Below are 115,343 nucleotides of genomic sequence, written 5' to 3'. Positions count from 1 at the left end.
AAATCAACTTATTTTTTGTGCTGGTATTATTATATACCGGCGTTAATGCTCAAAGCAACTATGTAAAGGAGCATTTTACCAAAAAAGAGGTGTACATCACCATGCGCGATGGTGTAAAACTGTTCACCTCTATTTATACCCCAAAGGATGCTTCATCGCAAAATAAGTACCCGATGATGATGATGCGTACCTGCTACAGCATCGCCCCTTACGGCGAGGACAAATATCCGGCAAGGCTTGGCCCGTCTGAAATTATGATGAAAGAGGGCTATATTTTTGTTTACCAGGACGTACGTGGCCGCTGGAAAAGTGAAGGCACCTGGACCAACATGACGCCGGTTATCGATAACAAAAAAAGCAAAAAAGATGTTGACGAAGGTTCTGACACCTATGATACTATCGACTGGCTGGTAAAAAACGTAGCCAACAACAACGGTAAAGTCGGGCAGTATGGCATCTCCTACCCGGGCTTTTATACCGCGGCAGGCATCCTTTCAAACCACCCGGCCCTAAAAGCTTCATCTCCGCAGGCCCCTATTTCTGATTTCTTTTTTGACGATTTTCACCACAACGGTGCCTTCATTGAAGGGTACTTTTTCACCTTCCCGGTATTTGGTGTTCAAAAAACTGATACAACCAGCAAAGCCTGGTACTCCATGCTTAAACCCGATAGCAAAGACGGTTACCAGTATTTATTAGATCTTGGTCCGCTAAAAAATGCCGATAAATTTTATCATGATAACTTCTTCTGGCAGGAAACCATCAATCATCCTAATTACGATGAGTTTTGGCAAAAACGCGGTTTGCTGAAACATTACGGCAAAGTAAAACCTGCGGTGATGCTGGTTGGCGGCTGGTTTGATGCCGAAGACTTAACCGGTCCGATGGCTATTTATAAAACCATTAACAAGTCAGATCCAAATGCATATAACACCATAGTAATGGGGCCATTCGGTCACGGCCGCTGGTCGCGCGAAACCGGGCATACCATGCACAGCAATGTTTACTTTGGCGATAGCGTGGCTACCTTCTACCAAAAAAACATTGAAGCTAAATTCTTTAACCACTTCCTGAAAGGTAAGGGAGATAAAAATTCCGGCTTACCAAATGCTTATATGTTTAATACCGGTAAAAAGGAATGGGCAACATTTGATAAATGGCCTGCTGCTAATGCCGTACATGAAAAAATGTTTTTAGGCGCCGATGGCAAACTTGTAAATACCCAGCCTGCAACCGCAGGCTCTGTTTCATACATCAGCGATCCGCTTAAACCGGTTCCTTATACCGAGGACAATACCACTACCATGGGCTTTACGCCGCACAATTACATGAGCGAAGATCAGCGCTTTGCAGGTCGCCGTCCGGATGTGTTGGTTTACCAGAGCGAAGTATTAAATGATGATGTTACCCTTGGCGGCGAGATCATGGCGCACCTGAAAATTGCCACCACAGGTACCGATGCCGATTTTGTTGTTAAACTGATTGATGTATATCCGGCCGATGAACCGAACAACCCGTATATGCCAAACAAAAATATCATCCTTAGCAATTACTGGCAAATGGTGCGTTCGGAAGTAATGCCGGCGCGTTTCCGTAACAGTTTTGAAAAGCCGGAGGCCTTGGTGGCTAATCAAAAAACCGATGTAAATTTCCGCCTGCAGGATGTGTTGCACACCTTCAAAAAAGGTCACCGCATTATGATCCAGGTACAAAGTACCTGGTTCCCGATAGTAGCACGCAATCCTCAAAAATTTGTGGAAAACCCATATAAAGCCGACGAAAGCGATTACATCAAAGCAACCGAAACGGTTTATAATGATAGTTATATTGATGTGCAGGTGTTGAAGTAGAGGTTAGTGATTAGAGGTTGGAGATAAGAGGTTGGAGATAAGAGATTGGAGATAAGAGATTAGTCTTTCTCCATTTACCTTAAACACTTGGCCGGACCGTCCAATCCGGCCAAGTGTTTAAGGTAAATAAGCTTTAACTTAGTTTTATAGATCCTTTAACCTGACACAATTAAGCGCATGAAAATAAAACAACTATATTTTGCAGCATTCGCCTTACTCGGCGTAGCAACAATTGCCCAACCGGCAAGGGCGCAGCTCCTAAAGGAAAAAGAGCAATTCACCCATGCCGATTCGCTGCGTGGAATGCTTACGCCTTTGCGTACCTGTTATGATATCAATTACTATCACCTTGACGTTAAGATTGATATCGATAAAAAGTTTATCAGCGGCAGCAATCAGTTTAAATTCACCGCCACACAGGATTTCAATAAACTCCAGTTCGACCTGTTTGCTAACCTTAACATTGCTAAAGTTGTTTATAAGGGGAAAGAACTTGCCTATACCCGCGATGGCAACGCTGTATTCCTCAACTTTCCGCAAACCATAAGCAAAGGCAGTAAGGATGAATTTACTGTTTATTATTCAGGCAATCCAACTATAGCTAAAAACGCTCCCTGGGATGGCGGGCTGGTATTTAAAAAAGATTCATTAGGCAAACCCTTTGTAGCAACCGCCTGCGAAGGGATTGGCGCCAGTATCTGGTGGCCCAATAAAGATCAGCTGGCCGATGAGGTGGACAGCATGATGATCAGCATCAGTGTGCCAAAAGGTTTGAAAGATGTATCGAACGGTCGCCTGCGTAAAGTAACTCCGCTTAAGGATGGGTACACCCGGTTTGATTGGTTTGTGGCCAACCCGATCAATAATTACGATGTTGCTGCCAACATTGCCGATTATACTCATTTTGAAGATACCTATATGGGCGAAAAAGGCAAGCTTACGCTTGATTATTGGGTTTTGCCAACCAGTCTGGAAAAAGCAAAAAAACAATTTGCCGCCAATGTCAAGCCTATGTTGAAAGCCTTTGAGCACTGGTTTGGCCCCTACCCCTTTTATGAAGATGGCTATAAACTGGTTGAAACCCCACACCTGGGCATGGAGCACCAGGGAGCTGTAGCCTATGGCAATCACTTCATGAATGGTTATATGGGTTATGATTTATCGGGTACAGGCTGGGGCAGCAAATGGGATTATATCATCGTTCACGAAAGCGGGCACGAATGGTTTGGCAACAATATAACTGATAAAGACCTTGCCGATATGTGGATCCACGAAAGCTTTACCTGTTATTCTGAATCTCTTTTTGTAGAGGATAACTGGGGCAAAAAAGCCGGACAGGAATATAACTACGGTTTAAGGCTTACTATTAATAATGACGGCCCTATAGTTGGCGTTTACAATGTAAACAAAGAAGGCTCGGGCGATATGTACTCTAAAGGTGCTGTTTTCCTGAACATGATCCGCACTATTATTAATGATGATGAAAAATGGCGCGGCATCCTGCGCGGCCTTAACAAAACCTTTTATCATAAAACGGTTACTTATGACGATGTGGTAGGCTTCATCAACCAACAATCGGGCATGGATCTTTCGGCAGTTTTTGCTCAGTACCTGCATTACCGCAGCCTTCCTGTTCTTGAATTCACCAGTCATGAAAACAAGCTTTATTGCCGCTGGATAGCCGAAGCTAAAGATTTCAACATGCCTATCAGGGTGCGAATAAAGGGGGGCGAATACAAATTCATCATCCCAACAAAACAAATGAGCCCTGTTGAAATTGCAGGCGCCACCAAAGACAATATTGAAATTGATTATTTAAACTACTACGTGGGTGCGCTCATGGATTAACCCTCAACATACATGAAAAATAAGTTAAATATTTTTGCTGTCGCTTTAGGCCTTACCATAGTCGGCATAGCACCAAGCCAGGCGCAATTAGGCACCAACAGGCAAACATTTACCCGTGCCGATTCACTTCGGGGCAGCTTAACGCCGCTGCGCACCTGTTATGATATTAACTATTATCACCTGGATGTGAAGTTTGATATCGACAAAAAATTCATCAGCGGCAGCAACCTATTCAAATTCACGGCTACTCAAAATTTCACCAAACTTCAGTTTGATCTGTTTTCCAATTTAAAAGTAGAGAAAGTGGTGTATGAGGGCACCGAAATCCCCTTTACACGCGAGTTTAATGCGGTGTTTGTTACCTTCCCAAAAACCATAAAAAAAGGCAGCAAGGACGAGTTTACTGTCTATTATTCCGGTAACCCAACTATTGCCAAACGTGCCCCATGGGATGGCGGCGTGGTTTACACTACCGACTCATTAGGCAAACCGTGGGTGGCAACTGCCTGCCAAGGTATCGGCGCCAGTATTTGGTGGCCTACAAAAGATCATCAATACGATGAGGTAGACAGCGCCCTGATCAGTATCAGCGCACCTAATGGTTTAAAAGATGTGTCCAACGGCAGATTACGCAAAGTAACCGACCTGAATAACGGCTATACCCGGTTCGACTGGTTTGTGGCTAACCCCATCAACAACTATGATATAGAAGCCAACATTGGCGACTATGCCCACTTTGAAGGCACTTACCAGGGTGAAAAAGGCCCGTTAACGCTCGACTACTGGCCATTAAGTTACAATGTTGACAAAGCCAAAAAACAATGGGAGCTTGATGCGCCGCGAATGCTTAAATCATTCGAATACTGGTTTGGCCCTTATCCTTTTTATGAAGACGGCTATAAACTGGTTGAAACGCCACACCTGGGTATGGAACACCAAAGCGGTACCGCTTATGGCAACCACTACAAAAACGGCTATCTCGGTCGCGACCTTTCAGGCACCGGCTGGGGCCTAAAATGGGATTTCATCGTGGTACACGAAAGCGGTCATGAATGGTTTGGCAATAACATCACCTCAAAAGATGTGGCCGATATGTGGATCCATGAAAGCTTTACTAATTATTCCGAGTCATTGTTCATTGAAACCTATTACGGTAAACAAGCCGGGCAGGAATACGTGAACGGAACCCGTAAAAATATCCGTAACGACAAACCAATTGTAGGGCCGTATGGTGTAAACATGGAAGGTTCAGGTGATATGTATTATAAAGGCGGCAACCTGTTAAACATGGTGCGCACCATTATCAATAATGATGACAAATGGCGCAGCATCCTCCGCGGGCTTAACAAAACCTTCTACCATAAAACCGTTACCTATGACGATATTGTAGGCTATATCTGCAAACAGGCAGGCATGAACCTTGCTCCCGTATTTGACCAGTACCTGCATTATAAAGATATTCCAACCCTGCAGTTTGTAACTAAAGACGGCAAGCTTTATTCCAAATGGATTGCCAATGCCGAAGGTTTCAACATGCCGGTAAAGGTGCGTGTAAAAGGCGGTGAATACCAATTCATTAAACCTACCGATCAGTTTACCCCGGTTAAGATAGATGGTATCAACAAGGATAATGTAGAGGTCGATACATTTAATTATTACATTAAGGTTGATTGAATGGTTGATTGGGTGAATGGTTGATTCTTACCCCTGACAAAATAAAAAACAGGTGTCATGCTGAGCCTGTCGAAGCATCGCGGGTAGGGCCTCTGCGCGCGAGTCTTCGACAGGCTCAGACTGACAGGCCTTATTTAACCAACCACTCACCCCCTCCCTCCACAAAAAAATCAAATCCCGTGCAACTTTCCTCACCCTGCCGGCGTCTAATTTGAAAACGAAACTAAAATAACCGTCATGAAATCGATCTCAAAAATATTATTGGCAGCCGTGTTGGCAGCAGGAACTACAGGTTACGCATCGGCAAAAACAGTAAACCCAATTGTTAAACACGCCGACCAAACCACGCAAGACCGTCATTTATCGGGCTTCAGCGCTATTGACCTGGCAGGCTCTTTTGACGTTTACTTTACACAGGGCTCAAACGAATCGGTAAAAGTTGAAGCGCCTTCAGATGTTATCGACAAGATCATTACCGAAGTGCAGGGCGGTGTATTGAAGATTTACAGTAAAAAAGGCACCAACTGGGATAGCTGGAGCTTTGGCCGCAGCCGTAAAATGATTGTACATGTGGTAGCTAAAGATATGACCAGCATTAACGTTGCCGGCTCCGGCGATGTTTATTTTAAAGAAGGCATCACCACCACCTCATTAAAATTAAAAGTTGTTGGCTCGGGCGATATGCTGGGCAAAGTGAATGCTAAAAACCTGGACAGCAGCATTTCAGGCTCTGGTGATATGAAGCTTTCGGGCCGTGCCGATAATTCAAGGGTAAATGTTGTAGGCTCCGGTGATTTTACCGCCCGCGACCTGATCACCATTAACACCGAAGTGCACATAGCTGGTTCGGGAGATGCTACCATCAACGCCAGCAACAAAATTGAAGCATCCGTAAGCGGCTCAGGCGATGTGCATTACACCGGCGGTGCTAAAAATATTTCAAGCTCAAAAGCAGGTAGCGGAGATATCGAGAGGATATAAACCTCACTTATCCTCCCCAAAGAAGCAACCTCTTTAAGTATTTAGAAGCGTCATTGCAATTAATAAAGCAATGACGCTTTTTTTGTATATCCAGTGAAGCTAATTTAGTTAGCTTCTTATTATCTTTATCTAAAATAATCACCTCCACCATTCCTATCGCTAACCATGAAAAAGCTATTCTTCGTCCTGATTGCTGCCTGCTTTTGCGCATGCAACAATCCGTCAAAACCAGGGGCGGATACCGCAACTGAATCATCAAACACTCCTTACGAAATAAAAACCGGCGGGAATAAGCTCATTAAAGTTGCCGGTAAATATAACGTATGGACGAAAAAAGTTGGCGACGGTAAAATAAAAGTGCTGCTACTGCATGGCGGTCCGGGCTTTTCACACGACTATATGGAATGCTTTGAGGATTTTCTGCCGAAGGAGGGCATTGAGTTTTATTATTATGATCAGCTTGGCTGTGGTAATTCGGATGCTCCTGCTGATACCTCATTATGGAACATTCCACGTTATGTTGAAGAGGTTGAAGAGGTGCGTAAAGGATTAGGGCTTGATAATTTTTATATACTCGGACATTCATGGGGCGGTATGCTGGCTATGGAATACCTGCACAAATACCAGTCGCACGTTAAGGGGGCGGTATTATCAAACATGACAGCCGGTATTAAAGGTTATGTTGCTTATGCCGCCGAATTGAAGAAAAAGTTTTTTACGCCGCGTGATATCACTGTATTTGATTCGTTAGACAGGCTTAAACAATACGACTCGCCTCAATACAACGACCTGCTGATGAATAAACTATATACCCGGGTGATCTGCAGGCTTCCATTAGAGAGTTGGCCCGAACCTTTATGGCGTGCCTTTAAAAAAGCTAACCATACCATATACATACAAATGCAGGGTGTTGACGAGTTTCACGTAACCGGCAATTTTAAAGGATGGGAATTTTGGGACAAACTCCCGGATATAAGAACACCTACCCTTGTTTTAGGCGGTGTACACGATGAAATGAACCCCGAAGACATGAAAAAAGAAGGTCATCTGCTGCCCAACAGCCGCACTTACCTGTGCCCTAACGGCAGCCACATGAGTATGTATGATGATCAGCAAAACTATTTCAAAAATCTCATTGCCTTTTTAAAAGATGTTGACGCGGGTACATTCACTGCAGATAAAAAGTAGCACACCAATTATTAATCTTATATAACCACCACACACTTAATCATGAAAAAGTTATTTACCTGTATCATCACGATGATGATCTTTACTGCGGTAAATGTTTATGCGCAGTTAACGCCGCAACCCAGTTCAACACAAAGTATTGTGCAGGATTTCGGCCTCGGCAAAATCAGCCTGGTTTACTCCCGTCCGGATGTAAGAGGCCGTAAAATATTTGGAGGCATGGAACCTTACGGAAAAGTTTGGCGCACGGGGGCCAATTCGGCCACGGTAATTAAATTTACCGACGAGGTAAGTATGGAGGGCAACAAGATCCCGGCGGGCGAGTATGGCCTGTTCAGCATCCCCGGCGAAAACGAGTGGACTATCATCCTTAGCAAACAACCTAAACAATGGGGCGCGTATAATTATAAGGAAGCTGATGATTTTTTGCGGTTTAAAGTAAAAACAGAACACCTTAAGGTTTTAACAGAAACCATGACCCTCGCGTTCAGCAATGTGGCGGCAACAACCTGCGATTTGCAGATGATGTGGGAGCACAGCGGCTTCACCATCCACATGACCACCGATATCGATGCCAAAGTAATGGCCCGAATTGACTCGGCCATGAATACCGATAAAAAGCCATACTATGAAGCTTTGATCTATTATTATAACAACAATAAAGATATGGACAAAGCCTTAGCCTGGGCTACCGAATTGGAAAAAGACAAGAACTTTCCGCCATTTGTGCCTAAACTATGGAAAGCCCGGATCTTATTGAAAAAAGGTGATAAAGCTGCAGCCATAGCAACAGCCCAGGAAGGTGCAAAAATGGCTACAGATATGAAGACGGATGAATATGTACGTTTAAATAACGAACTAATAGCACAGGCGAAGAAGTAATCATTTTAACTCGATATAATCGCCAAACAAAAAACCCTTGCCAGTGGTATTGGCAAGGATTTTTGTTTAACAAATCCAAAAAAAAGGCGGGTTTGCGCGATTCCCCTCTTGAGAGTGGCGAAGGGGTGTGTTTCTGCTTTGATAAGTCTACAGCAGAAACACACCCCTGCTACCGCTCATTCCTCCGCGCCCCCTCTCAAGAGGGGATTTTCTTGTCCTCTCCTTTGGAGAGGATTTAGGTGAGGTTAAAATCTCGTATAAAAAGCCAGCTGCGCTACATGGTTTACCACATAAGCATCGGCTTGTTTAATGTATTGATTAAGATAACCAGCTTCGGCATCAAATGATTTGCTAAAGCGGTAGCCAACTGCAACGTAAGCACGGTTTTGATCAAAGAAGTGTTTGTTTACTTTATTCTTATTTTGAACGTTTACAAAGGCCTCGTTTTGCAGGGCGAGGAAAGCACCTTCCGTAAATACATCCGAATCAGGTTTCATTGGGATCACTGCACGGGCAAAATACCTGAAGCGCTGGGCAAAATAACGGTCGTTTTTATTGTCGGCGGTATTACCTAAAAAGCGCTGTTCCAACCTTAAACGGTGTGCCAGCTGTATGTGTTTGGTAAGCTTATGGGTATAGGTGTACTGCTGCCAAATGCGGTGCTCCGGGCGAAAAGTTGTTTCGTTGCTGGGAGTACGACCATAAGTGGCTATGTAGGCATAACCCAAAGCGCCTACTTTGTTCTTAGCAAAATAATAATTAGCCGAGGGACGAAGCAGGATATGCTTTAGGTAACTTACCTCATCATGCGAGCGCAACTGCCCGTCGAACGAATAGCCCCAATGTTCAGATAATTTTTGGCTGTGAAAAATAGCCGCCCAGCCCGAAAACTGGTTGTCTTGTGCCAGCAGCCTTGCAGGTGCCGCCAACAGTAATACTGCAAAAATTAATAGTTGTTTTTTTAATTGCATGGATGATATATATGTGTTATAAAGGTTAACATTTACTGTAGAGACGCATTACATGCGTCTCTTTTTGCTACAGAAATTTGCAGGATCTGTCATTTTATTTAAGGCAAAGACGCATGTAATGCGTCTCTACACATAACTTCACTAATCTTTAAACCTTACCAAAGTTTGTCGGCCCAGGTCAACCGTTACCCTGAAGGCTTCCTGGTTGCTGCTGTAGCCCGGTGTTTGGTGCAGGCTTAATATAAATTGCCCTTTTACACGCTTGTATAAAAACGGCGTGTAAATAATATCAAGCCGGTTGTAGGTCTTCTTTTCAAAAAAGGCATCACCATAAATAATATGGCTGCCCTGGCCTTTGTAAAATTCATCAAACAAGGCAAAACGTTTCCAGCTTAAATAGGCATTGGCTACAAAGCCGGCAGGTTTATGAAAACCATCAACACCCCTAACCCGCTCAAACGACATCATGCCGCCTGCCTCAATAGATAACGAATCTAAAATGGTTTTATGACTTAAGTCTAAACCTAATCTTATTTGTCCGCCGCCATTGTCCTGGATATGGTCGTTTGGTAAAAGCACCTCGGCCCCTGCATCATGCATCAGCAAAAAATAGTGCGATACATAAAAGGGGCCTGTTAAGCTTGGCCGATATTTGCCCGAAAAGCCGAACAGGAACTGTTCACGATCGGTAACGGTTTGGCGGCTTACCCAATCAATCCAGGCAGTTTCGGTAAAGTGGGCATTATGAAAACGCGTAAGCAAACCCTCAACATTGGGGCGGTAGTAGCGCAAAGTATCGTTCAGTAGAGCCCGTGGATAATCGTCCAGCAAACCTTCGCGCGGGAAAGCACCGGCATTGAACAGCCAGTTTTTACCGGTAAAGCTGTAATAGGCAACGGGGTTAACTTTTAAAAAGTATGGTTTTGCACCAAACTCATGAATGCCGTTAACCCCTACAATAAAGTGGTTCACGCTGTCGATATTCAAACCCAGGTCAAGCGCGGTACGCACGCCCGAATAGGTGCGTGAGCGGGCAACAAAATCTTTGTACTCCCGGTTATCCATAAAACCTAAGCCGTTAAAATGGATATCAAGGCTACCCTGTGCAAGGGCAGCAGTAGTGGTTATGATCGAAAAAAAGACAAAAAGGTATATCCGTTTAAACATAGTCGATTTATTATTTTACTGTAATGTTGATGCTCTTACTGTTACGTCCGCCAAAAAATGGTTCGGTACGCAATGAAAAAATGAGTTGATATCTGCCAGGCTGCTCCGGTGCTGTTACATTAAATTTAAAATGAGTGCTTCCGCCCGGCTTTAGGGCAATGTTATGGAATGAATCATCTGCCTTTTGATTCGTGATCTGATCAGTCTTTTTAAAGAAACAGGCTTCAAAAAATACAGGGTGCTTTTGATTTTTATTACTGAAATCAATGGCGAATGGATAAGGATTTTTAACCGTAAGGTCGAAATCTATTTTTTGCCCCGGGCTAACAGCTTCTTTGGGAGCAAATGTTTCAAATTCAACCCGCTGATAGGTGCGTGTGTCATCCACCCAACCGCCATACCATTTACCGGCAAATACGTTAATGGAATCGGTTGTTACACCGGGCAACCAAACATCCAGTACATAATAAGTTTTTTTATGCTGAACGCTGTCCTCTATAGGCCAGATATCATACTGGGTACGGCGATAATGCCGCGAATCATAGGCCAGTCCATGAGTTGTATTATTATAAAAATTATATTTGGACGGGTCCTGAAAACCTTCATAAAATATCACATAATTATTGCCTGCCTTTTGTTTGATCTGATGCGCCCAATCCTTAAAGCCGAAAAAGCTTTTCATGGCATCAATCTTTAGCAAGAACGGAGGCCCCCAGATAATACAGATACGAACAAGCAAAATCAGGCTGACGTTGATCACCGCCAAACGGTTAAACCAAACAGGTTTGCCTCCCGGCTTAGCAAAACTGATAAGCACCAGCATGCTTAGCGGTACGTAAGTGATAAGCGTCCAATGGAGTTGTACCTCACCTTTAAAGGAGGTAAGAAAAAAGAATGCTAAAATGCCTATGCTGTTTACGAGCAAGGTTCGGGTGAAAACATCTTGTATCTTAGTTGTAAACCCTTTATAAAAAAGGAACCAGCCAATCAGCGGCCCGGCCATTATCAACTGCCCCAATGGATATAAATAGGTATTATCCAATTGGTAATCATCGGCCGAACGCTCGCTAAGGTGATAGCTTATTGACGGATAATCGTGGTTCACCTGCCACAGGATATGCGGTGTATACAAAGCAAGCGCCAGCAGCACAATTCCGTAAAAAGACCCTCGCTTAAGCAATTTTATATTAGATACAAGCGTGAAAGCAACCAACAAAATGCCATGGTACTTGCTATACAGCAGGCAGGCTATCACCACGCCCAATATAGTGGCCAGTTTTAAGCTGTCCTGTTCAATATATTGCTGATAAAAATACAGGAACAGCACCGTGAAAAACAGCAAAGGGGCATCAGGTGTGGTGGTAAAACCATAAATATGGAATACAAAGATGCCCGAAACCACCAGTATAAAGTTGATGGCATCTACTCTGTAGCGCTTTAGCATCAGCCACATAAGATACAGCGACGCCGTAGTACTGATCACCGTAAAAAGCCTCGCTCCAAATTCATTATGTATGAGGCTGTAACCTGCTTTAATAAAAACGGCCACCATAGGCGGATGGTCATAATACCCCCAGTCTAAAAAACGGGAATAAACCCAATAGTAGGCCTCATCCGCATGGATCTCCAGGGTAAATGCCTGTACGGCATTTAGCAAAGCCCACAACAGTAAAAAATAAATTATTGGCTTGTTATATTTTACCGGCGCGCTATTTAAAGAGGTATCCTGCATTAAAATGGATGAGTAAATGACTGGGCAAAGGTATGATAAAAGATATAAGCCATAAAACGTTGGCAGCAGCGATGTGATAATTTGACGAAAAACATACCACAATCTTCATAATTTAGCGCAGCTGGAAAGCCTTAACCCATCCAATATAAAATGAAACAAGAATTTGAGGTTATCAAAAAACCGCGCCTGATGTTGTTAAACGTTGTTAAAGATCTTAGCCCCGAACAACTTAACCACATCCCCGCAGGTTTTAATAACAACCTGATCTGGAACCTGGCGCACATTATTTCGGGTCAGCAAGGTATTTGCTATACGCGCGCAGGCGTACCTATTGTGGTTGATGATAAATACTATACCCCCTACCGTCCCGAAACAAAGCCGCAGAGCTTTATTAATGCTCATGACATAGCCCAAGTCAAAGAGTTGCTTATTTCAACCATTGATAAAATGGAGGAAGATTACCAAATGGGTATTTTCTCAAACTACCAACCGATGACGACCCGTTATGGTGTTACCCTGAGCAATATAGAAGAAGCAATCCGCTTTTTGCCATTTCATGATGGTTTGCATACCGGTTATATCATGGCTTTGAAAAGAGCGGTTTTGGAGGAGATGGGCAAGTTGGTTTAATAAACTATTTTGCTAAACGGAATCCCCACAGTTAACCCGATTGCTGTTTTATTGTAAGGCAGTCGGGTGTTTTTTAAGGAGTTATTCATGTTCTGAAGCAAAAGTTGTGCTTCAAAATTTATGGCAGGCACGCCTTTTTTATCTATCAAAACAATGGGGATGCCGATGATGGAATTGAGCGCCTTATAAGTCCCCCAGTTTTTTTCGATGCGGAAGCTAATACCAACATGTGAGGTTCCGGGGATATACACCAACTTACCTGCCGCGAGGGGTGTTATAAAGTTTTTATATTGGCCTATGTACCGGTCGCCATTATTAATGGTGACCGTATTTGTTCCATCTATTCCCTGCGCTCCGGTTACATCAGCACTGAATAGCGAACCGCTGTGTACCGCATTATTCACAAAGCCTTTACCGGCAAAGGTTAAAAAGAACCGGCCCATTTTAGGGCTTTCCCAAAAACGGGTATGACTAATAAATAATTCGAGCGGGTAGTTATAATGTTTGTTAACCTGTGCATTAACATCATTGCTTACCATAAATTTTTGTGGGATAACCGGGATATAAACGCCCAGGCTTGTCCAGTTATCGGTTATGAGGTCATAATTACCTGTATTCACCAATCGCTCTGATTGCTGTTCAGAAAATTGTTGGAGATAATCAGCCCGGAGGGAGGCGTAAAAAGTTTTCCGGAGTTTGCTTTTAACCTCTGTTAGATCCTGTCCAGGTATCTCCTCCTGTTTCAAAACATTAAGAGATTGCTCAAACTCTTCAGCTTTTTTGTTGATACTTTGAGCGATCGTATTTACCATCAATGCCCGCGCAGCATCCATTTGCTTTTTAAAATCGCCGTTTGCTGTATAGTGGGTGACAGGTTTCCCCATCCATGTTTTTTGAATGGTAAAGCCAAGCTGATTATCATAATACCTATTAGCACTTTTTGCCGAATATGCGTTGGCAATATTTACCCTCGCCCCTGCTACTACAAATGACCTTACCCAATCATCACTATCAATGGGCTGGTGAAAATTGTGATTGATGCTGATCGTCCCTTCGGCGGCATTGATATTAACATAGTTTTTATAGAGGGAAAGATCTTCGTTACCCGAGAGATAAGAACTCACTTTATTTGACAGGAAAATGTTCATCGCCTTGTTGGAGATCAACATTCCCTGTCCGTTACTATTAGGCCAATTGGTTACTTTATTGTCTATCGCTTTTATCTCATCGATGACCTGCCCAGTGGTTTGAGCTTTCAACTTCACCGCGAAGCAACATACAAAGAGCAGACAGTATATTACTGCCGTCGCCGGATTTACATATTTCAGGCCAGCCCCCATTGCTGCGTAATTTGATTGGTAAAAACTTTCTGGCAGTCGGCATTGAGCAGGGTTTTCCGGGCGTTGATCCACCGGGTGGCTGCATCGCCGTACATTCTTTGGATGCGTTGTGGGGTAATTTCGTTGGCTTTGCCCCAATGAAATGTAAAGGGGATATTTTCATGCTCAAGCATCAGCCAAACCTGGGTATAAAAGTTATAAGCTTTGTCTGATAGCGGTGCATCCAACTCCATAATGCAGGTATGTTCAAACCGGGTAAAGCCCAATGTGGCTTTGGTCTGCTTAACAAACCTGAATGAAAATACACCACTGAATGGCCCGATATCTTTATTGATCGTCAGCATCAGATCGGCCACTTTGGGTGAGAGCTCCGCAGGGAAGCCAATTGCAGCACTTAGCAATTTCCCTCGTAAAGTGGTATTACTAAAAATTTCGCCCAGGGTACCAAAATGAGGATCAGTATTAGTTGTCATGCTGGTATTTAACACCTTGGTAACTACAACCGGAACCAAAGCGGGCACAGCATCAGTAATAGTACCTATAAAACTGGCAGCATCATCTCCCGGACCGATCCCCGCCGCGTTATCAACGGGCGGCTGGTAGTTGGTACGATACGGGCGCTTATACATAGTAGTTACAAATGCCCCTTTGTCCAGATCGTACGGATTAAGCAGCACCGAAAAATGACACGGGCGCTCGTTACTACATGGCAGCTTATCGGTATCGCTGAAATCAAGTGTTGCCATCATACCCTGAAGTTCGGCATCATAAGGTAACCGTTGCACATAAGTTTCTAACAAAAACAGGGGTTCTGTTTCCATTAGTACGCCGTGGATAATACCGAAGCTCCCAAAACTTACCAATGCGGCATTAAAAAGTTCATCATCCTGTACCAGCTCGGTTTGCAACAGATCCATAAACCGTTGCGCCACAACAGGAGCCGACGCCCTTTCCAGCCAGATATGCCTGTCAGGACTTACTACAATATGGAGCCCTACTACAAAATCTGGCGTGGCACCAAAATCAAACGCCGAGCCGTGAGTTCCTGTACTCACTGCACCAGCTATAGTTTGCCCATTACTGGCACCGGAAGTTTTAAGTGACAAGCCCCTGTTTTTCAAAAATGCGCCGAGTTCCCAAATACCGTTGCCACTTTGTGCAAAAAGCAGGTGGTCTTTGTTGCCAGTGTAAGCAGGGTTTACGGCTGTATCGGCAACAGTAAACCTGGTGTTAAGGGGTTTTGTATCCAGCATTACACCATCTTTAACCGTTGCTATTTTTGTCCACGACCAGCCTGCGCCTAATGATCGTAATGGGGTACCGGTCTCAATAGCTTCTTTAATCAGGTTTTGAAGCCCTTTGGTAGCGTCATTATAACCTTCAAGGGCATCAAGATTGTCTTCGTTGCCTAATTCATACAGATCTTTAATTTGCTCGGTAAAAGTTTCGTGCCGGTTTTCCCAACTGCTGACTCCTGTTTTAATAACTTTCATAGCCGCTTATTTGATTACGCCATCTTTGGCGCAAGGTTTACCGCATTTCCACTCTACCCTTGCAGGGCTCCAGATACCTAAGGTTACAACAGTAAGCAAGGAATAACCGAAATTATTCTTCACCGTAACTTCGGCCATACCATTGGAGCCAAGGGAATCACATATAGGAGTAACGATTCGCTTGGGGCTTTGGATAGCCCCCCAAAAAAAGAAGTTTACATTTTGGTGCGATACCTCTGACCCAGCCTGCGCCTTTGTTTCGACACGGGCCGTGTAACAACTGCACAGCATTAATGAGATTAAAACAGCAGGGATAAGCTTCCTGTAAAAATACAGGGGCCTGTTCAAACGTGATGGCAACATATTGTATGTATTTGGGAAATTTCCTAAAATACAATAAAGTAAATCCAAATACTTGATTTTCAATTAAGTAAAAACACGTTTATTGAATACGTACTTTTACGTCATTTATTTGATAATGAAAAAGAAGGGGCTTATCTTATTGATTTGTACAATCCCAGATGCTTTGGTTTGGTTAAAACAATATGCCATAAATGGTTTTTTCTTGAGCGGAAGGATGCAGCGCTTGCACTAAGATAGTAGCGCCACATGCGGTAAAAGGTATCACCATATTTAACGCTAAGCTGCGGCCAGCTTTGCTCAAAGTTTTTACGCCATTCCATACAGGTTCGGTCGTAATATACGCCGAAGTTATGCCAATCCTCCAAAATAAATAGGCCCTGCCAGGCCGTTGAGAGCTGTGCTGCAGATGGCAGCATCCCATTCGGAAATATGTATTTCGCAATCCAGGGATCGGTAACTTTAGTTGAGTAATTACCGCCTATGGTATGAAGCAGGCAAATACCGTCATCTGCTAAATTTTCGTTTACCCTTTCCATAAAGATGCGATAATTACGGTAGCCAACATGTTCAAGCATCCCCACAGAAACTATCCTGTCGAATTTTTCGTGTACATCGCGATAATCCTGCACCCTGATCTCCACAGGTAAACCTTTGTTAATCTCCTTTGCAATAATGGCCTGCTCTTCTGAAAGGGTTACACCTATTCCTTTTACGCCATACTTTTCGGCTGCATATTGAAGAAGACCGCCCCATCCGCAGCCTATATCAAGCAAGCTCATGCCGGGTTCCAATTTTAGTTTGCGGCAAATCAGATCAAGCTTAGCTTCCTGGGCCTCATCCAATGTTTGTGCAATTTCCCAATAGGCACAGGAGTATATCATCCGCTTATCAAGCATCAACTCAAAAAGGTCGTTACCAATATCATAATGCTTATGTGCAACCTCTTTAGCTTTTGATTTGGTTTGCTGATTACTAAATTTTGCCTTGAGAAAGTATTTAAGCGTATTTAAGTCGCGCGGGATCATTTTATCAACCCGGTGATACTGGACGCGGAAAAAGAATTCGTCAAGCGCTTCACAATCCCACCAGCCTTCCATGTAGGCTTCCCCAAAACCCAGGGACCCTCCTGCCAGCACACGATCATACAATTTAGGATTGTGTACCTGTAAGTCCCATGAGTTATTGCCGTTCACGGTAATACCACCTGAAGCAAACATATTTGTAACAATCTCTTTTGATGATCCCATAGCTTTTTCCGGTTTATGCGGTGATAAAGATATTCTTTTTGCGGAAAAACGGGAACAATTGCTAACATAGTACAGCCGCGGGTTACGCTGCGCTAAACCCGCGGCTGTTTATATTTTACAAAAAAAGCCCCCTTACAGGAGGCTTTCTTATATATTCATTAAATCACTTTAAAGATTAGTATATAGTATAATCACGATTAAACTTCTTCCATGCTTTCGCCGGTTACTGTTTCTTTGATCTTATTTTCCAACTCTTCCTGTAGCTCTGGGTTATCAAGGATCAGTTGTTTAACAGCATCACGGCCCTGGCCTAAACGGGTTTCACCATAACTAAACCATGAACCTGCTTTTTTAATAATGTTGTATTCAACACCCAGGTCAATGATCTCACCGGCCTTTGAAATACCTTCGCCAAACATGATATCAAACTCGGCAACACGGAACGGAGGGGCAACTTTATTCTTAACAATCTTAACCTTTACGCGGTTACCGGAAACCTCATCGGTGTCTTTAATCTGCGAAATGCGGCGTACATCCAAACGTACCGAAGCGTAGAACTTCAACGCGTTACCACCGGTTGTAGTCTCAGGGTTGCCAAACATAACACCGATCTTATCGCGCAGCTGGTTAATAAAGATACAGCAGCATCCTGTTTTGCTGATAGTGCCGGTTAGCTTACGTAATGCCTGTGACATTAAACGTGCATGCAGGCCCATCTTTGAATCGCCCATTTCGCCTTCTATCTCGGCTTTAGGAACCAACGCCGCAACAGAGTCGATAACCAAAATATCAATAGCGCCCGAACGGATCAGGTTATCGGCAATTTCCAGTGCCTGTTCACCATTATCAGGCTGGGAGATCAGCAGGTTTTCAACATCCACACCTAATTTCTTGGCATAAAAACGATCGAAAGCGTGCTCCGCATCAATAAAGGCGGCAATACCACCGTTCTTTTGCGATTCGGCAATGGCATGGATAGCCAAAGTTGTTTTACCTGATGATTCAGGTCCGTAGATCTCAATGATCCTTCCTTTAGGCAAACCGTTAACTCCCAAAGCAATATCAAGCCCTAATGAGCCGGTTGATATAACTTCAGTTTGTTCAACTACGGATTCGCCCAATTTCATGATGGTACCTTTACCGTATGATTTTTCCAGCTTATCTAATGTAAGCTGTAATGCCTTCAATTTATCAGCGCTATTTTTATCTATGTTAGCCATCGTATTAATTTCTTCAACAAATATAATTACATTTTTTAAAATTACTAATTTTTTTAGTAATTTATTTTTTTGCGAGTGGTTGATTGGAATGTATTAAGTAAATATAATAACTACTCACTAAGTCAGCCATTCACTTAGTCAACTAATTATCCACACTTCTCTTCTTCAACTCCTTACCTATAATATTAAGGGCCTTTTTCTTTTTAGCTTCTTTGGCCTTCTTAAGTTTTGCAGCTTCAAGCCTTTGCAGCGCGGCTTCTGTATTATTGCGCTCATAATAGCGGCAAAACCACGTAAGCGGACAAATATCGCATTTAGGGCTGCGCGCCAAACAAATATACCGCCCATGCAATATAAGCCAGTGATGTGCAACACCTATATATTCTTTAGGAATATTTTGGACCAGTTGCCTTTCAACCGCCAACGGAGTACGGGCATTATTGGTTAAGCCAATGCGGTTGGCCACCCTAAAAACATGCGTATCAACAGCCATGGCCGGTTCTTCAAAAATAACCGAAGCGATCACATTGGCTGTTTTGCGGCCTACACCTGGTAATTTTTGCAGATTTTCTATCCCGGAAGGTATTTCGCCGTTAAAAACTTCCATGAGCATTTTGCCCATGCCTACCAAATGTTTGGCTTTATTATTAGGATAACTTACAGACCGGATATATGCAAAAACTTCGTCGGATGTTGCGGCAGCCAGGGCTTGCGGAGTAGGAAAACGCTCAAACAGTGCCGGCGTTACCTGGTTAATCCGTTTATCAGTACACTGTGCCGATAGTATAACGGCCACCAATAGCTGAAATGGGTTATTGTAGTGCAGCTCAGTAACCGGGTTAGGCTGGTTTTTAGAGAAATAATCAACAAAATGGCGATAGCGTTCGGCTTTTAACATTTTTAGTTCATGGTTGATAGTTCATGGATCATGGCTCAAGCACCCAGCTTAACGCAATGGCGATCCTGTCCAAAAGTATAGATATTCACAACAATAAAAAACCATGAACTATGATCCATCAACCATAAGCCATCTTAAAATAGAAAGGTTCATAAATCACTTATTGGGTTTTGGTTTTTCGATTCGCATCGGTAACCTTTTCAACAATCATGATCTATGAACCAGTGGGGGAATCCGCAATAAATACTAACGTAAGCTTTTTGAATAATCCAGGATCTGGTGTATGGTCTGCACTTTGGGTTTCCTGATCAGCAGGTCCAAGTCAGCACGAATTGAATTGTAAAAAATCACTTCGTCGGCGTCCAGATTTTCTTGTGCATTCCTGTTCATTTCAGCTTCGTTAGCTAATGCATTTAACGTTTTTGTAAAGGTTTCATCCATAAGCTTATTTTACTATAATTTTTATATGGTTTATAACGGTGGCTTAAAGATAATATTTTGTTAAATGAAAATTAAATGAAATTTTTATTTAAAGAAATTAGCTGCCGGAAGCTATGAATTACGTTATTGCAACAGTAAATAACTTTATATCAGCAACTAATGAAACAATATCAGAATTTTATACAAAAAATAAGGTTAGAATATTATTATCCGGTTTAACCTAAACAATAATATCCTAACCTGTTATCGCTCAACTCTTATACTGAAAAACTAATTTTTCAGGCTAAGCTCTTTGCTCTGCATCATTTTACGGAGGTTATTAAGGGCATAACGCATACGGCCAAGGGCGGTATTGATACTAACATCAGTAATATCGGCAATCTCTTTAAAACTCATATCGCCAAAGTGGCGCATAATGAGCACCTCCTTTTGTTCGGATGGAAGCAGTTGGATCAGTGCTTTAAGATCCTTATGGGTTTGATCCCTAACCATCTTGTCCTCGGTACTTTCGTCATAATTACCAAGCACTTCAAAAATATCGAAATCATCGCCATTGCTGATCATAGGCGCACGTTTTTCACGGCGAAAATGATCAATCACCAGGTTATGTGCGATACGGGTTACCCAGGGCAAAAATTTACCTTCTTCATTATATTTACCGGCTTTAAGGGTGTTAATCACCTTTATAAATGCATCCTGAAAAATATCTTCGGCAAGATATTCGTCTTTTACCAGCAAGTAAATAGAAGTATATATTTTTGATTGGTAACGCCTTATCAATTCTACTAAACCGGCTTCGTCGCCGGCTACATATAGATGGATTAGATCCTGATCACTCTTCAATTGAAAATCCATAGAAAGTACTACTTAAAACTTAATTTTTAGTTAAAACCTTTTAAAGTAAAGTATATTCTATAGCGTGCTCCTTAGGGGTTAAAGATTTGTTCGCTCAAATAAAACAAATTATTGGTAAAAAAACAAATAAAATTTTTTTTTTCGCGTCCTACTTTACTATTAATCGGTATAATTACTTATAAAACCATCATTTATTTGGCGCACTTCCATTAGACTTATTTTTAATACCGAAGGTTTAATCATTCGCCAAAATAAATTTTTTAAAAAGTAGTTGTTAAAACAACATTAAGTTTTAAAAAGTCAGCAAACTGTAAACTCCAATATTTCATGCAGTTTAATCCAATAAACAATCAAAACTCATTTGGATTCTGCTAAATATTTTAGGATTTTTGCATTCGCAAAAAGTTCATGGTTAATAGATCATGGTTCATGGTATAAATTTTGCCACTAACCTGCAAAGCGTACTACTATGATCCATCAACCATCAACTATGAACTAATTCAATAGAATGAGTAAAGAAGCAGCAAAAGATCCGCAAAAGCATATTATTATAAAAGGCGCAAGGGTGCACAACCTTAAAAACCTTGATGTGGCTATTCCCAAAAATAAACTGGTGGTAGTTACCGGCATGTCGGGCTCGGGCAAATCATCGCTCGCTTTCGATACTTTGTACGCCGAAGGTCAGCGCCGCTATGTGGAAAGCCTTTCATCATACGCCCGCCAGTTTTTGGGCCGTATGAACAAGCCCGATGTTGATTATATTAAAGGCATTGCACCGGCTATAGCTATTGAGCAAAAGGTAATTACCTCAAACCCACGTTCAACCGTTGGTACATCAACCGAGATCTACGATTATTTAAAACTGCTTTTTTCACGTATCGGTAAAACGATATCGCCCATATCAGGCAATATCGTAAAAAAAGACTCAGTGACCGATGTGGTTAACTTTGTGCTTTCATTGCCTAACGAAACCCAGGTAACCATTCTTGCTCCATTGCACCCGCACAATAACCGGAGCCTTAAAGAGGAGCTTGCCGTATTAATGCAAAAAGGTTTTGTTCGCGTTGAATACAATGGCAAACTTTCGCGTATCGAATCTTTATTAGAGGATGAAACAGTAGAGAACGTTCCTTTAATGGCGGCTGAACCAATAGTCGAGATCAAAAAAACAAAGACAAAAAAAGCCGCCGCAGAAACTACCGAAATTGATGAGCAAATTGTAGTACGCATAGTTGTTGACCGCGTTACCAAAAATGAGGAAGACGAAACTATTAGCCGCTTAGGCGACTCCATACAGACTGCCTTTTTTGAAGGCAAGGGCGATTGTTTTGTTCGCTTCCAGGAACCTGACAACGATACCGAGCATGAGCGCTTTTTTTGCGATCGTTTTGAGTTAGACGGATTGAAGTTTGAAGAGCCTACGCCAAACTTCTTCAGCTTTAATAATCCGTATGGCGCTTGTAAAAAATGCGAAGGTTACGGCAAGGTGATCGGTATTGATGAAGACCTGGTTATTCCAGATAAAAGCAAATCCATTTATGAGGGAGCCATTGCACCCTGGCGCGGCGAAAAAATGCGCGAATGGAACGATGCACTGGTAAGACATGCCTTAAAGTTCGACTTCCCTATCCACCGTCAATACAATCAGCTAACCGAAAAAGAGCAGCGTCTGCTCTGGACCGGCAATAAGTTTTTCCGCGGCCTTAATGAGTTTTTCAAGGAAATGGAAGAACAAACGTATAAGATCCAATACCGTGTTTTGCTATCGCGATACAGGGGTAAAACTACTTGCCCGGAATGTAAGGGCAGCCGTTTACGAATGGATGCCTCCTACGTAAAGATCAATGAAAAGTCGATAACCGATGTGGTACTGATGCCGCTGGATAAAACCTTTGAATTTTTTAAATCGCTTGAACTCAGTGAAACGGATGCCAAAATCGGCAAACGCTTGCTGATGGAAATAACCAACCGCCTTGGCTTTTTAAATGATGTGGGCTTGAGCTATTTAACGCTCAATCGTTTATCAAATACATTATCAGGCGGTGAGTCGCAGCGCATCAACCTCGCTACGTCATTGGGCAGCAGCCTGGTAGGTTCCGTGTATGTTTTGGATGAGCCAAGCATCGGTTTGCACCCGCGTGATACCCAAAGGCTGATCAGCGTATTAAAATCCCTCCGCGATGTGGGCAACACCGTATTGGTTGTTGAGCATGAGGAAGAGATCATGAAAGCTGCCGATCACATTATTGATATTGGCCCGGAGGCCGGTACCCATGGCGGAGAGCTGATTTTTACCGGTACTTATAACGAAATTATAAAAGACGACAAAAGCCTTACCGGCAAATACCTGAGCGGCAGGGAAGAAATAGCTATCCCCGCAAGCCGCCGCAAATGGCACGATTTTATTGAAATAAAGGGCGCGCGCGAAAACAACCTGAAACACGTTACCGCCAAATTTCCGTTAGGCGTGCTTACTGTTGTTACCGGCGTATCCGGCTCGGGCAAAACAAGTTTGGTAAAACGGATCCTTGCCCCCGCTGTTCAAAAGGCATTGGGCAATTATTCGGGTGAACAAACAGGCTCATATGATGCTATTGATGGCGATTACAGCAAAATTGAACAGGTTGAACTGGTTGACCAAAACCCGATAGGCCGTTCATCGCGCTCAAACCCGGTTACTTATGTTAAGGCCTGGGATGAGATCCGCAACCTGTACGCCGCTCAGCCGGCAGCAAAAGCCGCCGGGCTAAAACCCTCCGCATTTTCATTTAACGTTGAAGGCGGCCGCTGCGATGTTTGCCAGGGTGAAGGTGAAGTTAAGATAGAGATGCAATTTATGGCAGATATCTTTCTTACCTGCGAAACCTGCGGGGGACATCGCTTTAAGCAGCATATTTTAGATATCCAATACAAAGAAAAAAACGTATCGGAGATCCTGAACATGACCATTGACGAGGCTGTCGAGTTTTTTGCCAAAGAGCCTAAAATTATTGCCAAGATAAAGCCATTAGTTGACGTTGGTTTGGGCTATGTTCAGTTAGGCCAGTCATCCAATACCCTATCGGGTGGCGAGGCGCAGCGAATCAAGCTGGCATCGTTCCTGGTAAAAGGCAACAACACCAATAAAACGCTATTTATTTTTGATGAGCCTACTACCGGCCTGCATTTTGCCGATATTAAAAAACTGCTGAAATCATTTGATGCCCTGCTTGATCATGGCAATACCATCATTGTTATTGAGCATAACATGGATGTGATCAAATGTGCCGACTGGGTTATCGATATTGGCCCGGAAGGCGGCGACCGCGGTGGTAAAGTAGTATTTGAGGGCGTTCCTGAAGACCTATTAAAACAAAAAGACAGCTACACCGGCAAGTTTTTAAAAGAGCGGTTTTAATTTAAAGTGCCCGCATAATAAATCGGGCACTTTAAAATTTGCTTTATAAACTTATTCCTTTTTTAGGCCTTTTCAACCAATGCCTGGAATTGGCTTGAAAATACCTGCCCAACTATTTGAATATCAGCCTTGGTATTCCAAACGTGAATATTTATATTTACCTAAGTCTTCCATACCCTTTTAATCTGAAACATCCGTTTACAGCAATTAATTTTATTACTAATACCTAAATTTCATTATCATGCCAGGTACAAAAGAATTTTATGACACCATCCGTGCGTCTGTATTTAAAGGCCACATTTCACAAAGCCAGATTGATGGTATCGAAGCCATTTTAAAGGCCGCAGCAGATGCCGGCGTTACCGATCAGCGTAAGGTAGCCTACATATTAGGCACCGTTTACCATGAATGCGCAGGCACTATGCAGCCGATAAATGAGTTTGGCAAGGGTAAAGGTCATCCCTATGGCGAAAAATTTAAAATGGGCGGGGGGCCTGGTCACCGTGTTCCTTATACAACGCCCGATCAGCTTTATTATGGCCGAGGTTTTGTACAGTTAACCTGGTACGAGAACTATGAGGCCATGGGCAAGCATTTACACCTCGACCTGCTCAACCATCCCGAATTGGCGCTTCAACCTGATGTAGCTGCCAACATTATGATTGAAGGTATGACAAAAGGCATGTTTACCGGCGTTGGCTTAGGCAAATATTTTGACGCCAACCATGCCGACTGGATCAACGCCCGCCGTATTATTAACGGAAATGATCACGATGTGCTGATAGCAGGTTATGCCAAACATTTTTATAAGGGATTGACCGGTATCGATGCGTAACAAGTTTCGACGGGCTAATGAATAAGTACATATAAAAACTTATAAGTATTTTCGCGTTGTTGAAACGATGGAAATAGTTAACCTGATAGAGAAATACAACGATCTTGGCATAGTTGATGTGATTGACCATGACCGGTTTAACCTGATCTCTATTGATCATCATTCTACCCGGATTGAAGGCTCGACATTGACAGAGGTTGAAACACAAGTGCTGATCAACGAAGGGCGCACGCCCAATGGCAAACCATTGGAAGAAAGCCTTATGGTAACAGATCATCACGCGGCCCTCCTTTTTACAATTGAAAATGCAAAAGCAAAAAGAGCATTGTCAGTATCTCTTTTGCAGGAAATCAATGCTTTGGTGATGAAGAATACCGGCAAAGTATACAATACTATACTGGGTACTGTGGATTCCCGAACCGGAGCCTTTCGGAAAGGCAACGTCACTGCAGGTATCTCCTATTTCCCCAATTTTGATAAAGTAGAACGTTTGACAAATGACCTGGTAAAAAAGCTCAATGAATCCATCAGCTCCCCCTTATCTGTTGCTGAACAGTTGAATCTTTCCTTTGATGCCCATTTTAATCTTGTTAGCATACATCCTTATTATGATGGCAATGGCAGAGCTTCCAGGTTGTTAATGAACTACATACAGGCTTATTATAATCTGCCCCTGGCAATTGTGCGAAGCGAAAATAAAGCGGCTTATATTCAGGCATTAATTGATACCCGTCAACAGGAAAACATTGAAGTATTTCGTAAATTCATGGCAAGTGAGTACTCTTTTTTGCTCAATCAGGAAATTGAAAAGTTTGAAGAAATGAAAAAGCCATCAAAAGGAAGTGGTTTTACTTTTCTATTTTAATTTATTACTACTCTTCCTCTAATTCAAAGCCATTTTCAATTAAGCTCTTTTTTGTTCTTTCAACGAGTATCCTTTTATTGAAAAAATCATCGAGCAGGTAAGCAGGAATAAAAAAAATCATCCAGATACCTAAAACGGTTGAATCGGCAATATCCCAGTCGTAAGCTACTAATGTTATAGTTGAGAGCATCAGCGATAAAAAACCAATCAAGGAATAATAATTTGACTGTCTTAATTTCAAGGAAAATCCATCAGATTTATAATTCATTTTGAACGCGAAATTTAACAATGGAATAAACAAAAAGAAGAATAGAAGCTTTTGAAAAAAATTAAGCTGATGAACGGTGGTCTTTTCTATAGCGGAATGTAAGTTACCTATTTGTTTTAACCGATAGTCTCTTATTTCTTCTTCCGGCACATTTCTGCTGGTAAATTCGGCAATAGCAACTTCAACGGCGAGCTCCGTATAATTGGACCTATTGTCAATTATCTGCATTAATCTCTCTGTCGGCAACTGTTGATATTTATGCTGTAGATCTTCCTTTGTGATCATTTAGATTCAGGTAATATCTTATCGAAGATAATAAAAGTAATCAATCGTAAACCGCATTTATGCTATTTCATTCTTAAGTAATAATCAGCTCACTGATTTCCTACTATCATGATAATTGATATATTAGCTTAAATGAATAAGCTGATCACTTACCTTTTTGTATTATTCTCCATTCAGCTTTGTTCCTGCCATACGGATACTTCTCCCGATCAGCACAAAACCGTTTTTAATATCAATCTGGAAGAAGGCCTTACCTCGCTTGATCCTGCCTTTTGCCGTAATCATTATACCATTTGGATGGACAACCAGCTTTATAACGGCCTGGTACAGATCAACGATAGTTTAAAAACCATTCCCTGTATTGCTAAAAGCTGGGAAACATCAGCTGATGGTTTATTATATACCTTCCATCTGCGTAATGATGTATATTTTCATGACGATCCTCATTTTGCAAACGGTACAGGTCGAAAGGCAGTGGCCTCAGATTTTGCCTATAGCTTCGGTCGTTTGATCGATCCTAAAGTTGCTTCATCCGGCTCATGGATCTTCAGTGATAAGGTAAAGGGCAAAAGCGCCTTCATGGCACCTAATGACAGTACTTTCCAGATCAGGCTTAAGCAGCCTTTCGCTCCCTTTTTAAGCTTACTCACGGCACAATATTGTTCTGTAGTACCCAAAGAAGTGGTTGAGTTTTATGGCAAGGACTTCAGGAGCCACCCGGTAGGTACCGGCCCCTTCAGGTTTAAATACTGGAAAGAAGGCGAAGTACTGGTGTTTTTAAAAAACGAGCATTACTGGGAAAAAGACGAAAAAGGCAACCGCCTCCCCTACCTGGATGCCATCCGTTCTACCTTTATTGCTGATAAGCAGACTTCGTTTCTGGAGTTTGTAAAAAAGAATATCGATTTTTTGAATGATATCGACGGCAGCTATCGCGATGACATCCTCACCAAAGCAGGCAAGGTAACGCAAAAATATAAAGGTAAATTTATACTCAATACCGCTCCTTACCTGAACACCATTTACCTGGGCATGCTGGTGGATACCACTTTGCCCATTGTAAAAAAATCCCCTTTAAAAATACTCAAGATCAGGCAGGCCATCAACTACGCCATCGACCGCGAAAAGATGATCAAATACCTCCGCAACAGTATGGGTACACCGGGCTACGGAGGTTTTGTGCCCGAAGGCATGCCAGGCTTTAACGGCACGGGCGTAAAAGGCTACACTTACGATCCTGAAAAAGCGCGCTGCCTGCTCCGAGACGCCGGTTATCCCAATGGTAAAAACATGCCCGAAATTACCCTGGCTACCACCGTTGGTTACCGCAGTTTAATTGAGTATGTACAAGGCCAGTTGGAACGCATTGGTATAAAAACAAATGTGGAGATAACCCAGGGCGCCAGCCTGCGCGAACTGATCTCCAAAAATGGCATCAACTTTTTTTACGGCTCCTGGATAGCCGATTACCCTGATGCCGAAAACTACCTTTCAGTTTTTTACTCCAAAAATAAAATTCCCTTCGGCCCCAATTATACCGGGTTCAACAATAAAAGGTTCGATGAACTTTTTGAGCAAACCTACCAGGTAAAAGATGATGAAAAACGCTTTGCCATCTACCGCCAGATGGATAATCTGATGATGGAGCAATCGCCGGTTGTGGTATTATACTACGATAAACTGGTGAACCTCTATCAAAACAACATCAGTGGCTATAGCCTTAATGGTCAAAATTTATTGGTGCTAAAAAGGGTGGTGAAGCAGCTTTAGTGATTAGAGGTTGGAGATAGGAGATTAGTTTAGTTGTACTACTGTTTGCTTAAGTTATTTTCATTCTTACATCAATGGCAACCTGAGTTCACAGCCTGCGAGGAAATCTCTTTTACAAAAAATCCCGGAAGGGAAAACCAACCGGGATCTCTTTTATAAAGTTTTTGCAGGGTTATACACCTAACAACAACCTTGCAGGATCTTCAAGCAATTGTTTAACCCTTACCAGGAAGCTTACCGATTCGCGGCCGTCGATGATGCGGTGATCATATGACAGGGCAAGGTACATCATCGGGCGGATCACAACCTGTCCGTTTACTGCTACCGGGCGCTCAATGATATTATGCATACCCAAAATGGCCGATTGCGGTGCATTAATGATCGGGGTCGATAACATCGAACCAAACACACCACCATTGGTAATGGTAAATGTGCCGCCGGTCATTTCAGGGATAGTCAGTTTATTTTCACGGGCTTTACCGGCAAGTACCACAATGGCTTTCTCAATTTCGGCAAGGCTCATGCTATCGGCATTGCGGATAACAGGAACAACCAAGCCTTTAGGGGCAGATACAGCAATGGAGATATCAGCAAAATTGCTGTATACGATCTCTTCACCCTCAATACGTGCACCAACAGCCGGCCAGTCTTTCAAAGCCTCGGTAACAGCTTTGGTAAAGAACGACATGAAGCCTAAGCCAACATTATGCTTTTCTTTGAATTTGTCTTTGTATTTAGCGCGCAATTCCATGATCGGCTGCATATCTACCTCGTTAAAGGTAGTAAGCATTGCCGTTTCATTTTTAACCGATACTAAACGTTTAGCAACGGTTTTGCGCAACGAAGTCATTTTCTCCCGTTTTTCGTCCCTGGCACCACCTGTAGAAGTTGCAACCGGAGCGGCAGCAGCAGGCTGAGCAGCCGGAGCAGCTGGTTTAGCTGCAGGGACTTGCGCGCCAAGGGCATCACCTTTAGTGATACGGCCATCAACACCCGAACCTGATACTGATTTTGGATCAACACCTTTTTCGGCTAATATTTTGGCGGCAGCCGGTGATGGCGTACCTGAGGCATAAGTTTTAGCACTTTCGGCAGCTGCACCACCACGTGGCGATTCATCGGTAGCGTTAACTACAGCCGGGGTTACCGGGGTAACTGCAGGTTGTGAAGCACCCGCACCTTCAATAGTACAAACTACGGTACCAATCGCTAATACATCGCCTTCTTTAGCGATTGTTTTTAATGTACCTGCTTTTTCGGCAGTAAGTTCAAAAGTAGCTTTATCTGATTCCAGTTCGGCAATGGCTTCATCCATAGCAACAGCTTCGCCGTCTTTCTTAATCCACCGGGATAATGTAACCTCCGTGATAGATTCACCTACCGGCGGTACTTTAATTTCAACAGACGCTGCTGATGCAGCAGCCGGGGCAGCAGCAACAGGGGCCGGAGCAGGTGCGTTGGCTACAACTTCAGGCTGCGGCTGTGCCGCTGGGGCAGCAGTTTCAGCACCTCCGTCTTCAATATTGGCAACAACAGCACCAATTGGTAGTACATCGCCTTCGTTGGCAACGATTTTTAAAGTACCGGCTTTTTCGGCAGTAAGCTCAAAAGTAGCCTTGTCTGATTCCAGTTCGGCAATAACCTCGTCCATTTCAACGTGGTCGCCGTCTTTCTTTTTCCAGCTCGAAAGGGTTACTTCTGTAATTGATTCGCCTACGGTAGGCACCTTAATCGCTAAGCTCATATTGTAGTATTGTAGATTTTATATTTTTTAATGGATTATATCAGGATGCTTAATTGACGGATCAATCAGCACCGGCATCAGCCATTTTCTTTGTTGTTTTTTTAACAGCTTCTTTAACAGCTTTACCGGCTGGGGCTTCAAAAGCTTTTGAAACTATGTATAACTGCTGGGCAGCATGCTGTTTAGCAAAGCCGGTAGCAGTACTGCTGCCTTCTATCCTCGAAATAACGCTCAGGTTAATCACCTTATCATTATGGAATTTGCGGCAAATGTATGGCCATGCGCCCATGTTTTCAGGCTCTTCCTGTACCCAGATAAACTCTGCCTTTTCATATTTGGCTTTGATCTTCAAAATTTGCGTAACCGGAGTTGGGTAAAGCTGCTCTACACGTACAATAGCCACATCCTTGCGGTTATCGGCCTGTTGTTTGTCCAACAGGTCATAATAAACTTTACCTGTACACAGCAATACGCGTTTTACCTTTTTAGGGTCAACATAAGTATCGTCTATCAACTCGTGGAACTTGCCGTTGGTAAAATCTTCAATTGGCGATACGCATTTAGGGCTGCGCAACAAACTTTTTGGTGTAAAGATGATCAAAGGCTTGCGGAAATCACGGTGCATTTGACGCCTTAAAATATGGAAGAAGTTAGCAGGGGTTGTACAGTTAGCAATTTGAATATTATCATCGGCACACAGTTCTAAAAAGCGTTCAACACGCGCAGATGAGTGCTCAGGGCCCTGGCCTTCATAACCGTGAGGCAACAGCATAACCAAACCGTTGCCACGCTGCCATTTAGTTTCGGCACTGGCGATGTACTGATCAACAATGATCTGGGCACCGTTAAAGAAATCACCAAACTGGGCTTCCCAAATGGTTAAAGCAGTTGGGTTTGCAAGTGCATAGCCGTATTCAAAACCTAAAACACCATACTCAGATAATAAAGAGTTATAAATGCTCAGTTTAGCTTCGGGGTTAATGGCAGCAAGCGGTGTAAATTCGTCTTCCGAATCAACCAGCGTCAATACCGCATGGCGATGCGAGAAAGTACCGCGTTTCACGTCCTCGCCACTTAACCTGATCGGGTAACCTTCTTTTAGCAGAGTTCCGTAGGCAAGCAATTCGCCCATGGCCCAGTCAAACACTTTGGTTTTGTTCACCATGGCACTGCGGTCTTCAAAAAGCTTTTCAATTTTCTTGAAAAATTCTTTATTTGGTGGCAACACAGTGATCTTATTACCGATCTCCAATATGGTTTCTTCGGCTACAGAAGTATCAATAGCTTTTACCAGTTCTTTATGGCTTGCCAGGTGCAATCCGCTCCAGGCCCCCTCAAACATGGCAATGGTATCAGTAAACCTTTCCTCTGATTTTACTTCGTCCAGTTTTTGCTGTAACTCATCTTTGAAGGCTTTTTCAATAGATTTTAAGAATTCAGCATCTATACTGCCTTCATCTATCAGTTTTTGATTGTAAATCTTTAACGGGTTAGGGTGCGCGTCGATTGCTTTGTATAACAGCGGCTGGGTGAATTTAGGTTCATCAGCTTCGTTATGACCATAACGGCGGTAGCAAAGGATATCGATAAATACGTCCTCATTAAATACCTGCCTGTATTCCATAGCCAGGTTTACTACGTAAGCCAAAGCTTCAACATCATCACCGTTTACGTGGAAAACCGGCGAAAGCACAGTTTTGGCAACGTCGGTACAATAGGTACTTGAACGTGCATCTTTATAGTTGGTGGTAAAACCTATCTGATTGTTGATAACCAGGTGAATGGTGCCGCCGGTGCGGTAGCCATCCAGTTTTTCCATTTGTAAAACTTCATATACTATACCTTGTCCGGCAATTGAAGCATCGCCGTGGATCAGGATCGGAGCGATCTTTGAATGATCGCCGCCATATTTAAAGTCGATTTTTGAACGGGTGATCCCTTCCACAACCGGGTCAACCGCTTCGAGGTGCGATGGGTTAGGGCAAAGGCTCAGGTGAACTTTTTTACCGCTTTTGGTATGCACATCGGTTGAAAAACCTAAGTGGTATTTCACGTCGCCACCAAAAGGTGATTCAGAATCGTAGTTTTTACCTTCAAACTCAGAGAATACCTCTTTATAGGTTTTCTCCATGATATTGGTCAATACGTTCAAACGCCCGCGGTGCGCCATACCGATGATAAACTCCTCGATACCCAGATCGGCGCCTTTTTTAATTACCGAATCCATTGAAGGGATCAGCGCTTCGGCACCTTCCAGTGAAAAACGTTTTTGACCAAGGAATTTGGTACCTAAAAAGTTTTCAAATGTTACGGCTTCATTCAGCTTATTAAGCATCTCCTTCTTTTCATCAAGGGTGAAAGAAGGCGTATTGCGATGGCCCTCCATCCGCTCTTCAAACCATTTTATTTTAATGGGATTGCGGATGTATTTATATTCCGTACCTATTGAACGGCAGTAAGTATCCTCAAGTAACTGGCGGATATCGCGCAGTTTGGCAGCGCCCAAGCCTACTTCAACACCCGCATTAAAAACGGTATCAAGATCAGCTTCGCTCAAACCAAAAGTTTCAAGCTCCTTGCCTGGGTAATAATGGCGGCGTTCGCGAACGGGGTTTGTTTTTGCAAACAAATGCCCGCGTGAGCGGTAACCATCTATCATGTTTAATACGTTAATTTCCTTCAAGAAATGTTCAGGAGTAGCTTGACCAACTGCAGCAGGTGCAATTGCCCCGGCAGCATCGGTATCTTTACCAAAATCAAATCCTTCAAAGAATTTTTGCCATCCAAAATCAACCGATTCCGGCTCCTGTTTGTACTGTTCGTATAGGGAAGATATGTAGGCAGCGTTTCCGCTATTTATATAATTGAGACGATCCATGTGAAACTGATCTTTAAAACGGTACAAAAGTAATGATATACCGCTATATACTTCATAATTAATTGTAAAGAAATTTAGCCTTTGTTAAGCTTATTTTATCCTTAAATGGGAAAATACGGAGTTTTGAGGCAAAAGAACAACAGTTATTTAAATAGATGGTTTATAGAAATAATAATTAGATAAGATTTAGGTATTGCTTCGGCTCATGGTCCGGTTATACTGCGCAAGGCATTATCCATCGGCTGATGGACGATATCGCTACTATCAAAACGCCAAAACGTCGAATTTCAATTACACCCCAACCAAATCCCCGGCTTCATCAATGGATGATGGTTGCCAGGTATTCACAAAATCGGTTTTGGCTTCAAGCTCTTTGGGCAGCTTGGTAACTATAGCGTATTTGCTTTCCTTAGCATCGTTAACACCGGCAATAAAGGCCCAGTTGCCCCAATTGCTGGCCGGCGAATAATCAATAAGCTTTTCTTCAAAATAAGCAGCCCCCTGTACCCAGTCGGCTTTAAGGGTATTTACCAAATAGCCCGCTACTACCTGCCGGTTTTGATTACTGATATAGCCGGTAGCGTTAAGCTCATGCATTGCTGCATCAATAAGGGGCACGCCTGTTTCGCCGTTTTTCCATTTTTGGAGCAACAGGTCGGCGTCCGGTGCAAGGTCAGTGCCCTGAGCTTCGTCTTTAGCTTTGATAAATTTTTGGCCGTGTTTTTTAAACATGAACCTGAAGTAATCGCGCCAAAGCAATTCAAGCTTTAACAGGTTACCATTACTGCCATATTTCTGAATTTCCCAGTAAACCTGCCTCGGCGAGATACATCCTATCGAGATCCAGGGAGAAAGTTTTGAAGAGCAATCAGAGCCGTTACGCCCATTTTTTTGTTTCAGCAAATGGTCTGCATTGGCAAAACACTTATGCATTTGTACCAAAGCCGCTGTTTCGCCCCCCTGAAAATATTCAGTAGCGCGCATATCGTCAACAGGCTCGTTTAAACCTAATTGCTGCAAGGTTGGCAATTCGCCGGCATCGGTAATTTCCGGAACGCTGATATGATCGGGTTTGGGTACGCACGGGCGAACATTACTGTCACGTTCCACCTTCTTTTTAAAAACCGCGAAACTATCCGGGATATCCTTGATCGGGAAAGGAAGGTCTTCCTTATGATACATGGTATGACCGATGAAATGCTTGAGGTTAAGTCTCATTTTCCATAGTGCAGTTTCAACCTGTTCGGAGATATTGGTTTCCTCGTAGGCTACCTCACGGTGATGATAAACTTCATTTACCTGGTATTCCTGGGCAAGCTGCGGGATCACATCGGCAGGGTTACCAATGCGGATGATCAATTCGGCACCAAAACCCTGTAAATTTTTGCGGAGATCAGCAACGGCCTCTAACAGGAACCTCGCCCTGAAATTCCCTGTTTTTGAAGCCCCTGTTTCGGTATGCTGAAAATAATAAGGATCGAAACAATAAACCGGCAGTATTTTATCAGCCTTGCGCACGGCTTCTAACAAAATTTCGTTATCATTTATGCGCAAGTCGTTTCTAAACCAAACCAGAATAGTTCTATCACTCATAGTTAAACAGGGGTTAACTGAATAATAATAATGCAGTATGCAAATTTGCAATTTATTTGCGCTTCATGCACATTTTACCACAAGATTATGACATCACCCAAACATTCAATTATTTTATTAAACTAAATAAAATGCTTTTAGCTATATAAAATAATTAAACCCACAGCGGGATCAGCGTGTAAATATACGTAAATACAGGCAATTAAGTTATATACCCGCCAGGCGGCTATCCCCGGTCAATCGTTACAGATCGGGAACTCTATTGATCGGCTTTGATCTTCGCCCTGATCACCGAATCTTTTTGGGCAGGGCTAAGCTTATAATTAAACCGGAAAAGTGCCCCCTCAAAATCACCATATGAAGGATTGGGAATAACAATATACCTTTTGCCAAATTCCGCTTGCAGCTTTTGTGTAGTAGCCGTTCTGCTTTCTTCGGCCGGGTGATTATCATACAGCAGGTCAAAATCGGGCAGGTTATCGCCGCAAAGCAGCAGGATGTTATGTGTTTTTAAAACGTTAAGACGTCGCGCTTCCTTGCTCGACGAAGTGGTTTTCAACTGCAGGTGTTCGTCATCCGCATTAGGCAATCCGTACAACTGCAGATTTTTAAGCGTACTTGCCCTCTCATTTTCATTACGGTTGGTGATGTAAAATATCGTGATCCCTTTTGATGCAGCGTACTTAAAAAAAGCAGGTGCGCCCGGCACTGTATCAGCAAGGGCTTTGTCGGTCCATTGTTTCCAGGTGGCATCGCTGTAATCTAAGTTCTGCAAGGCGCGATGAGCATCATACGGGCTATTATCCAGCACAGTTTCGTCAATATCGGTAACGATAGCCAGCGGTTTATCACCGGGGTTCTTAATCCCTTCATCAACCCTGAGTTTAGCCACGTTATAGGCCTGAAAGCATAATGCTTTGTATTCCGCTGCCCGCTGCTGCCATAATGAAGTCCAGATCTTACCATCGTTGGTAATGCTGGGATTAGGATTGGCTGTTTTTTTAACAGATGAGCAGGCGCTGAATAACAACAGGCCAGATAGTAGATAGCTATAACTTTTTTTCATGTGGGTTGATTAAAAAGAGTGCCGGTCGAGACCTTGCTGAAGACTCATGCGGAAAAAGTACGCCGGCATGCTTTGACGAACTACCGTTTAACTAAAACGGGTGTCATGCTGAGGCCCTCGAAGCATGGTGAACAGGGCCTCTGCCCACGACCCTTCGACGGGCTCAGGGTGACAGGCCCTTTTGCTTTATATTATTTCATCTTCAGAGCCGCTCGATTTAAACACTCCGTATGATAGGCATCTTATAACAGCTCCGGCTTTATTTTATCCTTAAACTCCTTGGCAAATTTATTGAGTTTTGGCTGGATAACAAACGCGCAGTACGACTTGTTAGGATTATCGTTGAAATAATTCTGGTGGTAAGCTTCGGCGCTGTAAAATGTACTTGCCGGGGTGATTTCGGTTACGATAGGATCGTCAAAAACCTGCTCATCTGTAAGTGTTTTGATCATCGCTTCCGAAGCCTGCTTTTGTTCATCTGTATAATAAAATATAGCCGAGCGGTATTGTGTGCCCACGTCATTGCCCTGGCGGTTAAGCGTTGTTGGGTTATGGGTTTTAAAGAAAACCAATAGTAATTCATCAAACGAGATCACGTCGGCGTCATACTCCAGGTGAATCACTTCGGCATGACCGGTAGCGCCTGTACAAACCTGCTCATAGGTTGGGTTTAAAACTTTACCGCCCATATAACCCGAGGTTACTGATGTTACACCTTTAAGCGATTGAAAAACGGCTTCGGTGCACCAAAAGCAACCGTTGCCAAAAGTTATTTTTTGAATGTTCATATGTCCTGTTTTATCAAAAGTAATGCCTGTTTAAATAGTTAGCTATGAGGCGGATTTGAATATGTCAATTAAATTACTAAACTTAGTGTTTAACCTTATATTAAACCTATTAATTATGAAAATTGCAGTATTAATTGCCCGCGTTTTGCTGGGCCTGGTCTTCGTGGTGTTTGGTTTAAACTTCTTTTTCCAGTTTCTGCATATGGCCCAACCGCCCATGAGCGATAAGGCACAGGCATTTAGCGGCGGGTTATTTGGTTCAGGTTATTTTTTTCAATACATGAAGGTAATTGAAATAACCAGCGGCCTGTTTTTAATTATTAACCGGTATACGGCACTGTTTGTGTTATTGCTGCTGCCTATTGCACTTAATATATTCCTGTTCCATGCCATTTTGGCACCGGCCGGTTTGCCAATTGGACTGGCAGTTATCGTTTTAGAGGTATTTTTGCTGTTTGCCTATCGTAAATATTACGCGAGTATTTTTACGGCCACACCAACGGTGTAAATACCTGCCTTATGAACAAATGCGCCTTAGTTATTACTATCCTTACGCTTTCATTCAATCATGCATTTGCTCAGGATGAACTGAAAACATACGAAGCAAAAGCAACCGGGAGAGACACAAAAACATATCACATAATTTCGATCGATGGTAAAAATCAAACGGTGAAGATCGTTCCTGACTATGCAAACCACGTGCTTAAAATGATTTGCCTCAAGGATATTATTACAATAGATGATTTTTGGGGAGAACCTCCTGACATTAGGTTATTGAATAAAAACTTCATTGCGATTAACTATGCAGTAAGAGGCGGATCGGGGGTTGGGTTAGGAAATACACTGATCATCTGCGTGGATGGCCAACATCTATACAAGGCCATGCATGTTTTAAGATATCTTACCGGAGAATCCGGCGAACAACAGGAAGAGTATCGCATTAAATTGCGTTTGGTTGGCAACAGTGTTAACAACTGCAAATTAAAAGTCAGTGTACATGATTTTGTTGATTCAAAACCTCGCCCTAAAGAAAACTATGCCTATGACAATAACACAGTTTTAGCCTTCGACACGCAGCAAAATGTCTTTTACAGCGTTAAGCAAGACATATACGATCACTTTATCACCGCAAAAAACAAGACCAAACAAAAAATCGCAGGTAATTTCCCTATGATCATTTTAGGTAAGGAAACTTATTACTTTATAAATGGCAGATGGTATACGGGTGGCCTTAGCAAAGACATGTTTGAGTTTCAATAATCACATGATCTTCTTTTGCCACGGCGGCCAGAGGCGCCCCGATAGTTGCCACTCGCCGGAGGCGAGCGGCGGCGATTAGAGGCTTACACCATCTCCCGCTCAAAAATTTCCTGGATCATAGCCACCTGCTCCGCATAAATGGATTTTTTGCGGGTGCCGAAGTACAAGGTGTTCTCAATTAAATTATATCCTTCCCAAAGCAATTTGATGTTGCCGCTATCGCGCTCCTTTTTTGAAAGAAAGTCGGGGATCACGGCTATCCCCTTGCCATTGCTGAGACAGCGGATAATGGAGCCCATGTTTGGCACAATGAAATTGGGTTTAAAATCGGGCCTTTTACCAAAGTTGATATGCCAGAAGCGCCGCAGGTGTTCCATATCGCCAGATGAGCCGTACCAGGTTTGGGCTTTAAGCCAGGTTTGAATCTGGTTAAGGTCTTTAGTTTTCAATAGTTCATTAAATTCGTCGGTTGGCGTTTGCGCCCCGGCCAGTACCACTATGCGTTCCTTAAAAAAGGGTTTATACTCAAGACCTTTATAATCGCCTTTATGAGGCGTAACAATCATATCGAGGATGCCGCTGTCCAGGTCGGCCAGCATTTCGGGGTATTCGCCAAATTTAATGATCACATTAAAAGGCAATGTGGGCAGGTAGGATTCAAGCGTAAACTGAAAAGTTTCAAAGCACATGCCTATACTAATAGTAGGCACATCTTTTTCAGTACTTTTATGAAAGTGCCGTTCGGCATCCTCCAGTTTACAAATTGCCTCCAGGATATAGTTGTATAAGATCTTCCCCCGCTCTGTCGATACCATTTTACGCGAAGTACGATCAAACAGTTTATAGCCTACATAGCTCTCTAATGAGCTTAAATGCAGGCTCACTCCCGGCTGCGAAATAAACAGCGCTTCGGCCGCCCCGGTTAGCGACCCGGTTTCATAGATTGCCTTAAACGTACGGAACCATTCAAAATTCACCATAGCTTATCTATTATAATTATGATACAAATGTAATAAATTATACTATTTTAATAATTAATTAAGCCGGTGTAATTTTGATGAAAATTAAAACAGAAAATAAATGACAAACATATTTGTAATAAACGGAGGGCAGATCTTCGGTCACTCCGGCGGAAGATTTAACAAAACTTTATTGGATACTACCGTGCAGTATTTTACCGCTTATCCTGATTTTGAAGTTCGTTCAACCGACGTAAATAACGCTTACGATCCGATGCAGGAAGCCGAAAACTATAAATGGGCCGATGTGATCATTTACCACACCCCGGTTTGGTGGTTCCAGGTACCGCATGCCTTTAAAAAATATATCGACGAAGTTTTTACCGCCGGGTATCAAAACGGCATTTACCGCAGCGATGGCCGCACCGCCGAAAACCCCGGTATTAATTACGGCACAGGCGGCTTAATGCAGGGCAAAAAATACATGCTTACCACCTCGTGGAATGCACCGGCTACAGCTTTCACCTTACCCGGCGAGTTTTTTAACGAACGCAGTGTTGACGAAGGCCCCCTGTTTGGCTTTCACCGCATGAACGCTTTTACCGGCATGCAGGCTTTAGAAAGTATCCACTTTTATGACGTAATGAAAAACGCTAATATTGAGGAGAACCTGCAACGCTACCACGAACATTTAAACAAACTATTTACTCAAAACAACCCAAGCCATGAAAATTTACTTAACAGCCTTAGTGAAGTGTAAGGCCGGCACCACTGCCCAAATGAAAGATTTTTTGGATAAGCTGGTAGCAGCATCCCGCCAGGAAGAAGCCTGTTTGCAATACGAGCTATACCAGTCAACAACTGACGAAACCCAGTTTATTTTTCACGAAACCTGGGCCAGCCAGGAAGGGCTTGATCAGCATGTTAAGCAGGAGCATTTCCAACTGTTCAGTAAGCAGATTGTTGATATTATAGATGGGCCGCTTGGGATATATAAAACCGATAAGGTTCATTAAAATTGATAGTTAACAAAACGCCCCCGGTTTCTACCGGGGGCGTTTTGTTATTTGCCGCAGGTTTTATTGCAATCGCCCGAGGCTTTGCATGATTTGCTGCAGTTGTCTAAACACGTTGGCCGGGTGCATGACTTTGCGCATTTGGTGCAATGGTTCATTTTGTTATTGCAGCAAGGCGTATTAGCAAACGAAATATTAAATATGGTAAACAGCATCACAGTGGTGATGAAAAGAAACTTTTTCATGATTTTTAATTTGAATTTTTAATAAAAAGATACACTATTGAAAACAGGCAGATGTCTTTTTATCAAGCTTTCGGAGGGTTCCAGCAGGTGTTTGCGTAATCGGATAAATTGCCTGCGAGGTAAAGCAAAGGAGCATTGCTACTAATAATAACGGCAACAGGTCCGGCCTTGACAGGTTCAACTTTTAAAAAGCAGCAATTATTACATGATAGCAAAGTAACGCACGTGCCACCGTCACATCCTTTTTGACCGCCATGCTGTTTCTGCGGCATATGATCCATATGACGACAGCACTCTTTCGACATGTTATTCACAGGCGCCGCTTTCCCCGGTATTACGGAAATGAGCACCATAAAAATTAACATGATAAAGGCGATTGCTTTCATTGAATCTTGAAACGGAATGTTAGAGAAAATAGTATTAAACACTAAGAAGCTGTTTAAAAATTATATAAAAGCCGTCATTGCGAGGCACGAATCGATCCCCAAGAGGCAGATCCGCTAAGCAAATCCGCCCTGTATAGTCGGGGATTGCTTCGTACCTCGCAATGACGTGGCGGATATAGTAGTCTCATTTAATCATTCTTAAACAGCATCTAAGACGTAGTTTGATATTTTACACATAATTTAGCATAAAGCGATCCCCCCGGTTAATTTATACTATTCCTTTGCTTTTAGCCTATTATTTATAATTTAGTGTCCAAAATACATTTAATCTCAAACGATATTATGTCATCAATAAAAACCCACCGCGCCGGGGCTTATAAGTTTGCATGCATCCTTGCCGTCCTGACGCTGGCCGCGTTAAAACCTTTTGCCCAAAACCGGCAGAAACTTGATTTTGATAAAAGCTGGCGCTTTAACCTCGGCGCTGTTGAAAACGGCGAAAAAACAACGCTGAACGACAGCAAATGGCGCGTGCTCAATTTGCCGCATGACTGGAGTATTGAAGGTAAATTTTCAAAAGATAACCCGGCCACACCTGAAGGCGGCGCCCTGCCCGGCGGCATTGGCTGGTACCGCAAAACTTTTACTGTTCCGGCTACATCAAAAGGCAAGCTGGTTTATATTGATTTTGATGGCGTATATCAAAAAAGTGATGTATGGATCAACGGCCATCATCTTGGTTTCCGGCCAAACGGGTATATCTCTTTCAGGTATGAACTTACTCCTTACTTAAATTTCGGCGGTAATAACGTTATCGCTGTTAAAGTTGATAACTCGGTGCAGCCAAATTCGCGCTGGTACTCAGGTTCGGGCATTTACCGCCATGTGTGGTTGGTTACTACCAACAAAACCGCTATCGATCATTGGGGTACTTATGTAACTACGAGCGATATCAGCGATGCGTCTGCCAAAGTAAATGTACAGGTACAACTGCATAATGACCAGTCATCGCCGCAGGTGCTTATCAGCACCAAACTTTATGACGCGGCCGGTAAACAGGTAGCCGCCGCGGGCGAAGCTACATCGGCAGCGCAAAATAAAAATGAGCCTTTAACGATAACCAATACCCTTACGGTAAAAAACCCGGTGCTTTGGTCGGTAGAGAACCCGTACTTATATAAAGCCGTTACCCAGCTTATTGAAGGCAAAAAAGTAGTTGATGAATATACCACCACCGTAGGGATCCGCTATTTTAATTTTGATGCCGATAAAGGTTTCAGCCTGAACGGGAAGCCGATGAAGATTTTAGGTGTTTGTAATCACCATGACCTTGGCAGCCTTGGCGCAGCTATTAACAACCGTGCATTGGAGCGTCAGTTGCAGATGCTCAAAGCGATGGGCTGTAATGGCATCCGCACCTCGCACAACCCTCCGGCTCCCGAACTGCTCGACCTTTGCGATAAAATGGGTTTTATTGTGATGGATGAGGCCTTTGATTGCTGGGAATGGAAAAAGGCTACTTACGATTATCATCTGTACTTTAAAGAATGGCATAAACGCGACCTGGAAGACCAAATCAAACGCGACCGCAATCACCCAAGCATCATGATCTGGAGTATCGGCAACGAAATCCCGCAACAGGCAGATACCAGCGCCTTACGCATTGCGCCTGAGTTGGCGGCTATTGTTCACAGCCTCGATAAAACCCGCCCGCTCACTACCGCTAATGACCGTCCGGATAGCACCAACAAAATTATAAAATCGGGTGCTATTGATTTGGTTGGTTATAACTATCACCAGTTTGATTACGCTAAGTTTCATGACCGTTACCCGGGTAAAAAGTTTATTGCTACTGAAACTACTTCGGGTTTGGAAACGCGTGGTTATTATGAAATGCCTTCGGATAGCATCAGGGTTTGGCCGCCAAGCTATGATAAACCTTTTGTAAGGGAAGGCAACAATGTTTCGGCATATGACAACACCCGACCACCATGGGGATCAACACATGAAATGACCTGGAAGGTGATGAAAAAGTACGACTTCCTTTCGGGCATGTTCATCTGGACGGGCTTTGACTATCTGGGCGAACCAACTCCATATTCATGGCCATCGCGCAGCTCATACTTCGGGATTATTGACCTGGCCGGCTTCCCTAAAGATGTATATTATATGTACCAAAGCGAGTGGACCAATAAAAATGTGCTCCATATTTTCCCGCACTGGAACTGGCAGCCCGGTAAAATGATCGACATCTGGGCATACTATAACAATGCCGATGAGGTTGAACTTTACCTGAACGGTAAATCATTGGGCATCCAAAAGAAAACCGGCGACGACCTGCATGTGATGTGGCGTGTAAAATACCAGCCCGGCACGCTGAAAGCTATATCACGCAAAAACGGCAAAACCGTGTTAACCCGCGAGATCCATACCGCCGGGGCTCCTGCAAAAATCGAACTGACTGCCGACCGTTCGCAGATCAAAGCCGATGGTCAGGACCTGTCATTTATCACCGTAAAAATATTGGATAAAGACGGCAACGTTGTACCTGATGCTGATAACAAGGTAAACTTTAAGATTGCCGGCGAGGGCTCCATTGCCAGCGTTGACAACGGCGATCCGGTTAGCCATGATCCGTTTAAAGCTGATTACCGAAAAGCATTTCATGGCCTTGCGCTGGCCATAGTACAGGCCAAAGAAAAAGCCGGCACGATCACTTTAACCGCCTCGGCTGATGGATTGAAAAGTGCTACACTGGTACTGAAAAGTAAATAACATCACCCCCGGCCCTCTCCTTTGGAGAGGGAGTTTGAAGCAAAAACCCGTCTCCCGTTGACGGGTTTTTGCTTTTTACATACCATAATCTCTGCCGATATTTACGCTTAATGACACTCTCATTACCAATCACAAGCCCCCGCGTAAAAATGTATCATTGTTCCCCACTTCTGTATAAATCAGCCTGTGTTTGCCCTATTAATTTTGTGCTATCATTTAAAAACAACAAAAATGGCAAAGACAATTTTCATTACCGGCGCATCACGTGGCTTCGGTAAATTATGGGCCGAGGCATTACTGCAAAGAGGCGATAAAGTAGTAGCAACCGCTCGTAACCTGAGCGCATTGGATGACCTGGTAAATAAATATGGCGACAATATTTTACCGCTGCAACTGGATGTTAATGACCGCGAGGCAGATTTTGAGGCCATCAGCAAAGCAAAAGAACATTTCGGCAGTATTGATGTGCTGATCAACAATGCAGGTTACGGTTTATTCGGCAGCGTTGAAGAAACTACCGAGCAGGAAGCCCGCGAGCAGATGGAAACCAATTTTTTTGGCTTACTATGGTTATCACAGGCAGTGTTACCTGTAATGCGCGAGCAAGGCTACGGCCATATTATCCAGCTTTCGAGCGTGCTTGGCCTCGTTACTTTACCTGTGCTGGGCTTATATAACGCCTCTAAATTTGCGGTAGAAGGTTTAAGTGAAACCCTGGCCGCCGAAGTAAAAGGCTTTGGAATAAACGTTTCGCTGATTGAACCTAACGGCTTTGCAACTGATTGGGCCGGTGCTTCTGCCGCGCAAACCGTGGCAATGCCGGAATATGACGCGGTAAGGGCAGCTTTCCAGGCTGGTTTAAATGACACCGATATTTTCGGTGTACCGGAAGCTACTACAGATGCTGTGCTGAAACTGATTGACACCGAAAACCCTCCGTTGCGGTTATTCCTGGGTAAACACGCGTATCCATGGGTTAAACAAACTTATGAAGGCCGTGCTGCCGAGTGGGATAGCTGGAACGAGGTAGCTGCCGCTGCGCACGGTAAATAATATTATAGTTCCTGTTAATAATCAGACCATAGCTTTGGGCTTTAAGCGTTCTGCTTTCGGCTTCTATATAAATGGTATTATTTGATATAATCTACGCCGCAATTCGGCGTAGATTTGTTTAACTTTATTCATCATGCAGCATTTTAAAAGTTTGGCCGATATGCACCGCTCCAACGGTTTCCCGATGCCGGAGAACCCGCTATTCAGCTTGTACAGGTGTACCCACACCTGTGGGTTTGGCGAAAGAGAGTTTACATCTGATTTTTACATGATCGGGTTTAAAAAACTTAAGGCAGGCCAGATCATGTATGGCCGCACAAAATATGATCATGATAATGGCAGCATGATGTTCATCAAACCCCGGCAGGTGATCCAGTTTAACAGTGTGGAGTACGATGAGGATGCGTTTATCATGTTCATCCACGAGGATTTTCTGAACGGCCACTTTCTGCATAACGAAATCAGCAAATATGCTTTTTTTGATTATGAAGCCAACGAAGCGCTGCACCTTTCGCCATCGGAAGAGCAGATCATGTGGGACCTTTATTACAAGATAGAAGCCGAATATCACAATAACACCGATGAATATAGCCGCGATATTATACTTACGCATATTGATTCTATCCTGAAATACTCGCAACGGTTTTACAAACGCCAGTTTATTAACCGTACAGAGCTTTCGGGTAAAACAGTATCAAAGTTTAATGAAGTATTAGCAGCTTATTTTACCAACGGCTTATTGCTAACCCAGGGACTGCCCTCTGTTAACGCGCTGGCCTCACAACTTAATTTATCACCTCGTTACCTAAGTGATATGCTTAAGCAGGAAACAGGAAAAACTGCTATTGAACTGATCCATATTTACCTTATAAACGAGGCAAAAAACCGTCTTAAAAGTGATTACCAAAGTGTTTCTGAAATAGCATACGAACTTGGCTTTGAGAACCTTCCATATTTTTCACGGCTGTTTAAAAAAGAAACAGGTATCAGCCCTAACCAGTTTAAAAAACAGTTACTTAACTAACGGCCGGATACGCTTATTGTATGCTGACCAGAGGCTAAATCATGCGTCACGAAAGATTTGTTTTTTAGTTTATTGCTAAACTATGTTAATTGCGCATTTAGCAGCGAAGTTCTGATCAGGTTTAGGGTTTTCTTTTCTGATGCTGAATCTTTTTCAGCAGACAAAACCGTATAGGTAATAACCGCAATCGTTTTTTCAGGCTTTATCAATCGCCAGGTGATAAGCATAATCATTGCACCATTATCTTCCGATTCTTTATAAGCAGGTCCTGCCAAAATTGTTCCATGCACGGTGGTTGCATAAGGCAAACCGGCAATCAAAAGTTTTAAATTTTCGTCTTCATTAATTCCTTCCGGAGGAATTGCCTCCATAATATTAAAACGAAGGCTACTTTTCGATTTCGGATCAAAGCAAGCTTCCTGATCCTCTCCTTCAGATTCATACTGCCAATGCGCAGGAAGGGCAATAATCAAGTTTTTATATTGATGTGTTATGAGTGGTATTTGCTTCTTTCTGAATAAATTAAACATAGCAGAAACTATTTGTTCAAATTCAAGTTTACTAAAATAGCAATTTTAAATTCTGTAGAAAATCTGTAGATATAAAGTTGTATTAAGTTTCTGTTAACAAGCCTTTCGGAATAAAACGATTTTGTAATTTTGGCTACAATCGTTTTCTTATGAAACTAAAACTCATCGCCGGCATTGTTCTTTTATGTGCGGCTTTACAATCATTCGCTCAAACTCCGGGAAAAATTGAACAAACAGGGCAGGTATTATTGCCCAACGGCTGGAAGCTTAGTCCCGCAGGCAGGTCTTTACCGCTCGGTGATCTGCCGTTAAACATGCAGCTTTCCGTGTCGGGTAAATTATTAGCTGTTACCAACAACGGCCAAAGCACCCAGTCGGTACAGCTCATCGATCCTAAAAACGAAAAACTGCTTGACGAGGTAGTGGTTAAAAAATCATGGTACGGGCTGGCTTTTAGCCGTGATGAAAAAAAACTATACGCATCAGGCGGTAATGACAACTGGATCCTGGTATTCAACATCGCCGGTAACAAATTGGGCACCCCGGATACCATCAAATTAGCACCAAATGCCTGGCCCAAAAATAAGGTTTGCCCTACCGGCATGGTAACTAACAAAAGTAACAGCCGCCTGTATTCGGTAACAAAGGAAGACAGCACCCTTTATATTATCGATCCTGATAAAAAAGATATTCTGAAACAGGTAAAACTGCCGGCCGAAGCTTACAGCTGCATTTTATCGCCCGATGAAAAAACGCTGTACATCTCTTTATGGGGTGGTGATATGCTTGGCTTTTACAACATAGCTACGCAAACGCTCAGCACTATTAAAACCAGCAGCCATCCTAACGAACTGCTTTTAGATAAGAAAGGGAAATTTCTGTATGTGGCCGATGCGAACGATAATGCGGTATCAGTAGTAAATACTTCAACTCATAAAATAATAGAAACCATTTCTACCGCGCTTTATCCTACCCGCCTCACCGGTTCAACCAGCAATGGCCTGGCCTTATCGCCAAACGGGAAAACGCTTTATATAGCCAACGCGGATAACAATTGTCTTGCTGTATTTGACGTTACTATGCCGGGCAGCAGCAAAAGCAAGGGCTTTATCCCGGTAGGCTGGTACCCAACCAACGTAAAAGTATTGGGTAATAAAATCCTGGTATCAAACGGCAAAGGGTTTTCATCAATGGCCAATCCTAAAGGGCCGCAGCCGGTTAAAAAAACCGATAACAGCGGTTACAAGCAAGGGGCCATCAACAGCCGGGAGCAATACATAGGTGGCCTGTTTAAAGGTACGCTGTCATTTATCAACAGCCCGTCTGATGCCGAACTGAAAACTTACACCAAACAAGTTTACGCCAATACACCGTTTACAGCTAAAGTTGAAAAAACAGCCAAGGGAGAAGAAGGCAATCCCATTCCGCGGCGCCTGGGCGAAAAGTCGCCTATTAAATATGTGTTCTATATTATTAAAGAAAACCGCACTTACGACCAGGTTTTAGGCGATATGCCGCAAGGGAACGGCGATACTTCGTTGTGCATCTTCGGTAAAAAAGTAACGCCTAACCATCACGCTATTGCCAATGAATTTGTACTGCTTGATAACTTTTACGTTGATGCCGAAGTAAGCGCCGACGGCCACAACTGGAGCATGGCTGCCTATGCCACTGATTTTGTAGAAAAAACATGGCCAACCAGCTACGGAAGCCGTGGTGGTAATTATGATTTTGAAGGTACCCGCAAAGCCGCCTATCCGCGCGATGGCTTTATATGGGATTATTGCAAACGCGCCGGTGTAAGCTATCGTACTTACGGCGAGTTTGTGAGCGATGGCAACCCCGGCAAAGCAAACTTAAAATCGCTGGAAGGGCATTTTTGTATCAAGTCGCCTGGCTTTGACCTGAATGTGAAAGATGTTAAAAGGACTGAGATCTGGGCCCATGACTTTGATTCGTTACTCACTATAAACGCGGTGCCGCATTTTAACACCGTGCGCATTTCAAACGACCATACCAGCGGGCAGCGCAAAGGCGCTATATCGCCTATCGCCGCCGTGGCCGATAATGATCTTGCCATAGGCCAGTTCATCGAACATTTATCCCACAGTTCGATCTGGAAAGAGTCGGTGGTTTTTATTTTGGAAGATGACGCCCAAAACGGCCCCGACCATATTGATGCCCACCGTTCACCGGTGTTTGTAGCCGGTCCGTATGTAAAACGCAACGCTGTGATCCACGGCATGTACTCAACCTCGGGTGTTTTACGTACCATCGAGCTTATTTTAGGCTTGCCTCCAATGAGCCAGTATGATGCAGCCGCTATGCCGCTATTTGATTGTTTCACCAGCAAGCCCGACCTTACACCATATACTGCCAAGCCGGCACAGGTTGATTTGGAACAGCGGAATATAGCGGTAAACGAGAGCAGCAAACGCTCGGAACTGTTTAATTTTGCCAGGGAAGACGCCGCACCCGATATCGACCTGAATGAAGTGGTTTGGAAGTACGTAAAAGGCGAAGCATCGGTTATGCCTGCACCAAAAAGGAGCGCTTTTGTAATTTTAGAACCTAAAAAAGAACAGGATGATGATTGATTTGTTAACTTCGTTGAACCGGAAGTTGTCCAATTAACGAATTCTTAATACATTGGTTTAAGGCCCGGTTTATGATTTATAAAGCCGGGCTTTTACATTAATTATACACCTATGATCACTCATTTAGAAAACGACCACATTAAAGTAGCTATCGACACCAAAGGCGCTCAACTGATTTCATTTATCAATAAAGCCACAGGTATTGAACATATGTGGCAGGCTGATGAAAAAATATGGCCATGGCATGCCCCCAATCTTTTTCCGGTAGTAGGCGGCCTCATTAATAATGAACTTTTGGTTGATGGTGAAAAATATGCCATGTCGCGCCATGGTTTTGCAAGGCAGTCGGAATTTTTCTTATTAGAGTCGGACGAGACATCGGCAAGCTATTCGTTACCAAATTGCGAAAACACCTTAAAGGTTTATCCTTTTAAATTTGATTTCCAGATCCTGTATCACCTTATTGATAACGCGCTTAGGATTACCTATAAAGTGATCAACCTCGATAAAAAATCAATATATTTTTCTGTCGGCGGGCACCCGGCATTTAATGTACCCTTTAACAAAGGCGAAAACTATGAGGACTATTACCTGGAGTTTGAAACTGAAGAACATTTTAACACTCACCTTTTATCAAAAGATGGCTTCTTTAACGGCGTAACCCACCCTGTACCAACTCCCAACAAAAAACTTTACTTAACCCGCGACCTGTTTAAGGATGACGCACTTGTTTTTAAAGATCTAAAATCGCGCATGGTAACTATTAAAAGCGATAAACATGATCAAACCTTAGCGCTTGAATTTCCTCATTTTAATTATCTTGGTTTATGGGCCAAACCGGGGGCTGATTTTGTTTGCATAGAACCCTGGCTTGGCTGCGCCGATACCGAAGGCAAACACGTTGACATTAAGGATAAAGAAGCTATCCAAAAATTAAGCGTGGGACATGTTTTTGAATCAGCTTATTTTGTTTGCTTGTAACATTTGGGTTACAATAATTTTATACTTAGATAAAACATTTTTCACACTTTTTCTCTTTCATAGAAAGAATCACTTAAATATTAAAACTATGAAAACTAAAGTTTATTTATTAGCCCTCACCATGCTGCTGTCATTTACAGCATTGAGTTCCTTTGCTGCTGATAGCCACGCGCTTACCCCACTAAGCAAGGAAGAAATAGCAACCATGACAACCGAGCAAAAACAAGCCCGTGTTGAGGAGATCAAGGCCCGCGTTAACGAGATTAAAGCGATGGATAAATCGGAGCTTACCAAAACCGAACGTAAGGAATTGCGTACCGAATTAAAATCAATGAAAAAAGAAGCCAATGCCCTTGGCGGCGGCGGTATTTACCTTTCAGTAGGTGCTATTATCATCATCATTTTGGTATTGATCCTGATATTATAATTTGAATCGTCTTGTATAAAAAACGCCTCCGACGAAAATCGGGGGCGTTTTTTGTTGGATATTCCATGAATATTTCCATAACGGAATTATAAGAAACGTCAGTTCACGTCCAATCGTCCGATAACAGTAAATATGATCGCCATTTTAGTTCAAGAAAATATATAAGATTTTACAATAACAGAAGTTACGATTGGAACTAATCGTCATGTTTTACGTGCATACTCACCGCGAAGCATTTTAACGAAATCGACCTCTTTTCTTGGAAGAAAGAAACCAAGGATACTATTTGGATTGCGGATGCATATTTGTATGTGGTTTTTGCGCTGAATGCCAGATCCGGGAAATGCTTCGCCTCCTTCCATAAAAGCGCCGCGCACAGAGTCAAAAAGCTGAATATTGGAATTCCCTTCTTTGATGAATTTTTCATGTAAGGCAAATATCCTTTCGTTCATGAACTCAATTACGGCGCAGTCTAACTCCCGTTTAAGTTTATCCTTATGCTTATCACCTTTAATATCAGTATTTTCAGGCATTGGTTTACCAAGGGCATTATTGGAAAGCTTCATGAGGGTGTAGTATGCTGAAACAACCTCAATATATTTACTATCTAAAAGATCACAACAGTTACCAAGGTCAATCACAGCTCCAATAACCGCCGCTTCTTTAATCTTTTTCCGCTTTACGTAATCTTCCGCCCATTCCAATGCACGCGTTTCATTATACTCCCAAAAGTACATACCATGCCCAAGCCAGTCGTAGGGCTTTTCGCTTTTTTTGATTTGATCGGGATGTTCTAATAATTTATCGCATGTTTCGCGGTCGCAGCCATGAAATCCTATAACCAGATTGGGCCTGCTATCATACATAACAATCAGGCATCGGCTTTCTCAAGTTCTTTGTAGGGTTGGGTGTAGTTACCCGCTTTATCCAGTATACCGGCAGCAATAAAAGACCTGAGCGCCTCTTCCTTTGTTAAGGATTTCCCGAGCTCTTTAGCCAATTCTATTAATAACTGCAGATCTTTCTCACTCATATTCGAAGTCTTTCTCCTGGTTAATTGACACAAATCTACAGATATGGTTTAATATCTGCAATATCCCCCCTTTATACCAAAAAGTTTCATGTCCCATCAGGTCCTCTCCGAAAGACCCCGATGGGACGGAATGTGTACAGTCTCCACCACTCCATTGGTACGAAGCCATAATGCCTTTTTATAAACTGCTCTAATACATCTGCGTTTTTTGACAAAAACAAAAAAAGCCCCTGAATATATCCAGAGGCTTTCTATATCTTGATTAAATACTTTATTATTTTTTGCTGCTGTCGGCTTTAGGAGCTGCCGGTGTAGCAGATGGCGTTAATGCCGGAGTTGATGAAGGAAGCGCGTTGCTTGGTTTTGAAGCTTTTTCAATTTGCTCACGCAGCGCAGGATTGTCTGCATTGTTTGATGAGCCGCCTTTTACAGCAACGTTAATAGCCAATGACAATACCATAAGGGTGATAGCTAACGCCCAGGTACCTTTTTCTAAAAAGTCGCCGGTTTTTTGTACGCCCATTAATTGTGATGAGCTTGAAAAATTTGATGCCAAACCACCGCCTTTAGGGTTTTGGATAAGTACGATAAGCCCTAACAGAGCGCATACAATTACGGTAACAATGATTAAAACGATATACATTTCTTTATATTAATTAGTTTTCTTCTCTAACTCCTCAATTTGGCTTGCAAAGTAACGGCTTTTTTCCGGGAATTTCAACATCAATTTTTTGTAAGTTGCAATAGCTTTGTGATATAACATCTGGTCGATGTAAATTTGGGCTAATGTTTCACTTACCAGGTCATTTCTGTCTTCCGAGCTCTTCTTTGCTTTGTTCTCATTATCGAGCTTATCAATTGATGGCGGCCTGATCTGGGGCTCCTCCTTAATAAATTTCTCAATAATGATATCTTCTTTTCTTTTTATCTCCGGCACATCGGGCTGAGGGGTTTTCTCCAGCTCCTCCAGAGATTGCGAATGGAAGATATTTTCATAATACTGATGCTGCAGTGCATCCGCTGTTTGGCTATCAGGCGCTACAGGTTTTTTTGGCTGTGCAACCGTTTCAATATTATAAGGCTGATAAGTTGATGCATATTCCTTACGGGTTTTATCTAACCACCACATAAAGGTATAAGGCATTTTCTCGTCGTTGTACTTTGATAAAACCTCCTGCTGTTCAGCAGCTTCAATTTCTGCCGGCTGCGGAGACGACTCCTGCGAGATGGCTTTATCTTCACTCCTTGTGTCAACAACCGAGTTATCAAACAAAAAATAATCCGTTGACGCGATATTGCCGATTATCCATTTTTCAGTTACATCGTCCCTTACGTCTTTAGCTTCTTCAACGGCAACCGGCGCCTCATCGGCCACCTCTGTTTTATCGTTTATCGCTGCTTCCGCATTAACATTAGCAGCAACGGCGTCATTCACATTAGCCTGGCCTATACTTATATTCTCGATCCCAACAATTTCATCGTAAACCTCATCATCTATATCGTGGGTAGATGAAATTGATTCCCCGTTGGGCTCAGTTGCAGCTGCTCCCGGATCAGCAAATTCCGTTACCGGTTCCGCATCCGCAATTTCAGGCTCATGATCATTGGTATTGATAAAATTGAAGCTGCTCTTATCCTGATCTGTGTCTTCGATTAAATCTTCGGAGATAGGCGGCAGTGTATCAGCCAGGTCATCAACAGCGGGACCGATATTAAAATAGTTTTCGGAGGCTGGCGCATTATTTACCGGGGCAACCTCAAGCAGGTTAATTACCTGTGATGAATTTACCGGAGAAAGGCCTTCGGGCTCCTGAATTAATTTATGCAGTAAAACGGGTTTGTAATAAACGGCCGCGCGTTGTACATCCTTATTGGTGCCGGCATGGGCAAGCAAAGCACGCAAAATACCGCTTTGCGGGTAGGCATCAACCAGTTGCTGCAGGTTATAACCATAAAAAGAACCTGTTTCGGCCGGGTTGGCCAACAGTTCATCTAATATTTCGTATTGCCTGCTGTTCAAATATTGATCCACGTGGTTGAAAATACAAATTGCCTACCAATTAGAAAAGGCTGCGTTAAAAATATCATCAATTAATTGCTTATTAATTTGCCGTATAAGCCCCTGCTCCTGCGAAGAAATATCCCCCCGGTAATCAGCAAACTTAGTAAAACTTTGCTCAAAACTAAGCTTTTTATCCGCCGGAGTTTTCGCGGCATCAAATGAAAATTTAACACGAACGGTAATAGTTAGCCTGTTAGCATCAGCAATTGGGGCCACATTATTTGCGGTAGCCTGAATAGATGCCGGAGCGATAGAATAACCGGTAATAGCACCCGACATGGTTGCGTCGGCCTCGCCGCGGACTAAGCTTAGGCTGGTTTGTGTACGGATCCTGTCTTTTAACGATTCGGTGAAAGTTTGGCTTAGGTTATTTACCACCAGCGGGGCGTTATTTTCAAAAAACTGCACATTGATGGTCTTCAAACCGGGAGGGATTGATTGGTTTTTGAGCGTGTAACATGATTGGCATATAAGTATCAGCACACACACCGAAATAATCCCCAAAAGTTTTTTCATCAATTTTATAAGTTTAGTTCTTTTATTTTCCTGTATAACGTACGCTCAGAAATCCCCAGTTCATTAGCGGCAAGTTTGCGTTTACCCTTATGTTTTTTCAAAGCTTTGCGGATCAGGTCTGATTCCTTTTCAATCAGCGATAATGATTCCTCTACTTCTTCGGCATCATGTGTTATATTAAAACCGTCGATAGTGCTGCTATTACTGCTGGTGTTTGTAACGGTATTAACGGGTTGTTGTAAAGTAAATTGTGGTTCGTTATTACCATGCAGCTCAATATCGCGGTAAAGTTGATTTAAGGTTTGCGGATTATTGGCATAATGTGGGGAAACACCGCCATGCTCAATAATATCGGCCACCAGTTTTTTCAACTCTACCATATCCCGCTTCATATCAAACAATACTTTATAGAGGATGTCACGTTCAGAAAAATCCTCTTTAGGCTGATTGTCCAAACGCATTGGCAGGTTACGCGCGCCGGCTTCGTGCGGGATATAGGTAAGCAGGGTTTGGGCGGTAATAATCCTGTCGCGCTCAAGTACAGCCAATTGTTCGGCCATGTTTTTCAACTGCCTTACATTACCCGGCCACGAATAGTTGGTTAATACCTGCTGCGCTTCTTCATCAAGCTGAATGGGCGGCGTACGGTATTTGTCGGTAAAATCAGCCGTAAACTTGCGGAACAGCAGAAACACGTCTTCTTTCCTGTCGCGCAATGGCGGAATCTTCAAAGGTACCGTGTTTAAACGATAGTAAAGGTCCTCTCGGAATTTGCCGTTCTTCACCGCCTCGTATACATCAACATTGGTAGCCGCGATAACGCGTACGTTGGTTTTCTCTACTTTCGACGAACCTACTTTGATATATTGTCCCGATTCGAGCACCCGCAGCAAACGGGCCTGGGTACCCAGCGGCATTTCAGCAATCTCATCTAAAAATATGGTACCACCGTTTACGGTTTCAAAATAACCTTTACGCTCACCAACGGCGCCTGTATAGGCTCCCTTTTCGTGACCAAAAAGTTCCGAATCGATAGTACCCTCGGGTATGGCGCCGCAGTTAACTGCAATAAATGGCCCATGCTTGCGCGGGCTCATCTGATGAATAATGTGCGAAAAAACCTCCTTACCGCTACCACTCTCGCCGGTAATCAATACCGAGATATCAGTAGGTGCAACCTGGTTTGCTATAGTTATAGCCCGGTTAAGCAATGGCGAATTGCCAATGATCCCGAAGCGTTGTTTTATTTCCTGTACTTCCATTTTAAAAAAGATTCAAGAAGTCAAGAGTCAGGAAGCAAGATTTGAGCGAAGATTTTCTCTTCATCAAATACCGCTTCTTATATACATCTTGTCTTTTAGTAAGAATCACGTTTATTCATCATCGGAGTTCAAAATGTACTCCCTAAAAGAAAATATCATTTTTTGAACTTCCACAACAAGGTCTAAGCAATCCTTTAATTTATCTTTAGAGCCGTAGCCCCTTCTTTCACATATTAATAATTGGGTCTCCACTTCAAACGATGAAGTAAGAGACGTTGTTAAGAACTCGGCAAAATGCGCCTTAGTTCTCTTGCCTGAACCTTCCGCTATGTTAGACGGAACTGAACAGGAACATCTGTTTAATTGGTCAATCAGGTTATATCTTTCCTCGATAGGTAATGCTTTACAATAATCATAAGTTAAATCAGTAAGATCCATTGATTTTTGCCAAATCTTCAAGCTCTTAAAATTATGCCTCATCATTATCTGATTCCTTATACCTTTCTTTCCTGACTCCTGATTCTTGACTTCCTGCCTCTATACCACTTTACCTATCAACGTAGCAGTTGTGCTGCGCTCAATCAATACGTTTACGTATTGCCCCGGCTTGTAATTTTCACCAACCGGGAAAATCACCATCGCGTTTTGATCGCTGCGGCCGCAATAGTCTTTGTCTGATTTTTTGGAGAAACCTTCTATCAGTACACGTTCTACCCGGCCAATGCGGGCCTGCATTCTGTAAAAAGAATATTCCTGTTGCTTGGCTACAATTTCGGTTAAGCGTTTTTGTTTTACCTCTTCCGGTATGTCATCGGCATAGCGTTTTGCCGCTAAGGTACCCGGCCTTTCGCTGTATTTAAACATGTAGGCAAAATCATACTTTACGTAATCCATCATGCTTACAGTATCCTTGTGCTCCTCATCTGTTTCGCTGCAAAAACCGGTGATCACATCGGTTGAAATTGCACAATCCGGAATGATACGACGGATAGCGTCGATCCTGTTGATGTACCATTCACGGTCATAAGTGCGGTTCATCAGGTCAAGAATACGGCTGTTGCCCGATTGCACCGGCAGATGGATATAATTACAGATGTTATCATATTTATTGATGGCATACAACACCTCATCGGTAATATCCTTTGGATGTGAGGTTGAAAACCTAACCCGCAGATCAGGATCGATCAGTGCTACCATTTCCAGCAGGTTGGCGAAGTTTACCCCTCCAACCTCCCCCAAGGGAAGGCTTTTGTCATTTTCAACGCCTGCTTCAATTTGCCCTTCTAAAGCACTCTCCTTTGGAGAGGGTTGGGGAGAGGTCCATTTATATGAATCTACATTCTGCCCTAATAAAGTAACCTCACGATAACCTCTGTCAAACAGGTCGCGGCATTCGGCAACTATCGATAAAGGGTCTCGGCTGCGCTCGCGGCCACGGGTAAAGGGTACCACGCAAAACGAGCACATGTTGTCGCACCCGCGCATAATGGATACAAATGCATTGATACCATTGCTGTTTAAGCGTACCGGGCTGATATCGGCATAAGTTTCCTCACGGGAGAGCAGCACGTTAACTGCCTTTTGACCATCATCTACCTGGTTAATGAGGTTCGGCAGATCGCGGTACGCATCCGGACCAACCACAACATCAACTAATTTTTCTTCTTCCAGGAATTTTGATTTCAGGCGTTCGGCCATACAGCCCAATACACCTACTACCAGGCCCGGATTTTTCACCTTGGCAACGGTAAACTCTTTTAAACGGTTGCGTACGCGTTGTTCGGCATTTTCGCGGATAGAACAGGTGTTGATGAAAATAACATCGGCTACGCTATAGTCGGCAGTGGTTTCAAAACCGCTTTCGGCCAATATCGATGCAACTATCTCACTGTCAGAAAAATTCATGGCACAGCCGTAGCTTTCAATATAAAGCTTGCGGCCATTATTTTTAGCTGTTTCGGCTTTTAACATTAGCGCCTCACCCTGCCTGCTCTCATCATGTGTTTTATCCGGAATAAGCAAATCCATCATTTATATAAAAAATTAGTTTGCAAAAATAAACAAAATTTAAATACCTAAATGACATATTGTCAGTATTAAATAAAATCTCATTTATTTCAAAAAAAAACGGGTAACACTTTCGCATTACCCGTTTATCCTATTCAAATAAGCCGTCACTTACTGCGTTAAAGCTACAGTGGTGGTATTATTGATTTGCCAGATAGCTGCACCGGGCGTAGGGAAGCTAACACCCTTGGTGCTACCTTTAACACCATTGTCCTGACCAAAATAGTAAAGCGGATGCCCTTTGTACACCAGTTGTGTTTGTCCGAATACGGTTATCACATCAAAGTCGGCTTTATTTAAAATAGAAGGAACACTTTGAACCGCCGTTACCGCATCGATTGGCCAGTTAGCATCATGTGCCGCCACACCGGTGCTGAATTTATTTGTCTTAAACGTATCCTTGGTAAACAGGTATAAAGTGCGGCCATTGGCATCTGTGATATATTGTGAATTTTCAGTACCGGCGATACCTTTGCTTGTGTATTGGTTACCATCATGCCCTATCAGTTGCGCGTAGGAAACCATAACGGTGTAATCCGGCTTGGCTATAAACCATGATTTGCCAACACCATCGCCGTTAACATCGGTAACAGCCACGTCTTTTGCATAATAATATAAAGGCCAGCCTTTATAGGTAGTTTGCTTATTCCCGTCGGCATTGGTGATAACGCCGAAGTCGGCAGCTGCCAGGCCGGTACCTATAGATGGGTTTTCTTTATAAAAGGCAGGCCAGGCTACAGCGCATCCACCGGTACAAGTTGAAACGTTGGCCGCATCATCAGAGAACAGGTACAACGCACGACCGTTATTGTCTGTTATGATGCTACCAAAAGTTGCGTTTGAGGTAAGCTGTACGCCGGTAACAGCTTTAGGTGTGGTCGGGTTGTTGTCGTGATTTTTTTTGCACGATGCTGCTAATAAAGTTAAAACAATTGAGCCTGTCAGGGCTAAGTACATTTTTGTTTTCATCGGGAGTCTATTAGTGTTAAAAAAAGGTTTTTATATAGACATAACGCCCTGAAATCCCCGAGGGTTGCTTAACAGTTAAACAAAACCACAATATCAGTTAATCAACAACATGCAAACTACTACAGGCACCTTCAAAAACAATGAATTAAGTATGAGTTTTTATAAAAAAACAGTTTACCCGCCCATCAACTGTAACAAAAGTTACTAACTTGCTGTTAAAGCATAAAACACAGGTAAAAAAGTAACAACCGGTAAATGGCACTCAATTTTTTAAAGCACCAGTGGCAAAAAAGAACGTTCAAATTTGTGCTGATACCGGTTATAGTGATATTGCTGCTGGCTGTAGTAGTAAACAGGTATTGGTCGCCCATTTTGGCCGCCAAAGTAAAGGATGTGGTATTAAGCAGCAGTGATAGCCTTTACAAAGCAGATTTCTCGGATGCCGAGCTGCATATCCTTCAGGGCAAAATTATTATTTACAATATAACCCTTAAGCCCGACACGACAGTTTATAATCAAAAAAAGCGTTTACGCCTGGCCCCCAATACCCTGGTTGAGCTCAAGGTAAAACGGCTGGTGCTTAACCATGTGCATCCATTTAAGCTCTATTTTCAAAAAAAACTTAATATTGGGCAAATCATCCTGAATGAGCCGCGCCTTAATGTAAGCTACCAGCTAAACCATACCAGGGATACTGTTATTAAAGATCGCCGTACGGCCTGGCAGCGGATCTCCAAAAGCTTGAAATCGATCCATATCGGCAGCATCCTGCTCAATGATGTTAACCTGAACTATGAAGATTACTCGGGCAACAAGGTGGCCATTTCCAAACTTAAAGAGCTAAACTTAAGTGCAAACGACCTGCTCATTGATTCGGCTACGCAATATGATAAATCGCGCCTGCTTTATTGCAAAGATATCGTCACCGAACTGAACAATTACACCGGAGAAACACCAAGCGGCCTGTACACTTATAAGATCAGGCACCTTAAACTCTCCACCCTTACATCACGGCTAAATATCGAAGGGCTTGCTATGCAACCTACTAAGTCGGATGTTTTTTTTGATAAAAGCAAGAAAGACCGGCTGGGCTTACTGGCCGATTCTGTGCAGCTAAACAATTTTGACTACTTAAATTATCACAAATACCGCACGGTTTCTGCTTCAAGCCTAACCATGACAAATGGCAAGATAACGGCTTTCACCAACCCGGGTAAGAAACCAGATCCTATAACAGATAAGGTTAAAACGTTCCCCAATATGATGATCAGGAAATTAAACCTTGATTTAAGGATCGATACCATGAAAATCCGGCACGTTGATGTGATCTATAACGAGTTCAATAAAAAATCTCAAAAAACAGGCACCGTTACATTTAACAATACCAGCGGGCATATTTATAATATTACCAACAATCCATCGGCCATAGCCAAAAACAACATTACCCTTGTTGATCTGACAACCTATTTTATGAACCGCGGCCGACTCGATGTGCAATTGAAATTTAATTTAAGCGATGAAGATGCTGCTTTCAGTTATAAAGGCACATTAGGATCAATGGAATTTGGGAGGCTAAATCCAGCTACCATGCCTTTGGCTATGGTAAAAATGACATCGGGCAGCGTAAAAAAATTCAACTTTGATATCCAGGCCAACAGCAAAGTATTTAAAGGCAAGGTTGATTTTTTATATAACGATTTAAAGGTGGTGCTACTAAAAGCCGATACGGTTAATGATCGTTTCAAAAGGAAATCAATCATGTCGATATATGCCAACCTGTTTGTGATCAGGCGCAGTAATCCTGATGATAAGGGGAAGCTCACTTCCTCATTAGTGATCTATAAACGTCCTAAAGATTCGCCATTTTTTAAAACTATCTGGAAAACCCTGCTTACAGGTATAAAACCATGCGTCGGCCTTGATGAAGAAAGCCAAAAAGCCACTAAGAACCGCATTGACGAACACCTCAAAAACAAGGAAGAACGGTTAAAGAATAAGGCACAACGCCAGAAAAGAAAAGCAGAACGAAAAAAATTGATGGACCAGGGGAAGTTTTGATAAGGTATGAAAATAACATCTCCACCACGTCATTGCGAGGTACGAAGCAATCCCCCACGGGCAGAGTAGCTATGCAAGCAGCCCTGTAAAGTTCGCGATTGCTTCGTACCTCGCAATGACGTTTCTTTATCAGGTCCCGTATTTCATTCAATTTTACTGCAGCAACAACTTCAAATTAATCCCAAAATTGGTAAATGATGTATTAAACGTTTGCGAAGTATAGGGCTTGGTAAGGTTTGAATCATAAAACAAATTCAGGTTAAAACGCTGGTTGATCACATAATCAACAGATGGCCTTACGGTAATATTTTGCGCGCCCGATGAGATCTCGGCCGATTCAACATCAGCACGGTAAATGAGCGTTTTATTATCGCGCAATGAAAAATCGAGTTTAAAGTTCACGTCCTTATGCTGGATCCCTTCAAACCAGCCAAACGGAAAATGGAAATCTTTGGTGTGGTAACCAAAGCCAAAAACAATGATCTTTTCATTTTGCTGTGCCAACTGGCTGTTAAGCATACTTAAGCTGAGCGAACGGCTTTGGCGATATTCGGCGTTGGCGGTCATACTGTTCTTAAAACGTACGCTTGCGCCCAGCAAAGGCACAAACTGCTCAAAAATGGTAACCTGCGAAAACTGGTACAACGGGAGGAAATCATTATTTAAATCGCGCGAAGTGGCAGCGCCGTTAGCCTCGCGATATTGCAGCAGCGAGGTAAAACCGCTTACATTATATGATGAACGGTAACCATGGCTCAGATCAAACGAATCAAAAATATCCTGGAACCAGGAGATCTTACCTAAGCCATTGTACGTTACCTGCCAGTTAGGAATAGGAATTTTAGGGAATTGCGACAGGTTACTGCCCGAAGCATTTTTACCTGCATATGCTGCCAGAAACGCCGGCACCAATACGTTTTGCGAATTTGGTCCGTAACCATCGGCATAACCACCAGCAACCCCGGCCGAATTTGGATTGGTACGCCCTAATCTTTGCGATATTACGGCGCGGGCATCCAAAAATTTCTGAAAGGTAGAAGATACATTGTTGATACCTTTTGCCGATTCAAAGGCCGTGCCAATGGTAAGGAACGATACACTATAGTTACCCGATGTAACCGGACTTAATGTTTCGATACTATTGCTTGATGCCAGGTATTTGAAATTAGCCTGGTAGTTATGGTCCTGGGTTTTAAAGGCGCTAAGCTCAATCCGAAGATCTTTAAATGGTTCAATAATACCCCTGAAATGCATGTCCTCATTTAGCGATGTGGTATATAACTGATTTTGCAGGGTATCGGTGGTGATCCAGCCGTTGGCAACTGCTTTAGCCCGGATATCTGTTTGGCTGCCCAATAAAAAGCCTAATCCGGGGGCATTACCATCTGCACCAAAAAAGCCCGACTGCGGTAAGTATCCCGGTAAAAACGTTCCCTGTGTACGGGTATAGGTTGCGCTTAGGTTTTTAACACTGGTTAGCAGGCCTATCAGGATATTGCTCTTTTTATTGGGATTGTTGGCCTTACGGATAAAAGGGAACTTATTATACAGCGACACCATATTCAGGGTTGGGTTAAGCTGGATTGCCCTTGAGTTTTGAATACTGTTGCCAACATCATAAGCGGTGCTATTGATAGCAAACAGCGGCTGTGTTTGCCAGTTAAAGTGTGTACTGTAACGCGCTACTGCCGATATCCAATCCAATCCCGGGATTTTGTTAATAGGTACCGTATAATTAAAGTTGATGGTGTGGTTATAATTGGTTGTACGGCCCAGTTTTTTCAGGTTATCCCAAAGGGTATCGCGCTTTAAACCATTGATACGACCGGCAGGCTCATCCACCACGGATAAATTGGTAGCATCAATATCCATCTGCAATGATTTCGACAGGTTCCAGCCTATACCATATACACGGGTAATGTTGAAATATTTATTAAATGTTGTTGTCGGGATAGGGATATAGTTATTAGGATCATTATCGCGCAGGGTATTCTCCGAATAAAAGCGGTTAAAATTGATGCTGAAATTTAATCGCGACGGCAGCAGGCTAAAGTTCAAATCGCGGAACAGGGCCAGCATATTGCTTTTGATGATCTTGGCAAATGGGCTGTAGTATTTGGGCTGATTGGTGTAGTTATAAGCGAGTGTGAGATTATAGGTTTTCTCCACGTCATTCTGCGTCACAAAATCATGGTGATTGTATTCCGTGTAGGCATAAGTGGCATTAAAGTTTTCGATATCCCAAATATGGTTAAGGGCATTTTGGTTTGTACGCGCCTTATGTACGTTGGTAAAGTTGATGCTTTTGCGGGTGGTAATATCAATAGCCGCGTTCCTGATAGAGTCGCGCTCTTTGGTGCTGGTTGCCGCCGCCAGCGACGCCTTCAGCTCAACATCCGGCGCTCCGGGATCATATTGCGGCATGCTCCTTTGTGATGACAAATTGATGTATGCCGGGATATGGATGCCGCTTTTATCCGGAAAAAACTTGCCCAGCTCAACATTAGCCGATACGTCATAGGTTTGATCATCACTCTGGCTCCGGTCGTTCAGCCTTGAATCAAGGGTACCGAAACCAATGGTTGTTTTACTGCCGGATACGGTAATATCGGCAAAGTCGGCAAGCTTGGCATCAATCCTCGCAGTAGCGGCCCATCCCCCGCGCTGGTCAAAATCGGTAAGGCGCAGCTCATCATACCAAACAGTTCCTGATTTATCCAACCCATCATCGGGCAAAACATTTGTGCCTTTATATGGATTGCGCACGCCAAGCATAATGGTACGCAGCTTGCTTAAATCGGGCTGGCCCTTGATATAAACTACCTTATCACCCTCGGTGTATTTAAAAAGCTGGTTGTAGGCCACGTTGGAGTGATTACGTGCAAGCTTTGCCCGGATCAGCAAATCAAGCTCCAGATCCATTTCATTAACATCCGGCCATATTGCTCCTGCATCGCTGGTACCCGGCTGGGTTATTTTTAAAGGCAATTCGTACTCATAATAGTTATCCTGGTAATCAACCCCGAGGCGGATAAACGCGTTCAGGTCATTATCCTTCAAATAATCACCCTCGGCATGGATAAACATTTGCATGCGTTTGTATTTGCGCAGGTCATTATAAAAAGTACGGAAGGCGGCCCTTGAATATCCATCGCGCAGGCTTTTTATATTAAGGGACAGTGATTGCTCGTTGAGCTTGGTATTGGTTTGCAGGTTATTGTAATTACGCTGACGGTTAATACCCGGCGGCACCACATAAGGTATAGGCGTGCGGTTACCGTTCTCTTCAATATTTACAGCCTGCACGTCGATGGTCGAATTATCTATCGGCGGGTTTTGGATAGCCGGATCGGCAATAACATTCAGCGGATTTTTTTCGGTATTGAAAGCACGCCACTCGCCGCGCACCAGTTCCAGTGTCGCAAAACGAAGCACGGCGGTATCGGCAAAATTAGTCATGAACATCCTCATAAAACGGATTGCCTTAAAATCCTGAATGTTGCCCACTTTTGATTGATAATCCGAGATCGGGATGCGGAACTGATACCAGTTAACCGCCTGAGTTGTGCCGTTGGGCAGTTTTACCTGCGCGGTAACTTTATCGCTGATGTAATTTTGCCCTACAACCATATCTGCCGGGCGCATGGATACTTTATACTGAAAGTATGAATCTTCCTGGCTCATGTTGTTATCCCGGTTAATATCCTCCCCATCGGGCAGGGATGTTGAAGCCGAGTTTTGCAAACCAAGTTCGGCCTGCGATTGCTGTGCTGTTTTCGAGTTACCGTCGGTACCGTTGTATTTACTGTAACGCTCAAGGATGCCGGCGCGGGCCTGATCAAGAGCCGGGCCCTGGTAATACTGATAATCATCGGATGAAGGGTCGGCAGCAATAGAAGTCGCGGCCTGCGCGTTCAGTTGTCCTTTTATCTGCTGAACAACCGGGGCAAATTTGGTTTGCTCATCCTGGTCGTTCATACCGTCCAAACCAACGTCCTGCAGTTTACGGGCATCGGGGTTGTTATCAAAAGCATTAATAACCGGCTGTAGTTTAGACACCCGCCCCCAGCTGGTTTCATCCACCTTGGTCAGGTCGCCGTCAACAGGCAAACCATTTTCCAGGCTTTTACGTCCATCTTTCAAAATATCTTCCGATATCGAGCCTAAGTTAAAGTACAAATCACCACCGGCCGAGTTGGGTTTGTATATGAACGGATCGAGCATCCAAAACTCGATGTAGGATACGTTCAACGATTCAAAATCATTTGTTTCCAGCTTCCTGAACATACCGCCCCAGCGTGTTTTAGGGTTTTGCAAGGTACCATCGGGATTAATGCCGGTGGTAGCATAGTTGTACGGCCCACGGATACTTGGATAAAAAGCCATGTTGAGCGTAGCCAGGCTAATCGGCTGCCCGGTAGCCGACTGCTTGTAAGGGAAAACTTCCTGCTCAATTACCTGCCTTACATAATGGTTGGAAAGCTCGCTTCTTGATATGGGGATGGAACCTGTATTGGTATAAAATATAGGGTCGATATTATAAAAAGCCAGCCGGGCACGGTTATAACCATAGCTCAGGTTATCAAACAAAGCCGATTCGCCAAATAGCTGCGGCGTTCCTGAAATTTGCCAGCTGTTAGCTCCTTTAATATCTATTACTGATTGACTGTTTTCAAAATCGTCAAGATAAGATGTGCCGTGTTTGGAGCCTGCAAAATTCAATGCACCGGGACTGCCAGGCATCAGTTTGGCAAACTCGCCATAAAAATTAATGGACGATGGCACTTTGGTATGGATGCCGGGGATCTTATCAACCAGCCTGGTTAAAAACCGGGAGTTTGAACTGTAATTGGCATCAAACCCCCAAATGGTATTGGAGATGGATTCTTCGCCGGCAATTTCATTTTGGGTGATAGGCTGTTCGGTAAGGTGCATCAAAGTAGCACCCAACTGAAGCTTATCGCTGGCATGATAATCAAGCCTGGTACCGTATAATGACTTTTGCTGCACGCCGAACAATTCATTATTCTCCAGCTTTACGGTAATAGGCTGACCGGAAGATAACAGTGCCTGGTTCAGGATCCTGATCCGCCCGGCATTGTAGTCAACCGTATAATCGTTCCCTTCCTGCAACTTCACGGTACCCGCGGTTACGTTCACCGATCCCTGCGGAATGTTAACTGCATTTAGTTGATACTCTGAACCACCTGTTGAGGTATAAGTTCCCTTGATTACATACCTGTTTAATGCCGGGAAATATTGCTGTGCGATGGTTTTGGTTGAGTCATACAATGGCTGATAAACGTATCGTTTAACCAGGTCGGTCTCGCCCGGGGTAAATTTGGATGCCAGGTCCGAACCAAAAGGCTCCACCACCGGGAACGAGATCCGCCCGTTTTGCGAATCGATGGTGATTCCTTCTAAAAAGTCAAAGTAGCCATCCGGCTTTTTATCGCTTTGCTGGTTGAGGTTATCAAGTCCTGCTACCTGGAGCCACAGCTTACCTTTTAGGTTTTGCCCCTCTTCCATTACCGTTTTTTCGATCCCCGTTTTATCATCAAGGCGGGTAACAGTTAACTTAAAATTGGTAGGGGCTATCTGAAAAGCACCGAGGGAGTAAATGTTTTTCATCATCAAATCCCAGGTAGGCAGGTTGGTTTTCAATAACTCGCCTTTCAGCAATTTCACAAAAAGCACATTAGGCGTATTTGGGTTAACGGCAACATCGCTGCTAAATTCACCCACCTGGTATTGCACACCATTAACAGTATACTGGTAAGCAACCGCCAGTACCTCATCATTATTCAAGGGATAATTTAGGGAGATGTAACCTAACTGCGGGTGCAGGGTATACTCCTTATCGGTAAGCTTGCGGGCATAAGTTAGTTTGGAATAGTTATCCGTATTGCCCGATCCCTGGAAAAAGCTGGCCACGTCATTAGAGTTAGTAAGCCTTGCATTTTGCGGCAAAACAGATAACAGGTTATTTGATTGCTGGGCAAAACCTGGTCCTTTAAAACCCGCGGGCAGGGCACTGCCGCCGCCCACAATCCTTGTTTTATTGTATGGGTTATTTTCACCAAGGTCCATGAAGGCCAATATATCGCGCGAATCGGTAGTTACATTGGTACGATTGGTTGTCCAAACCTCAATTTTAGTAATGTTTACATTGGAGCTGATGATCGGGATATTGGCCAGCGCCCTATTATAATTATTCCTGAAATATTGCGACAGGAAGAAGTGCTTGTTGGCCTCATAATCGGCAGGGGTCAACCTAAACTCGCCCTGTTGCGAACCATTGGCAATGGTGATAGTTTTTGACTGTGAGCGTTGCTGCGAAAAGATACTGGTAACATCCAGCCGCCCGAATTTCAGCTTGGTTTTAACGCCGAAAAGCGCCTGGCTGCCAGTGATCAGCGTGGTGTTAAGCGGCATACTAACCGTACCGGCTTCAATTTTCTGAATGATTTCATCAGGCGAGCCTGTATAATCCAGCTTGATCTGGTTTTCAAACTGGAACTGCGCGTCGGTGTTGTAATTGGTGGTGATCTTTAACTTATCGCCTATATTACCGGTTACGTTGAGCTGGATGCGCTGATCAAAGTTAAAGTTAAACTGGCTGCGCTGGCGGGTGTTAAAAAGCGGGTTTTGGTTTTTATTTATCTGCCCGGCCATGATCATTTCTGCGGAGCCTTGCGGACGGATATCGATCACCGAGCTGCCAAAGATCTGCTCAAACGTACGGCTCCTGATCTTTATGGGCGGTATAAACCCCGGCTGCTGCGAATCATAGGCATAATTATCTGCCAGTTGCTGAAAATAGCCACGCTGGGCCGACCGTTCTTTAAGCTTTAAATATTGCTCAAACGTAAGATACTGCGGTGGGCGATAAAGCAAATTACCGACCCTTTCGTATAAAATATAACGGTTTGTGGCCGGGTCATATTCAATGGTACGTACCAGGCCTGCCGGGTCGGTATTGAAAATACCTTCCCTCATCCGCTGGCTTCGTGGCGCGGTCAGATTTATTGGCGCATTTGATTTGGTTGTATCATTTTTAGCCGCAGGCGAAGGCTTTTGTTGTGCATACACATTACCCAGCCCCCCGAACACCACAATGAACAACACACTTATAAGCGTCTTATAAGTAAATACTTTGGTCAAAAGTTAGTAGATATTTATCCGTAATTATAGCGTTTTTAATGCAAACTTAATAAGCTCTTCAACCGTTAATTCACCATTATTTTTCTTGATCTCCTGGTCTAATACCTTTTCGGCAACGTTACGCGCAAAGCCCAGCATTACTAATGCTGATAATGCTTCATCCTTAACCGTCTGGCTCACCGGCACAACAGTTAAGGTATCGGGGCCTTCCTTTCGCAGCTTATCCTGCAGCTCCAAAATGATCCGCTGGGCCGATTTTGGCCCTATTCCTTTTATCCGCTGGATTAATGAAACATTACCGGTCACAATAGCCGCCTGGATCTCGGCCGGGCTTATGGACGATAACATCATCCTTGCCGTATTTGGCCCGATACCCGAAATGGAGATCAAATGTAAGAACAACCTGCGCTCGCCTTCTGTAGCAAAGCCGTAAAGCGTGTGCGCGTCCTCTTTTACGTGTAACCATGCAAAGAGTTTACATTTTTCGTCGTCACTAATGCCCGAATAGGTATTTACCGAAATATTAATATGATACCCTACCCCTCCCGCATCTATAACCACATATGACGGGCTTTTAAACATTAGTTTCCCACTAATATAATCATACATATATTATTACTTTATTAAGATTATTAAACAATGATGTTAATGGCAAACAGCCTTTACAGTGATTATCCAAAGATAAAATTCCGGCGTCATTATGTTCATATAATGACAAACAAAAAGCTGCGTTATACTCGCCTTAAAAGATAAAGACGCTAAGCATTTAAATACCAGCGTCTTTAGTCCCCTCTAAATCTCCCCCGGTAGGGGAGACTTTATGGAGATTTCTTAAAAGTCCTCCCTTCCGGGGAGGGTTTGGGTGGGCTTATTTGGCTGCTGCTTTTGCTTGTGCATCAACCACTGCTATGGTAACCATATTTACAATTTCACGTACCGAACTGCCCAACTGCAGCACATGCACCGGTTTTTTTAAGCCAACCAATATCGGCCCAACTGCTTCGGCGCCGCCTATTTCCTGCAAAAGTTTATAGGCAATATTGCCCGACTCCAGGTTAGGGAAAATCAGCGTATTGGCCGGTTTACCATTGAGTGTTGAGAACGGGAAGTTATCATCAAGCAAATCAGCGTTAAGCGCAAAGTTGGCCTGCATATCGCCGTCGACAACCATATCAGGATATTTTTCGTGCAGTATCGCTACTGTTTCCCTGGTTTTTTCTGGTATCTCCCCTTCGTTCGAACCAAAGTTAGAGTATGATAACACAGCCACCCTCGGGCTGATATTAAACTGTTTTACTGAGCGTTCAATCAGCACGGTAATATCAACCAAATCATTCACACACGGGTTTACGTTCACCGTAGTATCACCAAAAAATACAGGGCCTTTAGCCGTTATCATCATATACATGCCCGCAACACGGTTCACACCTTCTTCAGTACCGATAATTTGCAGGGCCGGTTTTACTGTGGTTACATAGTTTTTGGTTAAACCTGAGATCAGCGCATCGGCCCGGCCAAATTGTACCATACAAGCGCCGTAGTAGTTACGGTCTACCAATTGCTTTTTAGCCTCGTACAGGGTAATCCCCCTGCGCTGGCGTTTGTTATACAGAAACTCGGTATACTCATCCATATGCTCACATCCTTCCCGTGGATCAATAATATGAACATCGCCCAAATCAAGGTCATTATCATGGATGATCTTTTTGATCCTGTCGATATTGCCCAATAAAATAGGAGTGGCAATACCTTCTTCTTTCACTATCTGTGCCGATCTTAAGATCTTATAATTATCGGCCTCGGCAAATACAACGCGCTTAGGGTTCTGTTTTGCTTTAGCGGTAAGGTTACGTAACAGCTTATCATTAGTACCCAGGCGCACCCTCAGCTCCTCCGCGTACGCATCCCAATCGGTGATCACCTTACGGGCTACTCCTGAAGCTATGGCCGCTTTTGCCACCGCCATGGATACCTCGGTGATCAACCTTTGGTCCATTGGTTTAGGGATGATGTAATCCTTGCCAAATTTCAGGTTAGTAAGGTTATAAGCGAGGTTAACGGCTTCGGGAACCGGCTTTTTAGCCATTTCGGCAATGGCATGTGTTGCGGCAATTTTCATTTCCTCGTTAATAGCAGTAGCCCTAACGTCAAGCGCCCCGCGGAAGATGTAAGGAAAACCAAGCACGTTATTTACCTGGTTAGGAAAATCGGAACGGCCGGTTGCCATAATAATATCATCGCGTGTGCCGGCTGCAAGGTCATAATCAATTTCGGGCACCGGGTTGGCCATAGCAAAAACAATGGGCTTTTTAGCCATGGTTTTCAGCATATCGGGGGTTACCACATTACCTGCCGAAAGGCCGACAAATATGTCGGCATTTTTCATGGCATCGGCCAGTGTTTTAACATCTGTACGGGCAGTAGCAAACTCCATCCTGATATCGTCAAGGTCGGTGCGTTCCTGGTTTAGTACACCATTGATATCAAACATCACCAGGTTCTCTTTTTTAACCCCTAATGACAGGTACATTTTTGAACAGGATACCGCGGCGGCGCCCGCACCGTTAACTACCATCTTTATCTTATCCAGTTTTTTTCCCTGGATTTCGCAGGCGTTCATCAAAGCCGCGCCGGATATAATGGCGGTACCATGCTGATCATCATGCATTACGGGAATATTCATTTCGGCTTTTAGCCTGCGCTCAATTTCAAAGCAGGTTGGGGCCGAAATATCTTCCAGGTTCACACCACCAAAAGTAGGCTCAAGCGCTTTTACAATGTTTACAAAATCATCTACACTTTTAGCATTCAGCTCAAGATCAAATACATCAATATCAGCATAGATCTTGAACAGGAGACCCTTACCCTCCATTACAGGCTTGCTGGCCTCAGGGCCGATGTTGCCCAGGCCAAGTACCGCAGTGCCATTACTGATCACGGCTACCAGGTTGCCTTTAGCGGTATATTTATAAACATCTTCGGTATTGTCAGCAATCTTTAAACATGGCTCAGCCACACCGGGCGAGTAGGCCATGGTTAAGTCGCGCTGCGAATTTGTTGGTTTGGTAGGTACAACTTGTATCTTTCCGGGACGGCCTTGCGAGTGGTAATTCAGCGCATCCTGTTTTCGGTTAGTTTTATTCATTTTTTTCAAATTGAAGCGCCCAAAATTACAATTCTTTTTATGGAACAAACATAAAAAAGCCCCTTTTTGCGATTATGTTAAAAAGAGGATAAAATATGGTTAAAGTTTTGATAAGATGCGTTTAAAAGAACGGATTTGGCAATGTTCTATTTTTTCTTCTTTGCCTTCTCCATATTTTTCTGAACCCTGAACTTTACAATTTTGGTGATCAGCTCAAGGGGCATAGGCTCATCAAGCGGAAACTGAACCGAGCCTTTTGCCCCTTTATAGCCCGAAAGTTCTTCTTTAAATTCTTCCAAACCCTGCGGTGCGGGATAAAAACCGATGTGATTTTTAAAACCGCCGAAGTGTACCAGGTTACCGTTAAGAATAAATGTTGGAATGGCGTATTTAATAGCTTCTTCGGCATCAGGCGCGGCCGCCCTGATGGTAGCACGTACCAATTGCAGTTTTTGTTGAACATCTGCCGGGAAACCGGCTATGTATTCATCAATATTTTCCTTTGGCTTTTCCATGTTGATGAGTGGTTGGTTGAAATAAATCTACGAAAAAACATGTCATTGGGAGGAATCATCTCTTGCGCTCGTTTGCAACGAGTGCTTAATATGGTTTGGCGATTGCATCGCCAGTCGCGTTACAAACGCTAACCCAAGATAAGCACTCGTTGCAAACGAGCGCAAGTTAATGAGACATAACGGCTAAGCTGCTTTTGCCCCGGCGGCCAGAGGCCGCTTGATAGTTGCCACTCGCCATGATGCGAGCGGCGGCGAGGGGGGGGTAACAGGGTTAACACTTTTCGCAATTTGTCAATATAAAATCTTGATAATAAGATATATAATAAAAACAGGGGTTACACTAACAATCCGCTAAAAGTACTTTGTTTGCGGTCGCTGTACCACTATAGCCATTAACCGGGCGGCGGTTGAAGAACTTACAATAGTATAAAAGACAAGTCCGAAAGCTGGATCTCAACTTTCGGACTTGCGGACATCGGACTTCCCGACTAAAAATACCTTCGGATTTGCGGACATCGGAATCTCCGACTAAAAAAATTAATTCTTTGAATACTGGCCGTCATCCTGCACGTTGGCAGCAACTTCCCCTGCCGATACCCTTAACATAGCCCCTATTGGTGCGCGGTTAGTTTTGAGATGGTTCCAAACTTTCAGATCGGAAACTTCACAACCAAACATATCAGCTATAGAAGCAAGTGTTTCGCCTCTCTTCACTTTATGATGGGTAGGGATTTTGCGTTCAGACTTACCCGGCGTATATTGAACTGCAGCATAAGCAGCCGGTTTAGGGGCGGCAGGAGCTACGGGGGTATTAACACCATTTAGCACGTTATACAAAGCGGCGTAATTATCTTTGGCGGTTTGGGGGATGATAAGCCTGCGCGGCGTTTTTTCACTGCCATTAACAACAGCCATCCGGTACGATGGGTTAAGGATGGTGATCTCCCTTAAACTAACATCAAGTGCCTGGGCAACATTGCTCAAAGGAACAACTCTTTTAACCATTACCGTATCGGTGCGGGTAGAGAAGTTGCAAGCCTGTGCAACGATGTTATGCTTATTAAAATAATGCATCACATAATTCATGGCGATGAAAGCCGGCACATAACCGCGGGTTTCAACAGGCAGGTACTGGCGGATGCTCCAGAAATCGGTTACGCCACCTGCTTTTTCAACGGCGCGTTCCACATTGCTTTTACCGCAATTATATGAGGCAATGGCCAGTAGCCAGTCGCCAAATTCCTGGTAGGCATCCTTCAGATAGGCAGCCGCGGCATAGCTCGACTGGATAGGGTCACGGCGTTCATCAACATAGTTATCCATGTTTAAGCCATAAGTTTTTGCTGTGGTACCCATAAACTGCCAAAGACCTGTGGCCCCTACCCTTGATACCGCGTTTGGATCAAGTTTCGATTCTACAATCGACAGGAATTTTATTTCTTCGGGGATCCCGGCTTCACGGAAAGCCTTTTCGTATATGGGGAAGTAATATTTGGTTAAGCCTGCTACCTGGCCCATTTCTTCGCGGTTGTGCATATACAGATCGATATAAGCCTGCACATATTCATTATAATCAAGCTGGATATCTTTACGAATGGAATCTAACCTGCGCTTGTACAAACCGCCGTATGTACTTAACGGCAACGACTGGTTAAGCACCGGTAAAATAGTAGTGTCGGCGTTTACAATATCGGGGTTAAATTTGGTTACCCGGTTTATTTGCTTAATTGACTTTGCCGAATTGGTTGTGTTTGTTTCGGCTTGTAAAACTTGGAGTGATAAGAGGCAAATGGTCAGGGTAAATAATCTCTTCATTTATTCAGGGATTTGATTAATTTATAATGCCCAAAGCATCAGCATTTTACTAAAATATCATTTTTTTATTACAGATCGAGAAAATATTTGGCAAAATCTAACAGTTGCTGTTCGCCAAAGTGCTTTGTTAATAACTGTAAACCTAACGGTAAACCGTTGCTGTTATTGCCCGTAGGTATTGATATGGCCGGCACGCCGGTTAATGAGGCTTGTACGGTAAATATGTCAGAAAGATACATTACCACCGGATCTTTCTCTTCCTTACCTATGTTAAAAGCCGGTTCGGGCGCGGTAGGCACCAGTATAAAATCATACTCTTCCAGTATCTGGTTAGTTTTTTCCTGTATCAACCTGCGTACTTTTTGTGCTTTTGCATAGTAGGCATCATAATAACCCGCGCTCAAAACAAAAGTGCCCAGCATGATACGGCGCTTTACTTCTTTACCAAAACCTTCAGAACGGGAACGTTTATAAGTAGACTGTAAATCTGTAGCCAGCGGACTGCGATAACCGTAATGTACACCATCGTACCTTGCCAGGTTTGATGACGCTTCGGCCATGGCCAGGATATAGTAAGTTGGCACCAGGTATTCCAGCAGTTCAAAAGCTATCGGGGTAACTGTATGCCCATCGGAACGCAGCTTATCGATGTATTGTACAAGGTTGTCTTTTACTTCGGTGTCAACACCAGGGCTTGATATGGCTTCCTGCAGGTAAGCTATCTTCTTTTTTCCCGGCTTTTGAAGATTAGTATATGATGCAGGCGGCGGAGTTTGTGATAACGTACTGTCATATTCATCCGGACCTGCGAGTACTTCCAGCAATAACGCAGCATCTTCTACCGATTTAGTGATAGGGCCAACCTGGTCAAACGAGGAAGCATAAGCGATAATACCATGCCTTGAAATTGTGCCGTATGTTGGCTTTAAACCTACAACACCGCAAAATGAAGCCGGTTGCCTTACCGAACCACCCGTATCCGTACCTAAAGCGGCATGGCACATCCCTGCTTGTACGGCCACAGCCGACCCCCCCGACGAACCGCCTGCAACTTTAGTTTCATCGGCATGGTTTTTTACCGGGCCAAAGTATGATGATTCGTTGGTGGCGCCCATGGCAAATTCATCGCAGTTACAGCGCCCGATGATCACCGCGTCTTCGGCCAGCAGGCGTTCAACCACGGTTGATGAAAAGATGGAAGTAAAACCCGTTAAGATTTTTGAGGAGGCACTAACCTGGTGCCCTTTATAGCAGATATTATCTTTAATGCCGATAACCATACCGGCTAATTTGCCGGCGGTGCCATTCTTTATTTTGTTGTCAACGTTTTTTGCAGCAATCAGCGCTTCATCAGCAAACACTTCATTAAAAGCATTTAAATGAGCATTTTTTTCAATTTCAAGCAAATAGCCTTTTACAAGACCTTCAACAGTAATTTCTGCACGTTGCAACCCACTCTTTATTTCGGTTAAAGAGGAATAAATATTAGCCATGGGGCTAAAATAAAAAACTTATCCGTTGAAATAAGAAATAAATCAACAGATAAGTTCATATACTCGATAAAAATGGCATTAAAACCTAATCCCTGTTAGGGTATTAAGCTTTTTTTTCTTCAGATGAAGAAGATGAGCCATCGCTGTTTTGCGCGTCTTTAAATTCCTTAACGCCTTTCCCTAAGCCTCTCATTAATTCAGGTATTTTTTTACCGCCGAATAATAAAAGTATCGCAATGATGATCAGAATAATTTCTGGTGCGCCTAATCCACCCATGATTTTAAGTTTTATGTATGATTAATATTATATTATGATTTGTATTCTTCTTCTTTTTCGGTATCCAAATGACTACCGGTAATGGTCTTATCTAAATTGATATGACTTTGGTGTTCCGGCCCGGCCGGGGTATTTACGTGATAATCACTGATAGCGATTGTATTTGGAACAGTATTTTCAACAACCGGCTTTTCGTGCTCAGCTGCAGCTTCCGGAGCTTCTGAAGCTTTTTCATCTAAAAGCGGTTTTTCTTCTTCTACTTTAGGTGCAGGTTTCTTTTCCTCGTAATTATTGATCTGGTTATTGATCTCACGTTTAACATCTTCAGAGGCATCTTTAAAGTCGCGGATCCCTTTACCCAGGCTCCGTGCCAGGCCGGGCAGCTTTTCGCCGCCAAATAGCATCAATGCTGCAAAAAGTATCAGTACCATCTCGCCCGTACCAATATTTAAAAATAACAAAACTGAACTTAACATAGCATTCTGTTTAAGGATACAAATATATACAATTAAAATTTCTTATAGTTCATAACTAATTAGTTAGGCGCCAGCCAGATCTTGGGGTTAACCGGTGTTGTTCCTTTATAAATTTCAAAGTGCGCCTCCGTTTCTCCTGTCGATGGATCGGTTGCCACGGTGCCGATAGCTTGTTTGGTGCTTACTTTTTGCCCACGCGCAACAGTTACCGACCGTAAATTACTGTAAGCTGTAAAATACTCCCCATGCAATATAATTACCAAATAGGTGCCGCTCACATCCCCCACTTTTACAACCGTGCCATCAAATACAGCCCTTACGGTGCTGCCCTGGTTAGTACGGATATCAACACCTGTACTTTCGCTCCTGATACCTTCGGGCGTGGTATAGGTCCCAAATCCCTGGGTAATTATTCCGTTGGATACCGGCCATGGCAAACCACCGCGATTACCCAAAAAGTCGTTCGACAGCTTAGCGGCCTCAGGCGTGGCATTCAATACACTTGATGTACTGCGCGCGGCAGCCGGCTTAGCCGGAGCTGGTGCAACAGGCGCGGGCTTATTTTCGGCCTTTGCTTTGGCTGCGGCCAGTCTTGCGGCTTCTTCAGCCCTGCGTCTTTCTTCTTCAGCAGCCCTGCGCCTGGCTTCCTCAATTTCCCTGCGGATAGCCTCGTTAATAGCACGGTTTGTTTTTACTATCTTAGCCTGCAGATCTTTTTGCTGTTTCTTCAGGATCCCCTCATGCTGTGACAAATCGCTTACTACTTTAACCTGGTTATTACGTTCATTACCCAGTGTTTCTTTTTCTTTTTGCTGATCCTTTAAAAGATCATTCTTTTCGTCCTTGGTCCGGTCAAGCTCATTAATTTTAACATGCAGCTCCTTCTGAGTACCTTGTATATAGGCGGCCTGCCGCTCACGGTAGGTACCAAACTGCTGTAAATATTTTAAACGCTTATAGGCCTGGTTAAAGTCTTTTGATGCAAAAAGGAACATCATTTTATTATATGCACTCTGATTGCGGTATGCAAACAGGATCATAGCCGCGTATTCCTTTTTAAGCTGATCCAACTGCGACTGTAAACTACGTACGTTATTACTACTCTCAGAGATTTGGTTATCCAATAATCTTACTTCAGAGTTGATATTTTCTATTTTTTCCTGCCGCAGGTTTATCTGTGCCTTGAGTATGCTTAGCTGCTTTAATGAAGCCTTCTTATTGTTTAAAGTTTCATTGTAATCTTCATTTAATTGTTCAAGCTCTTTATTCAGCTGTGCTTTACGACGTTTCAGTTCGTCACTGCTTTGCGCGTGTACATTAACTGCTGCCAGTACCAATAATAAAAAGAAAACTGCTTTTATAAACTTCATTAAATAAACATATTAATTATTTGCCAGGCTCGTACCCGTCAGGAATGCTGAACGGATAGTTTTGCTGTACTTCAAAATCGGCCTTAGTATAATGCAAATTAACTTGTATTTTTTTATCTTTTACTACTGATGCGATATCTATTTGTGCCGGCAATACCCGGTTTGTCGCTTCGATAAAGGTATTATTGGTAACCTGTAATGATTGCGCCTGGCGCTGGTTATCTAAATTGGTTTGCGTAACCTTATTATCCGGCCCCAGTATCAACTTGTAAACCAGATCATTCAGGGTACCGCTCAAGGTTGTGTTGCCATCGGCATGATCAATAGTGGCTTGCTCATTAACCAGCTCGGGCACCGCGTTGCCAATCAGCAATGACTCGAGCGTTTTATAATTAACCTCTTTGCTGGCGTAAGTATATATATAGCTGAATGGCTTTTTAATGTAAACGCTTTGCAGGCGGTTAATGATCATAATGCTGTCGGGTGTTATTACAGCGCGGGCCGCTTCAATGCCTAATACTGCCGTAATAGAAACCCAGATCCTTTTATCTTTTGCTATCCTGATATTCAGGGTAACATCGTTGCTGTTATTATTGATACTAAGCTTGGTTTTTGCCTTGCCCGCAAACGTTGTAAAATTTACCTGGTTTGCCCTTATGGCAGCCAGTTTGCCGGCAATATCACTCGTCCTTGCGGTCGAATCTGCCTTACGGGCAACCAAAACTTGTTTACGCGCTTTACAGCTTACCATTACCAGCAGGCAGCAAGCTATAAGTAAACTATTCGCTATATTTTTTTTCATTTATCTTACGATCTAAAACTGGTGACTGCTCACCAAAGCCTTTCGCCTTTTTCCAGTTAGTTATGGCCGCATCGGTATTCCCAAGGAAAAACAATATATCGCCATAATGTTCATACTTAACCCCGCTATTGTCTTTATCATGCGTCAGGGCCTTTTCCATCCACTCTTTTGCCTGTGCGTATTTTTTTTGTTTAAACAGGATCCAGGCGTATGTATCTTCAAAAGATGCGGTGTTAGGCTGCAGCTCATTGGAATGTGCCGACATTGCTGCCGCCTTTTCCAGCTGCTCATTCCTTAACGATAAATAATAAGCATAATTGTTTAAAGTAAATGCGTTATCCGGATTGTAGGTTAAAGCTTTCTCATAACTCTCGTCAGAACTTTTAATATTCTTCAACTCATGATAGCAATCGCCCAATAATGAAAAACTTAACGAAAGTAGCTCCTTATCCTGAAGTTCTAATGAAGTAGCGTTTTTAAGATAACCAACCGCTTTATTGTTATCCTTTTTTTGTGCCCAGGCCACACCAACAAGATAGTTCATCCAGGCCTGGTTCGGGAATAATGACAATGCGTTTTCACCATCTTTAATAGCGGCATCAAGGTCATTGTCGCCTAAATCCAGGCGCACCAGCTGTTCCTGAACATTGTATACCTGGTTATTAAGCTGGGCCGATTTTTTAAGTACCGGCTTTGCCTCTTTATACTTGGTATTCTGGATCAGCATATCACCATAAATGGCATAAGCCCTGGCGTCGTTAGGATGGGCAACGGTCAGGATCCGGCTTAATTCAAGCGCGCTTGCTTTAGCATTAGCCTCCGGAAACTTAGGAAAGTATCCCGATATAATATTAATTTTTTGATCGATGCCGATATCCGGAATGGCAAATCCCTGGGTAAGCTCATTAAAGCTGGCTTCGTTGTTCTTTTTATCGCGATAGATATCGGCCAGCGCGAAGTGCACCAAACCATTTCGCGGATCAAGCTTTTCAGCTTGCTGCAATACTTTAAGCGCCTTATCGGCAAACCCGTTCGAATTATAAACTTCGCCAAGGGCCAGGTAATAACGGATCTCCCCGGGATTAGCGGCTATCTGCTTTTCCAGTTCGGAAGTGGCCTGGTCAATTTTGCCCTGCTTTAAATAGATCTTTTGACGATTGGCTAAAAGATCATCACTCGGGCCGTTCAATTTTTCAATCTCATCATATACCTTAAGGGCATCATCGTACCTTTTCAGGATGGTAAAAGCATTGGCCTTGTCAAAATAATACGCCGATTTATCCGGGTTAAGCCTGATCAACTGGTTAAAAACATTTTCAAGCTTATCAATCGTATTGGTTTTTTCGTAGCTATCGGCCAATGCTGCCCAATACCATTCGTTATCCTTATTTATTGCTACAGCCTGCTCCAGGAGGGGCTCAGAAGCTGCAAAATCATTTTGCTGCCTTTTAAGGTTGGCCAGCTCATATAAGGAAGCATCATTTGCAGGGTCGGCCTGTAAAACGCGCTCAAACATTTCGGTGGCAAGCTTATAGTTCTCCACCGTTTTTTCGCGCAGGGCCGAAAAGAAAAGCTGCTTAACCATAGCGCTGTCCTGATAACTCATCACCTTACCTGCCGATGCCAGTGTTTTATTATCGCCGTTCTTTTTATGCTGAGCCTGAGAATTTAGAGGCAAGATGGCAAGAGGCAAGAATAAAGACGCAAGAAAAGGCGCAGAAAACAGGTGTGTTTTCCGTGTACGTTCTAATTTAATATTGCTTTTACCAATCTTCATTCGTCTTGTTTCCTGACTCTATTGGTCTTGACTATATTTCTTTCTTGCTTCCTGACTCTTATAGTCCTGACTCTAATTACTTCCCTGTGTGTCCGTAGCCGCCCTCGCCCCTTTGGGTTTCGTTCAGTACTTCTACCTGCTCCCAGTTAACACGCTCGTGTTTGGCAACTACCATCTGGGCTATCCTGTCGCCGGTGTTGACCTCAAAATCTTCTGTCGAGAAATTGATGAGTAATACCTTGATCTCTCCGCGATAATCAGCATCAATGGTACCCGGCGAATTAACAATACCTATACCATGCTTAAATGCCAGACCGCTTCTTGGGCGGATTTGCGCTTCGAAACCCTCGGGCAATTCAATATATAAACCTGTTGGAATGAGTTTACGTTCCATTGGTTTAAGCACTACCGTTGTTTCTACATCGGCACGCAGGTCCATGCCTGCCGCATGAGCAGTTTCATAAGCCGGTAAACTATTTTTTGATTTGTTAATTATGCGGATGATCATCGTTTAAATATAGCTTTTAACTCCTTGCGTTCAAAGTAATACGCCCCGGCCGCAAATAAAAGTAAAAGCCCGTTACCAACAAAAATATTACGTTTAAATACCGTGAACGACAGAAAAACAAACAATACCGAGACAATTATATACGCAAGGTTCTTTTTTAAGTTATACGGGATGGGGTAATTTTTTTGCCCCCACAGGTACGATAGCACCATCATGGTAGCATAGGCCGCGAACGAGATCCACGCCGAAGCCATGTAGCTGTATTTAGGAATAAGCAGCCAGTTTAAAATAACGGTTAATACCGCTCCTATGCCAGATATATATAAGCCATACCGGGTTTGGTCAGACAATTTATACCACACCGAAAGATTCATATAAATACCAAGGCTCAGGTAACCGAACAACAAAGGTGGTACAACGCCAAGGCCCTGCCAAAACGGATTGTAAACTATATGATGTTTTACCTCATGCGTTTCCTTTCCTACTATAACAGTAGCCAGTATATCAACATTGGCAATAAGTGCTACACATATAACGGCCACCATAATTACAAAGTAGGTCATGATGCGGGCATAAGTTTCGCCCGAGTTTTTGTTTTTTGCATGGCTGAAGAAAAACGGTTCGGCGCCTAATCTGAAGGCCTGCACAAAAATACTCAGGAATAATGCAATCTTGGCGCAGGTGCCATAAATGCCCACGTGTGTATCGGCGATACTTTGGGGCAGCATTTGCTTCAGCATCACCTTATCTAATGATTCATTAATGATGAACGATATATTGGCTATCAATATAGGCCAGCTGTATGCAAACATTTCGCTTAACATGTCACTGTCAAACTTCAACTTCATTTGCAATATCTCGGGCAACAGCAATAGTATGGTAAGCCCGCTCGCTATTGCGTTAGCTAAAAACACATATCCTACCCAATTGGGCCTGTACCAACCTGCCATCCATGCTCCGGCCGGCAAATGATGATTTATTATAAACGGAACGCCGAACAGAAAAAACAAATTGAGCATCATCACAAGGCCGATGTTTGAGCATTTGATAATGGCGTATTTTATGGGGCGGCCTTCTGCCCTGATGCGGGCAAAAGGGATTACGCAAAAAGCATCAAGCACTAAAATTACAAGGAAGCACTTTACGTAAAACGTATAGTCGGCATGATCTTTAGTGACGCCGGCCTGCATGTAATTGACAATAGGATTTAAAAACAGTACACAAAAAACCAGGAATATTACCGATACCATTATAACAACGCCGAACGCGTTATTATAAACCTGCTGTTTGTTATCCGAACGTTTTTGCAGATACCTGAAATAGGTAGTTTCCATACCAAAAGCCAAAATGGCGTTAATGATAGAAGCACTTCCATATACCGATGTAAAAACGCCGTTAGCATTTACCGGCAGGGTACGCGTATAAATTGGCGTTAAAACAAAGTAGATCATCCGGGAAATGATAGTACTCAGACCATATATAGCAGTTTGCCCGGCGAATTTTTTTATAGTAGACAATGGAGATATTCGATTTAATGAGTTTGTGTTTAATTACAAACGCCTTTTAACAACCTCAAAATTACGATAGTTTTTCAATTCGCCTTCATGGCTTTCAACGGCATTTACCTCTGCATCCTGAGGGCCCTCGTTACACCATTCAAGAAACATATCAAGAAATGCATCATCAGCCTCGGCTTCGATGTACACATCACCGTTGGGCTCATTCAATACAAAACCGCGTACACCAAGCTGATCGGCAACCGCTTTGGTTGATTTACGGTAAAAAACACCCTGCACTTTGCCTTTAACTGTAATATTGAGATGTTTGATCATTAGATTTGACAGGTATTAAATTAAGAGCTGAAAACGGAATGCTCAAAGCTTAAAGCTAACAACCCTACTGGTGCAAAGGTAACTTTTTTCCGGCTAAGCAACCTGTTTTACTTAACAAGCGTAATTACTACAAAACGCATTACATTTTATTTTGATTGATATAACTCTAAAAATCTATTTTATGAAAAAAATTATTTTTTCTGCCCTGATCATTGCTTTTACAGCCTTTTCGGCATTCGCTATTTTTGGCAACTGGAAAGTGAAAGGCGATGAAGCCCAGGTAACTTTTGAAGGCCACAGGGTGAGCGGTTCATTCGGCGGTTTAAAAGCCGATATAACATTTGATAAAGACCATCCCGAAGCGGCCAAAATATCGGCAACCATTGATGTAACTACAGCAGCCACGGGCTTTTTTATTAAAACCAGCCACGTAAAATCGGCCCTGGGCGCCGACGATTATCCAACCATCAGGTTCGAATCAACCTCGGTGTCAAAAAGCGGTAACGGTTACGTAGCCAGCGGAAAGCTAACAATGAAAGGCAAAACCAATCCCGAAGCCATCCATTTTACGTTTGATGAAAAAGGCAGCGAGGGTGTGTTTAAAGGCGATTTTAAAGTACAACCTCCCAAATATGGTATCGACAGAAGCGGCACACCGCCCGAAGTTACAATTCATTTGACAGTGCCGGTAAGTAAAGGATGATATCTGCACGAATCCCTGTATAGCTTACTTATAATTTAATCGAATTACACAAATGTTTCCTTTACGTTATTCGTGTAATTCGATCTGATTCGTGAAAATTAGTGTCAATTTATATCAGTTTCTTTACTTTGGTTTCGGGGGTGATCTTAAACCCATCAAGGCCGCTAATCAGGTTCAGGCCCGGGGTTTTGCCTGCTTCAAGCGTACCTTTTTCATCGTCGATACCCAGGTATTCGGCTCCATTACGGGTACCCCATTCAACCAGGCGCGGTAAGCTTATAGAAGGGAACTTTTGTTGAATAGCACGCATCTCGCTCAGTAAGCATAATTTGCTGTTTGATGCAAGGCTATCGGTACCAAGGGTAATATTAAAACCCTGGTCAACAAAAAGATCAATTTTAGGTAAACGCCCCTCAATATAAAGGTTTGCATTAGGGCAAAAGCACCAGTTTATCTTCCTGTCAAACCGCTTGATGAAGTAAATATCCTTCAGGTTGGTACAGGTATTATGTACCAGCAAAACCTTTTGCTTGTTAGAGAGCAGCGGGATAATAGATTGTACCGAGTTACGGGCCTGCGGCTTGAAATAGGATATATCCATACCAAAATGCTCGTACAACTCTAAAAAAGCACCAAGTTTATACCGGTAAAATTTGTTCTCATCCTCACACTCCTGGTTATGGATACTGAGCAGGTTCTCATCGTTGGCATCGCTGTGCTTTTTAATCAGCTTAAATAGCTCTTTTGATACCGAATACGGTGCATGCGGGGTTATAGAACACGAGCCGGGCTTAAATTCACTAAGCAGGGCCAGCGCTTTTTCAAAAACTTCAGCAGCCTTTTCGGGCAAAAAACCAAAAGTTTCAACAAAGGTATGATAGTATAATTTGCTTTGTTTTTTCATCGCAACACTATTATTAGTATTGGAGATATCACCAACGGCTACAATACCGTTATCATACATTTCCTGATCGGCCTTAGCTATGGCATCAAGAACCTCCTGCTGATCGGTATTGCGTAAGGATTGAACGTCTTTTATAAAATTTACCAGGCCGCCTTTGGGCTTTACTTTATCTTTTAAATGAGAAAGTTCGGTATGGCAATGCGTATTGATAAATCCCGGGCAAATAACACCGCTTACCTGCTGTATTTGCCCGCCAGGGGACTTGGTATTATCGGTAACAGCTATGATCTTCCCCTGATCATCAACAGTAACTATTCCATTTTTAATCGGATCGGCATAAACAGGAAAAACGTAATCGGCTCTAAAACTTTTCATTAAAATTTAAACTTAGTATCGTAACACATAACGTTTTTCAAAACAATCTGTCCTGCAAAATAAGTACAATTAACTTTTAGTTATTGTTTTTTATTAGCCAAAAAGAATGACTTTAAAAAAAGATAGATTTTTTTAAATTTAAGTACTTTTGCACTGTGAACAATACAAAAGATAAAATTGACATCCGCAGCCTGAGCCTGAATGCTTTACAGGAGCATTTCATCCGTATGGATGAAAAAGGCTTCAGGGCAAAACAGGTGTATGAATGGCTTTGGAAAAAATCTTGCTTTTCTTTCAACGAGATGAGCAATATTTCAAAAGAACTCCGTGCTAAACTGGATGCAAATTTTGTAATTAATAATGTAAAAATTAATTCTTCACAGGTTAGTGCTGATAAAACTATAAAAAATTCTTTTATTTTACACGACAACCACTTAATTGAGGGCGTTTTAATTCCAACTCCCGGCCGCATGACGGCCTGTGTATCATCGCAGGTTGGTTGCAGCCTTACCTGTAAATTTTGTGCCACCGGTTATATGGAGCGCAAAAGGAACCTCAACCCCGATGAAATTTACGACCAGGTAGTTTTAATTGATCAGCAAGCCCGCGAAAACTACAATCAGCCTTTATCAAACATTGTTTACATGGGCATGGGCGAGCCATTGCTTAACTATGCCAACATGATGAAGTCGATAGAGCGCATTACCTCCGAGGATGGACTTAATATGGCTGCCAAACGCATTACTGTATCAACAGCCGGCATTGCCAAAATGATCAAAAAACTGGGCGACGACCAGGTAAAATTTAATCTCGCCCTTTCCCTTCACGCGGCAAACGACGAAAAACGGAATACTATTATGCCCATCAACGAGCAAAACTCGTTAAAGGCCCTGGCCGAGGCATTAAAATATTACTACGCCAAAACCAAAAACCCGGTGACCTACGAGTACATTATTTTTGATGGTGTGAACGATGGTATCCAGGACGCTATGGAGCTGGCTAAATTTTGCAAACACCTGCCCTGCAAGGTCAACATCATTGAATACAATCCTATTGCTTTTGCCAGCTACATCAACGCCGGCGAAGATAAAGTTGAAGCATTTGCCGATTACCTCACCAAACAAGGTATTAACACGCACCTCCGCCGCAGCCGCGGCAAGGATATTGACGCTGCCTGCGGTCAGCTTGCCATCAAAGAAAAAGATAAACTGGCCGAAGTTTAAAAAATCCATATTAAATTGAGGGCATGAAATTACTGCGTGCCTACCTTTCAGATTTTGCCGCCCTGTTGTTCCCGGAGCTTTGCCCGGCCTGCCAGGCAAGCTTGGTAGCAGGTGAGCATATCATTTGCAGCGATTGCCGCTTCAATTTACCTTTTACCAATTTTCATCAGCAACCTGCTAATATTGTAGCCCAGCAGTTTTGGGGTAAAATTAATGTGGAAGCCGCCTACGCGCTTTATTATTTTCATAAAGGAGGAAAGATTCAGAACCTGATGCACCATTTTAAATACAAAGGCATGCAGGAGATCGGCAATCTGTTGGGAGGCATTGCAGGGGCACAGCTTGCCGCAAATGATGTTTTTAACACTGCTGATGTAATTATTCCCGTTCCGCTCCATAAACGCCGCCTGCGCGAACGCGGTTATAACCAAAGCGCCTGCTTTGCCCATGGCCTTGCCGAAAAATTAAACGCGGTAGTTGATGAGCACAGCCTTGTACGTACGGTGGCCACTAAAACGCAAACCCAACGGTCGCGCTTTGCCCGGTTTGAGAATATGCAGCATGTATTCGCGGTTAAAGATCCGGCTGCACTTGAAGGCAAACATGTATTGCTGGTTGATGATATAGTAACTACCGGCTCAACGCTTGAAGCCTGCGGCGCGGAGTTATTGAAAGTTCCTGGTTTGAAGTTGAGTATTGCAGCTATAGCTTATGCGGTGTAGGGCCATAATCGAGTAGGATACTAATCATGTCATTGTTGAGAAGCAACATGGGAATGAGCCAGGGGTTCGACATGGCAATCGCATACTATACAGGGCGGTCACGCTTCCGTGCGATTGCCGCACTATCGCTTATAATGACATCTGTTTTAGTACGGGGATTTAAACAAACTCACCTCTACTCTCAAGTCTCTAATCACTAACCCCTACTGCTGCTGGTACCTGCTTAGTTTATCATAAAGCACCCTCGGGTCAAAGGGTTTAAGGATGTAGTCATTCATTCCGGCATCGTTAATCTCGCCCATTTGGTTGCTGAGCATAGAGGCCGTAAGGGCAATGATAGGTAACTGCTGAAAATAAGTTTCTGTTTTAGCGCGGATAATGCCTGTAGCTTCCAAACCGCCCATTTCGGGCATGTGGATATCCATCAGCACTACGTTGTAGTTACGGTTGGTTTCAACCTTTTCAATAGCTTCAATGCCGTTTTCGGCAAAATCAGCACTGGCACCCCATTTCTTTAATATCTTATTAATGAGCAGGCGGTTAATCTGGTTGTCATCAACTACTAAAACATTTATTTTAAGTCCTTCTTCCACGTTATTACTATTTCTGTTTGACTGGTAATCTCCTTTTTTAAAACCTATGGTAAACCAAAATGTTGATCCCTGTCCAGGTACGCTGTCAACATTTATGCGCGAGTCATGCAGTTCAATTAACCGCTTGCTGATAGCGAGGCCAAGGCCGGTACCTCCAAACTTGCGTGTAGTATCCAGTTCGGCCTGCTTAAACTGCTCAAATATAGTCCCCAGTTTATTTGCAGCAATGCCTATGCCGGTATCAATTACTGCAAACCTGATGCGCACATCCTGTTCTGATTGCTGTATTACTTTCAGATCGATGGTAACTCCGCCTTTTTCGGTAAATTTAATGGCATTACCAACAAGGTTTAGTAATATCTGGATCAGCCGGGTGCGGTCGCCCAAAATCACCTTGGGTATGGCCTCATCAATGCTTTTGCTAATATATATATTTTTTTCGGCGGCTTTATACTGCATGGAGCTTGTTATGCTTTGAACAAGTTCGGTTAAATCAACCCGCTCCTTCTCCAGCTCAACATTCCCGGTTTCGATCTTGGCAAAATCAAGCACATCATTGATCAGTGTCATCAGGTTTTCGGCCGAGAATTTCAGAATATTAAGGTTTTCCTTTTGCCCATCAAGCGGATCATCCTCCAGTAACAAATGCGACATACCAATTACGGCATTCAGCGGCGTACGGATCTCGTGGCTCATTACCGATATGAACATATCTTTGGCGCGGCTCAGCTGTATAGCTTCCTCGCGGGCATTGATCAGTTCAATTTCAGCCTTCTTTTTAGCTGTTATGTCAATGATAACCTCAATATATTTATCAACCTCGCCTTTGCTGTTAATGATCACCGAGTTGATCACCGAGATCCACAACGGCTGCCTGTCCTTCCGGTAAACCAGCAGGTCAACCTCAAATGATTGTTTATTGCGGGATAACTCGCGTGCCTTTTGGATAATAGATACGTCAGTAAGTTCCCCTTTCAGCACATCACCAAGATGGTTGTCTTTTACATCAAGCAAAGTATAGCCGGTTATTTGCTCAAAGGCTTTATTGACCCACTCAACCTTACCATCGCTGTTATTAATTACCACGCCACTGGCAGTACTGCTGGCCACTAACGAAAGCATGGTTACCTGTTCTTCGGTTTTCTTACGTTCGGTGATGTCAACCATGACAGCTATCTGCCTTTCAACACTACCTGTTTCATTAAATAAAGGGCTATTTGACAGAAAGATCCAGATTGGGGTTTTGTCCTTTTTATAAACTTTTATTTCAACTTCATATCCCCGTTTTTCCTCTACAGCTTTCACTGCCGCGTTAAACACATTAAGGTCGGTATCTTCGCCAACCAGCATAGTGCCAAACATTTTACCACGCATTTCGTCAAGCGTATAACCTGTTATACTCTCCAGGGCTTCATTCATCCAGACCACCTCGCCCGTATTACTGCGGATCAGGATACCGCTTGGCGATTTGCGGGCCGCGAAGGACAGGATCTCCAGGTCCTGCTCAATCTTTTTACGCTGGGTTATATCAATAATAACCCTGATAAATTTATCTGTTTGCCCGGCGCTGTCGCGGATCACCGAGTTAAATACCGAGATCCAAACCGGTTCACCATCTTTTTTATCTATCAACAGGTCAACCTCGTAAGATACCTGCTTGCGGATGGCTTCATCCAGCCGTTTTACAGCTTCGGCATCCAGCGGTACGCCTTTAAGCACATCGCGCAAACGCCGGTTTTCCACATCGGCCTGGCAGTAACCTGTTATCTGCTCAAAAGCTTCATTGGTCCATATTACTTCATCGGCCGCGTTGCTGATCACTACACCACTGGTAACTTTACTTGCAACCAATGATAGTAATGCCAGTTCATTGGCCACCTTTTTCTGATAGCTGATATCACGCCCGCTGGCAAACCACTTATCGTTTTTAAAAGTTACCGACCAGCTAATGCATTTAATATCGCCCGATGGTGTTATAATATTTGCTTCTATTTCAAAATGGCGTTGCTGCCTGCTCAACCCTTTTTTTAGGACCGACAGCGATTTTGCCTGTTCTTCTTCGAGGAAAAAACTCCAGATGGGTTTACCGATAACCTCAGTAGCTAAATAACCCAAAACCGGTTTGGCCGAGCGGTTAATTTGCTCGATGTTAAAATCCCTGTCCATGATACAATGAATATCCGGCGAGCTGTCAAAAAGATCATGAAATTCCTGGTGGCTTTTCAAATTTCGCTCCAGTTCAAGCTTCTGTTTCCGGAGCAGCAGGTGCGACATGACCTCATCGGCCAGCGTACGGAGCGCATCACGCTGTTCGGCTGTGAGCTTACGCGGCTTTGTATCAATCACGCATAATGAGCCAAGCCTGTGGCCGTCCGGATCAATCAATGGGGCGCCGGCATAAAAGCGTACGCCCATTTCATTGGCTATGGGGTTATCCTTAAATTCCTCGTCCTCTTTAGAATCGGTTATTTCAAGAAGCGCCTCGGATTGGATGGTGCGGTTGCAAAAAGCGTCGGCGCGGGGTGTTTCCTCCACGTCGACGCCGTATGTTGATTTAAACCATTGCCTTTCGGCATCAAGCAGCGATATCAGCGCTGCCGGCACCTGGCATATGTAGGAGGCTAAGCGCGTAATAGCGTCGTACTCCTTTTCGGGCATGGTATCCAAAACATTGTATGATTTAAGCGCTGCTAAGCGCTTATCTTCTATGCTTGATGGATCTTCCTGCCTTAGTGTCATTTTTACTCTGAGTCCTTATCTCTGTACAACGGGAAGTCGTACATTAACTTGTGAACCCTTTTACGGATTTTCTTGATAGAATGTTCATTTTCAGGATCAGAAATTACAGCATCTATCAATTCAACAATATGCTCCATATGTTTTTCCTTCATCCCGCGGGTAGTGATAGCCGCAGTGCCTACACGGATGCCTGAGGTTACAAATGGCGATTTATCATCATATGGCACCATGTTTTTATTCACGGTGATATCGGCAGTTACCAAAGCATTTTCGGCAGCTTTACCTGTAATATTTTTATTACGAAGATCGATCAGCATTAAGTGGTTATCCGTACCGCCAGATATGATCTGGTAACCCAGCTTCACAAATGCTTCGGCCATAGCGTCGGCATTCTTCTTAACCTGCACAATGTATTTCATGTAGTTTTCGCTCAAAGCCTCACCAAAAGCAACTGCTTTAGCGGCAATGATATGCTCCAACGGACCACCCTGTGTACCAGGGAATACGGCCATATCCAATAATGACGACATCATCCTGATTTCGCCTTTAGGGGTTTTGATACCAAATGGGTTTTCAAAATCCTTACCCATCATAATTAAACCACCACGCGGACCGCGTAAAGTTTTGTGGGTAGTAGTAGTAACAATGTGGCAATGCGGAAGCGGATCGGTCAATAAACCGCGGGCGATTAAACCTGCAGGGTGCGAGATATCGGCCAATACCAGCGCACCAACTTCATCAGCTACCTTACGGATAAACTCATAATCCCAATCGCGTGAGTAAGCCGACGCGCCTGCAATGATCAGTTTCGGTTTTTCGCGCAGGGCTACCTCTTTAAGCTGGTCATAATCAACCAGGCCGGTTTCTTTTTTAACCCCATAAAAATGAGGTTCATACAATTTGCCCGAAAAGTTAACAGGCGAACCGTGTGTTAAGTGACCACCATGTGAAAGGTCAAAACCTAATATTTTATCGCCCGGCTGCAATACAGCAAGCATAACTGCCGCGTTTGCCTGTGCGCCAGAATGCGGTTGTACGTTAACCCACTCGGCGTTAAACAATTGCTTGGCGCGTTCAATAGCTATGGTTTCAATTTCGTCAACCACCTGGCAGCCGCCGTAATAGCGTTTGCCCGGTAAACCTTCGGCATACTTGTTGGTTGCAACAGAACCTGCAGCTTCCATAACCTGCCTGCTTACAAAATTCTCAGATGCTATAAGCTCAATGCCTTCTTCCTGGCGTTGCTGTTCTTCATCCAATAGCTTAAATATCAGTTTGTCTCTTTTCATTGTGTGTTTTTAACGGCGCTAAGTTACGCAATTGATATAGATTTGAGATGTGAGATGTGAGATTTGAGATAAGAGTAATGTTAGATTTTACGTGGCTTAAAATAAACGCAATATTATTTGCCGCCCAGGTGTTTACAGCGAATAAATCGTCAGACCTAAACGCATAATTATTCTTTGAATCTCAAACAACTTCACCGATTGAGAAATCTGGATTTTATTTTTTCCATCACTTTATCATGTGCAATGCCCTCACCCCGATCAAGTTGTTCTTCGGCTTTTTGAATAGCCTGCTTAATTCCTTTTGGAACATCAGTCCAAAAATCAGCCTCCGATAAACTAACCGATGGCCTCCTCTTTTTTAAAACACTTGGCTGTCTCATATCTCAAATCTAATGTCTCATATCTCTTTTGGCGAAATCCAAAAGTTATTATAACCCAATCCAATCTGGATATCTATCAGCTCCTGTTGCAACATTTCAAGCACCGCCAAAAAGTTATATACAAAATGAACTTTGTTTTCAGATTCTTTGGCGATTGCTTTAAAATCGAGCATTTTATTGATCTTGAGCAGATCGGCAACTGCCTTCTTTTGTTTTTCAATGGTGTAGGGATACTGTACTACCGTGTGTTTCACCTCCTCGCTGCGCCTGGTGAAATTGCGGATCATCCGCTCATAAACAACCATAAGGCGGTAAAGGGTTAATTCGGATAACTCTTCGCCGGGGACGGCTACTTTTTCAACTTGTTCGAGGTCATGTTTGATATTGCCGCGCTTTTCCTGTTTAAATCGCTCATCTTCCATAGGCCTGATCTCTTCACACACCTCTTTAAACTTTTTATACTCGATGAGTTTCCTGATCAGGTTTTCTTTGGTGTCCGGGTCATCGCCGGCCTCTTCGGTGCCATAACGCGGCAACAGCATTTTGGCCTTAATCCGCATAAGTGTTGCAGCCACGAAAATAAATTCGCTGGCAATTTCCATATTGAGGCTTGACATCTGGTGCAGGAAGTGCAAAAAATCATCGGCAATTTTGGCTATCGGGATATCGTGGATATCCAGCTCATCACGCTCAATGAAAAACAGCAGCAGGTCAAACGGGCCTTCAAACTGGGGTAACCTAATGGCAAAACTATCGTCGGTCATAAAATCCGGTCAAAAATAAACATTTCGGCCGGATTCATCGCAGTAAGAATTAAGCTGCAAAGCACAGACTTTCAGGTTTAAAAACAAACAATCCACTGCTTCTGTTGATCATCATAATATGCCTTAACCAAACTGTCTTGTTTGGCATATCCTGTTTGTTAAGTAATTTAATATCTTTATATACCCTGAATTTAACAATAAATAGTTTATTTTGCAGGTTAAATATCCTTACGAATGTCAATGCAGGTACCGGCCGGGAATTTATTACAAAAAATAAATTATCCATCTGATTTAAAGCTACTTAATGAAACAGAGCTTGAACAGGTATGCAAGGAACTACGCCAGTATATTATTGACGTAGTATCAGTTAACGGCGGGCACTTTGCCGCCAGCCTGGGTGTGGTTGAACTTACCGTAGCGCTACAATACGTACTTAATACGCCATACGATCAGTTAGTTTGGGATGTTGGGCACCAGGCTTACGGCCATAAAATACTTACCGGCCGCCGTGATGAGTTTCACACCAATCGCATTCATGGTGGCATCAGCGGCTTCCCAAAACGTTCGGAAAGCATATATGATACTTTTGGTGTAGGCCATTCATCAACTTCTATATCTGCCGCATTGGGCATGGCTGTTGCCTCTCATTATAAAGGCGAAACAGACAGGCAGCATGTAGCCGTAATTGGCGACGGCTCGATGACCGCAGGCATGGCCTTTGAAGCACTTAACCATGCCGGCATTGAAAACTCCAATCTGCTGGTGATTTTGAATGACAATAACATGGCCATCGATCCTAACGTTGGTGCATTGAAAGAATACCTGACCGACATAACCACGTCAAAGCCATACAACCGTTTCAGGGACGATATTGCCCACGTACTGGCCAAACTATCATCCATTGGCCCGGATGCCTTTAAAGTAGCCCAAAAACTCGAAAAAAGTATTAAAGGTACCCTGCTTAAACGCAGCAACTTTTTTGAAGCGCTTAAGTTCCGTTATTTTGGCCCTATTGACGGGCATGATGTTAATCATCTGATAAAAGTTTTAAAGGACCTGCGCGATATTCCGGGACCTAAATTACTGCACTGTATCACGGTGAAAGGTAAAGGCTATGCCCTTGCCGAAAAAGACCAGACCAAGTGGCATGCTCCGGGCTTGTTTGACAAGATCACCGGCGAAATCAAAAAAACTAAATACGACAAGCCTCAGCCTCCTAAATACCAGGATGTGTTTGGGCATAGTATCATTGAACTGGCCGAGCAAAACCCTAAGATCATGGGTATTACGCCGGCGATGCCATCAGGTTGTTCATTAAACCTGATGATGAAGGCCATGCCTAACCGTGCGTTTGACGTAGGTATTGCCGAGCAGCATGCGGTAACTTTCTCTGCCGGTTTAGCTACCCAGGGGCTCATTCCGTTCTGCAACATTTACTCCAGCTTTATGCAGCGGGCTTATGACCAGGTGATCCATGACGTGGCCATACAAAAGCTCAATGTAGTATTTTGCCTTGACCGTGCAGGATTTGCAGGGGCTGATGGCGCTACCCACCATGGCGCCTATGACATGGCCTACATGCGTTGTATCCCCAATATGGTGGTATCTGCCCCCATGAACGAGGAAGAACTACGCAACCTGATGTTTACTGCCCAGCAGGAAAACATGGGGCCCTTCGTGATCAGGTATCCACGTGGTAATGGAGTTATGGTTGACTGGCAGCGTCCGTTCAAAGCCATCCCCGTAGGCAAAGGCCGTAAGGTTTGTGATGGCGATGATGTGGCTATCCTGTCTATTGGCGCTATCGGCAACGAGGTGATTAAAGCCACTGCCGAACTCAATGCCGAAGGTTATAACCCGGCCCATTATGATCTCCGCTTTGTAAAACCGCTTGATGAAGCTTTATTACATGACGTATTCAAAAACTTTAATAAAGTAATTACCGTTGAAGACGGCTGCGTTGAAGGCGGCATGGGTAGCGCGGTACTTGAATTTATGGCCGATAATGGCTATACCAATATCCAGGTTAAACGCCTGGGTATCCCTGACAAGTTTATTGAACATGGCGACCAGCCCGAACTATGGGCCGACTGTGGCTTTGATGCCAACGGTATAGCCAGGCAAGTACGTAACATGGCAGAGAAAAGGAATGTGAATACGATAGCATCGTAATGCAAAATTGTTATTACGTATAAAACATAAAAAGCGACCGATGGTCGCTTTTTATGTTTTGTTAAAATTCTTTAATCGTGCAGGGCTCAATTTAATGAACTTTATAGCTCGCCAAATCATTATATATAGCACGGAATGAACTGCGGATACCAAAGGTTAACATCGATGTTTTATCATTGAACTGGTTGTTCTTATCACGGCGTACCAGGCCGCCAAGCTCAAACCTTAGGTTATACTTGGGGTTAATCAAATAGGCTACTTTTCCCTCCAGGTAAACCATATTGGTGGTTAGGCCCTGCCCGGTGTAGTTGCCATATACCCTTGCCGGGTCACGATAACCCTGAAAGGGGTCCTTACCATAGTTCAGGCCATTGATATCAAGCCCGTAATGCCCATAGTCAAGCTCCCCTGAAAAATCAAACCTTTTATATGAATAGTTAAGCAGTCCAACTACCTCGCGGAAATTGGCGCCCCAGGGATGTCCTATCGGCTCGCCATTTTCAGTGTAATTGATTACCGAAGAACGCTCTGAATAGGTATATGGTTTAACATTATTTGTCTCGAGCAAATAGTTTAAGCCTTTAACATTAAACAGGTCAGCCCCCCTTACACCCAATTGAAATCCGTATTTATTGCGCGAGCTACCTTTACTTGAAAAGAAGCTTGAAGACTCAAACTCGTCAAGCGAAAACTGGCCATAAGCCGTGATGCCATCAGTTAGCTTATATTTAGCTGTAAATCCTATCAAAGCATTATCGGGGGAGCCATTTGAAGCTTCAACAGGCCTTAAAAATATCACCGGGTTGATGTAAGTAAAATCAAACCCGCGTTTATGGCCTAAATCATCCTTAGCAGCCCATATCACCGCGTCAAAGAAACCGAGTGATAACCGGTTAGATACGTTCCAGTCTAAATAGTGAAATACACCAAATTTTTTCCTGTCCCCGTTATCTACTTTTACCGAAAGCGGGTCATTAAAATAAGTCCACATGGCCATATAACGCACATTGCCCAGCGTAGCCGTTAACTTGAAAAATGGGTAGGGCGATGCATAATCAGATAATAATAATGACCGGTAGCCATCGCCAACAAAGGTTTTATCGCGCCCCGCGCTGATGTTCAAAAACTTTATCGGTGTATACGAAACGTTAGCCGTGATATATGACCAGCGGTATTCATTGCCGTAAATACCGGCGTAGGCCTGCCCGGGGGCTATGCCAACCTGGTTAACGTAGGTTTGTAAATAATTAGGTAATACCGCGCGGTTTTCATATCCGGCCACATTATACGAAAAGTTTTTTCCGAAGGTACCGCCCAACTGGATCCCAAGTGTACCAAAATTGGTGTTCTTTTTCCCTGAGAAATCACGGCTCAGATTGAAGTCGGGCAACAGATCGGCATAGAAGGTGGAGTTGCTGCTTTTAACATCAATCTGATGTTCATTAAAAAAACGCCCTTTAATATCGTTTAAGTTCATCAATGAGTCATAGTGAACTTTCAAAAGTGAGTCATCAACCATAAATGGTTTTAATGAACTGTGTACCCTTGTTTTGGTGGAATAAACATCCTCATTTAGTTTCTGATAAAACTGGTAGTTATAAGGTTGATATATTGACTGGGCCTTCGCAAACCCGCTTATCAAAAGCAGTAAAATAATGCTTGTAAATATTCTCTTCATATAATGGTTTATATGGTTTTATACTTGGTTATTCAAAATAATTAGGCGTGCTAAACCCACCTTTTTTCAGATATTCATCTTTTTTTACCAGCTGCAGATCTGCCAGTACCATATCCGTCACCAATGCCTGCAAATCATATTTTGGTTTCCAGCCGAGCTTGTTATAAGCTTTGGCAGCATCTCCAATTAACAGATCAACCTCTGTCGGCCTGAAATACCTGGGATCAACTTTTACAACAGTTTGCCCAAACCTCAAAGCCTCCAGGTTCAATCCAAGCGCGATGGCCCTTTCCTCATCAATATCAATGATCACCCCACGCTCGTTCTCATCCTTTCCGCTAAATTCAACTTCGATACCCAACTCCATGAAAGCCATCCTGATAAAATCACGGACGGTGGTTGTTACACCGGTTGCTATTACAAAGTCTTCGGCAGTTTCCTGCTGCAGCATCAGCCACATCGCCTCTATATAATCTTTGGCATGTCCCCAATCGCGCTGTGCCGAAAGGTTGCCTACATACAAACAGTTTTGCGAGCCAAGGGCTATTTTTGATGCTGCCCGGGTAATTTTCCGGGTAACAAAAGTTTCGCCTCTTACCGGGCTTTCATGGTTAAACAAAATCCCGTTGCAGGCATACATACCATAGGCTTCGCGATAATTAACTACAATCCAGTAGCCATATAGTTTTGCCACCGCGTAAGGTGAGCGTGGATAAAAGGGCGTGGTTTCACTTTGCGGCACAGCCTGTACCAAGCCATACAGCTCGGATGTGGAAGCCTGATAGATACGTGTTTTTTTGGTGAGATCAAGAAGCCTTACTGCTTCAAGAATACGGAGTACACCAACACCATCAGCATTGGCGGTATATTCGGGGGTTTCAAAGCTCACTTTTACATGGCTTTGTGCTGCAAGGTTATAAATTTCATCGGGCTGAACTTCCTGGATTAGCCTGATCAGATTTGTTGAATCGGTGAGGTCGCCATAATGCAGACTGAATTTAACACCCGACTCATGCGGGTCATGGTATAAATGATCTATCCTGTCGGTATTTAATAAGGATGAGCGGCGTTTAACCCCGTGTACCTCATAGCCCTTCTTCAGCAAAAATTCTGCTAAATAAGCGCCATCCTGACCCGTTATGCCTGTTATTAAAGCCTTTTTCATTAATTATGACCGTAGATATATTAGGTAGTACAATAATATCCAATTTTATTGTAATTACTCCTATAACGCTCAATATATAGGTTTAGGCAAGGCGTTATACTACAGTTTAAGGAAAAAAATATCCGGCCTAAAAAGTTTTACAAAAGATTAAATTCCGGCAACGGTATCTTCCAGTTCCCGGTACCAATCTGCTCCGTATTTACGAATGAGCGGGTCTTTCAAAAATTCGTGAACGCGTACTTTCAACTCATCCCCAAATGAACATGCAGGGCTGCAGATACTCCAACGGTCATAGTTTAAAACATCAAACTCGGGATAAGATGTTATGCGGATAGGATATAAATGACACGATATGGGTTTTTTCCAATTAACGGCACCTTCTTCATACGCTTTTTCAATACCACATTTAGTAATGCCGTTTTCCCATATTACATAGGCGCATTCTTTGTTGGTATCAACACAGGGCGTAGTGTAATCCCCTTCAAAATCGGTAACGTAAACCCCTTCCTTTTCAATGGTTTTGATCCCTTTCGCGGTAAGGTAAGGCTTTACTTTAGGATAGATCTCTTTCAGGATATCGAGTTCATCGGCATTAAGTGGCGCGCCCGAGTCACCTTCAAGGCAGCAGGCACCCTTGCATTTATTTAAATTACATACAAAATTCTCTTTTACTACATCCTCGTGCAGTAATACATTGCCAACCTCAATCATTATCTTTTTTTAAATCAATCTTTTATAGGGTTCAAAGGATATTTAAGTCCTGCAGCCGATTTCAGGTCCATTGTTACGCTGCCTATCAGCACTTCAACGTGGGCCTTTACCGGGATCCTGTTCTTATCGTTGGTAACCCAAAGGTACAACTTGCTGTTTTTCCGGAAAATGCGCCCCGGAATAATTGCCGGGCTAAATTTAAGACAATTAAACTTACCAAGCGAACACTCAACCGTTTCAGTGCCAACATAGGTTATCTGCATGCTGTGAAACCCATCTTCCAGGAAATACTGCAGATCAAAAGTATCGCCCTGGTGCAGCTTTGAAACATCAATAGCCCTGGCAAAATAATAGGCTGATACAAAATCAAAAGATTCGCCTTTATACCCGAATGTTCCTTTATTTGCTGTTACCTTCTTGTCTTTCTGATCGAACGTAACATTGTCGGTATGCCTGTACTTACCTTCGCGCCTGTTTTCAGTATAAAAATAGGGCATCAGTGTTGTTTGATCTACATATGATTCATAGCGGTTACGTACCTTGTAAAACAGGTCGAAAGAACCGGCTGTTTTGCCTTCGGCGACGAGATGAAAAGTAGGGCGGTCATTAAATTTCTTATCACTGGCTTCTACCTTTATGGTGGCTTCAGCAGCGGTAAAAAAACCGTATTTCATCTTGTAGTCCAGTTGTTCACCTGCTTTAAAGATCGACTCGTTGATCTTTTTCAGTTCCTGGGCAAATCCGCCCTTGCAGCAGGCTATAAAAAGCAGTACAGTAAAAAAATATTTATTTATCAGCAGTTTCTTCATTGATTAATAGCCCTTTTAGCAGGACTTGTGATATGACAACTGCTATTATAAATGGTTTAAACTTGTTTTTATTGCGTACTGACACTTAAATACTTAATCCTTACGCTTATAGATAGGCACTGTTGAACAAGGCTCACCAAACATGAGGCTTTTAACCACAGCACTTAGTTTTTTAGTCAACTCAACATAAGCAGATACCGGCACTTCGGTATCACCACAGCCTTTCAGCACAATCCGCTGCCCTCGGTATTGTTCAAAATCGGCTTTGGCTATTTCCTTTTCAAAAAGTACAGTTTCCAATACCTCTTTATCCCCAAAAACAATTTCGCGGGCGTAAGGGGCCATCCGGTTGGCCAGCAGCATATATGCCCAGGCAGGTACAATAGCATCGGCAGTGCAGGTGATACCCACATTTTTACCCTCATATTGCGCCCAGTCATGTTCTTTTATAAAGTCTCTGAAATCCTTTTCGCGAAGGATCAGGCCATGGAACAGGTTATCTTTAATATCATAAATAACGCGGTCGCCGGCAGGATAAAAAGAAGCCGGGTCTAAGGTAACAAGGCCGCTCTGAGCTACCTTGTTTATTATGTTTTCCTGGATATCCATATCTTTTATATGAAAGCTAAAAGCTGAAGGCACAAAGCCTAAAGCCGCTTAGCTTGATTATCAATATTTATATAAGCTGAAAGCAGAACGCACAAAGTTTAAAGCTGATGCTACTTAATTGCTTTATACAAAAGCTTACAGACCGTATATAAACAAAAATCCGGGAACGGCTTAACGCTGATCCCGGATGCAAATTTACTTTAAATTTTGTTTAGAAGAATTTAGCCCTGTTATCTTTTACAATTGCATTATCTTTTAATGCATCCAGCACCTGGCCTTGTGAACGTTGTAAAAGCGCCTGGTTAATTTGTTCTTTTTGTTTAATAGCGTTGGTTAGTGCCGGCGGGTTAGTGAAACCATTAACCACATATACATATACACCTTGTGCGCCATCAACAGGTTTTGAAATTTTGTTGATTGCCGAACCAAAGATTGAACCGATAACTTTATACTCTGCCGATTGACCTGGGATGATAGGATTGGCAAATACAATGTTTTCAACCGGAACTACCTTGCTGCCTACTTTTTGGGCAACCTGGTCAATTGAAGTACCGCCGCTAAGGGCTGCGTCAAATTTCTCTTTCAATTGTTTGGCTTTAACCTCGTTGCGTACCATTGGCTCAATTTGCTTTTTAACAGCCTCAAGAGATAACGTACCTTTAGGTTTAATTTCGGTAAGGCGGCTTACTATATACTGGTCGCCTACGGTAAATACTTTATCGGTAATATCGCCTTTTTGGGCTTTGTAAGCCCATCTAACCACGTCACGTGCGTTATCCAGGCCAGGAAGGCCAGAAGCTATAGCAGTAACATCTTCGGCAGTACGGAGTTTCAAGCCTTCTTTTTTAGCTTCTGCTTCAAAATTATCAGATGTTAATGAAGCTAAGAACGCTTGTGCTTTGCTGTAAGCTACAGTTTGGGTTTTGCTGCTTGCAGTTAACGGCTTATCAACCACACCAACTTTAACCAGTTTAACAGAGCCTTTCTGATCTTCAACCTGGATAATGTGGTAACCGAATTGTGATTTTACAACAAGGATATCGCCTTTATTTGCTTTATAAGCAGCATTGTAATATTCAGGAACTAAATTGCCCTGACCGCCCATTGAGCCATTGGCATCAAATGAAGGGATTTCACCGCCTTTTACCGCGCTGCCTTTATCGGCAGAGAAAGCTGTTGCAAGTTCGGCAAATGATTTGCCGCTCTGAATTAATTTTTTAATTGAATCGGCTTTGGCTTTAGCTTTATCATCACCGCCCGCAGATGCAAGGTCGATCAGGATATGCCTGGTTTTAACTGAATCGAAAGTGGTTTTGGTATCAACCAGCTTAGCTACTTTATAGCTGCCGTTTTCAAGATAAGGGCCATAAACAAATCCCTTAGCCGCGCTAAACATGGTAGTATCCAGTTTAGGGTCAAGGCTTCCTTTACGCTGATAAGCCAAAGGCGCTTTGGTTTCGGCATTGATCTGCACGAAAAGCGAATCATTAGCAGTGGTTTTGAATTCATTTGCTAATTTATCAGCTTGTTGTTTAACTGCCGCTGAATCTTCTTTTGAAGGAGCCGCGTTAAAACTAACGTATTCAAAATTCCTTAACTCCTGCGGAGTTTTAAATGAAGCTTTGTGTGCATCATAATATGCGCTGTAATCAGCATCGGTTAAAGTAACTTTAGCATCGGGGATTGAAGCATAATCAAGCGATACATATTTAAAGTTAGCCAGCTTATTTTTTGCTTCGTAATCGTCTGTCGCCTCAAGCGAGTTTACATACAGGCCATTGGTAACCAAAGTCATGTATTTGGTAGCTTTTTTAGCTTCTATCAGGTCGATCACAAAATCGCTCCAGGCTTTTTTCTGAGCAGGGTCGGCTTTGCCTGATTGCAGGTAGGCTTTGAACTGATCATACCTGCTGCGATCGAACTGACCGGTTTGCTGGTCGGCAAACTGGCGGGCTATCTGCGGGTCGGGATTGTTATCACCGATCATTACGTTCATTTCATCATCACCAACAGTAAGGCCAAGTTTTTCAATCTCTTTACCTATCAGCAACTGGCTTAAATACTGGTTCCAGGTAGTTTCCTGCAGATAGCTTGCTATTTGCGGAGAGATACTTTGTCCCTGTTGTTTAAACTGTGCAGAGTTTTGCTCCAGCTTTTCGTTGAATTTGTCATAGGGCACTTTTTCGCCGTTTACAACGGCAAGCTCGTTACTATCGTCCCTGAAAAAGGAACCGCCCGATCTTACAACTTCGCTCACAATAAATGCAAGCAGCGCGAAACCAATAAAGAATGCGAGAATCTTCCCCATCCTTTCGCGCAAAAAACCCATTATACCCATATTACATTTATAATTATTCTATTCTTTTTAAGAGGGCGCAAGATACAATTTTTAACAAAATTCTATAACACAAAATTTTCGTTAAAAAAAGTCATTATTGTGTCGCTTTTTCATCAACATGAAACAGCCCGGTGCTGCTTTTAAAGGTAGGGTTTAAAAGCTTATCATCACTTTCAAAAGTATTGCCATTCATGACATTACCGCCGCTAAGTGTGGCCTGGACAGGTTTGTTAGAGTAAACCCGCTTGGTTACCTGGTCCCAAAATAATTCGTTTGATTTAAAGGTTTCGCCTTTGGCGTTGGTTGCAACTACGTTGCCGTGAAATTCGATCAATTTTTCCTGCTCGCGCTGGATACCTGTATCGGCAATGATATCACCGGCAAACTGGCCTGTGCCGCGGTCATAGTAATCGATCTTTACACCTTTAGGCATAATTTTATAAGGCTTCTTGATCTGGTATTCGATCATCAACGGGGCAGTAAGATGGATCTCCACTTTAGCCGAGTCGCTCATGATGAGGTCGAGCCCCGTAGTACGCTGCGCTACGGTATCAACTTCGTTCGCCGAAATTTCCCTGACTTTTTTCAGGTCATTTTCGCACGAAGACAGGAAAGCCGCCATTGGCAACAGTAACAGGCATAACGCCGGTATGTTAACTGCAGGGCGGCTCATGACAGCGAATTAGTCGAATTTATACTTGGTAAACCACTTATCGTTAAGAGTAAAGCCAAGGTGAATATTAACGTAGTTTTCTTTAACCAAACCGTTAACCAACGAACCGCGCTGACCTATTTCTGCCGCGATATTAATTTTATAGTAACTGCCGTTATTTGAGCGCAAAGGCAAGCCAACACCTACAGTACCGGCATAACGTTTAATAGTAGTACCGTTAATGTGCATGTAAGTTTGATCGTATATAGCTCCTATGCGGTAATCAACAGTGGCAAGGTAGTTTCTGATGGTTGATATGTTTGGGGTATACGAACCACCAATATTGAAAGTTTTACTATCCTGTAAACCCTGGTTTACGCCGGCAATTGACAAGTCGGACCATTTGCCCATAGAGTAATCTGCACCAACCAAAAATTTACCATCGCTTTGGAAAGAGATCCCGAATCTGTTGATCTGCGGTAATTTTAATTTTGATTTAGGCCCGGTTGTGCTAACCACGCTATCGGCAGCGATGTCCTGGTTTCCGTTTGCATCGTTAAAGTACTGGCTAACAATAAAGCTGCTTTGCGTGTGCAGTTTTGTACCTGCCGATGCCGAATAGCCAAATACAAGGTGCTTGGTTTCAGAAAAATCAAATGAATATTGCAAGCCGTAATCATAGTTGATACCTCCAATGGCATTGCTCGATTCAATTTTTGAGTTGATGGCACCTGCCAGCCCGGGAATTTCGGTTGTAGCGATATCTTTAATATTACCAAATATGTACGATACGTTTGCACCTAATAACAAATGCTTACCGATGCCAAAACCATATCCCAAATATGCTTTTGATAAACTACCGTCGCCGCTGTAACTGTAATTTGTTACGTTGGTATCGGCAGGTGAACCCGAGGTTCCTAATTTATTCACCGTTTTTTTAAAATTATAGCCGCGCTCGCTGTATGGCAATAAACCAAAACTCAATGCCGAACGTTTTGAAGTAGGGATGGCGAACGCGATGTGGTTAAGCCTGAAATTGCTGTTTTTTTGGCTTGCCGAACCGGTTTGCGACAGATTTAAAAAATTTGCATATAAGCCAACATCAATGGTTGTAAGATTAATGGCACCGTATGAAGCCGGATTTATTACGTTGATATTGTTAAAAAGGCTTATCCTGTTTGTAGCTACAGCTATACCGCCCATACCTATGTTTTGGCCCATCAGTTGAGGATCAATATCACCAATACCGTAACGTGAATATGGAGAGCTTGAAGTTGCCGTCGATTGTGCATGTGCTGAAAAAGCGGCAACAGCCAATAAAAGTGTTATAAAAAACCGGGTATATTTAATCATTATGCTTTTGTATAGCTGCGTTTAATCCTTTTAAAACCAAATATGGTTCAATTTTTATGTAGCGGGCAAAGATGCTATTTTTCAATAGAGTATCAAAAAAAATGCTGTCGCCCCCGCTTAGTATAATGTTCAGTTGCCCCTCACCGGTTTTATAACTTTCAATAAAACCGGTAAGCTCATATTTTATTCCGTTTTGTACTCCCGAACGGATGGCCGTGGTTGTATTGTTTCCGTATGGCGTATCAAAACCGGCATCGGGTTCAATAAGCGGCAAACCTGCCGTATAATTGTTCAAAGCCTTATAACGCATATTTAAGCCCGGCGATATGCTGCCGCCAAAATAATTTCCTGCAGCGTCAACACCATCATAAGTAATGGCCGTGCCCCCGGTTATTACCAGGCTATTTTGTCCCGGGAATATATGATATGCACCAATAACAGCTGCCAGCCTGTCGGGCCCAAGGGTTTCAGGGGTTAAATAATGGTTATTTATTCCGCTTGTCATTAATGTATTAAAATGCGTCAGCGGAATTTTTTGCCCCAGCCCGGCCTGCCATGCTTCTGTATTTTTTTTTACCGACGATATGATTGCCTTAACAGGATGGTATTTGTTAAGCAAAGCATCCAGTACCGGCATATCCATGGTTTCATATTGGCTAACCTCAAGTATTTCATCCAGTTTAAAAACCGCGATTTTGATGAGCGTATTACCAATATCGATAACCAGGCTGGTCATCAGGCCCTAACTATTGATAATATTGATTCAAAAATAGCTAAACCATCTTCATTGGCTAATAAGCCGTCGGCAGCACGTTCCGGGTGCGGCATTAAGCCAAATACATTCCTGCCTAAGTTTGTAACACCTGCAATATTTTCCAACGATCCGTTAGGATTTGCATCAGCAGTGATATTGCCGGCCTCATCGCAGTACCTGAACATTACCTGGTCGTTATCGTTAAGGGCTTTGATCACATCGGCATCTGCAAAATAGTTGCCTTCACCATGTGCTATCGGGATCCTTAAGGGTTGCTGCGGATCAAGCTGAGCGGTAAGTAATGATTGAGTTGTTTGCGGTTTTAAGTAAATGTTGCGGCAAATAAATTTGCGATTGGTGTTGTGCAATAGCGCGCCTGGCAACAAACCGGCCTCGGTCAATATCTGGAAGCCATTGCAAATACCCATTACATAGCCACCTTTGGCAGCAAACTGGATAACCTCCTGCATAATTGGCGAAAAACGGGAAATAGCGCCCGAACGCAGGTAATCGCCAAATGAAAAACCACCGGGTAAAACAACAAAGTCAACACCCTGCAGGTCATGATCTTTATGCCATAACCTTACCACTTGCTGACCCATCACTTTCTCTAATACATATATGATATCCTCATCACAATTAGAACCGGGAAATATAACTACTCCAAACTTCATCAGAATTATTTTTTAAATTGAGGTTGAACCTAAATAGCTTATTATATAGTTTCAGGCTACAAAACTAACATAACCGCCGAAATAAGGACGAATGTAAAAGTTAAAATTTGTTAAACTGAAAGTAAATGATGCTGATAAACAACAACAAATACAGTATTTCATAAAACCAGCGCTTGGTTGCATACAAAAAATAATAGGCAAAAAACACCGTTACCGGCACTGCACAAAGCAAAAAATGGCTCAGCCGAAATTCCGAATTGAGATAAAATGAAAGTGATGTGATCAGAAAAATAAAAAACAAAAGCTGGAATGTTTTACGGATCTGCACGTAGCTTTTAAAGAAATTTTGCTGCAGCTTAAAAAAACATAGCACTAATATTACAATTACCGGCACCAGCAGCAGGTAGTTATAGGAGTTAATGCTGATATGATCGGGAAATTTTTTGCCTAAGGGCGACCAGATATGGCTAAACCGGGGCAGCATATCATTCATAAAATAAATAACCGCAAGGAAAAAGAAGACGGTTACATAACCTAATATCGAAATAACCCATTCGCGCCAGTTAAACGGCCTGAATATCATAAGCGCTATCCATATAACCAGGAACAAATAAATAAACGGAAAATAAACAAGCGATCCCACCGCCACGATCAACCCCAAATCATAAGTTGTTGACTTAACATCCTCCCCCTTATACAGGTTGAATAATTTAAACAACATCCAGATGAGTAAGAAATTACATAAAAGCGGGGCACTTAAAGTTAAAAAGGGTGTAAACAAGCCCGAAAGCGTGATATACATCAGTGCCGGCAAAAAGGTTGGCTTGCCTAATAAATTATGATGATTAATTAACGAATTAAGCAATAAAGCCTGGATAAATACAAGCCCGCCGGCCAGTATCACATTAAGCAGCGGCGAAAACGCGTATTCATATTTTACGGGTACCAGCAGCCGTGCAAAGGGTTCTACAAAAATAAACTCAACTTTTTCGGGAACCTGCACCATGAAACCTATCCGGAGCACGAACAGCAAAATAGCCAGCCATATAATATTAAGGGGATTATAGTTCCTGAAAAGATTGATCATATGCGCGGCCGTGTTTGCGGTTGCAAAATTAGCAGAAAAACCGCTTAAGTTGCAATGCTTTACTACCTTGTATACTGCTTTACCAGTTTATCAACAATAGCGGCGGTTTCATCCGGAAAATCAACTACGATCTTTTTACTGTCGTTGATCCAGTGGTTTAAATGGCCGTTAAACTTATCATTTATTTCGCTCACCACCGGAACCCCCAACCTGGAGGCCGAAAGCGCGTTACACTGCTGTTCGTATTGCCCTTTCATGGGTATCATCATTACCTTTTTCTGTAAAAACAGGGCCTCGGCGGGGCCTTCAAAACCGCCACCAGTAAGCAAACCGGTACAGCTTGCCAGGCTTTTGTTAAAAGCTTCATTATTTACGGGGAAGATCTCCACGTTTCCCGATTTGTAGGCCTGCTTTTGCCGTTTTGAAAACACCTGCCATTTAACCTCTCTTTCGGCACTTAAATATTTCAGCAGTGTTTTGTCATCATAAGCTGGCAGGTAAACTGTATAATGGCCCAGGTTGGAGGTTTCCATCTGCCTGATCTCACTGCGGATTACCGGCGTATTGATAAAAGTATCATAGCGCTCAAAATGGAAGCCTACATGATAGGTAGTAGGCGAATAGTTTTTTAAAAGCCATTGCGCAAAAGGATCTTTTTTTTCGGGGCGCGGTGTTTTGGGCGATACAAACGAACACTGGTGACTTAAGGATACCGACGGTACACCCCGTAATTTACAAGCCCAGGCACTTACAGGTTCAAAATCATTGATGATGAGGTCATATTGTTTCAGGGGAAGGCTCCGCAGATCGCGCTGAAACTGGCGCAGGTTCATGATTTTCCAGGTGGCCCAGTTATCCACGCCGCCATTGGTACCAAATACAAAGCTTACACCATGAAAGCGATATTTCAGGGGTTGTGATAATGATACTTCGGCTTCGGTGCCGCTCACCAGCAAGTCAACCTCGCCGTATTGTTGCAACAGGGGCACAATTTCCCTTGCCCGGCTTATATGCCCGTTACCTGTTCCCTGTATACCAAACAGTATCTTCATTAAAATAAATTATTTTCAAAAGGATGATGATCGTACCGCGCAGATACAGCGGACACGCTGATTTGTCTGCACCAATATTCAGGGGCTTAATTTAGTAAAGAAAAATGTTTTCGGTAAGTAATTTAATCGTGTTCGTGTTTAAAGCGTTCCAACAAGTTTTTAACATCGAGCATAGCGTTCAGATCTTCCGAATCGGTTTTGTCGTCTTCATCAGCATCTGTATTGAAATCATCCGGCTTGTATTTAAACACCTCCCATTTGCCGTTGTGATATTCAAGAGCGCTTAAACTTTCTACCCAATCGCCCGAGTTGAGGTAAAGTACCGAGCCTGTATTTTGTGTAGACTTAATTTCCCTGATTTCGGCATGGTGAATATGACCGCAGATCACGTAGCCATATTGTTTATCGACAGCCAGATCGGCCGCGGTTTGCTCAAACTGGTTAATGAATTTTACCGCTTCCTTAAAACTGGCTTTCACCTTTTGCGAAAAGCTCATTTTTTGCCTGCCAATGGCGGTAAGGAACCAGTTTACAAAACTGTTGATCAAAATCAATGTGTCATAACCAACCGCCCCGAGTTTAGCCAGCCATTTGGAGTGCTGCATGGTAACGTCAAACACATCGCCATGAAAGATCCAGGCTTTTTTGCCATCGATATTTAACACAAGCTTATCAAGCAGCTGAAAAGTGCCCATGTTAAAATCGGTAAACTTGCGCAGCATTTCGTCATGGTTGCCGGTTAAATAATAAACCGGGATACCATCGGTAACAAACTTCAGAATGCGGCGCACTACTTTCATGTGTGCCTCGGGCCAGTATGATTTACTAAATTGCCAAATATCAATAATATCGCCGTTAAGGATAAGGATTTTGGGCTTGATGCTTTTTAAATATTTAAGCAACTCTTTTGCGTGACAGCCGTAAGTACCAAGGTGCACATCAGATATTACTACAATATCAACTTCGCGTTTTGCCATTAAATTAAGGGGCTATTTTACAGGCCGGCAAGATATGCCGGAAAACAACATTTTCATTAATAAAGCAACGATTACTCGTCGTCCTCATCTTCGTTAACAGTCAATTCATATGGACTTGCATAAAAGCAGCCGACCAGGATCAGCAACCCTATAACTACCAAATAAGCATACTCAAAATTCATCACAAAGATTTTTACAAATGTCTGAAATTTAACATTATCCTACTGTTAAGACTACATTAAATATAAAAGGTTACTTTGCTGTATTAAATTTATTTTTGATCCTGTTAAGTTGTTTCAGGTGGTGCTGTAAATGAATGCGGATAAACTTAAACCATTGCCTGGCATTAAGCATTCCCATACGCGGGTGCTTGTATCTGTTAGCCGGCGATGATTCGGCAATAAGGGGCATAGTCGTTTCAACCCGCTTGCGGCATTTGATGATCAGGTTTTTGGCATCTTCCTTACTGATCTTATTGGCAGCCATTTTATCGCTTACCGCATTGGGGACTGTTGTTTTAACCGGCGGAAATTTACCTAACAACAGCAAGATCCGGCCCTCCCAATTAATGCCTTTTTTAGTTGGCTCGCAATTGCCGTGGGTACAACGTTCAAGCGCGATTGATGAGCCCAGCGTAGCCTGCATAATATGGCTGTAAACCTCAGCAAACGACCAGCCGCCATCCTCCGGGGTAACATCAAACAACTCATCGGGGATAACATCCAGTTGTTTGCGGTATTCATCAAGGGCTGCATCAATAGCTTTACGTTCTTTGGCGATACTCATAAAAGTAAAGTTAACTCTTTTAAATGAGCAATCTGCACCGGCACATCCTGAGGCTTTTCCGCATTAAAAGGATTAAAATATATGGCATCCATCCCAAAACCAAGCGCCCCGCGGATATCAGCTTCAATGCTGTCGCCGATCATCACACTTTCTTCTTTCGATGCCCCGGCCAGGTCAAGCGCATGCCGAAATATGGCCTTATCGGGTTTGTTCACACCTACATCTTCGGAGATGATGATATGCTGAAAGTATTTTGCCAGATCGGTCCCCGCGATTTTTATCCGGGTTGAATCTTTAAACCCGTTCGAGATCAGGTGCAGGGTATATTTTGATTGCAGGTATTGCAGCGTTTCGTGCGCATGCGGAAACAGGTTGGTTTTGGTAGGGCAAAGTTTTACATAAGCATCTTCAAAATCAAGCGGCATCAAATCCGGGTGCAGGCCAAGATCAGTAAAAGTTGATTTGAAGCGGGCCTCGCGTAACTCATCTTTAGTTATCTCACCAATATGATACTGCGCCCAAAGGCGGTGATTATTACGGGTGTAAGTTTCGATGAACAATTCGGCAGATTGCAGGCCAATTTCGCCAAGCTGGTGAATAACATATAACTCATGCAGGGCCTCTTCGGCATTTTTATCGAAATCCCAGATGGTATGGTCGAGATCAAAGAAGATGTGTTTATACTTTATATCGGATTTCATTTTTATTTCGGATGTTCGATTTCGGAATTTTTTTATTCCTTGATTTAAAAATCGAAAATTCAAAATTAAAAAATCTTAATTACTAAATCCGAAATCGGACATCCGAAATCCCAAATCAAATCACGCTTTTTCCCCAAATGCCAGGTCCCCCGCATCACCTAAACCCGGTACGATATATGATTTGCTGGTCATCTCGTCGTCAACAGCGCAGAGCCAGAGCTTGGCTTTTGGGAGATTGGCCTTAACATGCGCCACACCTTCGGTGCTGGCAATTACAGAGGCAATGTGCAGCTCCTTTATTTTATACTGCGCCATTAACTCCTTACAAACCGTTACAATACTTTGCCCGGTAGCCAGCATGGTATCGCACAAAATAAAGATCTTATCATCCAGGTTAGGGGTTGAGATATGATCAACCTGGATCAAAAAGCTGCCGTTGCGCTTCACTTTGCGGTAGGCGGTAATAAATGCAGAGGATGATCGGTCGAAAAACTGCATAAAACCCTGATGAAAAGGCAGACCGGCGCGCAATATAATACCCAACACCGGTTCATCGGCCGGTATATTAACACTGGCTGTACCCAAGGGGGTTTGAATTTCTTTGGTTTCGTAATGTAATGATTTGCTCAACTCATAAGCCAATATGGCTCCTAACCTTTCCTGGTTCTGCCTGAAACGTGCCTTATCCTGCTGAATAACGGCATCCCGTAATTCGGCAAGAAACTGGTTGGCAATGGTATTGGTTTTATTGAGGATGAAAATCATGCTTAAATTTAAGCGTTTTTGAGCAATAGTATCACTATTTGTTTATTAAATGTCATACCGCACCATGGGACGGATAATAAATTTTGAATATATGTAGTTAACTACGTAGATTTGTACATAAATATTAAAATCATGGATACTATACCTGTTATCAGCTCACTCAACAATACTTATTGCCAGCAGATCATTGATATCATTTTACCAATTCAGCAAATAGAATTTAATGTGCCAATCACGCTTGAAGCCCAGCCCGACCTGCTTGATATTGAAAGCAATTACCACCAAACCGGCGGCAACTTTTGGGGAGCGATATATAACGAACAACTTGTTGGCACCATAGCCCTTATTGCTTTTGGAGATAACGCTGCTGCAATACGCAAAATGTTTGTGCTTAAAGAATACCGGGGAAAGGAGTTGGGCATCGCGCAGTTACTACTTAATAATCTCATTGATTATTGTAAACAAAACAACATTGCCCACATTTATTTAGGCACTGTTGAGATGCTGAAAGCGGCCCATCGCTTTTATGAAAAAAATGGATTTACCCGCCTTGCCAAACAGGATTTACCTGAATCATTCCCGCTTATGGCTGCGGATACTATTTTTTATGAGTTACATTTGAACAATTAACAGCGGTATAATGAATGTTATTGACGAATCGGGAATTTTAGCAATTTCAACAAGGCTGCAGCGCCTGGCCGAGCAGCTGCGCAAAGACGGTGTACTTGTATACAAAGCCAGTAATATTGATTTTGAACCCAAATGGTTCCCTGTTATTTACACTTTACATTTTAAGCCGCTTTTAAGCGTAGTGGAAATCGCCGCTGAAATTGGCTACACCCACCCTTCCACCATCAGCCTGTTAAAAGAATTGGAAAAAGAGAAATTGATCCGATCAAAAAAGGATAAGGCCGATGAAAGGAAGCGTCTTATCATGTTAACAACAAAAGGCCAGGAACTTATTGTGCGCATGAAACCTGTTTGGGAAATCATGAAAGCGGCCGCCGCGGAAATTGCCGATACCCAAAACAACCTGATGAAGGCTATTATTGAAGCCGAAGAGAAAATAAAGCAGCAGAGTTTTTTGGATAGGGCGTTACGTTTAAAGGCCGAGATGTAATTTATCACCCCAAATCCAACAATGTTGACATACGGTTGTCATTACCATGTACTTATTTTGATTTGCAAACCCTGTTTCTGGATTATTTGTATTTTTACATAACAACATGGATTTTCAATTAACATCTCAATATAAACCAACCGGCGACCAGCCTGAAGCTATAAGGCAGTTGGTTGAAGGTATCAATAACGGCGACCCCTATCAAACCCTTTTGGGGGTTACCGGATCGGGCAAAACCTTTACAGTTGCCAATATTATAGCACAAACACAAAAACCTACGCTGATCCTGAGCCACAACAAAACATTAGCGGCACAGCTTTATGGCGAGTTTAAGCAGTTTTTCCCCGAAAACGCGGTGAACTACTTTGTGTCTTACTATGACTATTATCAGCCGGAGGCTTTCATCCCTACCACCAACACCTACATTGAAAAGGATTTGCAAATAAACGAGGAGATAGAAAAGCTTCGTTTACGTACTACTTCGGCTTTAATGTCGGGCAGGCGCGATGTGATCGTAGTATCGTCTATATCCTGCATTTACGGTATGGGTAACCCCGATGACTTCGCCGATTCGGTTTTCAAATTTGCCGTAGGTACGCGCATCAGCAGGAATGCTTTTTTACATCGCCTGGTCGAAATTTTATACGCCCGCACCACTGCCGATTTTAAACGAGGGACATTCAGGGTTAAGGGTGATACAGTGGATATTTTTCCGGCTTACCTGGATTATGCTTATCGCATCTCCTTTTTTGGTGATGATATTGAAGAGTTAAGCGCCTTTGATATTGGCACAGGTAAAACCATCGAAAAAATGACACACATGGTGGTTTATCCGGCCAACCTGTATGTTGCCCCCCGAGAGCGTTTCCTGCAGTCCATCTGGGCGATACAGGAAGAGCTGGAAACCCGCAAAAAACAGTTTATTGATGACGGCCGTTTCCTGGAAGCCAAACGGCTGGAAGAAAGGGTTAATTACGACCTGGAAATGATCCGCGAGTTGGGTTACTGTTCGGGCATCGAGAACTACTCCCGCTTTTTTGACGGGCGCAAGCCTGGTGCAAGGCCGTTCTGCTTGCTCGATTATTTCCCGGAAGATTACCTGATGGTGATTGACGAAAGTCACGTAACTGTTCCGCAGATCAGGGCGATGTATGGAGGTGACCGTTCGCGCAAGATCTCGCTGGTTGACTATGGCTTCCGATTGCCGGCAGCTTTGGATAACCGTCCGCTTAATTTCCAGGAGTTTGAAAACCTTGCCCCGCAAACCGTTTATGTAAGCGCTACTCCCGGCGATTTTGAACTTGAAAAATCAGGTGGTGTGGTGGTAGAACAGGTAATCCGCCCTACCGGTTTGCTTGATCCGGTGATTGACGTTCGCCCGGTAATAAACCAGGTGGATGACCTGCTTGACGAAGTAGATAAGACCATTAAAAAAGGCGACCGCGTACTGGTAACCACCCTCACCAAACGCATGGCCGAGGAACTGGCCAAATACATGGACAGGCTGGGCATTAAATGCCGGTACATCCACTCAGAAGTAAAAACACTGCAGCGCGTGGAAATTTTACGTGGCCTGCGCCTTGGCGAATTTGACGTATTGATAGGCATCAACCTACTGCGTGAGGGATTGGATTTACCTGAAGTATCCTTAGTAGCCATTTTAGATGCGGATAAAGAAGGTTTCCTGCGGTCAGAACGTTCACTGATCCAGACTATTGGCCGCGCTGCCCGAAACGATCGCGGCCGGGTTATTATGTATGCCGATACCATAACCGATTCGATGCAGATCACGATGGACGAAACCAATCGCCGCCGCGAAATTCAGATTGCGTACAACACGCTACATGGCATTACACCGTTAACGGTTGGCAAAACGCGCGAGGAAATTATGGAGCAAACATCAGTGGTCGACTTTAAGGGCGGTGTACAGCAGGCTTATGTAGAAACTGATACCCTAACCCTTGCCGCCGATCCGATAGTTCAGTATATGACCAAAGCCGACCTGAAAAAATCAATCGACAACACCAAAAAAGATATGCTTGCCGCCGCCAAAAACATGGATTTCCTGCTGGCTGCCAAACTACGCGACGAAATGTTTGCTTTGGAAAAAATGATGGAGGAGAAGTTTTAATTTGAAAATTTATTGATTTGAAGATTTGAAAACGACAGTCCCCACATTTTCAAACCTTCAAATTGCTTTATCTTCAAATTAAAACAGCGTCAGCTATCCTCAAATCATAATAAAACATTTTTACCGTTATATACCTTATATTTGTAAGCTCAAAATTAACAGTATGATTCTTATTCGTTTCCTGATCATATCTATCTGTGTATTATACATTATCCGCAGCCTGGCACGTTACCTGCTGCCGTTCCTTTTTGAAAGTGTCGTGAATAAAGCCCAGCAGCAATATCAACAGCAACAACGTAACTACAATGAAGGCCCAAAACCTGATGGAAAAATCAGGATCGACCATATCCCGCAGCCTAAAAAAGGCAGCGTGCCCGACAGTGAAGGTGAATTTGTTGATTACGAAGAAGTAAAATAAACCTAACCAATAAATCATGGACACCAACCCTGTATTTAGAAGGCGCCAAAATCATAACAACACGCCCGAGTCAATTACGCTTATTATCACTAATGTGATAGTATTTATTGTTGCCACTCAAATTTTTGCCAATTGCACTAAAATCAGCACTTTTTACTGGGTGATCATGGGGGGGCTGGGCGTTTACAACTTTTTCAACATCCGCAAATACCGCGAAGATTACGGCAAGGCGCAGGTTATTGCTTATGTGATATCTATTATTGTACTGATTGCCATGTTTTTCCTGCTGCGCAGCCGCGCGCAAACCTGTTAAGTTATTCCTTAACAAAACTTATAATTCCTATTCTCATTGTAATTTCTATTTTTGAGGAATATAATATCCATTTCAAAAAACTTAAATGAATAACTGGTTTAAGCGTAACGGCATTCATTTTGCCATAGCTGCAATTTTCTTAGTGATCTGCTTTATCTATTTAACCCCGGCATTTCAGGGTAAAACTTTAGGGCAAAATGACGTTACAAGGGCGCAATCAACCCAAAAAGAAATTAACGAGTACAAAGCTAAAGACACCACCATACTCTGGACGAACCAGATCTACGGCGGTATGCCAACTTACCAGATATGGGCACCTTACAAGGCCAATTTGACCAGTCATATCGTAGATGGGATTAATCGCACCTTTCCAGCACCTATAGGTACAGTATTGTTGTTTTTATTGGGCACATACTTTTTATTCATTGTATTAAAGGTAAATCCCTGGCTTTCGGCAGCGGGAGCAGTGGCATTCACCTTTTCATCATATAATATCATTCTTTTGGTGGCAGGGCACTCAAATCAGGCATTTGCTATAGCTTTTTTTGGGCCAATACTTGCGGGTATTATTCTCACGCTACGCGGTAAGCATCTGTTAGGCTTTTCGGTTACTGCGTTGTTTTTGGCTATGGAAATCAGGGCCAACCACGTACAAATGACTTATTATCTGATGCTGGCCCTATTGGTCATGCTGGGGATCGAGCTTTACCACGCTATTAAAAATAAAACTTTAAACGATTTCATCAAATCTGTTGGGTATATAGCAGCGGCCCTTGCTTTGGCGGTGGCAGTAAACGCATCTATATTGTGGAGCACTGCCGATTACGGTAGCGAAAGTATCCGTGGTAAATCAAACCTTACCAGGCAAGCCTCAGAACCAAATAACGGCTTGCCTCGTGATTATGCTTACGAATGGAGCCAGGGTGTAGGAGAATGCCTTACATTCTTAATCCCAAATGCTTACGGTGGTAGCAGCCAGGGATCAATTGATCCCGATTCACATGTAATTAAGGCATTAAGCGGCAGCGGCGTTGATCCCAATCAAATAATTGGAATTTCAGCCAGATATTTACCACTTTACTGGGGAGATAAACAATTTACGGAAGGGCCATTTTATTTCGGCGCAGTAATTTGCCTGCTGTTTGTATGGGGTTTAATGATTGTTAAAAACCGCATTAAGTGGTGGTTGTTAGGTGCGGTTGTTTTAACCATGTTACTGTCTTTCGGTAGAAACTGGCCTTATCTTTCTGATTTATTCTTTAATTACTTCCCTCTTTATAATAAGTTTCGTGCCGTTGAATCAATTTTGGCCGTGGCTGGATTTTGTTTTCCTATCCTTGCTGTATTGGCAGTTAATGAGGCTATTGTAAATGAAGATAAGCAAACTGTGTTTAAAAAACTCAAGATCGCCTTTTACATTACGGGAGGTATTACACTTATTGTTGCAGTAATTCCATCATTACTTTTATCGTTCAGTATTCGTGAACAAACTGCCGGCATTATCTCGCAAATAGCTCAGCAATTTAAAATTGATAGTTCATCCATTACACGCGCTTTAATTTCGGATAGGGAATCGATAGCACAAGCAGATGCTATTCGTTCGCTTATCTTTATAGCTATCGCTTTCGGTCTTGCCTGGGCATTCCTTAAAAACAAGATTAAACCCGGTATTCTGTCAATAGGTTTCCTGGCGCTCATTTTAGTTGACCTATGGGCCGTTGATAAAAGGTATTTAAATGCCGATAGTTTTGCGCCAAAACAAGATAATGAAGCACCTCAGCCGCGTGAAGTGGATCAGTTTATAATGAAAGACAAAGACCCGGACTTTCGTGTGTTTGATGCTACGCAATATCTTCCGGGCGATGGCTTTACACCATTTTTCTACAAATCATTAGGTGGCTATTCTGCCGCAAGGTTAAAACGCTGGCAAGAACTATTCGACAATCAATTAAGCAAAAGCATTAACCAGGATGTTTTGGATATGATGAACGTGAAGTACATCATTAACTCCGATCCAAAAACACAAAACGTAGGCATGCAGGTAAACCAAACCGCCTGTGGCCACGCATGGTTTGTTAAAAGCATTAAATATGCTGATAATGCCGACCAGGAAATGGTAGCCATCAGCAGCTTTACACCAAAAGATGAAGCTATTGTTGATAAACAATATAAGAGTGTAATAGATGAGAAAACCTTGGGTGCAGGTGCCGGCGAAGGCAAAATTGAGCTTACCAGCTACTCGCCCGACCATATGGTTTACACAAGCGGTTCTACCGCCTCACAAATTGCGGTGTTCTCTGAAGTATACTATAACAAAGGCTGGAAAATGTATATCGACGGTGTTGAAAAACCTTATTTCCGTGCCGATTATCTATTACGTGCAGCTCAGATCCCAATCGGTAACCACAAAATTGAATTTATTTTCCACCCGGCATCATATTACACCGGCGAGAATATTTCATTAGCAGGTTCAATCCTATTGGTGCTTGCCTTAGGCGGTGCTGCTTATACCGAAAATAAAAAGAAAGCTCCGGCTGCAAAGCCAGCTGATAAAAAAGCTTAAGCAATTTTATATTCAAAAGAAAAGCGATGGGCAGTGTTCATCGCTTTTTTTATGGGATTTATTCAATTTGTCTTGTCCTGAAATAGGTTTACACATCAGTAAACAAAAATGGAAAGATATTCAAAAGTGTATGGGAGTAAATGGCAGAGCCAGTACAGTG

General features: G+C 43.1%; 95 protein-coding genes (1 of these 95 running past the window's edge). 33 read left to right on the top strand and 62 right to left on the bottom strand.

Annotated elements, in window-relative coordinates; genetic code table 11:
• From FHW88_RS21440 to FHW88_RS21415, 6 genes are all read left to right on the top strand, one after another.
• Positions 1–1,850: the 3' portion of a CocE/NonD family hydrolase gene (locus FHW88_RS21440; protein ID WP_176627861.1), read on the top strand. 7 nt of this gene lie to the left of the window's left edge; 1,850 of the gene's 1,857 nt are visible here — the last part of the coding sequence; the start codon falls outside the window, past its left edge; it ends in the stop codon at positions 1,848–1,850.
• A 177-nt stretch (positions 1,851–2,027) separates the two neighbouring features.
• On the top strand, positions 2,028–3,698 hold the full coding sequence (locus FHW88_RS21435) for a M1 family metallopeptidase (RefSeq protein ID WP_176627860.1): 1,671 nt from the start codon (positions 2,028–2,030) through the stop codon (positions 3,696–3,698).
• 12 nt (positions 3,699–3,710) lie between these two features.
• The gene (locus FHW88_RS21430) at positions 3,711–5,372 is read left to right on the top strand and encodes a M1 family metallopeptidase (RefSeq protein WP_176627859.1); all 1,662 of its coding nucleotides are present in this window, start codon (positions 3,711–3,713) and stop codon (positions 5,370–5,372) included.
• Between the two features lie 237 nt (positions 5,373–5,609).
• A complete protein-coding gene (locus tag FHW88_RS21425; protein ID WP_176627858.1) occupies positions 5,610–6,353 on the top strand; it encodes a head GIN domain-containing protein in 744 nt (247 codons plus the stop codon).
• A 165-nt stretch (positions 6,354–6,518) separates the two neighbouring features.
• Entirely contained in the window at positions 6,519–7,541 is a 1,023-nt protein-coding gene (locus FHW88_RS21420; RefSeq protein ID WP_176627857.1) for a proline iminopeptidase-family hydrolase, read from the top strand.
• Between the two features lie 42 nt (positions 7,542–7,583).
• Positions 7,584–8,423 carry a DUF2911 domain-containing protein gene (locus tag FHW88_RS21415; RefSeq protein ID WP_176627856.1) on the top strand — a complete coding sequence of 280 codons (840 nt, stop codon included), beginning with the start codon at positions 7,584–7,586 and terminating at the stop codon, positions 8,421–8,423.
• A 245-nt stretch (positions 8,424–8,668) separates the two neighbouring features.
• Here the strand turns inward: FHW88_RS21415 and FHW88_RS21410 are convergent, their stop codons facing one another.
• The 3 genes from FHW88_RS21410 to FHW88_RS21400 all read right to left on the bottom strand — a co-directional run bounded on the left by FHW88_RS21410 (position 8,669) and on the right by FHW88_RS21400 (position 12,293).
• On the bottom strand, positions 8,669–9,394 hold the full coding sequence (locus tag FHW88_RS21410) for a DUF2490 domain-containing protein (protein WP_176627855.1): 726 nt from the start codon (positions 9,392–9,394) through the stop codon (positions 8,669–8,671).
• A gap of 141 nt (positions 9,395–9,535) precedes the next feature.
• Complete coding sequence (locus tag FHW88_RS21405) at positions 9,536–10,561, bottom strand: hypothetical protein (RefSeq protein ID WP_090534425.1); 1,026 nt, start codon at positions 10,559–10,561, stop codon at positions 9,536–9,538.
• 10 nt (positions 10,562–10,571) lie between these two features.
• A complete protein-coding gene (locus tag FHW88_RS21400) occupies positions 10,572–12,293 on the bottom strand; it encodes an ArnT family glycosyltransferase (RefSeq protein WP_090534423.1) in 1,722 nt (573 codons plus the stop codon).
• A gap of 150 nt (positions 12,294–12,443) precedes the next feature.
• On the opposite strand from FHW88_RS21400, the gene FHW88_RS21395 reads away from it, so the two are divergent.
• Positions 12,444–12,923 (top strand): DinB family protein, encoded by a 480-nt coding sequence (locus tag FHW88_RS21395; RefSeq protein ID WP_176627854.1) that lies wholly within the window; start codon positions 12,444–12,446, stop codon positions 12,921–12,923.
• Here the strand turns inward: FHW88_RS21395 and FHW88_RS21390 are convergent.
• The 8 genes from FHW88_RS21390 to FHW88_RS21355 all read right to left on the bottom strand — a co-directional run bounded on the left by FHW88_RS21390 (position 12,920) and on the right by FHW88_RS21355 (position 20,780).
• Positions 12,920–14,263 (bottom strand): hypothetical protein, encoded by a 1,344-nt coding sequence (locus FHW88_RS21390; protein ID WP_176627853.1) that lies wholly within the window; start codon positions 14,261–14,263, stop codon positions 12,920–12,922. The two genes, FHW88_RS21395 and FHW88_RS21390, sit on opposite strands and share 4 nt — an antisense overlap.
• A complete protein-coding gene (locus tag FHW88_RS21385) occupies positions 14,248–15,756 on the bottom strand; it encodes an FAD-binding protein (protein WP_090534417.1) in 1,509 nt (502 codons plus the stop codon). Before FHW88_RS21385 ends, FHW88_RS21390 begins: the two co-directional genes overlap by 16 nt.
• Positions 15,757–15,762: 6 nt before the next feature.
• Complete coding sequence (locus FHW88_RS21380) at positions 15,763–16,119, bottom strand: Bor/Iss family lipoprotein (protein ID WP_090534416.1); 357 nt, start codon at positions 16,117–16,119, stop codon at positions 15,763–15,765.
• 131 nt (positions 16,120–16,250) lie between these two features.
• Complete coding sequence (gene cfa, locus FHW88_RS21375) at positions 16,251–17,366, bottom strand: cyclopropane fatty acyl phospholipid synthase (RefSeq protein WP_176627852.1); 1,116 nt, start codon at positions 17,364–17,366, stop codon at positions 16,251–16,253.
• A gap of 197 nt (positions 17,367–17,563) precedes the next feature.
• On the bottom strand, positions 17,564–18,586 hold the full coding sequence (gene recA, locus FHW88_RS21370) for a recombinase RecA (RefSeq protein WP_090534412.1): 1,023 nt from the start codon (positions 18,584–18,586) through the stop codon (positions 17,564–17,566).
• A gap of 142 nt (positions 18,587–18,728) precedes the next feature.
• On the bottom strand, positions 18,729–19,484 hold the full coding sequence (gene nth / locus FHW88_RS21365) for an endonuclease III (protein WP_176627851.1): 756 nt from the start codon (positions 19,482–19,484) through the stop codon (positions 18,729–18,731).
• Positions 19,485–19,730: 246 nt separating this feature from the next.
• Positions 19,731–19,925 carry a hypothetical protein gene (locus tag FHW88_RS21360; RefSeq protein ID WP_090534406.1) on the bottom strand — a complete coding sequence of 65 codons (195 nt, stop codon included), beginning with the start codon at positions 19,923–19,925 and terminating at the stop codon, positions 19,731–19,733.
• Positions 19,926–20,195: 270 nt separating this feature from the next.
• Positions 20,196–20,780, bottom strand: coding sequence for an RNA polymerase sigma factor (locus FHW88_RS21355; RefSeq protein ID WP_090534404.1), 585 nt, complete (start codon positions 20,778–20,780; stop codon positions 20,196–20,198).
• Positions 20,781–21,288: 508 nt separating this feature from the next.
• On the opposite strand from FHW88_RS21355, the gene uvrA reads away from it, so the two are divergent.
• The 3 genes from uvrA to FHW88_RS21340 all read left to right on the top strand — a co-directional run bounded on the left by uvrA (position 21,289) and on the right by FHW88_RS21340 (position 25,877).
• Positions 21,289–24,177, top strand: a complete 2,889-nt coding sequence (gene uvrA / locus FHW88_RS21350) for an excinuclease ABC subunit UvrA (RefSeq protein ID WP_176627850.1) — start codon at positions 21,289–21,291, stop codon at positions 24,175–24,177.
• Positions 24,178–24,418: 241 nt separating this feature from the next.
• Positions 24,419–25,012 carry a glycoside hydrolase family 19 protein gene (locus FHW88_RS21345; RefSeq protein ID WP_176627849.1) on the top strand — a complete coding sequence of 198 codons (594 nt, stop codon included), beginning with the start codon at positions 24,419–24,421 and terminating at the stop codon, positions 25,010–25,012.
• 67 nt (positions 25,013–25,079) lie between these two features.
• Positions 25,080–25,877: a Fic family protein gene (locus FHW88_RS21340; RefSeq protein ID WP_176627848.1), complete on the top strand. Its 798-nt coding sequence runs from the start codon at positions 25,080–25,082 to the stop codon at positions 25,875–25,877.
• A gap of 7 nt (positions 25,878–25,884) precedes the next feature.
• Here the strand turns inward: FHW88_RS21340 and FHW88_RS21335 are convergent, their stop codons facing one another.
• A complete protein-coding gene (locus FHW88_RS21335; RefSeq protein ID WP_176627847.1) occupies positions 25,885–26,430 on the bottom strand; it encodes a hypothetical protein in 546 nt (181 codons plus the stop codon).
• A gap of 132 nt (positions 26,431–26,562) precedes the next feature.
• Between FHW88_RS21335 and FHW88_RS21330 the strand changes: the two genes are divergently transcribed.
• A complete protein-coding gene (locus FHW88_RS21330) occupies positions 26,563–28,200 on the top strand; it encodes an ABC transporter substrate-binding protein (protein ID WP_176627846.1) in 1,638 nt (545 codons plus the stop codon).
• Between the two features lie 172 nt (positions 28,201–28,372).
• Here the strand turns inward: FHW88_RS21330 and odhB are convergent, their stop codons facing one another.
• The 5 genes from odhB to msrA all read right to left on the bottom strand — a co-directional run bounded on the left by odhB (position 28,373) and on the right by msrA (position 36,269).
• Complete coding sequence (gene odhB / locus FHW88_RS21325) at positions 28,373–29,944, bottom strand: 2-oxoglutarate dehydrogenase complex dihydrolipoyllysine-residue succinyltransferase (RefSeq protein ID WP_176627845.1); 1,572 nt, start codon at positions 29,942–29,944, stop codon at positions 28,373–28,375.
• Positions 29,945–30,005: 61 nt separating this feature from the next.
• The gene (locus tag FHW88_RS21320; protein WP_090534392.1) at positions 30,006–32,822 is read right to left on the bottom strand and encodes a 2-oxoglutarate dehydrogenase E1 component; all 2,817 of its coding nucleotides are present in this window, start codon (positions 32,820–32,822) and stop codon (positions 30,006–30,008) included.
• Between the two features lie 291 nt (positions 32,823–33,113).
• Entirely contained in the window at positions 33,114–34,415 is a 1,302-nt protein-coding gene (locus tag FHW88_RS21315; protein ID WP_176627844.1) for a DASH family cryptochrome, read from the bottom strand.
• Positions 34,416–34,674: 259 nt separating this feature from the next.
• Positions 34,675–35,481: a 5'-nucleotidase, lipoprotein e(P4) family gene (locus tag FHW88_RS21310; RefSeq protein ID WP_176627843.1), complete on the bottom strand. Its 807-nt coding sequence runs from the start codon at positions 35,479–35,481 to the stop codon at positions 34,675–34,677.
• A 242-nt stretch (positions 35,482–35,723) separates the two neighbouring features.
• On the bottom strand, positions 35,724–36,269 hold the full coding sequence (gene msrA, locus FHW88_RS21305) for a peptide-methionine (S)-S-oxide reductase MsrA (RefSeq protein WP_176627842.1): 546 nt from the start codon (positions 36,267–36,269) through the stop codon (positions 35,724–35,726).
• A 115-nt stretch (positions 36,270–36,384) separates the two neighbouring features.
• Here msrA and FHW88_RS21300 point away from each other — a divergent pair, with 115 nt between their 5' ends.
• Both FHW88_RS21300 and FHW88_RS21295 read left to right on the top strand, forming a co-directional pair.
• A complete protein-coding gene (locus tag FHW88_RS21300) occupies positions 36,385–36,777 on the top strand; it encodes a DoxX family membrane protein (RefSeq protein ID WP_175490114.1) in 393 nt (130 codons plus the stop codon).
• Between the two features lie 11 nt (positions 36,778–36,788).
• Positions 36,789–37,529, top strand: a complete 741-nt coding sequence (locus FHW88_RS21295) for a hypothetical protein (protein WP_090534384.1) — start codon at positions 36,789–36,791, stop codon at positions 37,527–37,529.
• An 83-nt stretch (positions 37,530–37,612) separates the two neighbouring features.
• On the opposite strand, the gene FHW88_RS21290 is transcribed toward FHW88_RS21295, so the two are convergent.
• Positions 37,613–38,509: a LysR family transcriptional regulator gene (locus FHW88_RS21290; protein ID WP_176627841.1), complete on the bottom strand. Its 897-nt coding sequence runs from the start codon at positions 38,507–38,509 to the stop codon at positions 37,613–37,615.
• A gap of 100 nt (positions 38,510–38,609) precedes the next feature.
• Here FHW88_RS21290 and FHW88_RS21285 point away from each other — a divergent pair, with 100 nt between their 5' ends.
• The 6 genes from FHW88_RS21285 (at position 38,610) to FHW88_RS21260 (ending at position 44,987) form a co-directional block, all read left to right on the top strand.
• Positions 38,610–39,248 (top strand): NAD(P)H-dependent oxidoreductase, encoded by a 639-nt coding sequence (locus FHW88_RS21285; RefSeq protein WP_176627840.1) that lies wholly within the window; start codon positions 38,610–38,612, stop codon positions 39,246–39,248.
• A complete protein-coding gene (locus FHW88_RS21280) occupies positions 39,214–39,504 on the top strand; it encodes a putative quinol monooxygenase (RefSeq protein WP_090534378.1) in 291 nt (96 codons plus the stop codon). The genes FHW88_RS21285 and FHW88_RS21280 overlap by 35 nt, the downstream gene beginning before the upstream one ends.
• Before the next feature lie 51 nt (positions 39,505–39,555).
• On the top strand, positions 39,556–39,771 hold the full coding sequence (locus FHW88_RS21275; RefSeq protein ID WP_176627839.1) for a hypothetical protein: 216 nt from the start codon (positions 39,556–39,558) through the stop codon (positions 39,769–39,771).
• A 706-nt stretch (positions 39,772–40,477) separates the two neighbouring features.
• Positions 40,478–42,910 (top strand): beta-galactosidase GalB, encoded by a 2,433-nt coding sequence (galB, locus tag FHW88_RS21270; protein WP_176627838.1) that lies wholly within the window; start codon positions 40,478–40,480, stop codon positions 42,908–42,910.
• A 231-nt stretch (positions 42,911–43,141) separates the two neighbouring features.
• A complete protein-coding gene (locus FHW88_RS21265) occupies positions 43,142–43,963 on the top strand; it encodes an SDR family NAD(P)-dependent oxidoreductase (RefSeq protein ID WP_176627837.1) in 822 nt (273 codons plus the stop codon).
• Positions 43,964–44,096: 133 nt separating this feature from the next.
• Positions 44,097–44,987, top strand: coding sequence for a helix-turn-helix domain-containing protein (locus FHW88_RS21260; RefSeq protein ID WP_090534368.1), 891 nt, complete (start codon positions 44,097–44,099; stop codon positions 44,985–44,987).
• Between the two features lie 80 nt (positions 44,988–45,067).
• On the opposite strand, the gene FHW88_RS21255 is transcribed toward FHW88_RS21260, so the two are convergent.
• A complete protein-coding gene (locus tag FHW88_RS21255) occupies positions 45,068–45,517 on the bottom strand; it encodes a hypothetical protein (protein WP_090534366.1) in 450 nt (149 codons plus the stop codon).
• Positions 45,518–45,666: 149 nt separating this feature from the next.
• Here FHW88_RS21255 and FHW88_RS21250 point away from each other — a divergent pair, with 149 nt between their 5' ends.
• The 3 genes from FHW88_RS21250 to FHW88_RS21240 all read left to right on the top strand — a co-directional run bounded on the left by FHW88_RS21250 (position 45,667) and on the right by FHW88_RS21240 (position 49,522).
• Positions 45,667–48,114 (top strand): bifunctional YncE family protein/alkaline phosphatase family protein, encoded by a 2,448-nt coding sequence (locus tag FHW88_RS21250; protein WP_176627836.1) that lies wholly within the window; start codon positions 45,667–45,669, stop codon positions 48,112–48,114.
• 111 nt (positions 48,115–48,225) lie between these two features.
• On the top strand, positions 48,226–49,095 hold the full coding sequence (locus FHW88_RS21245; protein WP_218117266.1) for an aldose 1-epimerase family protein: 870 nt from the start codon (positions 48,226–48,228) through the stop codon (positions 49,093–49,095).
• A gap of 88 nt (positions 49,096–49,183) precedes the next feature.
• Positions 49,184–49,522, top strand: coding sequence for a hypothetical protein (locus FHW88_RS21240; RefSeq protein ID WP_176627835.1), 339 nt, complete (start codon positions 49,184–49,186; stop codon positions 49,520–49,522).
• A 203-nt stretch (positions 49,523–49,725) separates the two neighbouring features.
• On the opposite strand, the gene FHW88_RS21235 is transcribed toward FHW88_RS21240, so the two are convergent.
• From FHW88_RS21235 to FHW88_RS21195, 9 genes are all read right to left on the bottom strand, one after another.
• Positions 49,726–50,388, bottom strand: a complete 663-nt coding sequence (locus tag FHW88_RS21235; RefSeq protein ID WP_176627834.1) for a hypothetical protein — start codon at positions 50,386–50,388, stop codon at positions 49,726–49,728.
• Between the two features lie 5 nt (positions 50,389–50,393).
• Positions 50,394–50,555 (bottom strand): hypothetical protein, encoded by a 162-nt coding sequence (locus FHW88_RS21230; RefSeq protein ID WP_176627833.1) that lies wholly within the window; start codon positions 50,553–50,555, stop codon positions 50,394–50,396.
• 274 nt (positions 50,556–50,829) lie between these two features.
• Positions 50,830–51,198, bottom strand: a complete 369-nt coding sequence (secG, locus tag FHW88_RS21225; RefSeq protein WP_090534360.1) for a preprotein translocase subunit SecG — start codon at positions 51,196–51,198, stop codon at positions 50,830–50,832.
• Positions 51,199–51,207: 9 nt separating this feature from the next.
• Entirely contained in the window at positions 51,208–52,587 is a 1,380-nt protein-coding gene (locus tag FHW88_RS21220) for a hypothetical protein (protein WP_176627832.1), read from the bottom strand.
• 21 nt (positions 52,588–52,608) lie between these two features.
• Positions 52,609–53,133 (bottom strand): LptE family protein, encoded by a 525-nt coding sequence (locus FHW88_RS21215; protein WP_176627831.1) that lies wholly within the window; start codon positions 53,131–53,133, stop codon positions 52,609–52,611.
• Between the two features lie 5 nt (positions 53,134–53,138).
• Positions 53,139–54,395, bottom strand: coding sequence for a sigma-54 interaction domain-containing protein (locus tag FHW88_RS21210; protein WP_090534355.1), 1,257 nt, complete (start codon positions 54,393–54,395; stop codon positions 53,139–53,141).
• 111 nt (positions 54,396–54,506) lie between these two features.
• Positions 54,507–54,875 (bottom strand): four helix bundle protein, encoded by a 369-nt coding sequence (locus FHW88_RS21205; RefSeq protein ID WP_255485410.1) that lies wholly within the window; start codon positions 54,873–54,875, stop codon positions 54,507–54,509.
• A 57-nt stretch (positions 54,876–54,932) separates the two neighbouring features.
• Positions 54,933–56,426, bottom strand: a complete 1,494-nt coding sequence (locus FHW88_RS21200) for a MiaB/RimO family radical SAM methylthiotransferase (protein WP_176627829.1) — start codon at positions 56,424–56,426, stop codon at positions 54,933–54,935.
• Between the two features lie 147 nt (positions 56,427–56,573).
• Positions 56,574–57,431: a hypothetical protein gene (locus tag FHW88_RS21195; protein WP_176627828.1), complete on the bottom strand. Its 858-nt coding sequence runs from the start codon at positions 57,429–57,431 to the stop codon at positions 56,574–56,576.
• Between the two features lie 255 nt (positions 57,432–57,686).
• Between FHW88_RS21195 and FHW88_RS21190 the strand changes: the two genes are divergently transcribed.
• Positions 57,687–59,489: a hypothetical protein gene (locus FHW88_RS21190; protein WP_176627827.1), complete on the top strand. Its 1,803-nt coding sequence runs from the start codon at positions 57,687–57,689 to the stop codon at positions 59,487–59,489.
• A gap of 153 nt (positions 59,490–59,642) precedes the next feature.
• Here FHW88_RS21190 and sprA read toward each other — a convergent pair whose 3' ends face one another.
• The 14 genes from sprA to FHW88_RS21120 form a co-directional block, all read right to left on the bottom strand.
• On the bottom strand, positions 59,643–66,653 hold the full coding sequence (gene sprA, locus FHW88_RS21185) for a cell surface protein SprA (protein ID WP_255485391.1): 7,011 nt from the start codon (positions 66,651–66,653) through the stop codon (positions 59,643–59,645).
• 24 nt (positions 66,654–66,677) lie between these two features.
• Positions 66,678–67,262 carry a Holliday junction branch migration protein RuvA gene (gene ruvA / locus FHW88_RS21180; RefSeq protein ID WP_090534345.1) on the bottom strand — a complete coding sequence of 195 codons (585 nt, stop codon included), beginning with the start codon at positions 67,260–67,262 and terminating at the stop codon, positions 66,678–66,680.
• A 259-nt stretch (positions 67,263–67,521) separates the two neighbouring features.
• Positions 67,522–69,798 (bottom strand): NADP-dependent malic enzyme, encoded by a 2,277-nt coding sequence (locus tag FHW88_RS21175; protein WP_176627826.1) that lies wholly within the window; start codon positions 69,796–69,798, stop codon positions 67,522–67,524.
• A 146-nt stretch (positions 69,799–69,944) separates the two neighbouring features.
• Complete coding sequence (locus FHW88_RS21170) at positions 69,945–70,313, bottom strand: iron chaperone (protein ID WP_176627825.1); 369 nt, start codon at positions 70,311–70,313, stop codon at positions 69,945–69,947.
• A 537-nt stretch (positions 70,314–70,850) separates the two neighbouring features.
• A complete protein-coding gene (locus FHW88_RS21165; protein ID WP_176627824.1) occupies positions 70,851–72,128 on the bottom strand; it encodes a lytic transglycosylase domain-containing protein in 1,278 nt (425 codons plus the stop codon).
• Positions 72,129–72,196: 68 nt separating this feature from the next.
• Positions 72,197–73,621: an Asp-tRNA(Asn)/Glu-tRNA(Gln) amidotransferase subunit GatA gene (gene gatA / locus FHW88_RS21160; protein ID WP_176627823.1), complete on the bottom strand. Its 1,425-nt coding sequence runs from the start codon at positions 73,619–73,621 to the stop codon at positions 72,197–72,199.
• Between the two features lie 103 nt (positions 73,622–73,724).
• On the bottom strand, positions 73,725–73,898 hold the full coding sequence (locus tag FHW88_RS21155) for a twin-arginine translocase TatA/TatE family subunit (protein ID WP_175490113.1): 174 nt from the start codon (positions 73,896–73,898) through the stop codon (positions 73,725–73,727).
• Between the two features lie 32 nt (positions 73,899–73,930).
• Positions 73,931–74,374: a twin-arginine translocase TatA/TatE family subunit gene (locus tag FHW88_RS21150; RefSeq protein ID WP_176627822.1), complete on the bottom strand. Its 444-nt coding sequence runs from the start codon at positions 74,372–74,374 to the stop codon at positions 73,931–73,933.
• 59 nt (positions 74,375–74,433) lie between these two features.
• Complete coding sequence (locus FHW88_RS21145; protein WP_090534332.1) at positions 74,434–75,744, bottom strand: murein hydrolase activator EnvC family protein; 1,311 nt, start codon at positions 75,742–75,744, stop codon at positions 74,434–74,436.
• 16 nt (positions 75,745–75,760) lie between these two features.
• On the bottom strand, positions 75,761–76,546 hold the full coding sequence (locus FHW88_RS21140; protein WP_176627821.1) for a DUF4292 domain-containing protein: 786 nt from the start codon (positions 76,544–76,546) through the stop codon (positions 75,761–75,763).
• Positions 76,524–78,224, bottom strand: a complete 1,701-nt coding sequence (locus FHW88_RS21135; protein WP_176627820.1) for a tetratricopeptide repeat protein — start codon at positions 78,222–78,224, stop codon at positions 76,524–76,526. Before FHW88_RS21135 ends, FHW88_RS21140 begins: the two co-directional genes overlap by 23 nt.
• A gap of 175 nt (positions 78,225–78,399) precedes the next feature.
• Positions 78,400–78,831, bottom strand: a complete 432-nt coding sequence (dut, locus tag FHW88_RS21130; RefSeq protein ID WP_090534327.1) for a dUTP diphosphatase — start codon at positions 78,829–78,831, stop codon at positions 78,400–78,402.
• Complete coding sequence (locus tag FHW88_RS21125; protein ID WP_176627819.1) at positions 78,828–80,348, bottom strand: polysaccharide biosynthesis C-terminal domain-containing protein; 1,521 nt, start codon at positions 80,346–80,348, stop codon at positions 78,828–78,830. Before FHW88_RS21125 ends, dut begins: the two co-directional genes overlap by 4 nt.
• A 33-nt stretch (positions 80,349–80,381) precedes the next feature.
• Positions 80,382–80,660, bottom strand: a complete 279-nt coding sequence (locus FHW88_RS21120) for an acylphosphatase (protein WP_176628084.1) — start codon at positions 80,658–80,660, stop codon at positions 80,382–80,384.
• Positions 80,661–80,844: 184 nt separating this feature from the next.
• On the opposite strand from FHW88_RS21120, the gene FHW88_RS21115 reads away from it, so the two are divergent.
• On the top strand, positions 80,845–81,366 hold the full coding sequence (locus FHW88_RS21115) for a YceI family protein (protein ID WP_176627818.1): 522 nt from the start codon (positions 80,845–80,847) through the stop codon (positions 81,364–81,366).
• A gap of 109 nt (positions 81,367–81,475) precedes the next feature.
• Here the strand turns inward: FHW88_RS21115 and FHW88_RS21110 are convergent, their stop codons facing one another.
• Complete coding sequence (locus tag FHW88_RS21110; protein ID WP_090534978.1) at positions 81,476–82,645, bottom strand: amidohydrolase family protein; 1,170 nt, start codon at positions 82,643–82,645, stop codon at positions 81,476–81,478.
• 155 nt (positions 82,646–82,800) lie between these two features.
• Here FHW88_RS21110 and rlmN point away from each other — a divergent pair, with 155 nt between their 5' ends.
• Both rlmN and FHW88_RS21100 read left to right on the top strand, forming a co-directional pair.
• On the top strand, positions 82,801–83,868 hold the full coding sequence (rlmN, locus tag FHW88_RS21105) for a 23S rRNA (adenine(2503)-C(2))-methyltransferase RlmN (RefSeq protein WP_091174591.1): 1,068 nt from the start codon (positions 82,801–82,803) through the stop codon (positions 83,866–83,868).
• A 23-nt stretch (positions 83,869–83,891) separates the two neighbouring features.
• A complete protein-coding gene (locus FHW88_RS21100) occupies positions 83,892–84,590 on the top strand; it encodes a ComF family protein (RefSeq protein WP_176627817.1) in 699 nt (232 codons plus the stop codon).
• A gap of 203 nt (positions 84,591–84,793) precedes the next feature.
• Here the strand turns inward: FHW88_RS21100 and FHW88_RS21095 are convergent, their stop codons facing one another.
• The 3 genes from FHW88_RS21095 to FHW88_RS21085 all read right to left on the bottom strand — a co-directional run bounded on the left by FHW88_RS21095 (position 84,794) and on the right by FHW88_RS21085 (position 90,355).
• Complete coding sequence (locus FHW88_RS21095) at positions 84,794–87,922, bottom strand: PAS domain S-box protein (protein ID WP_176627816.1); 3,129 nt, start codon at positions 87,920–87,922, stop codon at positions 84,794–84,796.
• A gap of 2 nt (positions 87,923–87,924) precedes the next feature.
• Positions 87,925–89,211 (bottom strand): serine hydroxymethyltransferase, encoded by a 1,287-nt coding sequence (gene glyA, locus FHW88_RS21090; RefSeq protein ID WP_090534972.1) that lies wholly within the window; start codon positions 89,209–89,211, stop codon positions 87,925–87,927.
• A gap of 397 nt (positions 89,212–89,608) precedes the next feature.
• Positions 89,609–90,355 (bottom strand): segregation and condensation protein A, encoded by a 747-nt coding sequence (locus FHW88_RS21085; protein WP_176627815.1) that lies wholly within the window; start codon positions 90,353–90,355, stop codon positions 89,609–89,611.
• Positions 90,356–90,595: 240 nt separating this feature from the next.
• On the opposite strand from FHW88_RS21085, the gene dxs reads away from it, so the two are divergent.
• Positions 90,596–92,527: a 1-deoxy-D-xylulose-5-phosphate synthase gene (gene dxs, locus FHW88_RS21080; RefSeq protein WP_176628083.1), complete on the top strand. Its 1,932-nt coding sequence runs from the start codon at positions 90,596–90,598 to the stop codon at positions 92,525–92,527.
• A 91-nt stretch (positions 92,528–92,618) separates the two neighbouring features.
• Here dxs and FHW88_RS21075 read toward each other — a convergent pair whose 3' ends face one another.
• The 16 genes from FHW88_RS21075 to upp form a co-directional block, all read right to left on the bottom strand.
• A complete protein-coding gene (locus FHW88_RS21075) occupies positions 92,619–94,205 on the bottom strand; it encodes a gliding motility protein RemB (RefSeq protein WP_090534962.1) in 1,587 nt (528 codons plus the stop codon).
• 28 nt (positions 94,206–94,233) lie between these two features.
• Positions 94,234–95,370 (bottom strand): GDP-mannose 4,6-dehydratase, encoded by a 1,137-nt coding sequence (gene gmd, locus FHW88_RS21070; protein ID WP_090534960.1) that lies wholly within the window; start codon positions 95,368–95,370, stop codon positions 94,234–94,236.
• 147 nt (positions 95,371–95,517) lie between these two features.
• On the bottom strand, positions 95,518–96,081 hold the full coding sequence (locus FHW88_RS21065) for a DUF3109 family protein (protein WP_090534958.1): 564 nt from the start codon (positions 96,079–96,081) through the stop codon (positions 95,518–95,520).
• A gap of 14 nt (positions 96,082–96,095) precedes the next feature.
• The gene (locus FHW88_RS21060; protein WP_176627814.1) at positions 96,096–96,890 is read right to left on the bottom strand and encodes a DUF3108 domain-containing protein; all 795 of its coding nucleotides are present in this window, start codon (positions 96,888–96,890) and stop codon (positions 96,096–96,098) included.
• Between the two features lie 93 nt (positions 96,891–96,983).
• Positions 96,984–97,499, bottom strand: a complete 516-nt coding sequence (locus FHW88_RS21055) for a DUF2480 family protein (RefSeq protein WP_090534980.1) — start codon at positions 97,497–97,499, stop codon at positions 96,984–96,986.
• A gap of 211 nt (positions 97,500–97,710) precedes the next feature.
• On the bottom strand, positions 97,711–99,828 hold the full coding sequence (locus FHW88_RS21050) for a peptidylprolyl isomerase (protein WP_255485409.1): 2,118 nt from the start codon (positions 99,826–99,828) through the stop codon (positions 97,711–97,713).
• 103 nt (positions 99,829–99,931) lie between these two features.
• Positions 99,932–100,510, bottom strand: coding sequence for an LPS export ABC transporter periplasmic protein LptC (gene lptC, locus FHW88_RS21045; RefSeq protein WP_090534953.1), 579 nt, complete (start codon positions 100,508–100,510; stop codon positions 99,932–99,934).
• Between the two features lie 9 nt (positions 100,511–100,519).
• Complete coding sequence (locus FHW88_RS21040; RefSeq protein WP_090534951.1) at positions 100,520–101,842, bottom strand: hypothetical protein; 1,323 nt, start codon at positions 101,840–101,842, stop codon at positions 100,520–100,522.
• Positions 101,835–102,578, bottom strand: coding sequence for a type III pantothenate kinase (locus tag FHW88_RS21035; protein WP_176627812.1), 744 nt, complete (start codon positions 102,576–102,578; stop codon positions 101,835–101,837). Before FHW88_RS21035 ends, FHW88_RS21040 begins: the two co-directional genes overlap by 8 nt.
• Positions 102,578–103,270, bottom strand: a complete 693-nt coding sequence (gene purQ, locus FHW88_RS21030; protein WP_176627811.1) for a phosphoribosylformylglycinamidine synthase subunit PurQ — start codon at positions 103,268–103,270, stop codon at positions 102,578–102,580. Before purQ ends, FHW88_RS21035 begins: the two co-directional genes overlap by 1 nt.
• A 100-nt stretch (positions 103,271–103,370) precedes the next feature.
• On the bottom strand, positions 103,371–104,357 hold the full coding sequence (locus FHW88_RS21025) for a DUF6427 family protein (RefSeq protein ID WP_112651502.1): 987 nt from the start codon (positions 104,355–104,357) through the stop codon (positions 103,371–103,373).
• 62 nt (positions 104,358–104,419) lie between these two features.
• Positions 104,420–105,409: a glycosyltransferase family protein gene (locus FHW88_RS21020; RefSeq protein ID WP_090534945.1), complete on the bottom strand. Its 990-nt coding sequence runs from the start codon at positions 105,407–105,409 to the stop codon at positions 104,420–104,422.
• 122 nt (positions 105,410–105,531) lie between these two features.
• On the bottom strand, positions 105,532–106,386 hold the full coding sequence (locus FHW88_RS21015; RefSeq protein WP_176627810.1) for a UDP-2,3-diacylglucosamine diphosphatase: 855 nt from the start codon (positions 106,384–106,386) through the stop codon (positions 105,532–105,534).
• Between the two features lie 252 nt (positions 106,387–106,638).
• Positions 106,639–107,172: a DinB family protein gene (locus FHW88_RS21010; protein WP_090534942.1), complete on the bottom strand. Its 534-nt coding sequence runs from the start codon at positions 107,170–107,172 to the stop codon at positions 106,639–106,641.
• Positions 107,169–107,873 (bottom strand): YjjG family noncanonical pyrimidine nucleotidase, encoded by a 705-nt coding sequence (locus tag FHW88_RS21005; protein WP_176627809.1) that lies wholly within the window; start codon positions 107,871–107,873, stop codon positions 107,169–107,171. The genes FHW88_RS21010 and FHW88_RS21005 overlap by 4 nt, the downstream gene beginning before the upstream one ends.
• Before the next feature lie 120 nt (positions 107,874–107,993).
• Positions 107,994–108,638: a uracil phosphoribosyltransferase gene (upp, locus tag FHW88_RS21000; RefSeq protein WP_176627808.1), complete on the bottom strand. Its 645-nt coding sequence runs from the start codon at positions 108,636–108,638 to the stop codon at positions 107,994–107,996.
• Between the two features lie 132 nt (positions 108,639–108,770).
• Between upp and FHW88_RS20995 the strand changes: the two genes are divergently transcribed.
• The 6 genes from FHW88_RS20995 to FHW88_RS20970 all read left to right on the top strand — a co-directional run bounded on the left by FHW88_RS20995 (position 108,771) and on the right by FHW88_RS20970 (position 115,183).
• Positions 108,771–109,268, top strand: a complete 498-nt coding sequence (locus FHW88_RS20995; protein WP_176627807.1) for a GNAT family N-acetyltransferase — start codon at positions 108,771–108,773, stop codon at positions 109,266–109,268.
• 10 nt (positions 109,269–109,278) lie between these two features.
• Complete coding sequence (locus FHW88_RS20990) at positions 109,279–109,758, top strand: MarR family winged helix-turn-helix transcriptional regulator (protein ID WP_090534936.1); 480 nt, start codon at positions 109,279–109,281, stop codon at positions 109,756–109,758.
• 106 nt (positions 109,759–109,864) lie between these two features.
• Positions 109,865–111,889, top strand: a complete 2,025-nt coding sequence (uvrB, locus tag FHW88_RS20985; RefSeq protein ID WP_176627806.1) for an excinuclease ABC subunit UvrB — start codon at positions 109,865–109,867, stop codon at positions 111,887–111,889.
• A gap of 163 nt (positions 111,890–112,052) precedes the next feature.
• Positions 112,053–112,307, top strand: a complete 255-nt coding sequence (locus tag FHW88_RS20980) for a DUF4834 family protein (RefSeq protein ID WP_090534933.1) — start codon at positions 112,053–112,055, stop codon at positions 112,305–112,307.
• 16 nt (positions 112,308–112,323) lie between these two features.
• Positions 112,324–112,620: a hypothetical protein gene (locus FHW88_RS20975; RefSeq protein WP_090534932.1), complete on the top strand. Its 297-nt coding sequence runs from the start codon at positions 112,324–112,326 to the stop codon at positions 112,618–112,620.
• 85 nt (positions 112,621–112,705) lie between these two features.
• On the top strand, positions 112,706–115,183 hold the full coding sequence (locus FHW88_RS20970) for a hypothetical protein (protein WP_090534930.1): 2,478 nt from the start codon (positions 112,706–112,708) through the stop codon (positions 115,181–115,183).
• Positions 115,184–115,343: the final 160 nt, after the last annotated feature.

It is taken from the genome of Mucilaginibacter sp. SG538B, assembly GCF_013376065.1.
Classification (GTDB): domain Bacteria; phylum Bacteroidota; class Bacteroidia; order Sphingobacteriales; family Sphingobacteriaceae; genus Mucilaginibacter; species Mucilaginibacter rubeus.
The sequence above is the reverse complement of the archived record's forward strand: the minus strand, read 5'-3'. Positions and strand labels throughout refer to the sequence as shown.

Excerpts from the sequence above, each read along its gene's own strand:
- FHW88_RS21435 (WP_176627860.1), top strand. The coding sequence starts at position 2,028 with ATGAAAATAAAACAACTATATTTTGCAGCATTCGCCTTACTCGGCGTA.
- FHW88_RS21430 (WP_176627859.1), top strand. The coding sequence starts at position 3,711 with ATGAAAAATAAGTTAAATATTTTTGCTGTCGCTTTAGGCCTTACCATA.
- FHW88_RS21425 (WP_176627858.1), top strand. The coding sequence starts at position 5,610 with ATGAAATCGATCTCAAAAATATTATTGGCAGCCGTGTTGGCAGCAGGA.
- FHW88_RS21420 (WP_176627857.1), top strand. The coding sequence starts at position 6,519 with ATGAAAAAGCTATTCTTCGTCCTGATTGCTGCCTGCTTTTGCGCATGC.
- FHW88_RS21415 (WP_176627856.1), top strand. The coding sequence starts at position 7,584 with ATGAAAAAGTTATTTACCTGTATCATCACGATGATGATCTTTACTGCG.
- FHW88_RS21410 (WP_176627855.1), bottom strand. The coding sequence starts at position 9,394 with ATGCAATTAAAAAAACAACTATTAATTTTTGCAGTATTACTGTTGGCG.
- FHW88_RS21405 (WP_090534425.1), bottom strand. The coding sequence starts at position 10,561 with ATGTTTAAACGGATATACCTTTTTGTCTTTTTTTCGATCATAACCACT.
- FHW88_RS21400 (WP_090534423.1), bottom strand. The coding sequence starts at position 12,293 with ATGCAGGATACCTCTTTAAATAGCGCGCCGGTAAAATATAACAAGCCA.
- FHW88_RS21395 (WP_176627854.1), top strand. The coding sequence starts at position 12,444 with ATGAAACAAGAATTTGAGGTTATCAAAAAACCGCGCCTGATGTTGTTA.
- FHW88_RS21390 (WP_176627853.1), bottom strand. The coding sequence starts at position 14,263 with ATGGGGGCTGGCCTGAAATATGTAAATCCGGCGACGGCAGTAATATAC.
- FHW88_RS21385 (WP_090534417.1), bottom strand. The coding sequence starts at position 15,756 with ATGAAAGTTATTAAAACAGGAGTCAGCAGTTGGGAAAACCGGCACGAA.
- FHW88_RS21380 (WP_090534416.1), bottom strand. The coding sequence starts at position 16,119 with ATGTTGCCATCACGTTTGAACAGGCCCCTGTATTTTTACAGGAAGCTT.
- cfa (WP_176627852.1), bottom strand. The coding sequence starts at position 17,366 with ATGGGATCATCAAAAGAGATTGTTACAAATATGTTTGCTTCAGGTGGT.
- recA (WP_090534412.1), bottom strand. The coding sequence starts at position 18,586 with ATGGCTAACATAGATAAAAATAGCGCTGATAAATTGAAGGCATTACAG.
- nth (WP_176627851.1), bottom strand. The coding sequence starts at position 19,484 with ATGTTAAAAGCCGAACGCTATCGCCATTTTGTTGATTATTTCTCTAAA.
- FHW88_RS21360 (WP_090534406.1), bottom strand. The coding sequence starts at position 19,925 with ATGGATGAAACCTTTACAAAAACGTTAAATGCATTAGCTAACGAAGCT.
- FHW88_RS21355 (WP_090534404.1), bottom strand. The coding sequence starts at position 20,780 with ATGGATTTTCAATTGAAGAGTGATCAGGATCTAATCCATCTATATGTA.
- uvrA (WP_176627850.1), top strand. The coding sequence starts at position 21,289 with ATGAGTAAAGAAGCAGCAAAAGATCCGCAAAAGCATATTATTATAAAA.
- FHW88_RS21345 (WP_176627849.1), top strand. The coding sequence starts at position 24,419 with ATGCCAGGTACAAAAGAATTTTATGACACCATCCGTGCGTCTGTATTT.
- FHW88_RS21340 (WP_176627848.1), top strand. The coding sequence starts at position 25,080 with ATGGAAATAGTTAACCTGATAGAGAAATACAACGATCTTGGCATAGTT.
- FHW88_RS21335 (WP_176627847.1), bottom strand. The coding sequence starts at position 26,430 with ATGATCACAAAGGAAGATCTACAGCATAAATATCAACAGTTGCCGACA.
- FHW88_RS21330 (WP_176627846.1), top strand. The coding sequence starts at position 26,563 with ATGAATAAGCTGATCACTTACCTTTTTGTATTATTCTCCATTCAGCTT.
- odhB (WP_176627845.1), bottom strand. The coding sequence starts at position 29,944 with ATGAGCTTAGCGATTAAGGTGCCTACCGTAGGCGAATCAATTACAGAA.
- FHW88_RS21320 (WP_090534392.1), bottom strand. The coding sequence starts at position 32,822 with ATGGATCGTCTCAATTATATAAATAGCGGAAACGCTGCCTACATATCT.
- FHW88_RS21315 (WP_176627844.1), bottom strand. The coding sequence starts at position 34,415 with ATGAGTGATAGAACTATTCTGGTTTGGTTTAGAAACGACTTGCGCATA.
- FHW88_RS21310 (WP_176627843.1), bottom strand. The coding sequence starts at position 35,481 with ATGAAAAAAAGTTATAGCTATCTACTATCTGGCCTGTTGTTATTCAGC.
- msrA (WP_176627842.1), bottom strand. The coding sequence starts at position 36,269 with ATGAACATTCAAAAAATAACTTTTGGCAACGGTTGCTTTTGGTGCACC.
- FHW88_RS21300 (WP_175490114.1), top strand. The coding sequence starts at position 36,385 with ATGAAAATTGCAGTATTAATTGCCCGCGTTTTGCTGGGCCTGGTCTTC.
- FHW88_RS21295 (WP_090534384.1), top strand. The coding sequence starts at position 36,789 with ATGAACAAATGCGCCTTAGTTATTACTATCCTTACGCTTTCATTCAAT.
- FHW88_RS21290 (WP_176627841.1), bottom strand. The coding sequence starts at position 38,509 with ATGGTGAATTTTGAATGGTTCCGTACGTTTAAGGCAATCTATGAAACC.
- FHW88_RS21285 (WP_176627840.1), top strand. The coding sequence starts at position 38,610 with ATGACAAACATATTTGTAATAAACGGAGGGCAGATCTTCGGTCACTCC.
- FHW88_RS21280 (WP_090534378.1), top strand. The coding sequence starts at position 39,214 with ATGAAAATTTACTTAACAGCCTTAGTGAAGTGTAAGGCCGGCACCACT.
- galB (WP_176627838.1), top strand. The coding sequence starts at position 40,478 with ATGTCATCAATAAAAACCCACCGCGCCGGGGCTTATAAGTTTGCATGC.
- FHW88_RS21265 (WP_176627837.1), top strand. The coding sequence starts at position 43,142 with ATGGCAAAGACAATTTTCATTACCGGCGCATCACGTGGCTTCGGTAAA.
- FHW88_RS21260 (WP_090534368.1), top strand. The coding sequence starts at position 44,097 with ATGCAGCATTTTAAAAGTTTGGCCGATATGCACCGCTCCAACGGTTTC.
- FHW88_RS21255 (WP_090534366.1), bottom strand. The coding sequence starts at position 45,517 with ATGTTTAATTTATTCAGAAAGAAGCAAATACCACTCATAACACATCAA.
- FHW88_RS21250 (WP_176627836.1), top strand. The coding sequence starts at position 45,667 with ATGAAACTAAAACTCATCGCCGGCATTGTTCTTTTATGTGCGGCTTTA.
- FHW88_RS21245 (WP_218117266.1), top strand. The coding sequence starts at position 48,226 with ATGATCACTCATTTAGAAAACGACCACATTAAAGTAGCTATCGACACC.
- FHW88_RS21240 (WP_176627835.1), top strand. The coding sequence starts at position 49,184 with ATGAAAACTAAAGTTTATTTATTAGCCCTCACCATGCTGCTGTCATTT.
- FHW88_RS21235 (WP_176627834.1), bottom strand. The coding sequence starts at position 50,388 with ATGTATGATAGCAGGCCCAATCTGGTTATAGGATTTCATGGCTGCGAC.
- FHW88_RS21230 (WP_176627833.1), bottom strand. The coding sequence starts at position 50,555 with ATGAGTGAGAAAGATCTGCAGTTATTAATAGAATTGGCTAAAGAGCTC.
- secG (WP_090534360.1), bottom strand. The coding sequence starts at position 51,198 with ATGTATATCGTTTTAATCATTGTTACCGTAATTGTATGCGCTCTGTTA.
- FHW88_RS21215 (WP_176627831.1), bottom strand. The coding sequence starts at position 53,133 with ATGAAAAAACTTTTGGGGATTATTTCGGTGTGTGTGCTGATACTTATA.
- FHW88_RS21210 (WP_090534355.1), bottom strand. The coding sequence starts at position 54,395 with ATGGAAGTACAGGAAATAAAACAACGCTTCGGGATCATTGGCAATTCG.
- FHW88_RS21205 (WP_255485410.1), bottom strand. The coding sequence starts at position 54,875 with ATGAGGCATAATTTTAAGAGCTTGAAGATTTGGCAAAAATCAATGGAT.
- FHW88_RS21200 (WP_176627829.1), bottom strand. The coding sequence starts at position 56,426 with ATGATGGATTTGCTTATTCCGGATAAAACACATGATGAGAGCAGGCAG.
- FHW88_RS21195 (WP_176627828.1), bottom strand. The coding sequence starts at position 57,431 with ATGAAAACAAAAATGTACTTAGCCCTGACAGGCTCAATTGTTTTAACT.
- FHW88_RS21190 (WP_176627827.1), top strand. The coding sequence starts at position 57,687 with ATGGCACTCAATTTTTTAAAGCACCAGTGGCAAAAAAGAACGTTCAAA.
- ruvA (WP_090534345.1), bottom strand. The coding sequence starts at position 67,262 with ATGTATGATTATATTAGTGGGAAACTAATGTTTAAAAGCCCGTCATAT.
- FHW88_RS21175 (WP_176627826.1), bottom strand. The coding sequence starts at position 69,798 with ATGAATAAAACTAACCGAAAACAGGATGCGCTGAATTACCACTCGCAA.
- FHW88_RS21170 (WP_176627825.1), bottom strand. The coding sequence starts at position 70,313 with ATGGAAAAGCCAAAGGAAAATATTGATGAATACATAGCCGGTTTCCCG.
- FHW88_RS21165 (WP_176627824.1), bottom strand. The coding sequence starts at position 72,128 with ATGAAGAGATTATTTACCCTGACCATTTGCCTCTTATCACTCCAAGTT.
- gatA (WP_176627823.1), bottom strand. The coding sequence starts at position 73,621 with ATGGCTAATATTTATTCCTCTTTAACCGAAATAAAGAGTGGGTTGCAA.
- FHW88_RS21155 (WP_175490113.1), bottom strand. The coding sequence starts at position 73,898 with ATGGGTGGATTAGGCGCACCAGAAATTATTCTGATCATCATTGCGATA.
- FHW88_RS21150 (WP_176627822.1), bottom strand. The coding sequence starts at position 74,374 with ATGTTAAGTTCAGTTTTGTTATTTTTAAATATTGGTACGGGCGAGATG.
- FHW88_RS21145 (WP_090534332.1), bottom strand. The coding sequence starts at position 75,744 with ATGAAGTTTATAAAAGCAGTTTTCTTTTTATTATTGGTACTGGCAGCA.
- FHW88_RS21140 (WP_176627821.1), bottom strand. The coding sequence starts at position 76,546 with ATGAAAAAAAATATAGCGAATAGTTTACTTATAGCTTGCTGCCTGCTG.
- dut (WP_090534327.1), bottom strand. The coding sequence starts at position 78,831 with ATGATCATCCGCATAATTAACAAATCAAAAAATAGTTTACCGGCTTAT.
- FHW88_RS21115 (WP_176627818.1), top strand. The coding sequence starts at position 80,845 with ATGAAAAAAATTATTTTTTCTGCCCTGATCATTGCTTTTACAGCCTTT.
- FHW88_RS21110 (WP_090534978.1), bottom strand. The coding sequence starts at position 82,645 with ATGAAAAGTTTTAGAGCCGATTACGTTTTTCCTGTTTATGCCGATCCG.
- FHW88_RS21100 (WP_176627817.1), top strand. The coding sequence starts at position 83,892 with ATGAAATTACTGCGTGCCTACCTTTCAGATTTTGCCGCCCTGTTGTTC.
- FHW88_RS21095 (WP_176627816.1), bottom strand. The coding sequence starts at position 87,922 with ATGACACTAAGGCAGGAAGATCCATCAAGCATAGAAGATAAGCGCTTA.
- glyA (WP_090534972.1), bottom strand. The coding sequence starts at position 89,211 with ATGAAAAGAGACAAACTGATATTTAAGCTATTGGATGAAGAACAGCAA.
- FHW88_RS21085 (WP_176627815.1), bottom strand. The coding sequence starts at position 90,355 with ATGACCGACGATAGTTTTGCCATTAGGTTACCCCAGTTTGAAGGCCCG.
- dxs (WP_176628083.1), top strand. The coding sequence starts at position 90,596 with ATGCAGGTACCGGCCGGGAATTTATTACAAAAAATAAATTATCCATCT.
- FHW88_RS21075 (WP_090534962.1), bottom strand. The coding sequence starts at position 94,205 with ATGAAGAGAATATTTACAAGCATTATTTTACTGCTTTTGATAAGCGGG.
- gmd (WP_090534960.1), bottom strand. The coding sequence starts at position 95,370 with ATGAAAAAGGCTTTAATAACAGGCATAACGGGTCAGGATGGCGCTTAT.
- FHW88_RS21065 (WP_090534958.1), bottom strand. The coding sequence starts at position 96,081 with ATGATTGAGGTTGGCAATGTATTACTGCACGAGGATGTAGTAAAAGAG.
- FHW88_RS21060 (WP_176627814.1), bottom strand. The coding sequence starts at position 96,890 with ATGAAGAAACTGCTGATAAATAAATATTTTTTTACTGTACTGCTTTTT.
- FHW88_RS21055 (WP_090534980.1), bottom strand. The coding sequence starts at position 97,499 with ATGGATATCCAGGAAAACATAATAAACAAGGTAGCTCAGAGCGGCCTT.
- FHW88_RS21050 (WP_255485409.1), bottom strand. The coding sequence starts at position 99,828 with ATGGGTTTTTTGCGCGAAAGGATGGGGAAGATTCTCGCATTCTTTATT.
- lptC (WP_090534953.1), bottom strand. The coding sequence starts at position 100,510 with ATGAGCCGCCCTGCAGTTAACATACCGGCGTTATGCCTGTTACTGTTG.
- FHW88_RS21040 (WP_090534951.1), bottom strand. The coding sequence starts at position 101,842 with ATGATTAAATATACCCGGTTTTTTATAACACTTTTATTGGCTGTTGCC.
- FHW88_RS21035 (WP_176627812.1), bottom strand. The coding sequence starts at position 102,578 with ATGACCAGCCTGGTTATCGATATTGGTAATACGCTCATCAAAATCGCG.
- purQ (WP_176627811.1), bottom strand. The coding sequence starts at position 103,270 with ATGAAGTTTGGAGTAGTTATATTTCCCGGTTCTAATTGTGATGAGGAT.
- FHW88_RS21025 (WP_112651502.1), bottom strand. The coding sequence starts at position 104,357 with ATGATCAATCTTTTCAGGAACTATAATCCCCTTAATATTATATGGCTG.
- FHW88_RS21020 (WP_090534945.1), bottom strand. The coding sequence starts at position 105,409 with ATGAAGATACTGTTTGGTATACAGGGAACAGGTAACGGGCATATAAGC.
- FHW88_RS21015 (WP_176627810.1), bottom strand. The coding sequence starts at position 106,386 with ATGGCAAAACGCGAAGTTGATATTGTAGTAATATCTGATGTGCACCTT.
- FHW88_RS21010 (WP_090534942.1), bottom strand. The coding sequence starts at position 107,172 with ATGAGTATCGCCAAAGAACGTAAAGCTATTGATGCAGCCCTTGATGAA.
- FHW88_RS21005 (WP_176627809.1), bottom strand. The coding sequence starts at position 107,873 with ATGAAATCCGATATAAAGTATAAACACATCTTCTTTGATCTCGACCAT.
- upp (WP_176627808.1), bottom strand. The coding sequence starts at position 108,638 with ATGATTTTCATCCTCAATAAAACCAATACCATTGCCAACCAGTTTCTT.
- FHW88_RS20995 (WP_176627807.1), top strand. The coding sequence starts at position 108,771 with ATGGATACTATACCTGTTATCAGCTCACTCAACAATACTTATTGCCAG.
- FHW88_RS20990 (WP_090534936.1), top strand. The coding sequence starts at position 109,279 with ATGAATGTTATTGACGAATCGGGAATTTTAGCAATTTCAACAAGGCTG.
- uvrB (WP_176627806.1), top strand. The coding sequence starts at position 109,865 with ATGGATTTTCAATTAACATCTCAATATAAACCAACCGGCGACCAGCCT.
- FHW88_RS20980 (WP_090534933.1), top strand. The coding sequence starts at position 112,053 with ATGATTCTTATTCGTTTCCTGATCATATCTATCTGTGTATTATACATT.
- FHW88_RS20975 (WP_090534932.1), top strand. The coding sequence starts at position 112,324 with ATGGACACCAACCCTGTATTTAGAAGGCGCCAAAATCATAACAACACG.
- FHW88_RS20970 (WP_090534930.1), top strand. The coding sequence starts at position 112,706 with ATGAATAACTGGTTTAAGCGTAACGGCATTCATTTTGCCATAGCTGCA.